A 115,343-nucleotide genomic window follows, 5' to 3' on the forward strand; every position below is an offset into this window, starting at 1 on the left:
TCGCAAGAACTACTACAAGACCGCCAAGCAGATCGACTATCCGAAAGGAAAGCTGGGAGACGCCGCCCGAGCCGCCGTCGACCAAGAGCAAATCTATTCGCTAGAGCGTCTCTGGTACCTGGCCGATGACGCCCGATCACCGCTGGCCGGCGAGTTGGTTCACTTAATCGAACGCTTGGGCGAAAAGTACGAAGTTGACGAACTGGCGGCGAAGTGGGACTTCACCGGGCGAACGTCGATGACCGTGCCGGAAGCGATCGCCATCAAGGAAGAGCTGGAGCGAATCGACGAACTGCTGAAGCAGCTGGAAGAGGCGAAGGAAACGGCGCAGATCGGCGTGATCGACATGTCGGAACTGGAGCAGTTTGCCGAGCCGGGCCAGATGGAGCAGTTGATGGAGTTGCAGCGTCAGCTGGAAGAATACGTCAAGAACATGGCCGAGCAGCAAGGACTGACCGGCAACAATCAGGGCGCCTTCCAGATCACGCCGCAAGCGTTTCGCATCTTTCAGGGAAAGCTGCTGGAGAAGATTTTCTCGAATCTGGAAGCTTCGCGAACGGGCCGCCATCAAGGACCGATCCTCGGAGAAGGCGCCGTCGAATTACAGCAGACCAAGCCGTACGAGTTTGGCGACTCGATTACGCAGATGGACATCCCGCAGTCGATGATCAACGCCATCCTGCGTCAGGAAGGTCAGCTACCGCTGCGGCTGAAGCCGGAAGATATCGAGATCCACAAGACCCGCAACAGCCCCAAGTGCGCCACGACCGTGATCATGGATATGAGCGGCTCGATGCGGTACGAAGGGCAGTACGTCAACGTGAAGCGAATGGCGCTCGCGCTGCAAGGATTGATCCGCAGCGAGTACCCCGGCGACTATCTGCAGATGCTCGAGATGTACTCCTTCGCTAAGCCGGTCAAACCGGGAGACGTGATCGGGTTGTTGCCGAAACCCGTCACGCTGCACGATCCGGTCGTTCGCCTGCGGGCCGACATGAGCGACCCCAACGCCAGCGAATACCGAATCCCGCCCCACTTCACCAATATCCAGCACGCCCTACAGCAGTCGCGACTGTTCTTGGCCAATCAAGACACGCCCAACCGCCAGATCATCTTGATCACCGACGGATTGCCAACGGCCCACTTTGAAGGATCGCAGCTGTTCTTGCTTTACCCGCCTGACCCATCGACCGAAGCGGCGACGCTGCGCGAAGGCGCCCTGTGTGCCCGGGAAGGGATCACGGTCAACATCTTCCTGATCCCCAGCTGGTCGCAAACGGAAGAAGATGTGAAGTTCGCCTATCGCCTGGCGCAGACCAGCAAAGGAAGAGTCTTCTTCACCGCAGGACGAGATCTGGATAGGTACGTGATCTGGGACTACGTCAATCATAAACGCGAGATCATTGGGTAAGGCCAACTCAAGATCGCTGCGCGAGCGAGAGACTGCGGTCGCAAGTTCACGTCACATCAAACATCGACGTCTTCTGGCCCAAGATCCGACATCGCCCCATGGCGGATTGTCAAAACAACAACTCGCTGCTCCTGGATCGTAAACAACGCTCGGTATTTTTGTCGTCGGCCGAAGAGAATCTGCCGCACTTCAATCGAGAAACGGTAATTCTTTGCCAGGTTCACTCTTTTCGCAGCGAGCGTGTAGCGGTACGATTGCCACCAGACCTGCTTTAAATTGCCGAGGAACCTGATGGCCGCCAAGAAGAAAACTGCGAAGAAGTCCGCGAAAACCAAGTCGAAATCGCTTCCCCAACGCGCCGACGTCGCCCCGGCGGATACCTGGGATTTGGCGAGCCTGTATGAGTCGCCGGAGGCGTGGGAAAAAGACTTCGCCAAGTTGGCCAAAAAAGAAGCGGGCTTTGACAAATTCAAAGGGACGTTGGCTGAAAACGGCGCCTCGCTGGCCGCTTGTCTCAAATTCGACCTGGCGGTCGATCGCCTCGCCGAACGACTTGGCACCTACGCCTTTTTGAAGACGACCGAGAACCAGGCCGACGATGAAGCGCAGCGCCGCATCGCCCGCTATCAGGCGGTCGCCAGCAAATTGGGTCAGGCCGCTAGTTACATTTCGCCCGAGATCCAGGCGATTCCGGCCAAACGTCTGGGCGAGCTGTTGAAAGAGAAAGCGATGAAGCCGTATCGACTGATGGTCGAGCGGATGACGCGCTACAAAAAATATACGCTTAGCAAGAAAGAAGAACGCCTGTTGGCGATGCAAAGCGAAATGTCGTCGGCCGCCAGCCAGGCGTTTCGTCAGTTGCTTGACGCCGACATGAAGTTCGGCGCGCTGAAGAATGAAAATGGCGAAGAAGTCGAATTGGCGAACTCGAACTTTATCGAGTTTCTCGTTTCGCCTGACCGCAAAGTTCGCAAGGCGGCGTTCCATCAATACTACGCCCAGTTCAAGGGGCACGAGAACACCCTGGCCGCCACGCTATCGGGCTCGATCCAGCGTGACGTCTATTACGCCAAGGTTCGCGGTTACGACAGCGCCATTCATCAGGCCCTGTATGCCGACGACGTGCCGCAATCGGTTTACGACAACCTGATCGAATCGGTCCACAACCATCTGCCGGCCCTGCATCGCTACTACGATCTGCGTCGCCGCAAGATGAAGCTGCGTGATATTCATCACTACGACACCTATGTGCCGATCTTGAGCGAAATCAAGACGCGGCACTCGTGGGACGAAGCGGTCGAAGCGATCATGGACGCGTTGATTCCGCTGGGTACCGAGTATTGCGATGTGCTGAGAAATGGCTTGACGGCCGCCCGCTGGAGCGACCGTTATCCGAACGCCGGCAAGCAGAGCGGCGCCTTCAGCTGCGGCACGTTCGACGGCGCCCCGTACATCTTGATGAACTACAAGCCCGACGTGCTGGACGACGTCTTTACGCTCGCCCACGAAGCGGGTCACTCGATGCACAGCTACTACTCGTCCGGCAACCAGCCGTATCAGTATTACAACTACACAATCTTCGTCGCCGAGGTCGCCAGTACGTTCAACGAGCAGCTGCTGAGCCAGTACCTGCAAGAGAATGCGAGCGACGACAAGCAGCGAGCCTACCTGATCAACCGCGACATCGACGCGATCCGCGGCACGATCATCCGGCAGACGATGTTCGCCGAGTTTGAGAAGATCACCCACGCCATGTGCGAGGCGGGCGAACCGCTCACGGTGCGAACCTTCCAAGAGGCGTATCATGGACTGCTGTCGAAGTACTTCGGTCCCGACTTTGTAATCGACGACGAACTGCCGCTCGAATGCTTCCGCATTCCGCACTTCTACCGGGCGTTCTACGTTTACAAATACGCGACCGGGCTGTCGGCCGCAATCGCGCTAAGCAAACGCGTGCTCAACGGCGGACCGAGCGAATTGAACGACTATCTGAACTTCCTCAAAGGTGGTTGCTCGAAGTATCCGCTCGACCTGCTTCGCGACGCCGGCGTCGATATGGAGCAACCCGAAGCGGTCGAAACGGCCCTGACCCACTTTGAAGGGTTGGTCGACGAGTTGGAAGGCTTGCTGTAAGCCGCTTTCGGACGATCGAAAGCGTGTACTCGTGTGCCACTGCTGGCTTGTTCCAGCAGTGGATACCTGGTACCCGAGGCGCGAGCCGAGGGAATGTGGTCGCGAGTGGACGTTGGGATATGAAGAGTCTCCAGAAAAGTGCCCAGCATCGTCTGAGGCCCGGAGGGCCGTTCCAATCTAGCCTAGGGCGAAGTCGCGTTTCGCGGCGCAGCCCCAGGTCAAGATGATAGTCGAGTCGTTGACGGTAGACTCGACCGCGCTTCCATGGATCGCCCCGCAGGGGCTTTCGCCGTTTATCGATGCTGTTGCCCAGGGCTGCATCGCCGTTGGCGATTCCGCCCTGGGCTAGGTTGGGATGGCCCTCCGGGCCTCGCGACGAACGCAGACTCGCTCTACGGTCTAAACTCGCCGATGGCGTTCGACTCCATTCCCTCGGCTCGCGCCTCGAGTTAGTCTTTCGCTTCCAGCTGTTTCACTTTCTCGCGTTCGGCATCGAGCTGATGCTGGTAGAACTCGATCAGTTTGGCGTAGCGATCGATCGCGCGTTGTAAGATCTCGATCTGCTCGTCCCGCGGATCGACCGGTTGTTCTTCTTCGCCGGCCGCTTCCAGGACGGCCAAGGGATCGCGCGGTGACGCTTCTTTGGCGGCGATGCGGGCCAGTTCGATCCGGGGATCGTTTAGCAGACGACGGTCGGGGCCAAGCAGGGCGATGTTGTTCGGGAACTCCACGCCCCCGCCGAGCGTGACGTCGATTGTCGCCAGCTTTTCGCCTTGTAGCACCTTCAGGCGAATCTTGTCCCCCGGCTGCTTGGCGAGAACGGGGCCGATGGCTTGATAAACCGAGCGAATGTAGAGCCCGTCGACAGCCAGGACCTGGTCTCCTTTGACGATGCCGGCCGCGGCGGCGGGGCCGTTCTCTTCGACCCGTTCGACGATCACCGTTTCGGCTCTTGGCCCGGCGGTCAGGGTCAGCCCGAGCGTCGGACGCCGGCGCTGCAAGACAACGACTTTATCGGCCGCTTCGGAAGCGAGCAGTCGCTCGATATGCTGGCTCGGCACGGCGTAAGTTCGCGGGACGTCGTTCTGCGGCTTTTGCACCGCGACGACGATGCCGGCCAACGTGGCGTCGGCATTGGCGATTCCTGAACCCGCGGCAGTCGCCGCGCCACGGAGATCGCATTCCAACAGCGGCGGCAGTTCGGCGCCAGGAATCTTGCGACTGGTCGCGCCGATCAGGCCGAAGGTTTGCACCGCTTCGGCAGCGCCCCAGCCAGCGGCGGAGACAACCCAGCGACCCGCCGCGGGCGTTTGCGGCGACAGGGGAATCGCCGGGACTTCCAACGCATCGAGTTCTAGAATCGCAAGGGTTGAGAAGTGATCGACAACCTTCAGTTGGGCGTCGGTCTGACGTCCGTCAGCGAGCGTAATGCGGAGTCGGCTGCCGGCTTCGTAGCGCAGGCAGGTGACGATTCGCCGCGGAGCGATCGCCACGCCGGTGCAGACGGTCACCCGAGCGGGCGACTTCGGCTGTTTGGCGAGCGGATCGGCGTTGCCTTGCGGAATGGCTGCGGGCAGCGCGATCATCCGGACCGTGACGGTGGCGTCGGCCAGCTTCTTCGCTGCGGTTTCTAGCTGCGGCAGCTCTTCGGCGTGGACCAGATGCGGGATCTGGGCAGCGAAGGCGAACGCCAGCAGAAGTGCTGCGAATCGAATTGTCGACGACAATTTCATAGGCGCTTTGGGCTGGGCGTTACTACAGCGAAACGGCGACCGAGCCGGTTTCGCTCGGCATCAAGTCGAGCAATGCGTCCAGTTCGGCGGCGCTGGGACCTTGTTGAACGGGCTGGGGCGCCGGCAGCGAAACCTGGTGGAGGTTGGGCGAAAAATCGAGCGGCGGCGCGACGTGCGGCGTCGCGACGACCGACGGAGTCGGCGGGCTGGGGGGCGATGCCCCTCGACCGTTGTAAACGAGCACCGCAGTCATCAGCGCTACCGGCAACATCCAGAGCAGCGCCGTCCAGGCGGAAGGCCCACGTGGCGGGGCTGCCAACTCGGCGCGCTGGGCCCGCTCGGGCTGCAGCAGTTCGCGCTGCACGCGATCGGCGCGGTGCGACTCGTCCAGGCGGAGCGCATCGCAGCGGAGCTGATCGCCCAGCATCAACAGGTCGTCAGGCAACGCGGCGGTTTCCCACGCCTCGTCGGTTAGGTCGACTTCCGGCAATTCGACTTCGGGCAAATCGTCGTCAAAATCGCCGGGATCAAAAATTCGGGGTTCAGATGGCATCGGATCGTGAATCTCCAAGTTCGCGAGGAACCTCGCGCAGTTGGCCGGGGCTTTCGGCAACTAATTTTCTGAGGGTACCCAATCCATGGAAAATTCGACTTTTGACCGTTCCTAAGGGGCAGCCGAGGATGTCGGCGATTTCCTGGTAGGGGAGTTCTTCGCCAAAGCGGAGGACGATCGCCTGACGTTGGCCATCGGGCAGCTCGGCCGCGACGCTCCAGAGGCTCCGTTTCCATTCTTCCGATACCACCGGCACGTCCGCTGCGGCGGCAGCGGCCGACGTATCCTGCCGTTGGGCTAGTTTTTCGGTTTTTTCCTGATGCATTCGCCTTTTACGACGTAATCGGCGCTCCAGGTTGAGCAGGATTCCGTACAGATAGGTGTAGGGACTACTGCGTCCTTCAAACTTGGTCGGGTCATTGGCGACGATCAAAAAGACTTCCTGTGCTAGATCGTCGGCATCCCAGGCGTTGCCGCACATCAGCAGCGCCGCCCGGTGGATCCGGTCGAAATAGAGGGAGGTCAGTTGTTCGACATCAAGTCCGCGAATTTTCATGAAAAATTTTTCTTGAAGTTCGACTGGTCAGCGAGGGGAATCCAAGGCGGGGTTATGCCGCAAGGAATCGATTTAACGGTATATTAACGCCCTAAGAATCACTCCCGCCTGGATCAGCCATGGGACTTGGTCCAAAGTCGCCATACACAAGCTTAGTGCCCTCCCCACGGGCGTAAGTTCAAATACGCAGGCAGATTGCGTAACCTGCCCCCTTCCACGGCGTCAAAAGAGAAGCATTTGCAAGTAAACCAATGCTGTGCAACACTTTAGCCAAAAGCGGTTTGAGTTTGTCGACATGCTAGTACAATCGTTGAATATTTTGCAGATCGCATGAATTGCGCAGGCGACGGAAACCCCCAATCTTTCCCGTTGTCTTAAATCGGCGCGTGTTTATGTGTTATTGTTTTTCGCAACTTTGCTGTCTCCACCTTAGATAGCCCCGCCCCAGGAGTTTGGCGACTTTGAATATTCTACTCGCCAGCAGTGAGGTATACCCGTTCGCCAAAACCGGCGGCTTGGCAGATGTCTGCGGTTCTCTACCCCTGGAGCTGCGTCGTTTGGGCCAAGATATCGCGGTCATCATGCCCGCGTTCCGACAATGTTTTACGTGCGGGCAGCCGATTGAAGAGCTGCCAATCTATTTCGACCTGCCGATCGGAAGCAAGGTCGTCAGCGGCCAACTGCTAAAGAGTTATCTGCCCGATACGGATATCCCGGTCTATCTGGTCAAGAACGACGAGTATTACGACCGTCCTCAGCTCTATCGCGAAGACGGCGAAGACTATCACGATAACTGCGAGCGATTCGTCTTTTTCTCGCGGGCGATCCTCGAAGCGATCCGACTGCTGCAACTGCCCGTGGACATCGTCCATTGCAACGACTGGCAGACCGGACTCGCCCCCGCCTACTTGGATATTGAGTACGCCGCGACGCTGGGCTACGAGAAAGTCGCCACGTTGCTGACGATTCACAACATGGCCTACCAGGGCAATTTCTGGCACTGGGACATGGTCCTGACCGGGCTCGACTGGAAGTACTTCAACATGCATCAGATGGAGTTCTACGGCCATCTGAACTTCATGAAGACCGGTATCGTCTTCGCTGATTCGATCAGCACCGTCAGTCCCCGCTACGCCCAAGAGATTCAAAGCAGCCCGCTTGGTTGTGGGCTGGAAGGAGTGTTGCGAGATCGGGCCAACGTCTTGTCGGGCGTCGTCAACGGCGTCGACTACGACAAGTGGGATCCGAAGACCGACGACGCCATCGCGGTCAACTTTGATCTTTCCGACTGGGAGATGGGCAAGCCGGCCTGTAAGAAGGCGCTGCAGCAAGAGTTCAATTTGCCGACCGATCCCCAGGCGCCGGTCATCGGCATGGTCGGTCGAATGGCGGATCAAAAGGGATTTGACCTGGTCGCGGAAGTGATTCAGGAATGGGCTCGTACCAAGAACACGCAGTGGGTCATCCTCGGCACCGGCGAACCGGGGCATCAAAATCAGCTTTCGCAACTTGCCCAGCAGTATCCCGACAAAGTCGGCGTGAAGGTCGAGTTCTGCGAAGCGAAAGCGCGTCGCGTTGAAGCGGGCGCCGACATGTTCCTGATGCCAAGCCTCTACGAGCCGTGCGGCTTGAATCAGCTTTATAGCCTGAGGTATGGCGCCGTGCCGGTGGTCCGCGAGACCGGCGGTCTGGCCGATACGATCACCGACGCCGACGAAGATAGCCTGGCGGCCGGAATGGCCAACGGTTTTACCTTCCGCGAGTACAGCTCGCACGCGCTGGCCGACATGCTGCAGCGAGCCTGTCGCTTGTATCAGCAAGACAAGCCGACCTGGAAGAAAATCGTCGAGAACGGATTGGCCCAGGATTGGTCGTGGAAACGCTCCGCCGCCGAATACGTCCGTCTGTTTGAAGAGACGGTCGCCCGTAAGCGGGCCAAAGTCGACGACGGCAAAAAGAAGCGGTAGCGCACTTCGCTCTGTTGCTGTAGGATGGCCGCGATCGCGACCTGGATCGCGGCTGACCTCAGATAGATTCTCAAGGATGCGCAAAAGAGTCGTATGAGCGAAATTCGCCGCGAACCTTTGTTGGGCTACGAAGTCGTCATCGCCGCTCGCCGCGCCGAGCGCCCTCATCAATGGGATCATGCCGTCCCACCGGCCAAGAATCTCGATTGCCCGTTCTGCGAAGGCGCCGAAGCTTCGGCCCCGCCGGAGCTATGGGCGGCCCGCTCGGCGGACTCCGCCCCCAATGGCCCTGGCTGGCAGGTCCGCGTCGTGCCGAATCGCTTTCCGGCGTTCGACATGTCGGGGGAGCCAAGCGAAACGCACCCGGACGATCCTTTCTTTCCCAGTCAGTCGGCCCACGGCTGGCAGGATGTCGTGATCGAATCGCCGCAGCATCTGGCCGGCTTTACCGATCTGCCGGCCGAGAACGCCCGGCTCACCTTCGTCGCCTACCAAGCGCGGATGACCGCGTTGAAAGAGGAGGGGAGGTTCGGTTACGCGCAGGTCTTTAAGAATGTCGGCCCTGCCGGCGGAGCTTCGCTGGAACATAGTCATAGTCAGATTATGGCGACCGAGGGAACGCCGAGGCAGGTGCAACAGGAACTGGACGCCAGTCGCGACTACTATCGCCAGCATGGTCGTTCGTATTGGAGCGAACTGATCGAACGCGAACTGGCGGCGGCCGAGCGGATCGTCTACGCCGATGACGAGTTCGTCGCGTTCTGCCCGTTCGCCTCGCGAGTGCCATTGGAGACCTGGATTTTGCCGCGGCGAGCGTGTAGCGATTTTTGCGGGGTCGATCTTGCTCGATTGGAACAGCTTGCCCAGCTTACTCAGCGCTGCCTGGCGCAGATCGAAAAAGCGTTAGAATTCTCGGCTTACAACTATCTGATTCACACGTCACCGTTTGACATAAATGCGCAGGACTACTATCACTGGCGTTTAGTGATTTTGCCGCGCGCAACGACGCAAGCCGGTTTTGAGTGGGGAACAGGGATGCTCGTCAATCCCGTTCCGCCTGAACGAGCTGCGGAGATGATGCGATTGGCGAAGTAGGATCGGTCTGGCCGATTCGTTAAACCGCAGTCGTCTTCCTCTATCTCTGCAGCGACCAAGCGATGAGCAACTCGATCCGCCTCTGCCTTGTCCTTCACAATCACCAGCCGATCGGCAATTTCGACGGGGTCTTTGAGCAGGCGTATCAGGACAGCTATCTGCCGTTTCTGGACGTCTTTGATCGCTTTTCGGACGCGATCAAAATTGGGCTGCATACCAGCGGGCCGTTGATGGAATGGCTGGACCAGCATCATCCCGAGTATCTCGATCGCCTGGCTGCACATGTTCGTTCGGGCCGCATCGAGATCCTTGGCGGCGTCTTCTACGAAGCGATCATGACTATGATCCCGGGCCGCGATCGGGTTGGCCAGATTCGCAGCTACACCGAGTGGCTCGAGAATCGTCTCGGCGCAACGATCAACGGCATGTGGATGCCAGAGCGGGTCTGGGAGCAACAACTCACCAGCGACATCGCCGAAGCCGGCATTCGCTACACGCTGCTCGACGATTTTCATTTCAAGAACGCCGGCGTCCAGCAAGACCAACTGTACGGCTACTACGTCACCGAAGAAGCGGGGCAGGTTCTCTCGATCTTCCCCGGCAGCGAGCGGATGCGGTATCTGTTGCCGTTCGCCGAGCCGCACGAGACGATCGACTACCTGCGCGGCGTCGCCGACAATCATCCCGGCAGCGTCGTCGTCTTTGGCGATGATGGCGAGAAGTTCGGCACGTGGCCCGATACCAAGGCGCACGTCTACGATCGCGGCTGGTTGCACAACTTCTTTACCGCGCTCGAAGCGAACAAGGACTGGCTCCACACCACGACGCTTTCAGAATCAATCGAAGCGCTGCCGCCGGTCGGCAAGGTCTTCTTGCCGGAAGGAAGCTATCGCGAAATGACCGAGTGGGTGTTGCCGGTTTCGCAGCAGGTCGCTTACGAAGACCTGGTGCACGAACTGGAGCACGAGCCGAACTGGCCTCGCATCAAGCAGTTCGTCCGAGGCGGCTATTGGCGGAACTTCAAGATTCGCTATCCCGAAACCGACGAGATGTACAGCCGCATGATGTCGGTCAGCAAGCGGCTGGATCAGGCCCGGCGTAACAAAGATGCCGATCAGGGCGCGCTCGCCTACGCCCAGACTGAGCTCTATCGCGGCCAATGCAACTGCAGCTATTGGCATGGCGCGTTCGGCGGCGTTTATCTGCCCCACCTGCGTAACGCCGTCTACAACCACCTGATCGCTGCCGACAATATCATCGACCTGGCGACCGGTCAGCAGGTTCCGTTTGTCGACGCCGAGGCGGCCGACTTTAACTTTGACGCTCGCCACGAGGTGAAGCTGGTCGACGAAAAGCTGCTCGCCTTGTTCGCTCCGTCGCAAGGCGGCATGTTGTACGAACTCGACATTCGCACCATCTGCCACAACTTGTTGGCGACGCTCACCCGCCGCGCAGAAGCGTACCACCGCAAAGTCTTGGCGGGTCCCTCCTCGGCTGGCGGCGAAGTCGCCAGCATTCACGACCGGGTCGTCTTTAAACAAGCCGGGCTCGACGAACGCCTGCAGTATGACGACTATCCCCGCAAATGCCTGATCGATCACTTCTTTGATAACGACGTCCCCGCGCAGCAAGTCGCTGGCGGCGAAGCGATGGAGCGAGGCGATTTTGTCCATGGCGGCTACGAGGCGAAGATTCGCCGCAATCCCGATCGCATTCAGGTTCAGATGAGCCGCGAAGGGAACGCGTGGGGCGTGCCGCTGAAGATCACCAAGGGGGTCACCATGTCGGCCGGCAGTTCGACCTTGGAGATCGCCTATCTGATCGAAGGGGTGCCGCAAGATCAGCCGATGCACTTTGCGGTCGAGATGAACTTCGCCGGCATGCCGTCTGGCGCCGACGATCGCTTCTTTCATCAAGGGGGCGAGCGCTTGGGACAACTGGGGCAACGGTTGGATTTGCACCAGGTAACGACGTTTGGCTTGACCGACCAGTGGCTGGGCGTCGACGTTCGTTGGGAGGCCGACCAGCCGACCAGTATCTGGACCTTCCCGATTGAAACGGTCAGCCAGTCGGAGGGAGGCTTTGAACTGGTTCACCAAAGCGTGGCGATGATGCCGCATTGGTGGATCCAAGGAGACAAAGAAGGGCGCTGGAGCGTGACGATGAAGCTGGATATCGACACGACCCTGGCCGAAAGTCGAATGCCCTCGCAGGAAGTTGCGGCGACGACGTAGTTATCCAGCTTTTTGGGGCGGAGTAACGACGATGGTTTCTGCAGACATGATTGCCAGTTCGCTCACGACGCTGTTGAGCGAGTCGCTGGAAGGGGGCAACCCCGCAGGTAGTTGGTTTATCAATCGCGATGACCCCGGCCTGATTCGGCTGCTTCATCGTTATTCCGCGCTCGAGGCGTCGACTCCTCCGGCGCCGGGCCGCAAGTCGATCGTCGCCCATGCGGCGCATCTGCAATATCACCTCTCCTTGATCGAGGCGACGCTTGAAGGTTCTCCGGACGCCTTCGCCACCGCCGATTGGTCGGCCGCCTGGCAGGTCGAGGAGATCCGCGACATGGAGTGGCACGCGATGATCACCGACATCGAGCGCATGGGGAGGCTCTGGCTGGCGGCCTGCGAACAGCCGCATGAGTGGAACCAGATGATGTTGACCGGCGCCTTCGCCTCGGTCGCGCACATCGCGTACCACATGGGTGCGATCCGCCAGATCGCCTAGGGGGAAAGTCTTTACGTCGCCGCTGCGGGCGGTTACACCGAAGGAAACGCAGCTGCGCCGCCCGCCTTGAAGTCCCTCTCGGAATCGTACCTCATGAGCCAGTCTTCCTCTCACGCCGATCGGCGTCAGTTTCTTACCCAGATGTCGAGCCTGGCCGTTGGCGCCGGCGCGACGACGGCGATGGCGACGTCGGTCGCAGCGGCCCGAGATCGCAGACGCACCTTATCTGATCGTCTTTCGCCAAATTCCGCTGTGGGGCCTGCCGGGGGATAACCCGGGCGATACCTTGGACGGCTATGCCAGCTATTGCCGACAGGCGAAAAAGGCGTGGCATCCACACTTGGCGAAGGCGGGCGCCCAACTATTGCTCTGCGGACATACCCATCGCTTTCGATGTGACGAGCCGACGCATGAGCGGGCCTATCGACAGATTGTCGGCGGCGGACCGAGCTTGAGCAGCGGGACGATCATGCGGGGCAAAGCGGACGACAAGCAGTTGATCGTCACGGCGACATCGTTGGCCGGGAAGCCATTGGGCGAGTGGAGAATCTCGCCGCGGCGGGGATGATTCCCAAACCGCGAATCACTCGAAAGGAAAAAAGGTGGCCGCTAACGGCGACCACCTTTCTTAATGCTTTTTCATTTAGCGAGAGCGACGCATCGCTTTGCGTTTCTCTTTGACGTACTCCAAATGGTGGTGCACGTGATTGATCGCATGCAACACCAGGTGGCGGAGGGTCAAAGTGCCCAGTTCCCGAAGCGTCGCTTCGCGGTTCCAGGCGTCACGCGGCAACAGGCGTAACGTACGGGCCATTTGCCGGCGAGTCGCGTTGATCAGCGACAGCTCTTCGTCCAGATTGTGATTGGCGTAGTCCATGGCGTCGTTGTAACGAAAGCCGTCGACTTCAATCAACTCCGGCCGATCGGTCGCCGCGGTACGCTTCATCCGGTCGGCGAAAAATTGCTCGCAGTCGGCCAGGTGGCAAACGACCTCAAGCGTGCTCCACATGCCATCTACCGGCGTGGCGGTGATTTCCTCTTCGGTCATGCCGGCGATCGCGTCGCGGATTTCGGAAGGGCCCTTTTCGTAAGCGTCGATCAATTCCTCGATCGAGAACTCCTCGTGCTTTGGGGGCGCGGGAGCGAGTGTGGTAGGCATTTTTTGTTGGTGGGTAGTGGGGCGGATCGTCATCGATCGGCGCCGCAGGTATCATATAGCGAATAGTACATCATTTTTAATCTACGGCTGTAATTCAAGGTTGGCCGTAGAAATTCTCGGCAATTGAGGGATTCCGCAGATGTTCGTGCGAACACTTTTGTGCGTATTGTGCGTTTCTACGCCTTTGTTTGCGCACGACACATGGGTCGAAACCAACTCCAACGTGATCCGAACCGGAGACGCGATTTACGTCGATCTCAAACTCGGGAACCACGGCAATGATCATCGCGATTTTAAACTGGCGAGCAAGATCGATTTGACCGGCTGTCGGCTGCGAATTGCGGACCCTAGTGGTAAGGAATTTGACCTTATTCCCGAGCTGGTTGACGTCGGTTATGCGCCCAAAGAGGGATACTGGAAAGGCAAATTCGCGGCTGCGAAACCTGGCCTCTATCTCGTCACCCACACCCTGGACAAAGTCGTCAATCACGGCCATCCAGTTCGTACTCGCAAAAGCGGAAAAACGTACTTCCTTGTTACAGACAGTTTGGACAAAGTCCCGGAAAACGTGCCTGGCTACGACAAGCCGCAGGGACACCCGCTCGAACTTGTGCCTCAGGTTAGTCCGGTTGCGCCGATGGGACCGGGGCAACTGATCACCGTGCAATTGCTACTTCACGGCAAGCCTTTGGCCGATACGGTCGTCTCGTTCGTGCCGCGTCGTCAAACCTTGAAGCCTGGCTTTGACGAAACGTATGAGCGTAAGACCGACGCCCAGGGGATCGCTTCGTTCACGCCGACCACCGGCGATCAGTACCTGGTGGCGGCGCATCATCATGCCCATGATGAGAAGACGGTCGACTACGATGAGACCGCTTACTCGGCGACGTTGACCATCTTTGTGCCAGAACTCTGCCCTTGCTGCAGCGAGTAGGCGTTTCGCAAAAACTCAGACTGGATTGTTGATGACCGCAAAGAAGTTTCGCCTGGCCGCGGATCAGATCGAATCGCTCGTCGAAGGAGAGGGTGGCTGCATCGCGACCGACCGGATCACCGTCGACGGCCACTCGGTTGGCTATATGTATCGCGAACCACCCGAGAACGCCGGCGATAGCGGCTGGCGGTTTTTCGCTGGCGACGAATCGGATGACTACGTCAACACCGCCGCCAACCTGGAGGTCTACGACGTCAACACGATCGCCAACTACGATCGCGACGTGATCCCGCTACTGGCGTCGCCAATCGGCAGCGCCTATGCCCGCGAAGGAGCGGCAGGAGAACTGATCGCCGTCGACAGTCCCTTTGAAGCGGACGAACTGCTCCATCCTGACTTCCCTATTCTAGAGGCAGGCCCCTGCGCGCTGACCGACCGTTGGTCGATCGACTTACCGCTGCGTCTGAACAAGCGGATCGAGGAAGATGGCCAGATGGTCCTGTGGCGCCCCGGCGTTACGATCTACGCCAGCTGTTGGGGAATCCCAGAAGAGTACGACTCGTCGGCCGAACTGCTCCGCGACCTGACCGCCGAACGCGATCCAGCCGCATTCGACTACCAAGAGCTGAAAGAGGGGAAACTGCTGCGGATCGCCTATCGCCTGACCGAAGATCAGGACGGCCTGGAGGTCCATTCCCTCTACTGCTTCGTCGCTGATCCGGACGGGTATGTCCATTTGTCGATCTATTTTGACAATCCGGAAGCCGCTGAACTGGCAGTGGCGCTGTGGAAAGGGATTTCCTCATCCGCCGCGTGAGTGGATTGGAGCGGAGTTTGGTCGATTGGTCCGCTCTGATTTTCGCCGAAATTTGCTTGCCGAATTGCCTCGATTTTTAGTATAAAAGTGTACAGGCATGCCGTGGACTTGTTCCATGCGCGTTTCTCAAGGATCGTAGTGACGCCGGTACGTGGAGACGTGCTGAGATCTTGCCAGCCTGTCGGCTTTCTCCCACAGTCAGGAAGGGATGAAAAGTCGACCCGATCGTCGCGCAAATCGCTCTGCGAAATAAGGGAGAACTTGCGCGCTGATCGAAGCGACCCGCCGGCGAACACGAATCGCTGTCGGTAATGGTGGAGTTTCTCCCCGAGCGCGTTGCAAGCCGTTGCAACTGCGATACCGGTGCGCGCCGATGGTCCATTGGAGAGCGAAATCAGGGGCGAAAAAAATTTGTCGCGGTCCAGTCCACTATCTCGACGCAAAAAAACGCCGCGGTCCGGTCCAGTTTTCAGCCTCGCGCAAAAAAAATTGAATCGTCCGGTCCAGTTTTGGAACGGTGCGTCTGGACGCACCGCGAACCTGCGATAGAACGCTTTTTCGCCAACGCGTGGAAACGCATCGGTATTTGCAGATTGCGTTGCCACGCGAGGTTGTTGTGGTGCGCTTGGGCTGTGGTTCCTGGTGCGTCCAGACGCACCCTACAGAAAAAAACGAAACGGTCCGGTCCAGCCGGTCGTCAATTACTCGTTCGTTGACAATTCGCCGGGGCGGAAGGGAACATCCGCGCACAAAAAAAGGCGCGACTGATCGCGCCCCGTTGATTTCAATTTTCCGCTTTCAGCTTTTCTTCCCTACGGCAGTTCGCGAATCCGGATGTTGCGGAACTCGATCGGGCTTCCTTCCGATTCCAGGCAGAGATAGCCCGTGGCCGGCACGGCGTCTTTGCCGCCAGAGACTTCTTCGCCATTGACCCACAGGCGGACTTCGCCGTTGATCGCCCGGACGTAGTAGTGGTTCCACTCGCCGACGCCTTTGCTCAGTTCCTTGGAAGGAAAGCTGCGCAAGCCGTTGGGGGAGAGCGGCGGGAAAGGTTTCAGCTTCGACTTGCCGACTGCGAAGATGTCGCCGTTGGTACTGAACCAATCGCCTTCCTTGCCGGTTGACTTTTTGTAGGCGTCTTTGTAGCCATGATCGAGAATTTGCACTTCGATGCCGCCCGCCGGCAAGCCCGGCTTGGTCAGCTTGTCGACTTCGGCCGGAATCGTCCAGACGAAGCAGCCTGAGTTGCCGGCCGATTTGAGGTGCTTCCACTCAAGTACGAGTTCAAAGTTAGTGAACTCTTTTTTGCTCCGCATCACGCCGACTGGTTGGCCGGTGCACTGAATGCCGCCGTTTTTGAAGGTCCAGGTATCGTCGTAGCAATTGACGTTTTGAAAGTCGGCTTCGCCCAGCGATCGCCAACCATCGCCGGTTCCGTCGATGGTCGCTTTGGGAAGCGATGTCGACGACGGCTCTTCGGCCGCAGCCAGGCCAAGGGAAAGAAGCGAGAAAGCGAACGCGGCGGTGATTTTGGAGGTGATGTTCATGCCGCCAGATTAGGTTGACCAGACGCCGCTTGCAAGCTTTGGCAATGGATTTGCCCATAGGCGCAAACCAGTGACCAGTTCGGCCGATTGCAGCCGCGGCTAGAGCCCGGCCTCGTTGGCGGCTGGCTCGACTGGAGATGGCGGCGGTTGATACTCGATCTTGCAGTCAGGCAGGGCTTGTTTCAGCTGCTCATATCCTTGTGGCGAAATGGCAGTTTCACGGAGGTCCAGTTCGGTGAGCTGTTGCAGTTGCGAAAGAACGGGAACGGCCGCGTCGGTGACTTGAGGAAATTGGAGCGTTAGCTTACGCAGGTTTTTGGCGACGACCAACGGCTGGAGGTCGCTGGTCAGAAGTTCGTTCGGAGCGTCAATCGCGATTTCGCGCAGCTCGATCGTCTGGTCGGTTAGTTCATCGCCATGGCGATAGGTTTTGTCTGGCGTTTGGATGCTCGCCCCTTCCCACGAGAGGGCGTAGTTGGCCAGTTGGAAATCATTCCAGGTTTCCGTCGATTTGTATTCGCCGGTCGGCACATCCGGGAAGCCTGACCAGAGGACCGTTCCGTCGGGCGCAGTGACCTTCAGGTTTCGCCAGCGGGTCGGCGTGTTCTGCGTTCCCAAGCCGATCATGCCGCGGGGATGCGAATCGTCGCGGCAATCGAACAGGAGCTTTCCATCGACAAAGCAGCGAATATGGTTGCCGCGAACTTCAACCTTTTGCGAGTACCAGCGGCGGAACTGATGTTCGACGCCATACGGCAATCCGATCCGCGCCCAATTTCCCTGGACCCGTTTGGTGACGTCGTTGATCGTGCCGCCATAGCTGCCGGTAATGAAGACGCAGTTGTTGACGTAGGATTGAGCGCGGAAGAAAAGTGCGCTCCCTTCCGACTTCGGTCCGGCATACAAGCCGCGCGCTTCGACCGAGACGTCGTAGTCGGTCCAGTTACGCGAGCCGAACAGCAGGACCGCTTTGCCTGGCTTCCGTTGCACAAGCTCGTCCCCCTCCATTTCCCAGTCGCCAATGCCGCCGGCTTCGCCGCTGAAATAGGGCTCGCGACTGACTGGCGCGTCGTCCGCTTGCGGTTGCAGATGATAGGCCGGTGGATTTGCCACAGCGCTCTGCGGTCCTTCCTGAGTGACCTTGACAATTTGTCGTCCGTTTTGTGCGATCGTCACCAGTTGGCGACCGACCGGCTGGCCATCCTTCAGCGCTTGCAGTTCGTATTTGCCAGGACTCAAACGAAGTTCCTGTACGCCTGGCGTTGAGATCACCAGATCTTCGCCATCAAGTTGGACGCTGACGCCGGGATCGTCGATCTCAACGACGAGCGTACCGGTACTGGTAAACAGGTGGATGACCGTTTGCGAGATTTCGGTCACGCCTGCCGCTTCGCTCCAGCCAACGCCGAGAACTGCGGCCAGCAGAAGTGCGACCGCCGCGACCAGTGGCCATCGATTACTGGTGCGGCGATCGCGACTTCTTGGATCGGAAAGCGTGGACGGAACGCGTTTGGCCGGCTGAGGAAGACTTCCGACCGACGCCAGTTGACGCTCGAAGTCGCTCAGCTGTTGGGCGACTTCGGCCGCCGAGGTATTACGATCGGCCGGATCCTTGGCATGCAGCTGGGCGATGACGTCGGTCAGCGACGCAGGCACATCGGGGATGATCTCAGCGATGTTGCGCGGCTCAGCCTCGATCACCCGCTTCAAGACGGCCATCGTGGTCGAGGCGCGAAACGGCGGTCGGCCGCTGCACATCAAATAGAGGACGCCTCCGAGACTAAACAGATCGCTGCCGGGGCCAAGCGTTTCGCCGCGTGCCTGTTCCGGAGACATGTAGAGCGGAGTGCCGGCGATGACGCCGCTTTGCGTAATGCTGGCGTCGTCGGCCGTGCGAGCCAAGCCGAAGTCGGTGATCTTGATGCGACGAGAAGTGGAGTCGAGCAAGATGTTGTGCGGCTTGATGTCGCGGTGGATCAACCCTTTAGCATGCGCCGCCGAGAGACCCTCGGCGATTTGGCGACCAATCAGCAAGGTGTCGGCAAGATCCAGCGGACCCGTTTCGTCAATCCGATCCTGCAGCGTTCCGCCCGCCAGATACTCCATCACCAGAAACGGCAGCGGTTCGTCCTCGACCGCATGGATGCTGACGATGTTTTCATGAACCAAACTGGCGGCCGCCCGGGCTTCGCGGAGAAAACGCTTTCGCGCCGGCGAAGTCGCGGCCAGCTCGGGCGCCATGACCTTGACCGCAACGATCCGCTGCAGCTTGGAATCAAACGCTTTCAGGACGATGCCGCAACCGCCGCGTCCCAGGACGTCCAGCACTTCGTAGTGTCCCAACAGGCCCAGCGAATCAGGCCGCGAGGAGGGGAGCAGGAACGAAAGATTTACGTCGCCTCCGGGCGAATCGAACCCGTAACTGGTCGGCGCCGAGGCGTCGAAATCGTCGTCGGCACGGTATTGTCGCATCGCCGGAACGTCGAGAAATTCGCCCGACCGCTGGTGCGCTGCGAGCAGCGATTCGACACGTTGACGAAGCGCGTTGTCGTCACCGCAAGCTTGGCGAAGGAATTCGCCGCGCTCTTGTGGGTCGGCAATGTCCAGCGCGTTGGAGAAGATCGATTGTTCGTTCATGGGCGTTACGATCGGGCCTTCGGATTGGCGATGAAGGGAAGGTGTGGCCTACAGTAACGTGCGAAATTGGCCGGGCGTCGCGGCCAAAATTGTTCAAAGTTTTTGCTCGTCTGGCTCTTCAAGCTCGCGGCGCAGCCAGGCTCGCGCATAGGCCCATAACCGCCGCGTCGTGCGAGGGGAGGTTTCCATAACGGCGGCCGCTTCCGATAGCGTAAGCCCCGCGAAGTAAAGGAGTTCAACGACCTGGGCGGCCCGGGCATCGATCTGTTTGAGGCGATCTAGCGCTTCATCCAGGGCAAGCAGATCTTCCCGCGGTTCCGGCAAGGCGGCGACGACGTCGTCCAGAGCCTGACGCTCCATTTCGCCTCCCCGCTTCTGGCTTTGCTTGCGGCGGGCATGGTCGATCAGGATGCGGCGGATGGCGACGGCGGCCGCCGAAAAGAAGTGCCCGCGGCTGTTCCAAGTCGGCGGCTCTTCGCCACCGAGCAAACGCAGATAGGCCTCGTGCACGAGCGCAGTCGGTTGCAGCGTATGACCAGGTTTTTCGCGATCCAAGTGGGACGAAGCCAACCGGCGTAGTTCGTCATAAACCAACGGAAACAGACGGTCGGCCGCCGCGGGGTCTCCCGATTGAAAGGCCTGGGCGGCTTGCAGAAACTCGCTCATATTCCAGCGGGTGGTAAGAATCGAATCGGGGTACGAACCTTGTTTCGCGCTAGCGTCGTGATCAAGGTTGAAGACCTCTTATTCTAAACGTCCAAACGCTCGCATTCGATGAAATTGTTTGCTGAAATATCTGCCGCAGAACTTGAGGTTCCTGCTCATGTCTCGATTCCAAGCTGGTCGGCCGTCGCCTGGTCGACTGGGTAAATCGACTCGCGGGGGAGCAGACGCTTCGCTTTGTCGTAGTCGCCTTGTTGGCGAAACTGACGCAGCTTGGCGGTCAGCGGCGTGAGGTCGACGATCTCGCGCGTCCACGTTTCGGCGAACTCGGTGATCAAGTGGCGGCCGACGCCGACTTGGATCGAGCGGTGTTCCAGCTTTTTTCCCCGCAACGAACGTTCCGGATCCCATTGCACATGCACGATCGCTTGTTGGCACAGTTGGCGCCATTCGTCTTGCGAGCGATGGATGCCGCTGTGATACGAAGTAAGAACTGCTTGCCGTAGCGCCGCGTCCCAACCGCTGCGGGCAATTCGTACCGCCAGGATGCGCGTTTGGTTCGACTTCGTCCCCCAACCGCTTCGTTCCATCAACCACAGATAAGAAGGTTTGATCCAAGTCATCCGTTGAAAGGAGAAGGGCGCCGTGAAGCGACCCGCGGCGAGCGCCGCATTGGCGATCGCATCGTTGTAGGCCTGATAGACTACGATCGTATCGCGATCGTAGTCGGCCCGGATTTGACGGTAAGAGGTCATGGTGGAAGCGGTCGCAGAGGAACAGGCGGAAACGTACTCAATTGCGCCAGCAGGAGAAGAAGCGGGCAGGGGAGGTTCGCGGTAAACCTGGAAGAGGCGATTCGAACCGGTTAGGTTTCGCGAGAAGTACTAGCTCGAGGGTGCTGTTTGAGCGGCTCGATAGGTTGAGAGGATCGAGCGTACTCGGCTAGTTGAAACCGAGGGATTGTGTGGACGGCGGTTTAACCAAAGCGACGGGCGAAGCGAAGGGAGCGCCATTGGGCGTACCAGGTTCGTTTGGCGATGTCGCAGGAAAAACGTCGTTTTCGTGATCCGTCTGGCATGGCTTTGTCCTCCGCGAATAGGATTGTCATCTCTCTTCGCATAGCGGAAAACGAATCTCGCTTTACGGGAAAAAATCGACAGAAATTCGAGTTTCTCCCCAGGACGATTGCCGCAGGAACGGACATATTTCGACTGGCGGATGCAATCATAGGGGGCGAACCGTTTATGAGGAGGATGGTTCGCTCGACCAATCGGCGCGACTGTTACGAACCGGAGTTCCAGAGATCAGGCTTCGTTTCGGCGAGGATCTCGCGAATGTTTTCCCGATCCTGCGGCGTTAGATGCGTGAACTCGGGATCGCCGTCGGTCAAGATTTTCTGCAGCCGATCGACGATGTAGCGTTTGGCGCCGTCAGGCAATTGATCGAACTGCGGAGAATAGATCATGTAGCTGCAGGGATAGCGAAACAGCCGCAAGTGCAGGTCAAGATCGCGCAAGGATCGCTCCTTGGAATCTTGGGGACCAACCGCGGCGAACTCGCGTGCGAATTGCGATGTGCCTTCCACTGGCGACGTCAGCGGGAACTCGTCGGCGAACAACATGTACCGAATCAACTTGTCGCAGGCGTTGTGGATCCGCCGCTCGGTCGTATCGCTGACGTAGTCGGCCGGTCGTTCGAGCGCCTTGTTCATCACCTGATCATGATGCTGGGCCATCCGCGATTCAAAGTTGACGAGCGTCAAATAGTTTTGCATTTGCGTCTGATGTTCCAGCACCATCAGCGCCACGATGTCGCTGTGCGAAGTCAGGTAAGGATCCGTTTTGAGACGTTCCGATAGGTCGGTCACGTTGGCGCCCGCCTCGCGATCGATCTTCTCGGGGAAGTCGCGATCCTTGGAGATGACGTTCCCCATGTGACGCATGTCGCCATGCGTGCCGGTGACGTACCAACCGCCCCAACGGTCTTCAAACGGACTGCTGTGATCGGTGGTGAAGGTGCCGGACCCATAGTGCGGCTGACCGGCCGGATTAACGAATGCCGAGCGAATAAGCCCGCCGGGGACATTTTGTGTACGGCTGGAAGCGTGACACGAGAGACACTGACCCTGATCCTGCACAAACTTCGGCTTCTTGTCCTTCTCTTGCGAGAGAGTGTAGAAGACGGCGCCTTGCTGCGGATCGGTCGTCATGATTTCGAGCACGTCGCCCCGCTGGACCCAACCGATGTAGGTCTGGTCGTTGAAGTAGAGCGCCCGCGGGCGCCGCGGCGTGATGCGCGATAGCTGAAAGCTGGTCTTCGAGTAAACCAGGACCTGCGACTCGGGCGAGATTCCTAACTCTTCCAACACCGCTTCGAGATAACCATGCTCGTCAGAATAGTTCAGCTCGGTTTTCCCGTCGTCGAGCGCTTGCTGCAACTGCGCAATCGGATCGTCTCTCAGGTTGGCGCCGTAGTTGATCGGCTCGTGCTCGAAATTCAGCTGGGCATAGCTGGGCGTCGTCATCAGCAACCAGGCGGCGATGACGGCGGAGAGAGTGAAAACGGCGGGCGAGCTGGCGTTCATGCGGCGGCAAGCGTAAAGGGAAAGAACTTCTCTATCCTTTACGGGGTAACCGCTTGGGCTCGTCAAGTCAAGCTGAGATCGGCGAGGCTATCGCCAAACCGCATGAAGTTCGAACGGATACATCTCATTTCGCCGCTTCGCATAGTCCAATCGCGAGAGATTGGCGGTCGTTACCCCCGGCGTATCAACCCGGAAGAAGTGGGGGCAAACGTCGGCGTACGCGGCCAACGGAGCGTTGACCCCTTTGGCGACGATAATTCGGAAATCGGTCGGCGCCAGATCGCAGTGCGTCAGTTGTCGCAGCGACCAGGGGGCGGTGCGGTGCGTGGTGATTTGCAGCGTGAGCCCAGTCTTAGTCTGGACGATGGCGGTCGGACTCATGTCGTATTCAGTCTTGCCGCCATGACGCGGTTGCTCTTCGGCGAAACGACCTTCATGCACCGAGATGACCTGGCATTCGACCTGCAGCGGAGCGCCATGCAAGCGATCTCGCTATTTCTATGATGTCGACGGCAACTGCCGCGCCGACTACACGCTGGGCTGGGGCCCGCTGATCGTCGGCTCGAACCATGCCGGCATCAACGCGGCGGTCGCGCGTCAGTTGGAAAAGGGGTACACCTACGGCTGCCAGCATATCGCCGAAATCGAACTGGCCGAACTGATCGTCGATTCGGTTCCCGGCGTCCAGCAGGTCATCTTCTCGAACACCGGCACCGAAGCGATTCAGTCGGCGATTCGCATTGCCCGGGCTCATACGGGCCGCGACAAGATTCTGAAGTTTGAAGGGCACAATCACGGCTGGCTGAACAACGTGCTCGTTTCGTACCGGCCGAAGATCGTAGATTCGACCTTGCCGCAAGCGACCTGCGGCGGGCAACCCGAGAGCGAATTCACCGACACGATGGTGTTGCCCTGGAACGACATCGACGCCCTCAAAGACTTCTTCCACCGACATGGGCACGAATTTGCCTGCGTGCTGACCGAGCCGGTCTTGGCCAACTCGGGCAGTTGCATGCCGCGGCCCGAGTACCTGGAGACGCTGATCGAGCTCTGTCGCGAGTATGGCGCCGTCTCAATCTTCGACGAGGTGATCACTGGTTTTCGGATCGCGCTGGGCGGAGCACGCGAGTACTTCGGCTTAGAGCCCGACCTGTCGGTCTACGGCAAGGCGCTTGCCGGCGGCTTCACGATGTCAGCGGTTGGCGGCCGGGCCGAGATGTTTGAAGTCCTCCGCGACATGCGGACGATTCACTCGGGCACGTACAACGGCACGACCTTCAACATCGTCGCCGCGATCGAGACGATTCGCGAACTACGGAAGCCAGGCACGTACGAGCGAATGAACGCTCACGGTAAAGCGATCGCCGAGACGTTGACCGCCTCGGCGGCCAAATATGGCCTGGATGCGGCGGTGAGCGGCGTGGGAACTGTTTTTTCGGTACACTTTGGCGTCAAGCAGGCGCCGCGCGACTATCGCGAGATGACCCGCACCGATATGGAAACCTATGGTCGCTTCCGAGCGGCGATGCTCGACAACGGTGTGCAACTGTTGCCCGACGCTCGCTGGTATGTCGGAACGCAGCATGACGACGCCGTTCTCGAGCATGTGATGGAAGCGATTGATGCGTCGATGAAGGAAACGATGGGATGCAGTTAATTCAATTCGGCCCGCTGGGCAAAGAAAAGCCAGGGCTGCTTACCGCCGCTGGCGTGCGGAAAGATCTCAGCTCGGTCGTTGAGCGTTATGATCGCGAGTTCTTTCAATCAGGCGGCTTGGCCAAGTTGGCCGAAGCGGCGCGTTCGCTCGATTCGTATCCCGACATCGCCGAAGACGTGCGTTGGGGAGCGCCGATCGCCCGCCCGGGCAAGGTGATCTGCGTCGGTTTGAACTATGCGGATCACGCCAAAGAGTCGGGGATGGCGATTCCGGAAGAGCCGATCATCTTCTTCAAAGGTACGAACACCGTCGTCGGGCCGTTTGACGACGTGTTGATTCCCCGGAAGAGCGAGAAGTCGGACTGGGAAGTCGAACTGGGGGTCGTGATCGGCAGAGACGCGCGCTATCTCGATAGCGTCGAGCAAGCGGCGGAGCATATCGCCGGCTACTGCATCTCGAACGACGTCTCGGAGCGTCATTTTCAACTAGAACGTGGCGGCCAGTGGGTGAAGGGGAAAAGCTGCGATACGTTCAATCCCCTCGGCCCGTTCCTGGCGACGACCGACGAGATTGCCGACGTCAGCGACCTGGCGATGACGCTCGACGTCAACGGCGAGCGCATGCAGACCGGCAATACGAAGACGATGATCTTTGATCCTTGCTTTGTGATTCACTACCTGTCGCAGTTTATGACGCTGGAAGCGGGCGACCTGATCTCGACCGGCACTCCGCCGGGCGTTGGACTGGGGATGAAGCCGCCGCGGTTTTTGAAGGCGGGAGACGTGATGACCCTATCGATCGCCGGCTTGGGGGAACAGCGTCAGGTTTGCAAGGACGCTTAAGCCTCCTTGCTAAGCGCCAACAACGACTGCGCCGCCCGAATGCGGACGTCGAGGTTGTCGTCCTCCAGCAGTTGCGTCAGGGCTGGAATCGCCGCCGAGATTTGAGCCTGCCCGCAGAACTCGGCGGCGTAGACGCGAATCGCCGGATCGGCATGGTGCAGATCGGCCTGCAGCGCTACTTTCGCGTCGGCATCGCCGCAGCGAGCCAGCGCCGCGTGAAAATAGACCAGGCATCACGCGACTCCGTATCGGCAGGAAATTCCAAAATCACTGCCAGGCAGTCGCCCACCGCGACGGCTGGCAAGACGCGACGGGTGATTAGGCGGCCGTGCTGGGTTGCGGTGACGATGGTTGGATTCTGACGCTGCGTGTTAAAGATGCGTCCAAGCTCATCTCCAGGAGCGACCCTCGCATCGATGGGCGCAGTCGCCTCGTAGTAGCCGGCGATCGGAGCGGGATAGTTGGTCTGCAGGTGTCCGCTCGCATCGCGGTCATCTTCGACAACGCAGCGGCAAGGCTCTTCCGCCTCTGCGGTCGCTGAAAGCATATTGAGCTGCGTCATGACCCGTAGGCAACCGTCGACGTAGGCGGCGACTCCAGCGCCGTAAATCGCCGGCATGGCGGCGTCGCGTGCGGCCGACAACGAGCGTCCCTCCAGACGCAAACTTGTTCCCCATACGATCGGCAGCCCAAAGGCATGAGCCATTTGACGCTGCTCTATTACCGCTTCACCGGGAACGAGCATGTAGCCGACCAGCGGCGAGATATTGAGGGCCTGACCTCCGGTATGCAAGTCAATCAGATAGTCGTCCGATTCAATCAATTCGTTGACGGCGAAAGCGATTTGCTCGGTAGGGCGACCATGCGGCGTGCCGGGAAAGACGCGGGCCAGGTCCAAACCGTCGGGGCTGTTGCGGCTGTGAATTTGGAATGCCGGCTTGTTGGCGGCGTCCGCCAATTGCAGATAGTACTGGAGCAGTTCCGACTCGGTGAACTTCATCAGGTACGGGGTCAGCACCACCAGCCCGCGACGTGCAGGTCGCCGCTCGGATGAAGCGGCGTGCAAATGGCGGATATCAAGCGAGTTGGCATACGTGCGCTGCTCTACAAAGGAGAATTCTAGCGATTGCAAAACAGACCGATCCGAAGATGGTCGGCCTGCGTCTGGTCAGGCGAAGTTGGTCAGTTGAGCTCGAAATTTTTTTGCTTTGGACGATCTCCTTGATTAACCGTCAACGGGTCGAGCTTTGACTTGCTGTTGTACTGAGCCGGCAAGATCTGTTTGCGTTGGCTGGCTGGTTGGCCCGGCTCGCTAACCGGCATGTCCTCTCCCTCGAACCCTTCGATTTGGATGTCGTACGTACCGGGCATCAGGGCGAACCGTCCTGCAACCGGAGCAGGGAAACCGACATGTCATTTTCTTTGCCGATCTTGGGGACCAGCGGCTCATCCACTTCTTCCCAGGTCGCACCGCCATCCTGCGAAATGCAACTGGCGAGATAGCCAAGGGCGTTGTCGCCGGCATGTTTGCCTCGGAACCGGGTGTAGACGTAGAGAATCGATCCATCCTTTCGCGTGACAAACGCCCCTTCCGAGTTGCGTGGATTATTGGGGCCGGTCTCCTGGACAAAAACGGTTTGGGGTGGCCCGGCCAAAGCGGCAAGGGGCAGCGACACGGCGAAAAATAGGCTTAGCGGAAGTAGGCGGGTCATAAGATTCGGCTTTCGCGAAGGTGGCGGGAGCTCGGTTTGAGGTCAGTGACGACTTGTTTTTGTCGTCAAGATATCGGCGAAAATGTCGACAGCAATACTTTTGGGCAAAAAAAGCCCACGCACTCTTGTTGGGGGCACGTGGTTGTGGTCTCTTTGGTGGATATCGGGATTGCCTTCGATTTTCCCCCGTTTAGGGCAAGCTGCTTAGAAACAGGCGTAGGTAATTGCCGGCAAAAATGTCCCGAATATCGTTGTCTGCGTACCCCCGGTTGGCCAGCGTCGTCGCCAGCTGTTGGAGGTCGGCGATCGAGTTTAAATCGTGCGGCGTTTGCTCGGTTCCGAATCCTCCATCGAGGTCGCTGCCGATGCCAACGTGACGCGTGTTGCCGGCCAACTGGCAGATGTGATCGACATGGTCGGCCGTCGCGTTCACAGAGATCGACGCTGGGGAGGTCTCGCCTCGGACCCAGCCTGGCTTGAGCATCCAGCCGTCAAACGCCATGCCGATCACCGCGCCGCGGGCAACGAGCGCACGGATCTGGTCGTCGGAGAATTGGCGATTGCCGGAGACCGAGATCCCACCACATCTCGGCCTGCTCTGGCGAGTAAATCGGATCAGCGCCTTCCATCGCCAGGATCACGCCGATTGGTTCCACATCGCTTTCAGCGGATGCGACGAGATGGGCTTGGAGTTGTGCGGCCGTGCGAATCAGTTTGATCTCGCCCAACTGGTCGAGCAGTTGATAGTAGGCGACTTGCCCCATGCCGGTCGCGTGGGCGATCGTCTGGTTGCGAAAGTCGAGATCGACGCGGGAAAAACCGTGCTCTGGGCAGACCTCTGGTTTCGAACGGGTAAGGACCGTCGCCAAGCAAACTTGGATCCCGCCTCGCTTCATTTCTGGCAGCGTCACGGTAACGTGGCCGCGCGATGGATGGTCGGTCATGTGGGCTTCATGGCGACGCATTTCTTCCAGTGATTGCGTCAGGTCGCGATTCCACTGCAGTGCATTCCAGGCCAAATCGAGGTGGGCGTCGAAGATTGGTCTCACGCATAGTCCTTCGTGTTTGAGTCGCAGGGGAAGGCAGGTATCTAGATCATGTCAGCAGGCCGCGGGCATCGACGCTGTCTTGTTCGATTCCGTCCGCCGTTTGCAGGTAGGCGTGGTTCTGCAGGTTAACGCAGGGGCAAATATGGTTGGGAATGATCGTGACTCGCTCGCCCAGTTGGGGCAGCGAATCGCAAGCGGCGAAGTCGATTTCGCCATGTTCTTCGCTAAGACGAACGATCTGTGCGTCAGGATATTCGACGACATGCCCGAAGCCCGTTTCTGGTTGCAGCACATTGCGGTCGCTGGTGAGCGTCTTGTTGCCGGCGTCGATCACGCATTTGCCGGGAACCGCAGTGCTGACGACGGTCGCGATCACCGCTGCGGCGCAGTCGTCGAGCGTGCAATAGCCGGCGCGGACCGTATTCATGTCGTTGTAGATATAGGTGCCGGGTCGGATCTCGGTTTGGCGGCGGATCATGTGGGATTGAAACGCGGTGGGCGTCGAGCCGCCGCTGACGATGTTTGCGGTCAGCCCGTGCGCTTCCCAAAGAGCGATCGTTTCGGCTAGACGCTGATCAATCTGCGTCAAAATTTCGGCCTGCTGATCGGCGGGCGCCCAGACGTGACCGGGATAGAACAGAATCCCGTCCAGCCGCAGCGATTTGCCTGCCTGGGCGACTTGCTGGGCCAGTTCTAAGGCGATCTTCGGAGTAGCGGCGCCGGTGCGAGGAAAGCCGATGTTCAGGTCAATCAGGATGCCAATTGTCGAGCCTGCCGCTTCGGCCGCCGCGGCCAAGACGCTGATCCCATACGACGAATCGACCGCCACGCGAATGGTGTGCGACTTGGCAAGCTCGGCAACGCGGCGCCGACGATCGGGATCGATCGCGGGGTAGGCGATCAGGAGGTCGTTCGACTCGGCGGCCATCACCTCCGCTTCTCCCAGTTTGGCGACCGTCAGGCCGACGCTCCCGTGTTCGATCTGCATCCGGGCCAGCCGTCGCGACTTGTGGGTCTTGGTATGGGGGCGAACCTGTAGGCCATGTTGCTTGGCGTAGCAGTGCAATCGCTGCAGGTTGTGCTCAATCGTCGGCAAATCGATCACCAGGGCCGGCGTAGCGATTAACTCCTGCCTAGCTCGTTCAAATCGGTTTGCCACGGGCGATGATCCTTTGTCGGTCGGTGAGGTTGCACCGTCATCTTCGGGAGTGAACGGGGAAGGGGAGCGGAAGTTTGTCCGCCAGCGCCAATCAGGGTAGACGATGCCGTGCCCTGATTCCACCAGCGGAGATTGCCGCAACTTGCCGTTTGTTGCCTTTACGGCGTTCTCCGAGGAGCAGAGGCGCGCACAAAAAAAATGGCGACGCCGTTCCAATGCGGCGTCGCCAGTAGCAGCAAGCGGCTGTGAAGTTACGCTACTTCGGATCGAGCTCTTTGTGGAAGAACTCGAGCGTGCGGCTCCAGGCCAACTGGGCCGCCGCTTCGTCGAAGCGCGGGGTGGTGTCGTTGTGGAAGCCGTGATTGACCTCGGGATAGACGAAGGACTCGAACGTCTTGTTGTTCTCTTTCAGCGCCTTTTCAAACGGCGGTGCGCCATCCAGGATTCGCTTGTCGAGTCCGGCGTTTTGAATCAACAACGGAGCTTTGAGCTTCCTCACGTCGGCGAGATTGGGTTGCCGCCCGTAGAACGGAACCCCAGCGTCAACCACATCCGGCAGACGGATCGCCACCTGATAGACCATGCCGCCCCCAAAGCAGAAGCCGACCACGCCCAACTTGCCGGTCGAGTCGGGCCGCGCGTCCAACCACTTCGCCGCTGCGACAAAGTCGTTGATCATTTCGCCTTGATCCCGTTTGGCCTGCATCGCCCGGCCATCGTCGTCGTTGCCGGGATAACCGCCGAGCGGCGTCAGTGCGTCGGGAGCAAACGCCAGAAAGCCGGAGACGGCCAGTCGGCGGGCGACATCTTCGATATATGGATTGAGCCCGCGATTCTCGTGAATCACAAGCACGGCGGGGAACTTGGTTCCTTGGCTTGGCTTGGCGAGCAGCCCTTTGATCGTGCCGCCGCCATCCTTCGACTCGTACGAGACCATCTCGGTTTTGATCCGCGGATCGTCCGGTTTAACTTCTTCCGCCCAGGCGTAGTTGGGGGAAAGGCTGGAGAGGAGCGACTCCACCGTCAGTCCCCCCACGGCAAAGACGCCCAGCTTGCGCACGTAGTCGCGCCGCGAAAGTCTTCCGTGGGCGTAGTCGTCGTACAGGTCGAGCACTTCCTGTTGAAACTCGGAGGCTTGCTTGCGGGTCATGGTTGTTCCTTCCAGGTGGGTGGGGCGAGTCGGTGAGGATGGCGTCGTTCGGAAAGCGGCATCCCTTTAACCTAGGGCGCCAGTCGTTGTCGGTCCGTAAGTATTCATACCTTCCGGTCGTAGGCGGCGGATCTTGGTTAGCGGCGGAAAACGCTATTTCTGGGGGCTTGGCGACCGTTTGTTCTCGTCTTAGCGAAAGTCGCGCGACTTCACCGGTAGGGCCCGCAGGCGAACCGTCATGTCTTCCAGTCGTCGTACCAGCACGTGAATGACGGTATCCTTCTTTTCGACCTTGCCGTACACAATCCAGGCCTGTGAACGTCGCGTAATCCGCCGGAACCGTTCCCAGGTCTTGTGATGCACCACCAGATTGGCGACGCCGGTTTCGTCTTCGATCGTTACAAAGGTGATCCCTTTGGCGGTGCTGGGGCGCTGCCGCAACAGCACAATGCCGGCGATTTTGACCGGGGCGTTGTTGGGCATCCGGGCTAGTTCGGCGGTCGCAGCGATCCCTAACTGCGTCAGGCCTTCGCGATGAAAGGAAAGGGGGTGGGCGCGCAGTGAGAGCCCGGTCATGCGGTAGTCGGCGTGGACTTCTTCTTCCGCCGACATCTGCGGCAAGCGAGCGACCGGTTCGGCCGGCGGCGCCAGGTCGTCGAAGAGCGTCTTCTGTCGCATCCGCGGTTCCACGCCCAGCGCGCCCCACAACGCATCGCGGCGAACGCCATTCAAACTGCGCAGCGCGTCGGCTTCGGCCAGTTGCAAAATCTGCGCCTGTGACAGCGCCGTGCGGCGGGCGAAATCGCTCAGCGAGCGGAACTCGCACGCTTGCCTAGCCGTTGAGATCGCCGTGCCCGACGCTTGCTGCAGACCGCCGATCATCCGCATGCCAAGCCGGATCGCTCCTTGTTCGATCGTGCAGTCCCAGTCGCTATGGTTCACATCGACCGGCAGCACGACGACGTCATGGTTGCGGGCATCTTGAATCAGTTGCGCCGGCGCGTAAAAGCCCATCGGTTGGCTGTTGATCACTGCGGCGCAAAAGTGGGCCGGGTAGTGAAATTTGAGCCACGCGCTGACATAGACCAGCAGCGCAAAGCTGGCGGCATGCGACTCGGGAAAGCCATATTCGCCAAAGCCGCGGATCTGATGAAAGACTCGCTCGGCAAAGTCGCCGGTTAGGCCATGCTGGGCCATCCCGTCGATCAACTTCTTGCGAAACTGGTCGATCACGCCAGGACGTCGCCAGGCGCCCATCGCGCGGCGCAACTGATCAGCCTCGCCCGGCGTAAAGCCGGCGGCGACGATCGCCAGTTGCATGCATTGCTCTTGAAAGAGCGGCACGCCGAGCGTTTTTTCCAGCACCGCTTCGATCGCGGAATTGGGATATTCAACCGCTTGTTCGCCAGATCGCCGCCGAAGATAGGGATGCACCATATCCCCTTGAATCGGCCCGGGACGCACGATGGCGACTTCGATTACCAGGTCGTAAAACTCACGCGGCCGCAACCGGGGCAGCATCGACATTTGCGCTCGCGATTCGATCTGAAAGACGCCGATCGTATCGGCGCGGCAGATCATGTCGTAAACCTGCGGATCTTCGGCCGGCACATTGGCGAGCGTATATTGTCGCTGGGTTGAACCTTCAATCAGCGTGAAGCATTTGCGAATCGCCGTCAGCATGCCGAGCGCCAGACAGTCGACCTTCAAGATGCCGAGATCGTCGAGGTCGTCCTTGTTCCACTCGACAACGGTCCGCCCTTCCATCGCCGCGTTTTCGATCGGCACTAGATCATGCAGCGGACCGCGGGTGATGACCATGCCGCCGGTATGTTGCGACAGATGCCGCGGAAAGCCGACCAACTGCTGCACCAGGTAGAGAAACTGTTGGCCGACTTCGCTGCGCCCGTCGAGCCCCGCCTCTTTGCAGCGCTGCTGAAAGTCAGTCGCCGCCCGGTAATGATCGGCGTTCTTCGCCAGGCGGTCGACCAGGTCAAGCGATAGTCCAAGCGCCTTGCCGACGTCGCGAATCGCCGAGCGGGGGCGATAGGTGATCGTCACCGCAGTGATGCCGGCCCGGTCGCGGCCATATTTTTCGTAGACGTACTGCAGCACTTCTTCGCGACGTTCATGCTCAAAGTCGACGTCAATGTCGGGCGCCTCGTCCCGTTCGCGACTAATGAACCGCTCGAACAGCACGTTGATGCGATCAGGATCGACCTCGGTCACGCCGATGCAAAAGCAAACGGCTGAGTTCGCCGCCGATCCTCGCCCCTGACACAAAATGCCGCGCGACCGGGCATACCGCATTAAGTTCCACACGGTCAGAAAGTAAGGTTCGTAATGGAGTTCTTCAATCAGCTTCAGTTCATGCTCGACCAGGCCGCGGACTTTGTCAGGGACGCCAGCCGGATAGCGCCGCGTGGCGCCTTCCCAGGTGAGTTGCCGCAAGTACTGAATCGGAGTCATGCCCTGCGGCGCCAGTTCCTCTGGATATTCGTACCGCAACTCATCCAGGCGAAAAGTACAGGCGTCGGCGATCTCCAGCGTTCGCTCGACCGCTTCTGGCAGCCTGGCGAAGAGTTGGGTGATCGTGTCGCGGCTGCGTAGATGATGTTCGCCGCTGGTTTGCAGGTATTGACCCGCCAACGCCACGGTCGTCCGATGGCGAATGGCGGTTATTACATCGTGCAGCGGTTTGCGCTGGGGCGAATGAAAGAGGGCCCCGCCGGCGGCGACTAGCGGCAAGTTTGTCTGTTGCGAAAGTTGGATCAGCCAATCGATGCGATCTTCGTCATGCGGACCGCGGAACAGTTCGGCCAGCAGGTAGGCCGATTTTCCGAAGATCTCGCGATACGGGAAGATCTCCTCTGGCGAAAGGCGTTCATGTTCGGCAGGCGGGACGACGCCTGCCAACAGGCCAGCGGTATGCGCGGCGATATCGGCGAGCGTCAGGTGGCATTCTCCTTTGGGCGCCCGACATCGGCCCAGGGTGATCAGCCGGCAGAGATTGGCGTAGCCGCCGCGGTCTTTCGCCCACAGGACGACCGGCGGAGCGTCGACCGGCATAATCTCGCTGCCGATCAAAATTTTTAGACCCTGCTCTTTGGCGGCGGTGTTGGCGCGGACGACTCCGGCCAGCGTGTTGCGGTCAGTGATCGCCAGCGCCGCGTACCCCAACTCTTGGGCCGTCGTTACCTGTTCGTCAGGATGCGAGGCCGCTTCGAGGAAGGAAAAGTTGGTGCGACAATGGAGCTCGGCGTAACGCATGGCTAGAGCAACTCTCCTTGCCAGAACCACCGCGCATCCTGCATGCGGCGAAAGACCCACAGCCGCGCCCCAGCGGTCGTTTCGATCCAGTAGTAATCGCGCCGCACATACGCTTGCCGCCACCATCGCGATTCGATCCGCTCGGGGCCCCAGTAGCGGGCGACGTCAAACCGCGTATGTTTCCAAAACAGGGCGCTCGGCGGGCCGTCGGGTAGCACGGCGATAACGTCGACCGGACGCGGTTCGCGAAACAGCGCCGTCGGCCGATCGAGCGGTTGAAACGACGGCGTGAAAGGCGCCGCGGAAAGCGTCGCTTGCTCTTGCAAACTGCAATCGCCGGTCGCGTGCTCCGGTACCGGATCAGGGAGCAGTCGTGCCCGTGCGACCGACTCTTCCCCCAAGCGACTGCTGAGCCGATTGATCAGCGTTGACAATTGCCGAGCATCGTCTTGCGATTCTCCCTGCAGCCAATCTTGTTGTGCCGCAGTCAGCGGCGCAACGTCGAGCGCTTCAAGCGACAGCTCGACCAGCGGCGCCGTCAGTCGCCACTTTTCCAGCTTCAGCCGCAATAGCTCGTGCAGGTGCCGCTCGTCGGCGGTCGCTGCGCACAGACGCAGCGTTTTCTCCCAGCGGCGGCGATCTTCCTGCAAAGCTAGAAATAGGATTCCCCGCAGGCCGAGATGTCGCGGCCTGAGTAGGTCAAGCAGTCGCGTCAGCAGCGACGTCCAGATCTGTTCGATTGCCGCCGTTTGCGTAACGCCCACTTCCAGGCGCCGCTCTGTTTGAAACTTGGGAAGGGGGCGACAAGGAGTGATCAACTCCGGCAGTTGGCCGCTCCATTGATCGAGTCGCAGCAGAACCTCTGTGCTGAAACGTTTGGCAAGCGACGCCCGGTCGAGTCGGCGCAACTCGCCAATGGTAGAGATGCCGAGCCGCTGTAGTTTCGTCTGCGCGGTCTGTGGCAAACGAATCGCCGCCAACGGCAGTTGATCAAGCGACTGACCGGTGGGGATGACCGCTTCGCGATCGGCATGCGCCAGGCAATGCGCAGCGCCCCACGCTTGGCCGAGCGACTCGGCGATGGCGATCCGTCCTTCCAGGCGTCGTTGCTGTAGCGCTTGACGCAGTTGCTGGGCCAGCGACGGTTCGTCTTCAAAAAAGTGAGCGATGCCGGTGACGTCGAGCAACAAGCACTGCGGCGCTTCGACTTCTTCCAAACCGACGCAAAAACTGAAACGCTCGCACCAAACGGCGATCTGTTGCAAGGCCTGTCGATCGGCGTCGGCTTGCCACGGCTCAATCGTCAGGCGATCTTGTCGCTGGGCCAGTGACCGGGCTTCGGAGATTGGCATGCCAGGGCGGACGCCGCGCTGGCGAGCAACGCGATTGCAGGCATAGACGAACTGTCCCCGGTGGTTCTCACTGGCGACGATCACCAGCGAAGTCGCCAGATCGGGCTGGGCGGCGATCAGCCGCTGCACCGGCCACTCAGGAAACCAGAGACAAAGAATTCGTCGCGTGGATGTTGGCTGGCAGGTGGCTGGCCGATTCATGCAGCGCCCCCGTAAATCGGTTGATCTGAACGCCAGCCTTGGAGCGTGAAGTTCGTCCGTGACTGTAGACGCTTTCGACCTGGTAAGCAGGCGAAGCGTCGTGCGAGCAAACGGTGCGCACCGCCAGTCGGGCATCGGCCCACGACGTGTGACGCAGCGCCGATTCGGGACGCAACAGAAAACCAACTCCCTGCGAAGCTTCGACCGCTAGCTGCCAGCGGCGAAATTGCGTGGTTGGTAATTGCTGAATGTCGGCCCATACCAGACCGACCGCTGCACAACGCAGCGCTTCTTCGCCTGTCCACCAAGCCTCCTGCTTCGTTTGAGGACGCACGATCCAGACTTTCGCCAGATCGAAACCTAAATTGGCGAGCGCCGCCGGCGCAATCCGCCGCTCGGCGTCAATGATCACTACCGTCTTTTCCGCCGGGCAAACGTGGCGGGCCACAATCAGCGACAACGTCCCCGCGCCGCCGCCGCCGTGCGACTGACCAATCCATTCGATCAGGCCGCCGCGGCGAACTCCCCCGCCTGGTAAAAGTTGATCTATCGCCGTACATCCGGTCGAAACAACTTCTGCGGCGCCCCACGCTCCGCGCTCACAAACCCCAATTTGCCGCTGCAGATGGGCGATCGTTTCCAGGCGAGTTTCGGTGGGCATGTCCGTCATGGTTGTAACCTCGCTAGTGAATGTATACATGCGTTCACTGCTTGTCAACCGTTTGATTCTCCAAGATGGAAAAGTGGGGCGTCAACCGTCCTGTGCAAAAAATAGAAGTGAGAAAATAAGCCGACGCGTGGTCAACTTGGATCCGCCATTCCAAGCCAATCGGAGTTCCAAGTTGCGGCAGTTTTTCAGCAGCCAAACACGGTTCGGTGCGATCGCTCAACGATCAGCGCCGCAGCGGGCGGCAAGAATTGGCGATAGAACGTCGCAAAGATCAAAGACGCAGCCAACAACTTCACGCCGCCTGACGATGGTAGTGCTTCAACACTCCGCCAAGTCGTTCACAACAGGCGACCGCACCGATCGACAGGACATCGGGTTCCGGCTCGTTCGACCTTCCAGCGGAGAATTGTCTTTCCCCTGATGCGGCCGTTCCGCGTGATAGAAACCGACAAATTCTTTCACCAAGTAGTCCATATGCTGCTCGCCAAACACCACAAAATGATCCAGGCATTCGCGCTGCAGCGTCTGGATAAACCGTTCGACGAACGCGTTGGTGTTGGGTGATCGGTAGGCCGATTTCACGACCCGAATGTCCGCGGCCTGGAACGCGTCGTCAACCTTGGCCGTGAACTTCTTGTCCCGATCATGCATCAAGGTTTCGATGGGTAGGTCAACTGACTTCACGTGCTCCAAGAACGCTTCAGCTTGCTGCATGGCCCACTCTTCATTGGGATGAAACGTTGACGGCGCGATGTAGACCTGGCGGGATTCGACATGCAGGAAAATCAGCAAATACAGATCCCGCCAGCCCTTGAGCGTCAGCACCCGCTTGGCGTAGAAGTCACATTGCCAGAGCGTGGCGGCATGCATCTTCAGGAACTCGTCCCACGTTCCTTCCCCGCGCTTGGGACCTGGCTCGAGCCCGTTCTCCTTGAGGATATTCTTCACGGTGTTGCGTGACGGCGGCTTGATGCCAAGCTTCTTGAGCTCTCCCATGATCCGGGTGTACCCCCAGTCGTTTTCTCGGGCGAACCGAATGATCAGTTCGCGGATCTCCTCTTTGGTTCGGGGGCGTCCTTTTCGAACTTGCTTGACGCCGCCCGGCTTCTTCGATTCGCGAATCCAACGGAGAATTGTACTTGGCCCCACAATGGTGACGATCTCGTGAACCGCCTTTCCCAGCTTTGCCCCGAACTTCACGAGGCGGTGAGCGACGGAAATCGGATCGACGCCCCCTTTGGTCAGTGCCTCCGTCGCAAACGAGTGCCGGGCGCCATACGCGATCACGCGGAAGCCGACCGCTTTACTAACGCGGGTCAGCTTGCATTTGATCGAATCTTTGGTCCAGGGCCGGCCTCGCTGATTCCGAAACAGGGCTCCGGCAGGGCGATCCTTGGCAAGACGATCGAGAATGGCTTTTGCATCCGGCACCAGGTAGATCACCCGCGGTTCGTGTTTCCCCTTCGATTCATCTGCGGGGAAGATGACGAGATCACCGTGCAGCTGACGGGCCTCGATCGACCTGGCTTCGAGAGGGCGGCAACCGGTTAGGTAGAGAAAGTCGAGCAATTCCACGAGCGGGCCAGATGTGTTTTCTCGGATTTGCTTCCACTGTTGGGCCGTATAAAAGACGTCACGGCGTTTTCGCCGTGGCTTCTTCATGCCGGCGATCGGGTTGCGGGGGAGATATTCTTGTTCAACGGACCAATTGAGCATGCGTTGGACGATGCCCACGGCGTCGTTTTGAGCAGTCGAGCCGATGCCGAGGCCCTCGTGCCATTTTCTGACTTGATGGACTTGCAACTGCGACGGGCGAAGCTGTTTGCCGACGCTTTCGATGAAGGACTTCAGGTGGTAGAGATGGCGACTGTAGGTGGCTGGCTTGCGGTTTTCCTGGCACTAGTCGAGATAGGCCTTGGATAGCTCGTAGAGCGTGGTCAGGTCGCTTTTGACCTGCTGCTGATCGGCCATTAATTCGTGGAATTTGGTATGGGCGGCTTCTCGGTCTTTGCCGAGGGAAATTTGACGACCGGCGAAGCTGCAGTACCAGCTTTTTGGTCTGTTTGCGGAAGAAGGGTTTGGGCTGCCGCGGCATGGCTTGCTCTCCAATTCGTGCATTGAAACGTGCATTTGGCGTTTCAATGGTTGGAAGCAAGCGGCGAAAAGCAAGAAATCGCCGAAGAAAAATAAGTCGGGGCGACACGATTTGAACGTGCGACCTCTGCGTCCCGAACGCAGCGCTCTACCAGGCTGAGCCACGCCCCGATTTTTTCCGCTGGGGCTTTGGCCCTTTGGAAAGTTACCTGTTAGGGATAAATCCCCAGGTCGAAAGTCCGTTTATAGATGTCTGATGCCGAAGCGTCAATAGCAGGAGGCGGTTCTGGGCGGCTTGGTTCGCAGAAAAATTGGGGGCGTAACTTTCGTTGCGGCAACGACTTCTGGCGGCCGGCTCGTTCTTCGGTTTTTTGGGGGAGAAGTGGTGGAGGTTGTTCGATGTGCGTCGTTACGCAAGCGGCGTGTCGCCGGCGTGTGGTTTCCAGTCGACTAGCTGGAGTTCGACGTTGCTGCGGCCGCGGAAGTTGTTGATGACCGGCTGGAAGGCTATGTCGAGCAGGCCGTCGTGTTTGGCGAGCGGTTCGGCCCAGTCGCCCTGACCGAAGGCGACGCCTCGGATGCGGACGCCATGATGCTCGAGATGGACGGCCAGGTGGCGTTCGCCGCCGCCGATTCGTTTCGGTTTGTCGACCAGCTTGGCGCCGCTGGCGCACATAATCGGGCGGCGATTGCCCTCGCCAAAGGGGGCAAGCATTTCGATCTGGTTGACCGTCTTGTAGGTGAGCTGGCTGATCGGGGCTTCGGCGTCGATCGCGATCTCGGCGACTTGCGACTCGTCGGTCACTTCCGCCGCGGCGTATTCGACGAACTCGGCGCGAAATGCGTCGATCTTGTCCGCTTCGATCTGCAAACCGGCTGCCGCGGCATGGCCGCCGCAGCCGAGCAGGTGATGCTCGCACGCTTTTAGCGCTTCGTGCAGATTCAGGCCGCACGCGCTACGGGCCGATCCGGCGCCTGGTTTGACGCCAGCCTGATCGAGGGCGATCAGCACGACCGGGCGGTTGTACTTGTCGGCCAGGCGGCCGGCGACGATGCCGATGACGCCGACGTGCCAACCGTGGCCAGCGAGAACGAGGGCCGGATCGTTGACCGGATCGAACTCTTCTTTCGCCTGCTTTTGGGCGGCCAGATAGATGCTGCGTTCGAGGCTGCCGCGACTGTCGTTCAACTGGTGGATGTATTCGGCAAGGGCTTGGGCACGCTCGCGGGAGTCGGTCGTCAGCAGTTCGATCGCCAGTTGGGCTTGGCCCAGGCGCCCCGCTGCATTCAGCCGGGGGCCGATCATAAAGCCGATGTCTTCGCTGGTCAGCTGCTTCTTGTCGCCCAGTTTGGCGACCTCCAGGATCGCTTCGATGCCGGGGACGGGGTACTCGCGGAGGCAGTTAAGGCCATGGCGAACGATCAGGCGGTTTTCGTCGACCAGCGGAACCACGTCGGCCACCGTGCCAATCGAAGCGAGTCCGACGGCGGTCAGCAGGAAGTTGCGGAGGCGATCGGTGACCCGACGGGCATTGCTCGATTTTTGGCACAGCGCCCAGGCGAGTTTGAAGGCGACGCCGGCGCCGCAGAGGCCGCCAAAAGGATAGTTGGTCCCTGGCAAGCGAGGGTGAACGATCGCCGCCGCGTCAGGAAGTTGATCAGCAAACTCGTGGTGGTCGGTGATGATCAGTTCCAGGCCAAGCTCTTTGGCGAAGTCGGCTTCTTTGACGCTGGCAATGCCGCAGTCGACGGTGACTAGCAGCTTGGTTCCGCGCTGAACCAGTTTCTCGAGCGCTTCGCTGTTCAGGCCGTACCCTTCGTCAAACCGGCTGGGAACATAGTAGCCGACATCGGCCCCCAAGATTTGAAGGCAGCGATAGAGGATTGCCGACGAGGTGATGCCGTCGGCGTCGTAGTCGCCATAGACCGTGATGCGGCGTTTTTCCTCCACGGCGGCGTAGATTCGCTCGGCGGCTGCGGTGACTCCGGGCAAAAATTCCGGATCGCGCAGGTCCGAAAATTTGGCTTCGAGGAAGCCGCGAACCGCGCCGGGGTCGGTGAGCCCGCGGCTTAGTAGCAGTTGGGCGACGACCGGCGGAACGCCGGCGGTTTGCTCAAGCTGCCGAATGCGAGCGGCGTCGTGGGGAAAAATGCGCCAGCGCTTTTCCATCGCGAAAGAAAACTCCAGTCCGTGGCGAAGGGATCGAGACGGACGTGAGTCTGACGCATCCTGGCCGAAAAATCAACGAACCACCGCCAATTCGGCGGTTTGCAGCCAAAGAGTCTCGACAGAAGGGCGAGACTACTTCTTCTTTTCGTTGTGCCAGGTGTGCTTGCGCAGACGGGGGCAATATTTCTTCAGCTTCAGCTTTTCGCCACCCGGCTTGCGCTTCAGCGTGTAGTTGTAGTCGCCTGATTCTTCGCAGACGAGGAAGACGGTTTCCGCTTTCTTGTTCTTTTTGGCCATGACGCCGGGTCCCTGGACAGCTTTGAGTGAATTAGGGCGATGCCTAGCTTGTATGCTTGAATCCCGCAATATACCGAATCGCCTGGGGAGCCCGCTAGTCCCTTTCCGGGCAAATGAAGCATCAATTGCGGTGAGTACAAATCAATTTCGCAATCGCTTAAGAGCTGTGGAATATTCGACGAGGGTGACAACGAATGTCTCCCTTAGCAGGACTATTGGCGTGATTTCCCCTGTTAGGGGGGCTTGGCGGCAATTGGATCCTTCTAAAATTGAGTTAATGATGCGATAATTGGCGTCGGCCGTTTAATGGCGGCGTCCCTTTTCCCGGCGGCAAATCTGCTTTCGACCTTTCTTTTCTTCCTTCAAGGACTGATTTCTGCGCATTTGGCGTAGAGCGAAGGTAATTGACATGGCGACTCCCGATTCTCCTCAAAATGACCTCGAGCCGGATGAAGAAGAAGTTCGTTCGGGCGTAAGTAGCCGCTTCATTCTGCTGACGGCGGTTCCGTCGTGGCTGGTCAGCCTGGTCGTTCACTTCCTGCTGATTTTGATTTTGGTGTTGTTGCCGGTGGCGCAGCGCGTCAATCAGCAGCGGGAAATCGTTGTCGACGATACGGCCGACGCTGAGGAGATCGAAGAGTTTAAGATGGAGGAGTTCGAGCCGATCGATGAGATGAAGCTCGATTTCGACAAGCCGCCAGAGCAGATGGAAGACGCGGTCATCTCGGAAGAAAACATCATTTCCGACTTCCAGGAATTGGAAGCGGCGCCAACGCAAATGGATCTGGTCGATTTTGCCGATCAGACTGCTCCGTTCACTGACATGATGACGACCGACGCGGGCATCACCGGCAACGGCACCAGCGGCCGCGGTCAAGCGCAGCGGACCAAGATGTTGAGCGAAGGGGGCGGTAACGGCGGTAGCGAGGCGGCGGTCGTCGCTGGACTAAAGTGGATCGCCGATCACCAACTTCCTGACGGTACCTGGAACTTCGATCATCGTCGCGGCGCCAAGAAGCCAGGCGAATCGAAGAACTTCGGTGAGTTCAGCAACTCGCCGCGAGCCGCAACCGCCATGGGGCTGTTGCCGTTCCTGGGATCGGGGCACACGCACAAAGAAGGTAAGTACAAAAAGCAAGTCGGCGCTGGTTTGACCTCGCTGGTTCGCTTGATGCAGGTTCGCGGGCGTGAAGGAAGCCTGGCTGAATCGAACGGCAATATGTACTCACACGGCCTCGGTTCGATCGCCTTGTGCGAAGCGTACGCGATGACGCAAGACAAGGACTTGGCGGCACCGGCTCAGGCTTCGCTCAATTACATCGTTTCGTGCCAAGATCCCGTTGGGGGCGGCTGGCGCTATCAACCGCGACAGGCGGGTGATACCTCGGTGGTCGGCTGGCAGTTGATGGCGCTGAAGAGCGGTCACATGGGCTACTTGGAAGTGCCGCGGAACACGATCGCTGGCTCCATGAAGTTCCTCGACTCGGTGCAGAGCGATGGCGGGGCCAAGTATGGCTACGTCGATCCTGGCGCTGGAAAGGCGACGACGCCGGTCGGGCTGCTGTGCCGCATGTATTTGGGCTGGAAGAAAGATAATCCGGCGCTGGAGAAGGGGGTCGCCTATCTTTCCAAGCAAGGTCCCTCGACCGGCAACAATGCGAACATGTACTACAACTACTACGCCACGCAGGTGATGCGTCACTACGGCGGGCCGAAGTGGGGCGCGTGGAACGTCAAGCAACGCGACTTCCTGATCAAGTCGCAAGTTCCTGAAAATCAGGCGGAGGCGGGTAGCTGGCACTTCAACGGTTTGCACACCGACAAGGGAGGCCGCTTGTACAACACCTCGCTGTCGCTGTTGACGCTAGAGGTCTACTACCGCCACCTGCCGATCTATAAGAACACCGCCTCGGAAGAAGACTTCCCGCTGTAAAGTGATGAGGCTGCAAATTGCGTAACCGAAGAGCCGTTCCCCGTCGGGGGGCGGCTTTTTTCGTGGGGCCGTCAGGCTGGCGCTTTTCGGGGGGGATCTGCTGCGGTTCCTGGCTTTCTTTTCGCATTGTTTGCAGGCATCGCGCACTTTCGGCCAAGCTATAGTTGTCGGTAAACGTGGCAGTGCGCGCCGATTATGCGGGGCGTAGGCAATTTTCCGAATGTAGTGACCGATGCGCATCCTAACGGCCTCGACGAGCGTCGCGAAGACTTCAGCGCCCCGGAAAGGGGCGCTGAAGGAGAGTGCGCTGGTGCAGTGGCTGTCGCGGCGATTCAAGGGATCGGCCGGCTGGATGAGCAGCCTGTTGTTCCACTTGCTGTTGGTGCTGGCGCTGGGGCTGTGGATCTTGCGAGACGATCGCCAGGAAGGGCCGCCAGGGATTATCGTCGGTGAAGCCGATCCGGTCGTGCCGCTGGAGGAGATCCCGAAGTGGCAGCCAGAGGTGGCTGATATTCAGGGGGACGTTATCAACGATTCGACCTTCGCCCTGAATGAGCTTGCGCAGCAGTTGGCTCAGACGGCGCCGTCGGAGGCGCCCAGCAGCGCGATCCCGTCGCCGGCGATGATGTTCTCTGAATCAGCGCAGTTGACCTACGTGCCGCCTGCGGGGGCGGGCGGGTTCGACGGGCGCGACCCCGCCAATCAGCCTGGGCTGTTGCAGCAACGAGGCGGTTCTCCGGCGACGCAAGACGCGGTGGAGCGAGCCTTGGCGTGGATCGCCGCCCAACAGAACAAAGATGGCCACTGGGACTTCAATCATCGCAACGGGCCACAAGGAGCGCGGGCAACCGATCCGGGGTCAGCGAATGCGATCATGGGAGCGACCGGCTTAGCGCTGCTGCCGTTTTTGGGGAAGGGATATACGCATCAGCGGGAGAGTCCGTACCAAGAGACGGTGGCGAACGGCCTGTATTACCTGCGAACGCACATGATCGTCAGTGATCATGGGGGCGATATGACGGGGGGAACACAGTTTGGCATGTATTGCCACGGATTAGCGGCGATCGCCTTGTGCGAGGCGTACGCAATGACGGAAGATCCCGACCTGAAGCAAGACGCACAGGAGGCGGTAAAATTCATCGAGTTCGCACAGCACTCTGGGGGCGGATGGCGCTATCAGCCAGGGGAGCCGGGCGATACGTCGGTCTTCGGCTGGCAGCTGATGGCGCTCAAGAGTGCGCTGATTGGCGGCCTGCAGGTTTCTTCGCCGCGAATCGGGATGGCCGAGCACTTTCTTGATACGGTGCAGTCGGACGGCGGCGCCAACTATGGCTATCAACGTCCGGGCAAAAAGCCGTCGACGTCGGCGATTGGGTTGTTGTGCCGGATGTATCTGGGCTGGAAACGCGAGGATCCGCGATTGACGCGGGGGGCGAAGTTTTTGGCCAAGGAAGGGCCGTCAAAGTTCGATATGTACTACAACTACTACGCCACCAACGTGATGGCCCATCATGGCGGCCCGGCGTGGACGAAGTGGAATGATGAGCTGAGTAACTACCTTATTAAGACGCAGTCAAACGCCTTGTATGATGCGGGTAGCTGGCGATTTGACGACCCCTATCTGGAAGAAGGGGGAAGACTCTACACCACCTGCCTGGCGGCGATGATCTTGGAGGTCTACTACCGCCACATGCCCCTTTATTCTGACCAGTCGATTGAATTCAAGTTCTGATTTGCAAGCGGCGATTCTGCCGGTGATTGATCTCCAGGGAGGATTGGTGGTGCGCGGCGTCGGCGGAGTGCGCAACCGTTATCGCCCGATCGAGAGTCGTTTGTGCAGCAGCGCCGACCCAGGCGATGTCGCCGCGGCGATGGCGTCTCGGTTTGGATTCCGAGACATCTACGTGGCCGATCTCGACGCGATTGTCGATCAGTCGCCGCAATGGGAAAGCTGGCGGAAAATCACCGGCGCCGGGTTGCAGTTGCATTTGGATGCCCACCTGGCCTTTGCGAATGACTGCCAGCGAGTGCTCGACGTTTTGGGGGAGGAGGGGATCGCCTCGCTGATCGTCGGGCTCGAAACGCTTGGTCGTTGGGAAGATTTGCGGGAAATCGCTAACGCGTTCGGCGGTCGGGCGACGTTCAGTCTCGATTTGCGTCATGGACGCCCGCTGAAGATCGTCGGTGGGGCGATTCGCGCCGAGGAAATCGCGGAAAAGGCGGTCGATTGTGGGGTCCGGCGGGTGGTGTTGCTTGACCTGGTTCAAGTTGGGGAAGGGCGGGGAACCGGGACGGAGACGCTGTGCCGCGAGCTGGCGTCGCAATATGAAGAGATTGAGTGGATCACGGGGGGCGGGATCCGCTCGCTGAAAGAAATCGCTTGGCAGCGAACGATCGGCGCCTCGCGCGTGCTTGTCTCTTCGGCGCTGCATCAAGATGAAAAAATATTAATGGGTTCTGGGGAGTAATCTCGCGGCTCTCGCGCTACGGCAAAGAGGTTTTTGTCGTTGTTTTTTAACGGATCTGTATTTTCCCGCGTATCGTCTGCGAAACGTTCGACGCGTTTGATGTTGCGAGAAACGGGGAGTTGCGCCATCTTGGAATGCGATTGGGAAACGTATGGCGAGGAATTCTCCCCTTGCGACTCAGTCCCGAGCCGATATTATTTCGAAGATAGCGAGACAATTTTCGGACATGCCTGGGGTGGCATCTTCTTCACGGCGAACCTTTAACATAGAGCTTCCATTCGTTCGCCGCAGACGATTTCAACAACCTTCCCAGGCCTGCATGACTTTTACATTGTGAAACTTTTCACAGTGTAAAGTTGCTCGCTCCTTAACGCAGCGATACGCAGTAATTTCCAGGGCCAGATTTGCCCGTTCGGAGCCGCGGATGCCACGAACTATTACGTTGAAACGAGGGCTCGACCTGCCGATTTCGGGTCGTCCTCAACAGACTATCGAGTCGGCTGCAGCAGTCAGCCGCGTCGCACTTCTGGGAGACGACTACATCGGCATGCGGCCGACAATGATGGTCTCCGAAGGGGACGCGGTCAAAGTTGGCCAGCCGCTGTTTGAAGACAAAAAGAACCCCGGCGTACTCTTTACGTCGCCGGCGGCCGGCAAGGTGGTCGCGGTCAATCGCGGCGCCAAGCGTCGGTTCCTGTCGGTGGTCGTCGAAAAGCAAGGGGACGACCAAATCGAGTTCACCGCGCATGGCGATCAGTCGCTGTTGTCGTTGTCTCGAGAGCAGGTGGTCGAAGGATTGGTCGCCGCTGGGCTCTGGCCGGCGTTGCGGCAGCGTCCTTACGGCAAGACGCCTTCGCCGACCGCTACGCCGCTGGCCTTGTTCGTCACGGCGATCGATACCAACCCGCTGGCGGCGGATCCGGCGGTAGTGATTGGTCAACGGAAGGCGGAGTTCACCGCTGGTCTGGAGGCGCTGAGCAAGCTGACCGACGGGCCGATGTTCGTTTGTCGCGCTTCCGGCGCCGACATCCCCGGCGATGACCTTGAGTTCGGCGAAGTGGTCGAGTTCGCGGGACCGCATCCGGCTGGTTTGCCCGGCACGCACATTCACTGTCTCTATCCGGCGGGTCGCGAGCGGTTCGTCTGGTACATCGGATACCAAGACGTGTTGGCGATTGGCTCGCTGTTCAAGACCGGGCGTCTCGACGTCAAGCGGATCTTGTCGCTGGCGGGTCCTGCCGTCAACTCGCCGAGCCTGATCGAGACCACGCTGGGCGCCGACTTGACGGAACTGACCGCCGGCAAGCTGAAAGATGGCGATCTGCGGGTGATCTCCGGTTCGGTCTTCGGGGGACGCACCTGTGCCGATCCGAACCTTTTCCTGGGCCGCTACCACAATCAGATCTCCGTGTTGGTCGAAGGGGACAGCCGCGACTTCATGGGGTGGCTGACGCTCGGCTTCGGTAAGTTCTCGGTGAAGCCGGTCTTCTTGTCGGCCCTGACCGGCGGCGGCAAGTCGTACGACTTTACGACCTGCAGCGAAGGGAGTCACCGAGCGATCATTCCGTCGGGAATGTACGAACAAGTAATGCCGCTCGATATCGAGCCGACCGCGCTGCTAAAGTCGCTGGTCGTCGAAGATATGGAATCGGCCCAGGCGCTGGGCGCCTTGGAATTGGAAGAGGAAGACTTGGCGCTTTGCACCTACGTCGACACCGGCAAGCACGACTTCGGCAGCGCCCTGCGGAAGAACCTGACCCGCATTGAGGCCGAGGGGTAATCATGAAGTTTTTACGCAAGATGCTCGATAGCGCCGCTCCCATGTTTGAGGAGGGGGGCAAATTCGAACGGCTTTACCCGCTGTACGAAGCGGGCGATACGTTTCTGTTTACGCCGGGTGAAGTGACGCACGGCTCGACCCACGTTCGCGACGGTCTCGACCTGAAGCGCATGATGGTGTTCGTCGTCATCGCTTTGACGCCGTGCATCCTGATGGCGATGTGGAACACCGGCTATCAGGCCAACTCGGCGATTCACGCTGAAGCGGGGACCGCGATCGAAAGCTGGCAAGAAAGCGTCTTTACGTCGTTGGGCATGACCCACGATCCGAACAGCTTTCTGGCCAACATCATCCTGGGCGCCATTTACTTCCTGCCGGTGTACATCGTTACGATGACCGTCGGCGGTATCATCGAAGTCACCTTCGGGATCATTCGCGGTCACGAAGTGAATGAAGGCTTCCTGGTGACCGGGATGCTCTTTCCACTCACCTTGCCGCCGACGATTCCGCTTTGGCAAGTCGCACTCGGTATCGCCTTCGGCGTGTTGATCGGTAAGGAAGTGTTCGGCGGTACCGGCAAGAACTTCCTGAACCCGGCTTTGACCGCTCGTGCGTTCCTGTACTTCGCCTACCCGAACCAGATCACCGGTAACGTCTGGGTCGCCGCCGATGGATTCAGCGGCGCCACCACCTTGGGCGCCTTGGCCGAAAACAAAGACAAGGCCGACGTCGCGTTGGGGACGGTGCTGCAATCGGTTGACGGTCATGGCATTTCCTGGATGGACGCGTTCCTCGGCACAATCACCGGTTCCATGGGCGAGACCTCGGCTCTGGCTTGTTTGCTGGGCGCCGCGTTTCTGATCCTGACCGGCGTCGGTTCGTGGAAGATCATGGCGGCGACCGTGCTGGGCGCCGTGGGAACTTCCGGTGCGTTCTACTTGGCCAGCCTGACCGGGCTCGAAACCTCGGCCCTGTTCGCCTTGCCGCCATGGTGGCATCTGGTGGTTGGCGGCTTTGCGTTTGGTTGCGTGTTCATGGTGACCGACCCGGTATCAGCTGCGATGACTGAAAAAGGAAAGTGGTTCTACGGGATCCTGGTTGGCGTGCTGACGATTTTGATTCGCGGCATCAACCCGGCCTTCCCCGAAGGGATCATGCTCGCCATTCTATTCGGCAACATGACGGCGCCGCTGATCGACTACTTCGTGATTCAAGGAAACATTAACAGAAGGATGGCTCGCTATGCAGTTTCGTGATAGCGTTGGCGGAACATTCCTTGTGGCCGCCGTCCTCTGCATCGTTTGCTCGGTTCTGGTCTCCAGCGTTGCTGTCGGACTGAAGAGCAAGCAGGAAGAAAACAAGGAGCTGGATCGTCAGCGGAACATTCTGTTGGCGGCCCAATTGATTGACAAAGATGCGACCAACGACGACGTCGCTAAGGCCTTCGATTCGAAAGTGAAGAAGATCATCATCGATCTCGACACCGGCGAGCGGGTCGATAACATCGAGAATCCTCCGGTCGACATCAAGACTTTCAATCAGAAAGAGTCGCTGGGGAAAGAAGGGATGTCGGAGGAGATTCCGAAGGACGCCCCCAAAGACGAACGTCTTGGCGATTTGCCCAAGCGGGAAAAGTACTCGTTCGTCTACCTGATTGAGGAAGACGACAAGTTGGCCACCATCGTCCTGCCGTTCTACGGCAAGGGGCTGTGGTCGACGATGTACGGCTATGTCGCTTTGAAAAGCGATACCGAAACGATCGCTGGCCTCACCTATTACGAGCATGGCGAAACTCCGGGCCTCGGCGGCGAAGTCGACAACGAAATGTGGAAGGCCCAATGGGAAGACACCAAGGCGATTGACGACGACGGCACGGTCGTGGTCTCGGTCGTTAAAGCAGGTTCCGCAAACGACGGTTTGGGTTCGGTCATCGACGGCCTCTCGGGCGCCACGATTACTACTAAAGGCGTAAACACGATGATTCGTTACTGGCTCGGTCCAGGCGGCTTTGGCCCGTTCCTGGAAAAGGTGCGAAAGGGAGAGTTCAATGGCTAAAGAGACCGCAAAAGACGTTCTGCTGGCGCCGATGTTCACCAACAATCCGATCGCCTTGCAGGTGCTCGGCATTTGTTCGGCCTTGGCGGTGACGTCCAAAATGGACAAAGCCTTGATCATGTGCCTGGCCGTGACCATCGTGACCGGCTTCTCGAACCTTAGCGTCAGCCTGGTTCGTAAGTTCATCCCCAGCAACATCCGCATTATCGTCCAGATGACGATCATCGCGTCGCTGGTGATCATCGTCGACCAAGTTCTGCGGGCGTACGCGTATAGCGTCGCCAAAGAAATGTCGGTCTTCGTCGGTTTGATTATTACAAACTGTATCGTGATGGGCCGCGCCGAAGCGTATGCGATGAAGCATGAGCCCGGCATGAGCTTTCTGGACGGCATCGGCAACGGACTCGGCTATAGCATGATCCTGATTGTCGTGGCGTTCTTCCGCGAGTTGTTCGGTTCCGGTACGTTGCTCGGCTTCACGATTTTGCAGCCCGCTTCTGACGGAGGCTGGTACACGCCGAACGGCCTGATGCTGTTGGCGCCGAGCGCTTTCTTCCTTATCGGTATGATCATCTGGGTGCTGCGGACGTTCCGTCCCGACCAGGTGGAGATGGAGGGCTAAACCATGGACGAATACGTCAATATTGCACTGAAAGCGATCTTCAGCGAAAACCTGGCGCTCGCCTTCTTCCTGGGGATGTGTACGTTCCTCGCCGTCTCCAAGAACGTGAAGACCGCGATTGGTCTGGGCGCCGCGGTGATTGCGGTGATGACGATCACGATCCCGGTCAACAACTTGATCTACACCCAACTGCTGAAGAAGGGTTCGCTGGCCTGGATTAGCTCCGACCTGGCGGATACCGACCTGACTTTTTTGGGTTTGATCATCTACATCGGCGTGATTGCGGCGATCGTGCAGATTCTGGAAATGGCGCTCGACCGTTACTTCCCGCCGTTGTATACGGCGCTCGGGATCTTCCTGCCGTTGATCACGGTGAACTGCGCGATTTTGGGCGGTTCGCTCTTCATGGTCGAACGCGACTACGACTTTGGCAAAAGCTGCGTCTACGGCTTTTCGGCCGGTGTCGGCTGGGCCTTGGCGATCGTGCTGTTGGCAGGCGTTCGCGAAAAGCTGAAATACAGCGACGTGCCGGATGGGCTGAAGGGCCTCGGCATTACGTTTATTACCGCTGGGCTGATGTCCCTGGCGTTCATGTCGTTCGGCGGCATGCTGTAATCCCCGAAAACAAACCAAGTTTTGGTAGCCAGAAGGACGAGCCAATATGTTACCGATCCTCGTCGGCGTCGCGATGTTCACGATCATCGTGCTCCTCTTGGTGGCGATTATTCTTGCCGCCAAGTCGGTTCTTGTCGCTGCAGGCGACGTGAAACTCGTGATTAACGAACAAAAAGAAGTCCATGTCCCCGCGGGCGGCAAGCTGCTCAACGCGCTGGCCGACGAAGGGATCTTCGTCTCCTCCGCATGTGGCGGCGGCGGCACTTGCGCCCAGTGCAAGGTGAAGGTTCTCGCTGGGGGCGGCGACATTCTGCCGACCGAAAAGTCGCACATCAACAACCAGCAGGCCCGCGAAGGGTATCGGTTGTCGTGCCAGGTCGCGGTTAAGCAGGACATGAACATCGAGGTTCCCGCCGAAGCCTTCGAAACGAAGAAGTGGGAATGCGAGGTCATCTCCAACGACAACGTCGCGACCTTCATCAAAGAATTCAAGCTCAAGCTTCCCGAAGGGGAAGAGGTCGATTTCAAGGCTGGCGGTTACATCCAGATTGAAATCCCCGAGCACGAAGTCGCCTACAAAGACTTCGTCGTTCAGCCCGAGTACCACGAAGACTGGGACAAGTTCAACATTTGGCGCTATGTGTCGAAGGTGGACGAACCGGTCATTCGCGCTTACTCGATGGCGAACTACCCGGGCGAAAAGGGCATCATCATGCTCAACGTCCGTATCGCGTCGCCGCCGCCGCGGGCTCCGGAAGGTACCCCGCCTGGTAAAGCGTCCAGCTACATCTTCAGCAAGCAGCCGGGCGACAAGGTCACGATCTCTGGTCCGTACGGCGAGTTCTTCATCAAGGACAGCGAGTCCGAAATGGTCTACATCGGCGGTGGCGCCGGTATGGCCCCGCTTCGCAGTCACATCTTTGAGCTGTTCAAAGAACGCAAGACCAACCGCAAAGTCTCGTACTGGTACGGTGGTCGTAGCCTTCGCGAACTGTTCTATGTCGACGAGTTCCGCGACATTGAAAAGGAGTTCCCAAACTTCAAATTCAATATCGCCCTCTCCGACGCAATGCCGGAAGACAACTGGACCGGGCTCAAAGGTTTCATTCACCAGGTGCTCCTGGAAGAGTATTTGCAGAACCATCCGGCGCCGGAAGACGTCGAGTACTACTTGTGCGGTCCGCCGATGATGAATCAAGCGGTCTTCAAGATGCTCGACGACCTCGGCGTTCCGCCAGAGAATATCGCCTACGATGACTTCGGCGGCTAAGCGAAATCTGAAACTGACCCTGGGAGCCGCTTTGCTGCTCCTGGCGGTCGGATGTCTGCAGCCACCCGCCCAGATCGAAATCTCGGGGCGGACGATGGGGACCACGTACTCGGTCAAGTTCTTTCCTCCGACGAATGATTTTGATCCGACAGGTCTGCAGCAAGAGATCGATAGGCGGCTGGTCGAAATCAACCAGCAGATGTCGACCTACATTCCTGATTCGGAGCTCTCTCGCTTCAATCAAAGCAAAGCTGGCGATTGGTTTCCTGTCTCCACCGAGCTGGCTGAAGTGGTCTCGCTCGCCAAGCAAATCAACCACGACAGCGACGGCGCGTTTGACGTGACGGTCGGCCCAATGGTCAATCTCTGGAACTTCGGCCCTGATCATCATCCGGAGAAAATCCCCAGCGATGAGGCCATCGCCGCGGCCCTGGCCAACATCGGCGATGACAAGCTCGAGGTGCGTCTCGATCCGCCGGCTCTGAAAAAGTCGGTCGACGGCCTCTATGTCGATCTCTCGGCGATCGCCAAAGGGTATGGCGTCGACAAGATCGCCGAGTTGTTGTTGGAACTGAACCGTCGGTCTTTTATGGTCGAAATCGGCGGCGAAGTCCGTGCCGGCGGAACGAAGCCGAATGGCGCTCCCTGGCGAATTGCGATCGAAAAGCCGATCCCCGGCGCCCGCTCGATCCAGGAAATTGTCGAACTGTCGCAGTTGTCGCTCGCCACGTCGGGCGATTATCGCAAATTTTTTGAGGCCAACGGCCAAACCTTCTCACATACGATCGATCCGAAAACGGGCAAACCGCTGGCGCATACGCTCGCGTCGGTCAGCGTCCTGCACGCCGACTGCGCTTCGTCCGACGCGTTGGCGACGACGCTCATGGTCTTGGGACCGGACCAGGGATACAATTGGGCGGAAGAGCAAGAGTTGGCCGTGTTGTTTTTGATCCGGGGCAAGGATGGGCCGGTCGTCCGTCGAACGTCGTTGTGGCCTAATTCTGGAGATTGAACTGTGTTTGTCGCCTTATATGGTACGCTGCTCACCATCTTGATCGCCGTGGGCGTCTTCGCCATCGCACTTGCCGGAATGGCTATCGGAGTCATCATCAGCAACCGCAGCATCAAAGGAAGCTGTGGCGGCCTGAACAATTTCAAGGACTCGGTCGGCAACCCGATCTGCGACGCCTGCACCAACCCCAAGCCCGACTGCACCGGCAAGGGCCCGCGTCACGAAGCGGAGCACTGCGACGAGCACCCGGCTGAAAACGACGAAACGGCCGTTCACTCGTAATCCGCCCTGCGGCGGAAATGTCGAATGTCGAAGCCCGAATGACGAACTGCGAAAAAGCGACCTGACCGCGTTGGCGAGAGTGGGGACTGGACTGGACCGAACCGTTTCATTTTTTTGCGGTGGTACTTTCGCTCGGTTAGTTCGCCCCCTTGGGGCTGAGGACTGGACTGGACCGTTTTCATTTTTTGGGTCCGGCGGATCGCTCCTTATGTTGATCGTGAATGCCAGCGCGTACGGAGAGCGCCGACGCCTTGGAGCGCGTAACGCGTTTGGCTTGGTTCGACTTGCTAGATCGACCTCACGCTCCGTTCTTTTTGCCAATCGCAATCGACCAAAATTCCGTGCGCTTTGTCAAGCAAGTTTTTCGGGGCGAATCGCGCATGAAAAAGGGCGGCTTCTCTGGGGTGAGAAACCGCCCTTAAATGGTGCCGCATTTCCCTCGCTCGCGCGTCGGGCTACTGTTTGTTCCGTTTTCCGCTTTCGCGCCTACTCGCGGGTGCGGCCGGCTTGGCGGATCGCTTCTAGCTGCAGTTGCATTTCTTTCAGCTTCTCCGGCGACGAGTTGGCGAGGTTCTGTTCTTCGCCGATGTCTTTGGAGAGATTGTAGAGTTGCGGTTTGTTCTTGCCCTTCGCTTCGATGTACTTCCAGTCTCCGCTGCGAAGTCCTAAAGAGCGGGCATGTTCGACCAGCTCGTCGCGGCCGATCTTCGATTCGCCGAACAGCGCTTCGGAAACGTCCAGGCTATCGGGCGCGGCTTCGTTGGGGAGCGTCTGACCGGTTAGCTTGGCCAGCGAGGTCAGAAAGTCGATCTGGCAGACGAGCGCGTCCGACTCGCCCGGCTTCACTTCGGCGGGCCAGCGGACGATGGTCGGCACCCGGGTGCCTCCTTCGTAGCTGCTGTACTTGCCGCCACGATAAGGACCGGCCGGCTTGTGTTCGCCGAGCAGTTCGACCGCCTGATCGACGTAACCGTCGTCCAGCACCGGGCCGTTGTCGCTCGACAAGATCAGCAGCGTGTCGTCGGTCAGCTTGTGACGATCGAGGGCGTCCAGGATTTGGCCGACGCACCAGTCGAACTGCAGGATCGCATCGCCGCGAGGACCGTGGCCGCTCTTGCCGACGAATCGAGGATGGGGAACGCGGGGAACGTGGATGTCGTGCGTCGAGAAATATAGGAAGAAGGGCTGATCGGCGTTGTCGTCGATAAATGCGACCGCCTTTTCGGTGATGTCGTCGGCCATGTCTTCGTCGACCCAGCGAGCCGACTTGCCGCCGCTCATGTAGCCGATGCGGCTGATGCCGTTGACGATCGTCTTGTCATGACCGTGCGTCAGCTTCATCTTCAGCAGGTCGGGGTTCTCTTTGCCGGTCGGTTCGTCGCCGATCGGATCGCGGTAGCTGATCTCGATTGGATCGTTGGGATCGAGCCCGACGACATGATGATTTTCGACGTAGACGCACGGGACGCGATCGCCGGTCGCCGGAATCAGGAACGAGTAGTCGAACCCGCACTCGAGCGGACCCGGAGCGATCTTTTCGTTCCAGTTGACGTTGCCGTTGCCTAAACCCAGGTGCCATTTGCCGACGACGCCGGTCTTGTAGCCGGCATCACGCAGCATCGACGGCAGCGTCACTTCGTCGGTCGGGATGATCAGCGACGCGTCGCCCGGCAGAATGCCGGTCCCTTTTTGCCGCCAGGCGTAGCGCCCGGTCAGCAGCGAGTAGCGCGACGGCGTGCAGGTGGCTGAACCGCAGTGCCCATCGGTAAACTGCAGCCCTTCTTTGGCGATCCGGTCGACATTGGGAGTCGAGAACGTTTTGGCGCCATAGCAGCTGAAGTCGCCGTACCCGATGTCGTCGGCGTAGATCAGGACGATATTTTTCGGCTTGGCGGCCAGCGCCGGCGGCGAGACCAAACTGACCAGCAGCGCGGCCAGGGCAAGATTTCTCAGTCGATGCATGAGGTTCATTACTAGCGGAAGGGGGGAAAGGCGGAGACAATGTTGGTGTCGACCAAAATTTGGCGATCTAATCTATTTTAGTCAGCATCGTCCTCCCACTTCTTGCGATTTAGTTACGAAAACCGCCCATGATTTCGCCCACAGAACTAATGAAATTGGCCATTAACAAAGCCAAAGAGGGGATCGCCGCCGGCCAGTCGCCGTTTGGATGCGCGATCGCGCTGGAGGGCAAAGTGGTCGCCGTGTCACACAATATTGTGCTGCAAACGACCGATGTGACCGCCCACGCCGAAGTCACCGCGCTGCGGGTCGCTTGTCAGAACGTGGGAGAAATTTTGCTGGAAGGCGCCCAGGTCGCGACCACCTGTGAGCCCTGCCCGATGTGTGCGGCGGCGATTCATTGGTCGCGGGCCGGCGAGGTTTACTTCGGCGCGACAATCGAAGACGCCGCCGAGGCGGGCTTCAATGAACTACGGATGCCCGCAGGTCAGCTCTACGAAGTTGGTGGGAGCGAGACGAAGCTGATCGCCGACGTCGAGCGGGCGGCCTGCCGCGAATTGTTCGCCCTGTGGAAAAGCAGCGGCTCAGCGATTTCTTATTAGGTGGTCGCGCACGATACCAACCGGTTAGCCCAGAAAGCGGAGCTTTCTGGGCTAACCCCTAATAGCTTACTCGTCGTCGGGCGTTTCGACGTAGTGCTCGACCGTGACGTTGGTGCTGATGCCGCCGCGCGGCGTGAAGCGAGCTTCCAGGTGCATCCAGCGGGGCGAGAGGACGGCGACTAGATCGTCGAGGATGCGATTGGTGACGTTTTCGTAGAAGATTCCCTCGTTGCGGAAGGCCTGGAGGTACATCTTCAGGCTTTTCAGCTCGACGCACTTCTCTTCGGGAATATAGTTGAAGATCAGCGTACCGAAGTCAGGCTGGCCCGTTTTGGGGCAAACCGACGTAAATTCGGGGCAGACGATTTCGATGTTGTAATCGCGGCCCGGGTTCTGATTTTCGAAAGTTTCTAGAATATCGCGAAACTGAGTCGCCATGTGCGCGTCACTCCTACTCGGTAAACTGGTATTTTGGCTTAATGGCCCCGCCGCGAAAAGCGGGGCATGGTCCTTTTAGCGGCAGTTCCTACGCGTGCGTATCGCCGAAATCTATCGTTCCGTCCAAGGGGAAGGGGCTCTCACCGGAGTCACCAGCACCTTCGTACGCGCCTCGGGCTGCAATCTTCGCTGCTGGTTTTGCGACACTCCGCACGCGTCGTGGCGGCCCGAAGGGGAAGATCTGTCGGTCGCCGAAATTCTGGGGCGGATCGCCCTGCTTGATTGTAGCCACGTCGTTTTGACCGGGGGCGAGCCGATGTTGTTCGCCGAAATGATCCCACTATGCGAGGGGATTCATGCCGCCGGTCGTCACATCACGATCGAAACCGCCGGCACGCTCTACCTGCCGCTGGCCTGCGACTTGATGTCGATCAGCCCGAAGATGTCGAATTCGGCCCCGGCGATGGACGACTATCCGCGCTGGCATCGTCGCCACGAGCAAACCCGCACGGCGCCCGATGTGATCCGCCGCTTGACGGAAGAGCACGCGTATCAGTTCAAGTTTGTAATCGATCGCCCGGCCGACGCCGAAGAGGCGCTGCGGTACCTGGAGCGATTCCCGCAGATCGACCGGACCAGCGTCTTTATGATGCCGCAAGGCGCCGAGCAGTGCGAACTGGAAACGACCGGCAAGTGGCTACAGCCTTGGTGCGATCAGCACCAGTTGCAGTTCGGCCCGCGACGGCAGATCGAATGGTACGGCGCGGTTCGCGGGACGTAGCGGTATGCTCGCCGGTTAGCCCGGAAAGCTTCGCTTTCTGGGCGGCGCAGCCGCAAGAGGCATCGATTCGCCGATGGAAGAAACGCGAGTGTAGGCCACACCGTTTCGGTTAGAGCGATTGCCGCTTGTCGTCGGCCGCGGACCGATGCCTCCTGCCGACTTCGTCGGCCCAGGAAGCGGAGCTTTCTGGGCTAACCACGAATCTAGCTAGGCCAACAACCGTTCCAGCTCCGCGATCACCGTCTTGCAACTGGCGGCGGCCATTTTGAAGTTGGTGTGGTCCGAGATCTCGGGCTGGATCTCTTGGAACAACTCGCTGGCGCGGCGGAGTTTGGCGAACTTCTTCTTCGCCTGTTTCAGATAGGCGGTTGGATCGCCGCTTTCCAGCGGGCCGCCGAGCGCGAGCATGTAGTCGTACAATGCTCGCGCCACGTCTTGCAGTTCGTCGTCCTCTTCCGTTTCTTCGGCGTGCTTGAGAAACGTGCGGACCATCCAAAGATGCGCGAGTTGGGCGTCGATCGCCTCCATGCGGCGTTGATCGGTGCTGTCGTCGTTCATCGTCATCTTCGCTTAGTGGGCGGCGTCCGTGGTCGGCGTATCTTCAGCGGCCGGCTTTTCGGGGGCGGCAGCGGCGGCTTTGCCATGGTCGGCGGCGTGCGCTGGTTTACCGCGCGGGGCGAAGAAGAGCAGCACGACGGCGCCGACGACGATCATGATCAAGCCGGTGTAGTAGAGCGGGCTGGCTTGTCCCCACAGGCTTTTCGACGTCATCGAGATAATCGTGATGATGATCGGGGCCGATCCAAAGACCAGCGGCATCACGATCCACGGCTTCGACAGGCTGCTGCCGGCGCTAAAGGCCAGCACGATTCCCAAAGCGCCCAAGGTGCCGCAGACGCCGGCGGCGCTGCTCCAGCTGATGCCGGAAAAGCTCCAGCCTTGCCACAGTTTGCCTTGCGAGGCGAGGATGGCGCCGGGGATCAGGATCGCAACGACAAAGTAGGCGAAGCCGACGCACATCAGCGGTTTGAACGAGCCGCCGAGTCGTGCCTGGCCTTCATGCAGCACCGCGCCGTACGAACCCCAGCAAACGGCCGTCAGGGCGACGCCACACAGCATGAACGCCAACTTCTCGATACTTTCCATTTTCGGCTCCCAGAACCCCATTTAATTGTTACAACGACTATTCACGCTATTGTAACAGCCGCATCTTGGGAAGGGCAGGGCGAGCGGAATCGACCCACTCAGTAAGCTGGATTACGCAGCACGCGACCGGCCAATGCCTTTGCGAGCGGGTCATCCTCTTTATCGCAGAAGCCAGCATAGAGATGGCGGCGGTAGCCTTCGGCGAACTGGAACTGCTCGCTCAGTGCGCCGACCTGGCGATCCATGTCGCGGAGCGCCTCAAGATACGAACCCATTCCTTGGCTTTGATCGAGCCACTCCTTCTGGCTCTTATGGCAGGCCAGCATCTCGACCTTCCGCTCGACCAGGTCGGTCGTATCGACAAACAGCTCTGGCAAAACCAGTTTGCCAAGCGGGTCGCGGTTTTGATACGGCTGGGCGTGATAGACCGTCACCTTCTGCCCGGTGATCGCTTGTGGCGGATCGACGGCAAAGTTCGGCATGCCGCGGCAAAACGCTCCGGTTACCGCCAACCGGGCGACCTGCATGTGGTCTTCCATGTAGTCGCTGGGGGCGTGTGTCAGGATGATCTCGGGCTCGATGCTACGAATGACCGACGTCACTTTCGCCAACAGATCAAGGTTGTAGAAGACCTCCAGATCGGCGCAGAGCGGCGCGTGGAAGGTCGCGCCGATCGACGCCGCGGCAGCCTCCGCTTCGCCCAGGCGAATGCGGGCGGTCGTCTCACGATCGGTCACCATACTGCCGCAGCAGCCATCGGCGATATTCCAATAGTGCAGCTCGTATCCAGCCTCGGCGAGCGCTAGTAAGGCGCCCGCTATCAGAAACTCGATATCGTCAGGATGGGCCGCGATGGCCAAGACGGAACGGGTCATTCGCAAATCTAGATTAGTGCATCGAAACAGTGCAGGTTCCCAAACCGCCGCGGAAATAATTGAAGCGGACGTTGGGGTGATCGGCCAACAGCGACATCGGCACGGCCGAGTCCGGAATCTTCTTCGCGATCATCAGCGCCGTCAAGCGTTGACCAAACGGATTGTCATGCGTGCCGGCCTGCCAGATCGAAACGCATTCCGACTTCCAGGTTTCTTTCGGCCCGACCGTTACGGCCGAGGTCGGCACTTCGGTCACCACGCCGCCGCCGCTGGTCCGAGCGTTTTGCATCACCGTGACCGGGTGCAGATCGACGACGCGGGTGCAGAGCTGACAGAATTCTTCCGGCGAAGGGGGAGCGTCAACATAATCGCCGGTTCGCGGGAAGGGATCGTTGAAGGCCCAGTGCTTCACATCCCCTTGGCCCCCCTGCATCACCAAACAGCGGGCCGCATCCCATGACGCGACGTACTCGCTGACGTCCGCCTTGGGAAAGTGAATGTTTTCCTGCGGCATGCGCAGCTCGGGTTTGATCTTGCTGAACAGCATGTCGGTATCGGCTTTGGCGAAACCGAGCGGAAACTCAAACGGCACTTCCTTGCCGTCGATCACCCATTCGTCCATGCCCCAGAAGTGTGCGTGCTTCAGGTCGAGTTCCAACTCGTTGACCAACCGAGCGACCAGCGGCAGTTGTTCGGTCGGGCCGATCGGGCCGCAGATGCCGCACGGGTTGTCGGCGGTCGCCTGCTTCCAGGCGGTGATGTATTCGAGCGCTTCGGCCAGGTAGAAATCTTCGAGCGTGTCGTACATCCGCACCTCGAAGCCTTCGCGGGAGAAGCCTTCGAGGTCTTCCATCGTCAGCCGAGCGGCGTCGTCCAAAATCTCACGGTCCAGCGTCGTAAAGTCCCACCACTCGGGAGCCAGAATGCTGCGCGGTCGCATGGCGAAATTCTCTTTGCGAAATCAAGGGAAGGTTAGCGGGGCGAGTCGCCCGATTGTGTCGCCGCGACGCGCGGGTGTCAATCTTTGGAATGCGAAGTCTTAGGGGATTGTATAAAACCTGTCGCGTGTGTGCGCAAGATGGTTTCGACTTGCTCGCGTTGATCGGCGCGAACGCGGATTATCTTACGTATTCCATAGCAACTTATCTGCAGGTAGAGCGGATCAAACAATCCTCGTCGAATGACCTTCAGCCGTTGCCAGGGGACGACAAAGACGTTCCACAATAATCCGTTTTCGCACAACTGCGGGCCGTGCTTGAGCGGTGGCGATTCGGAAGCGGACATCAGCGCAGGCTTACTCCTGTTCGCGAACTAGTGATGTGGTTCGTCAATGAATTCCAGGCAATACTTTTTTAAGATCGCGACGACCTGATCGCGTCTTTCCCATTCGACCGGGAACTCCTACAGAATGGACTCGCCGATTTCCAGCATGGTTGGGTCGCGACGACTCCAGCGAACGGTCGTCAGCTTTTCCCAGGGACTGAAATAGGCCCCCCAGAGGATGCCGTGCTCGCGGAGCTGGGGATGCGGGAACGGGGAAACGCCGTAACCGAAGACCATTGCGGTGACGATGAACAGGAGTCCCATCTGCCCGAGCTCGGAGAAGGAGAAGGGGGCGTACACCGTTGGCAGGCTGCGCCCCCACAGGCCGGAAAACTCTACCAGGCAAGCGAACACCCAACCAAAAAAGCTGAGCCGCAGCGCCGCGATCGAGGTGCTCCAGGCGACTTTGTTGTTGAGGTTGAGCAACAACGCGCCGCTGCGGCGGTGCGCGAAATAGCGGGGCGCCAGCACCGCCGCGCCAAAAATGACGAAGCCGATCCCTAGGCTCACCAGCGCCGAAACGATCAGCGTCCACTCGTCCTGACCAAACCCGCGAGCCAGCGGCGCCATAATCCCGGCGACGACCGCCACGATCAACATCGCGCCTAGCAGATGCGCAATTTTAAATTGTGGTCCGGTCTCCGGCGTTTCTTCGTGCGTCGACATGAGGCGAGATGCGGTGGATTTAGGGAAAGCGATGGTTGCTAGTCTACCGCCGACTCTTCTCCCGCGGCAAACAGTTTCGGGCAGCGCTCACGCAAGATCGCTTCGACCTGATCCCGATCTTCGGCCGGTACCTTCAATTCGTTCACGCCGTATGAGCCGATTCGCAAGACGTCAGGATGAAGCGTGCTCCAGCGGGCGGTCGTCAGTTTTTCCCACGGGGTTAGCGACAGTTCGATCAACAGGCCCTTTTCCCGCAGCTGCGGCTTAGGGTTGGCCGCTGTCGCCATGATGCCGATCGCGGTGATGGCGGCGGCGACGCCGGTGATCGGCAGCAAGTGCTGAAGCCCGAGCGGAAACTGCTGGTACGTTGGCGTTTGAAACCAGAATGAGCTCAACGCGATGGGAACGCCAAAGATCAGCATCAGTACGCCTTCGCAGCCGACGCCAGACGCTGCCCAGCCAGCTGCGGCAGCGTTGGCCGGCAGCTCAAGCAGCAAATCGCCTGATCGTTTGCAAACCAAATAGCGAGGGTAATACGTAATCAAGACGCCAACGGCGATTCCCAGAAAGCCACCGCCGCTGACCGCACCGATGACTAACCAATGGTTGCGATTGAAATCGATCACAAACGGAGCGACCAGCGTGAAGGCGCCGCAGAGAATCGCGATCACCGCCAAGAGACAGCCGAGATCAAATTGCGGCGGCTTTTCGTTGGGCGGCTGGGGCGAGGTGGACATCGCTGGGCTGTCTGCTGCGGCTTTCGAGCAGTTTAGTCTTTGGCGTCATTGCTGGCGGTTTTGACGCGCAAGATCGCATCGATCTCGTCGCGCTGATCGCGGGAAACTTGAATCGTGGCGACCTGCATGTTTTTGGAATAGAACAGCAGCTTGTTCGGGTCAACGGATCCCCAGTTCCATCGCTGCAGCTGCTCCCAGGGGATGAACATAAAGCTATAGATCACCAGCCCGTTGTCGCACAATCGCGTTTGGTTGAAAGCCCGAAATTGCGAGCAGGCGTTAAAGGACATTTGGATCGGAATCAGGCAGTTCATGAGAAACCAGAAGTACAGGTTGGTCGGCGGGGCATGTTGCAGTTTGACTTGCATCAGGCCCAAAACCAAAACGATCGCGATCATCGAGGCGGCGAGAAAATAGTGAAAGAGTTCGCGAAACTTGCCGGTTGCAGGTCGAATGCTGATGAGAACGGGCCCCGATTGGCGGCGAACAGCAAGATGCCGCCGTTCAAACAGCAGCAGATAGATAGCGACGCCGATCGCCATGTACCCAAAATATCGCAACATCGCCAGCCATTCGGTAAAAGTCCATTGCCGCAGCCAGGGCGCCGCAATCGCCAGCGTAATCGCCATGACCACGACGATGACGCCGGCGTGGCGAAGTTGGAATTGCGATGGGCGGTCGATTGGCTGGGAATCGGTGGTCGACATGGGGTTCCAGCGAGCATTGGCGCCGCCAGGATCGCGGTCGAGCCAGAGTTGTTTTACGTGGTGATTTCAATATCGGTACAATCGAGCGAAAGGAACAGCGTTAACATAAGCGGGGTGGAGCGATCATGCAAGAAATAGGCGGGGGGCCGCCGGTTGTCCCCTGGAAAAGACGATGGACGCTGTTGGTCGCGCTAGTCTTGGCGTTTGCGGCGTTCAACTTCATCATGACCGGGCTCTGGCACTTGTCCGACGGGCGAGAGATGGCCTTTCCACATGGCGCCTACGTCGGGCTGTTTGTCGTGCAGATTGACCTGGTCGCCTTTTGGACGGCGCTTGGTACCGGGCGGATCATCGTCCGGCTCCCTTGGGCGCTGTTGGCGATTACGTTGGCCTACGTCATGCATCAGTCCGGCGCCAAGGTGTTCCTGCGGTACGACGTCTCCCTGGACCAGCAGATGCTGTTGGCCGCGATCTTGTTGTTCGGCTGGCTAGCGGCGACGCTGGGCCTGGCAGCCTATCGAGTGGTGACGCGGCGTTGCCTGGTGCTGCAGGGAACGACCGCCGAATCGTCGCGCAAATTCTATTTGCACCATTTAATCGTCGGTACGGCCCTGTGCAGCATGACGCTCGCGGTGCTCAATGCGTTTGGCTATCCGGTGACCCGCGTCAGGCATGTCGAGCCCCAACTGCTGTTCGCCCTTTGTTTCGCCGCCGCGATCAACTTGGTGACGATTGTGCCGGCGACCGCATTGGCGTTTCGTTTGTGGAAGATCTGGCCGTCGCGGTGGTTCGTCTTGGCCGGCATCTGCGGAGTCCTGACGTTGGTCGAAATGTTTACCTTTTGCGCCGTGTTGGGAATGCCTCCCAGTTTCCCACGAGCGCTGGTCTTTCTGGCCTTGGCCAACTTTGGGCAAGGGTTTGGTTTGTTGGGTGCGTTGCTTTTATTGCGAACCGCCGGTTACCAGTTGCAAACGGTCGACGGTCTAAGAAAGGAGATCAAACCTACGGACGAAGCGCAGCCGGCGACGGTCGACGCCGATCCGTGGACCGACGACGATTAGCGACGAAATGGGAAGCGGATGCAGCGGCAAACGACCCAGCAACAACAGCGGACGGCAGAGGACAGGCTCTTGATCGTTGGGGCATTGGCGACGCTCCTGGGATTTTCTAGCCTGTTTGAGCCGATGTTGTACGACGCGGCGCGTGACGGCGGTTGGACGCTCATGACGTGCTTTCCGATCGGACTTAGCTTAGTCAAGGTCGAGCTGATCGCGATCTATACCGGTATCGGCCCAGGGCGTTTGGGCGAGCGAATTGTTGTGGGGCTCGTCGCGGTGTTGGCGCTTTGCGTTTGCCGCGAGATGGGAACTGCCGCCTTGTTTCGCCCTGATCCGCGCGAACGGGAATTTATCGTTCCACTCATGGTTTTTACCTGGGGGACGCTTAGCTTGGGTCTCTCTATATTTCGCTTGGTGGCCCCGGTGCGACTTGCGCACAACAGCGTCCCCGAGCCAATTCGTACCATCTTTTCTTTGCGGCGTTTGCTGGGCGTGACGGCGCTCATCTCGGTAGCGCTAACGCTGCTGGTTTGGTTGGATGTCCCCTGGCAGGCATGGAGCCTTTGGATATTGTTGGCGGCGGCCATCGTCGCCGCACTGGGGTTAATGATTGTGATTCCGCTGATGATGATCCTACTGCGGCCTGTCTCGCAGCGGTTTTTCTGGCCGATTGCAAATGGGCTCCTCATCTTGGCTCTGTTCGGCATACCTTGGATCGCAATACTGACGTTTTGTTTGGGGAATGCAGGAGTTTGGCTCTTGCCGCTGCTTGCGCCGATTGTCGCGCAAATTGGCTGCTTGATCTTCTCGCTGTCGCTGCTCCGCCTGGCGGGGTATGATCTGCATGTTGACGATGTTCCAAAGTTGAGCGTCAAGGGCGTTGCGAAAAGGCGATTGACCGTGGAGATCGAGGATCCTTGGACGGAGGCAGAGTAACTCTTCAATCAAACGCCAGGGCGGAGCGAGATGGCCGAGCTTGAACAACAGGAAACAACATCCCAAACCTGGGGCAGCTGGCCGTTGGTTGCGCTGGCGGTTGGTTTCTTCTCGTTGGATCTCCTGGCCGCCTTTCTGCTGGATTTGACGAATAGCTACGATTTTCCCATCTCGGCAATCCTGGTATTTGGATTGTTGATCGTGCAGGTGCACCTGATAGCCGTATGGACCGTGATGGGCACGGGAAAGCTGGTGGTGCGGTTTCCTTGGATGGTGTTGGCGATCACGTTGTCCTACGTCTTGTTGCGAGTCGGCGCCGAAACGAATAACGGCAAGCCGATGCCGCCTGATGATCAGACGCTGTTTGCCGGCGTGTTGCTGTTCGGTTGGCTGACGGCGGCATGCTGGTTTTTCTGCTATCGGGCGATTACCGGCCAACGTCTGGTTCACTGCCGGCAGTCAGAGGTTGGAGGGGCGAAGTTTTTTCTGCGACATTTGATCATCGCGACCGCCGTGTGTGGTCTGACGCTGGCGGTTCTCAATTGGTTCGGCTATCCCATCGACCGCGCATTTCAAATTGACCCAACTTTTATTATCGTTTTGGCGATCTTTGCGATCGTCAACCAATTGATCGCCCTGCCGACGCTGGTCGCCGCGTTCCGCTCTTCGCCAGGCTGGTGGGTCCGTTTGCTGATTTTGTTTGGCACAGCAGCAACGGCGACTGCGGCGGAATTGGCCGGCCTGGTGTTTCTGGAGGACTTTTACGATTCAATTCCTCTGATGTACGCCGTTTACTTAACGACAAACCTGACGCAATGCTTCGCGCTGCTGGGGGCGCTGCTGTTGATCCGCGGTTGTGGTTATGAATTAAAACGCGCGCAGCGGGCGACCCGCAATCAAGAAGACGAAGCAAGAGATCAAGCCGACGTCATCGATCCCTGGACGGCAGTCGAATGAGTAGCGAGCCGATTGAGATTCCGACGCCGGACGAAGATACGCCCGAAACGCCATCGCCAGGCGGCGAACTGCATATCGGCAGAGTTGTCGTGCTGACCGCGATCATTCTCACGTTCGCCGCCAACACGTTTCTGATGCCGATGGCCTGGCCGGGAGCAGGCGATCTGGGGACCGTCTTTTTTCTCGGCGCAACCTTGGGCATGTTCATCGTCCAGCTTGATGTCGTTGGACTGTGGACCGCGATGGGGCCTGGCCGCGTCATCGTGCGGCTGCCCTGGGGAATGTTGGTGGTGACGGCGACCTACGTGATCCATCAGTTGGGAGTTTACCAGTCTTCGCATTTTCCGACTGCCGAGAGTGATCGGATGTTGTTGTTGGGGACGCTCGTTTGCGGATGGTTGGCGATCACCCTCTGTTTTGCCGCGCTTGGGCTGGTGTGGCGTTGGCGGCTATTGCCGGAAGGAGCGGCGGCCGATGGCGCCAGCCGGTTTCACCTGTGGCATTTGATCGTGGGGACGGCGCTGTGCGGGATGGCGCTGGCGCTGCTCAACTGGTTTGGTTACCCGCTCGCCAGTTTGGCGGACGTCAATTGGATTCCGCTGATCTTGCTGGGAGCGATCGCCGTCGTCAACTTATTGATGATCGTGCCGGCGCTGCTGGTCGCCTATGCAAACTCGTGGGCGGCGATCCGTCTGCTGCTGTTGGGCGGCTATTGCCTGGCCCTTAGCTTGGCGGAGTTTCTGGTGGTCGTCAGCATTCTGGGCTATCCGCCGGAACCGGCGAGATTTGGCGCGTTTCTAGTCGTCGCCAATCTAACGCAATGCTATGGTCTGATCTTGGTGATCTTTCTGTTTCGGCGCGTCGGTTATCAATTGCGCGTTGTCGACCGGGGGCGTCGTCCGGTAGAGAAAATGCCGAAGGTGGTGGTCGAGGCCGATCCTTGGTCGGATGACGAGGAGTGATCGTTGGAACGTGATGAAATGCACAGCGCGGTTTCAGAATCGACCTCCAATGAGAGAATCTAGCGGCTATCGCTATTGGCAAGTTTCTCGCCGCGCCGCTGGGATCCGATGTATTGCGGCCTAGTGGGACTCTTCTTGGTGCAACTCAACTTGATTGCGATTGGCGGGGCGCTGGGGCGGGGCCGTTGGCTAATTCGGATGCTGTGGTGCCTGTTGGCGATCGTGACGATCTTCTCCCTATTCTCGCTTGGCGCCTGGGTTCTCAACGGCGACCGGTTGAACTCCACCTTTAGCACCGCGATGGTCTATGGAATGGTTTTGAACGCGAGCCTGATCGGCATCGGGCTGTTGGCGTTTCGCGGCATGACCGGAAAGCGGCTTGCTTTCGGCGGAGCGGCGACGGCAACTTCAGCCAGGTTTTCCCTGCGGCAACTGATGGTCGTGACGGCGATACTTTGTGCGACGTTGGCCATGTTGGCCGCCACGAACTTTCAAGTTGGGAAGTTGCGCTTGTTGGAGTTTTCGATCTTGGTTCCGGCGGGGATCTTGGCGGCCATGGGGCTGGCCTATACGATTCCCGCGTTGGGGATCGTGTTCCGAAAGCTGCTCGGGCGAACCTTTGGTTTTCGGGGATCGCTTTCCTCTGTTTCGTGATGACGATGGTGTGGTTTTTGCTTGCTCTGGTCATGAATCCTCGGCTGGATCAACTGCCGATCATGATCCAGGTAACGCTCATTTTCAGCTGCGGACAGAGTCTCGGTCTCTGGCTGGCGCTATTGGCGGTTCGCGCCGCCGGGTTTGAATTGCGGACGGCTGAGAACGATCCGTTGGAGATTCCGCCGGAGTATCTCGCCGCCCGAGAAGCCGCCGCGCAAAAAGCGGCCGATCCCTGGACGGAGAACGAAGATCCAGCCAGCTAGCACCGCTATCGCTTCACGGCGGCGACAACCGTTTCACCTCTTATTTCAGGCGCCGCGGGCAAACCTTCGCCAACCGGCGCAGCTTTCCTCAAGCCGATCGCTAGACTGCGTCGAAGTTAAAATTGATCCCCCGAGCTGCGCGCGCACTTGGGCAATAGCTGGCACGCATTCGTCCCCCAAGATTTGCGATGGCGACCGGAACAGCCGACAACAACTCGAACCCTTCGCCGAAGCCGCGGCATCTGACGTGGCTCGAGGAAGGACTGTTCAATTGGATCGCCGATTGGGGCACGCTGGGGATTGAGTTCATCATCGCCGTCGGCGACATGTCGCTGTTTAGCTTGCGGACGGTGAAGTGGCTGTTTAATCGGCTGCCAAAACGCGAGACGCTGGTCCCCAACTTTTACCAGGTTGGCGTGATGAGCCTGCCGGTGGTGGCGCTGACCGGAACGTTCATCGGTATGGTGCTCGCCGTGCAAAGCTATTTCCAGTTCCGCCAACTCGGGCTGGAAACTCGGCTGGGTGCGGTGATCAACATGACGCTGGTCCGTGAACTAGGACCGGTGCTCGCCGCGACGATGCTGGCCGGCCGCGTCGGCAGCGCAATGGCGGCCGAGCTGGGGACGATGCGCGTCACCGAACAAATCGACGCGCTCGACAGTATGGGGACCAATCCGATTCATTATCTGGTGGTCCCGCGATTTATGGCTTGCGTGATTTTAATACCAGCTTTGACCGTGATGGCCGACTTCATGGGGTTTGTCGGCGGTTACTTTTACTCGGTCAATATCCTGGGGATCGATCAGCACTACTACATGTACAACTCCGAGCAGTTCGTGCAGTCGTGGGATATTTTCTATGGTCTAATCAAAAGCGTCTTCTTTGGCGGCACGATCGCCTTGGTCAGCTGCCATCGCGGGTTCCACTGCGAACCAGGCGCCGAAGGGGTCGGACGAGCGGCGACGGCCGCGTTCGTATATTCGTTCGTCTTTATCCTGGCGATCGATCTGGTGCTGGGGATCACGCTTGATTCGTTCCATAGCTGGATTTGGCCCGATCATAAAATGACGTTCTGAGGTAAACCTTGCACGCCCGGTTGGAAGAAGGAAACGCAGAGCCGATTCTCGATGTCGATTCGCTGCATGTGCAGTTCGGCGCTCAGACGGTGCTGCGCGATATCTCCATCAAGATTCCTCGCGGGCAAACGTTGGCGATCATCGGCGAAAGCGGCTGCGGCAAGACGGTGCTGCTGAAGACGTTGATCGCGCTGATCAAGCCGACCGAAGGGACGGTCGTGTTCGACGGCCAGAACCTGCACAAGATCTCGGAACGAGAACTGACCAAGCAGCGGATCCGCTATGGGTTCGTCTTTCAAGGCGCCGCGCTGTTCGACAGCATGACGATCGGGCAGAACGTCGCCTTTCCGCTAAAACAGCATACGAGCAAGCCAATCGAAGAGATCCGCGAGATCGTCTTCAACTTGCTGGCCGACGTCGGTTTGCCTGACTCGATCGTCTGGAAGAAGCCGGCCGAGTTGTCTGGCGGGATGCAGAAACGCGTCGGCCTGGCTCGCTCGCTGGCGCTGAAGCCGGAAGTGATGCTGTACGACGAGCCGACGACCGGGCTCGACCCGATCATGAGCGACGTGATCAACGAGTTGGTGTTGCGGACCCGCTCGCGTTATCCGGTGACCAGCATCGTGGTGACGCACGACATGCGGACTGCCCGGAAGACGGCCGACCGGGTGATCATGCTCTACCCGGCGAGTCGGTTGAAGGGAGACGAACCGCAGATCTTGTACGATGGTCCGCCGGAAGGGCTGGACGATTGCCAAGATCGCCGCGTGACGCAGTTTATCCACGGCGAGGCCGGGGAGCGTCTGATGGAAATGCGCGAAGCGGCGAGGGCGTAAGGCGACATGGACGATCGCATACTACAATTTCGCGTGGGAGTCGTGATGTTGGCGGCGCTGATGATCGCCGGCATCCTGCTGTTCCTGCTGGGCGAGTTCCCGACGCTGGTGACCGATCGCAACACGCTATACGTCGTCTTCGATCAGGCGCCCGGCGTGACGGTCGATACGCCGGTTCGCACTTCCGGCATCTTGATCGGCCGGGTCAGCGACGTCGCTCTGCAGGAAGATCGCGACGTGCTGGTGACTCTGAAGATCGATCGCAAGTACATGCCTCGCTCGAACGAAGTTTGCCGCATCGCGTCCGGCTCAATCCTCGGCGACGCGCTGCTGGAGTTTGTGCCTGGCGAACGACCAACGCAGGAAGTCACCGTTCTGCAGGACAAGGCGGTGATCGAAGGCCTGGTCGCCAACAATCCGCTCGATACGCTTCGCAATCTGGAAGGTCAGATGGCGACGGCGCTGACGACGATGGATTCTGCCGGACGCGAAGTCGGCGCCTTGGCACACAACGCTAACGAGGCGCTGCTGAACAATCGGGACCGCTTTGAGCGGATCATGCAGAAGTCGGAGTTGGCGCTCGATCGGTTCGACACCGCGATGCTGGCGGTCAACGATCTGGTCGCCGATCCGGAATTGAATCGACGGCTGCATGAAGCGCTGCAAGGCTTGCCCGAAACGCTCAACGAATCGCGCGACCTGATCGAGCGGATGAAAGGGGTGGTCGAAAGGGCGGACGTGAATCTCGAAAACCTGGAAGGCTTTACCGAGCCGCTTGGCGCCCGGGGCGAACAGCTGATCGCCAACCTGGAAACGAGCACCGAGAACCTGAGCGACATGATCGAGCAATTAGCTCGTTTGGCTCGCGCCGCCAACAACCCCGACGGGACGCTCGGTCAGCTGATGACCAATCCAGAACTCTACCAGCGGCTAAACGCCGCGGCTGACAACGTCCAAGAGGTCTCCGGCAAGCTACGGCCGATCATCAACGACGTCCGCGTCTTCACCGACAAGATCGCCCGCGACCCGCGGATCTTGGGTGTGAAAGGGGCGCTGAATCGGAATCAGTCGGGAATTAAGTAGGCGCCACGGATTCGGGATTCGGTGCTAATTCCGATCGTCAACATGGCAAGCGTTGCACGACTTCTTCAGCTTCGCCAGCTCGGCGGTCAAGCCGGTCGTCATACCGCTCTTCAGTTTCGCTTCGAGCGATGTTGCTATATCTTCCGACTCTTTCAGCAGCTGGCGAAACTTTAGGTCGTACTTGTCCGCCGGCAGCAGCCGTCCCGTTTCGTAGAGACCTTCCCGCATCAGCAGCGCTTCGTCATTTGGCGTCAGATCGGGATGATCGGCGGGCGTCTGCCAGTTCGCTTTGTCGATCAACACCAGGTTGTCGTAAACGCGATCGATATTGGCCATCGCGGCGGCTAGCGATTCGACTTTGGCCGCTTCAACCAGCATCGGCCGGGGCGCGTCGGCGGCGATTGGTTGGAACTGGTGGACGTTTTTCCAGAGCCCGGTATAGTCGCCGCTGGTGCCGGCTTGGTGCATGAACGCCTCGGCTTGGTCGGTCGTCAGCGAGCCGTCGGCCAGACAGGCGATTGCCACGCCGGCGGGGCCCCGATGTTTGCCGTGGTGGCAATGGAAGTAGATCGGGCCAGGATGTTGTTTCATCACTTCGGCCAGTTGCAGTTGAGCGTCGCGCGGTACGCCGTCGTAACCGAACGGGATGTGGACGTACTGGATACCATGCTTCTTGGCGGCGGCAATGTCGGGTTTGGCGCCATCGACCGAGACGACCACTTTGACGCCCAGTTTCTCTAGCGACTCAAAGCCTTCTTCGCCATGCGGTTGGCTGCCGCTGAGGACCCGCGGCGTCACTTGGAACAGATTGTGGACGCCTGGGGGATCAACCTGCTTCGCGGCGGGACCTGTCGGCGACGCCGGATTGGCGGCGAGCAAGACCGGCAGAAGTAGAAGCGGGGCAAGTTGCATGGCGAGCGTCTCGGCAAGATGAGTCGTAAGCTTGCGAACATTCTAGCCGGGGTCCGCGGGCGGTGCCAGTAAAACGCTGGTGCTGCAACTTCAATAGAAGACGTGTGCCGCTGCTGGCTTGTCCAGCAGTGGCACACGTAAGGAAAGCGATCCTACGATTTTTCGGAGGGCGTTTCGAGTTGCACTAGCGGTGGGTGCGGTTGGTTGACCGCTTCGCCATCTTTAATCGTGGGACGCCAGTTCTTTAGATCGAAGTGCCGGCCGTAGGCGCCGTAGTCATGGAAGGCGAACTTCTTCAGCAGCCAATAGGCCCAGCTTTTCTCCTTCACCTCGCGGCCTGGGTTGTACTGCGAAGGGCTGGTTTGCAGGTTGTCGAGTTCGGTATATGCAGCGCTGCGGGCGGTGGTGTCCTTGGCGTTGTGCTTGCGGGCGTAGTCGTTTAGCAGGTCCGGACGTTCCAGGATGATGCAGCCGCGGGTGTTGGTCGCGGCCAGATCGCGAAAGCCGCTCAGAAATTCTGATTCCTGGAAGACCTCTTTCAGTGGACGCTCGTCGTAGATTGACTCTTTGGCGAACTGAATCACCGGGCAAGGTTCGATATCGCCGTAAGGAGAAATGTGGTGCGTGAAGCCAGTCGCCGCTGGGCACAACGCGTTGCCGTCGGCGTCGTAGTAGGCGTCGATAATGGCGATCGGCTTCTTGCAACGCATCTCGACGACGAACTTGCGGGCCTGATATTGTTGCTCCGGCGTCAGAGCGAGTTGCGGGTTCGGTTCCGGCCCGACAATGCGATAGATGTGGTACCAGGCGTAAAAGACCCCCATCTCGATCAGCCGGTCGAGCCACTTCTCTTGCAGCAGGTCGTCAAAGTTGGTCTGGCAAAGACTCGTGCAGACGCCGGTCAGCAGTTTGTTGCGGGTACAGTTTTCGATCCCTTCCATCGACTTGCTGTAGACCCCGCCGCGACCGCGCCGCTCGTCGCTGATGATCTCGGTCCCTTCGATACTGATCAGCGGGGTGACGTTCCCCAGCTTGCGAAGCTTCTTGGCGACTTCGTCGGTGATGAAGTGCCCGTTGGTGAAGACCTGGAAGTAAGCGTCCTGATGTCGCTCGAAGATTTCGAGCAGATCAGCGTGCATGAACGGTTCTCCCCCCAGGATGCCGAAGAACGAATTTCCCATCGCCTTCGCCTGGTTTAGCAAACTGTCCATCGCGGCGACGTCAATCTTTTCCTGTTTGGCCGAAACGTCGACCCAGCAGCCCTGACAGCGCAGGTTGCAGCTGTTGATGACGGAGATATAGAGGAACGGCGGGAAGAACTCGCCTCGCTTGAGCCGCGATTTGTGCTTCACCACGCTGCGCAGCCCTTTGTAGCCCATTAGCCAGGCGAATTTGGCGACCAGGCGTTTGTCGGTTTCTAGCAGGGCTCGTTTGGCGAGTCGCAGGTACATAGGCTCAAGGGAATGGAGGAAGGAAGCGCGGGCCGAAAACCAGTCCTTCATTCTACCAGCTAGGGCCTTCGGAATACAGGAACGCCGCTCCGTCGACAGCCTGCAGGCGGGGACGTAAACTGGATAACCCCGACTCCGCCCACCTTCCGCCCGCTTGGATACCGCCTTGTTGATGGACCTGGATCGACTTCAACGCTGTTATGCGATTGCCCGCGATGATCTGCTGGCGCAGCGAAATCCGCAGGGACACTGGACCGGCGAACTCTCGACGTCAGCCTTGTCGACGGCCACCGCGGTCAGCGCCCTGCAACTGGTCGTCCGGAATGATCCTTCCCAAGCCGAGCGTTTGCAACCGCTGATTGAGGGGGGCGTGCGATATCTCACCGAAAACCAAAATCCAGACGGCGGATGGGGGGACACCGACCGCAGCTATTCCAATATCGCCACAACGATGTTGGCGGTTGCGGCGCTGACGATCGCGGGGTGCCGCGAAGCTTTGATCGAGCAGATCGCCTTCGCGGAAAACTACATCGAAGCTCGTGGCGGTCTGGCGGGGCTCCGCCGCCGGTATGGCAAAGATAAGACGTTCGCCGTGCCGATTTTGACCAACTACGCACTGGCGGGATTGGTCGATTGGCGTGAGGTTTCGCCGCTGCCGTTTGAGCTCGCATGTCTACCGCAGAAGTTTTACAAGCTGATGAAATTGCCGGTCGTCAGTTATGCGATTCCGGCGCTGGTGGCGATTGGGCAAGCCCGCTACTTTCATCGCCCCCCCTGGAACCCGCTGCTGCGCGGCATTCGCGCCGCGTCGGTGAAGAAGAGCCTGGCGGTACTTACGCGAATGCAACCAGCCAGCGGCGGCTTTCTGGAAGCGGCGCCGCTGACCAGTTTTGTGGTGATGAGCCTGGCGAGTATTGGGCAAGCCAAGCATGCGGTTGCGAGAAACGGCGTGCAGTTTTTGATCGACTCGGTCCGGCCCGACGGTAGCTGGCCAATTGATACCAACCTGGCCAACTGGGCGACGACGTTGTCAATCAACGCTTTGGCCGGCGGCGGCGAAGAAGTCGCTCAGCTCGACTGTTTGCCCTGGGTACTGTCGAACCAATACCAAGAGGTTCACCCCTTTACCGGCGCCGATCCTGGCGGTTGGGGATGGACCGATTTAAGCGGTTCGGTTCCCGATGCGGATGATACGCCGGGAGCTATGTTAGCTATTGCACATTTTTTTCATTCCCCGGCAAGCGACAATGAAACGCGTCAGCAGATCGTCGCTGCCGCCCGAAGTGGCGCCCGGTGGATGATCGATCTGCAAAACGGCGACGGCGGCTGGCCCACCTTCTGCGAAGGTTGGGGAACGCAACCGTTTGACCGCAGCGGCAGCGATTTGACGGCGCATGCGATTCGCGCCTTGCACGCCTGGCGCGATCACTTAGCCGACCTGCCGGTCAGTCGAGCGATCGAGCGGGGGTTTCGCTACCTCGAAAAACAGCAGCGCGACGATGGATCGTGGTTGCCGCTCTGGTTCGGCAATCAGGATCAATTTGATGATGAGAACCCGATTTACGGGACGGTGAAAGTTTTGTTGGCTTACCGCGATCTGGGCAGAATGACGAGCGACGCGGCCCGCAAAGGGCTGAAGTGGCTGGCGTCGCAGCAGAATTCGGATGGCGGATTTGGGGGCGGAGCGAGCGTGCCTACTCTTTGCGGGGGGGCGAGCGAGAGCAGCGTTGAGGAGACGGCGCTGGCGGTCGAAGCCCTCTTGGCCGGGGAGAAAAGCGATTTTTCGCCTGAAACTCTGCCCCAAGCGATCGGATGGCTCTGTGCCGGGGTTGAAGAAGGAAGCTACGTAAACTGTTCGCCAATCGGTTTTTACTTCTCGAAGCTGTGGTATTATGAAAAGCTCTACCCGAGAGTCATGACGGTTGCGTCCCTGGGTACCGCGCTGCAAGCCTTCGCCAGCGTCCCGCCTGCCCCAGCGACCGCAACCACGATTTCCGATCAGTAAGGAACGTTCTCCCTTGGCAATTGCACCGATCGACTCCAACAGCGCAGACTCTGAGCCGGGCCGCAAGCGCAAGTCGCGTCGTCGTCAGACGGCCCACTTGAAGCAGGTCCCGCAATCAAAGCAGTTGCGCGAGACGATTCGCGCCGCCTGCGTGCAGGTCGCCGCTGCGCTCGACAAGTCTTGTCCGCTGTCAAAAGACGAGATGGAGATAGTCGTCCGAGATCTGCTAGCGAAGCTTGAGCAGCCTGATTCGTACGTCGGCTGGACGATGGTGATGCTCGCTTCCGAGTTTTGGCGCGATCAGGTCGCCGCGGTCCCGCACGAACGCCGGTTGTTCCTGTTGCCCCATTGCCTAAAACATGCCGAAGGGTGCCCAGCCGACTACGACCAATTTGGTCTCGACTGCAAGACCTGTGGCGCCTGCAGCATCGCCGACTATCGCACCATTGCCGAAGAGATGGGCTACAAGGTGCTGGTCGCCGAAGGCTCGCCGATTGTGATGAAGATCATCGTCAGCGGGCATGTCGACGCGATCGTCGGGGTCGCCTGTTTGAACGTGCTGGAAAAGGCGATCGACAAGATCTTGATGGCGGGCATTCCGTGCATGGCGGTGCCGCTACTCTCAAGCGATTGCCGCAACACGTCGGTCGACGAAGACTGGGTCCACGACATGATCCAGATTCCTCATCAACAACCGCAGCAAAAGACCCGCAGCTACGTCCACTTGATGCGGGCGGCGTCGTCCTTGTTTGAACAACAGGAACTGACCCGTCTGGTTCAGCCGCAGCGAAAAGGCCCGACTCTGGCCGAAGTGAACGGCCATGGCGCCGCAGCGCTCGATCCGATCTCGGCGACCGAAAAGCTGGCGCTCGATTTTCTCGCCCGCGGCGGCAAGTACTCGCGACCTTTCACCACGCTGGCCGTTTATGACGCATTGACCGGCGGCGAAGGAACGACTGGAAACGGCGCCGAGCGCGTCGCTCAATATTCTGACTCGGTCAAGCGAACGGCGCTGGCGATCGAAACCTTCCACAAAGCGTCGCTCGTTCACGACGATATCGAGGATGACGACGCCTATCGCTATGGCGACGTAACCGTCCACCGCAAGTATGGCGTGCCGACGGCGATCAACCTGGGCGACTACATGATTGGTCTGGGCTATCGCCTGGTCAGTCGCGACCGAAAAGAACTGGGAGGCGATAAAGCGGCTCAGATTCTCGACTGCCTGGCCGACTGCCATATGCGATTGTCGGAAGGGCAGGGCGCCGAGCTCCTATGGCGCGACGCTTCGGACAAATCGCTCAAGCCGGTCGACGCCCTCAAGATTTACGCGTTGAAGACCTCGCCGGCGTTTGAGGCGGCGCTGCAGTGCGGCGCGATTCTGAGTGACGCGGAAGAAGATTATTCGGAGCCGATGCGGTTCTTCGCCCGACACGTGGGCGTCGCCTTCCAGATCTTGAACGATCTGAAAGATTGGCGCGGCGATAGCGACAACAAAATGTCGGCCGGCGGCGACGTCTTGGGAGGCCGCCCGACCGTCTTGTGGGCGTTGGCTCTCGAGAATCTGAATGAGGCGAATCGTACAGAACTGATGGAACTGATCAGCGATGATTCGCAGAACGCTTCGTCGCGAGTCGCTCGCGTGCGTGAGCTGTACAACAAGGCTGGCGTCTTTGCGGCCGCTCAGCGGTTGGTCGAAAAGTACCGCGCACGGGCCGAAGAGATCGCCGACAAGTTAGAGCCGGAAGAACTGCGGCGACTGATGTACTACCTGGCTGACGCCATCCTGGACGACCCGGCCGCCACGCAGCCGCCGAACGCCGTCCATAGCTTGACGACCGACCTGGTCGTCGCCCCCGCCTAGAACTGCCCGCCGACTGACCTGTGGATTGCGAAAGGAGCGGAGTTGAACGACCGTCAACGCACGACGCCCGACTTGGATGAGTTGGTACGGCTGTTTTACGACAATCCCAGCGAGTTGGCCGATTTCGTCGAAGTCTCGGCCGCCGAGACGCCGGAGCCGTTCAAAGAGCTGCTGGCCCACGATCACCACATGACCGTCACGGTCGAACGGTTTCATCAGTCGCCGGTTGACGTTGAAGTGCTGAAGACCGACACCGATGGCCAGGCTTACTCCCGCAAAATCTTGTTGTCGAAGCAAACCGACGGCAAAGTGGTTCAATTTGGGATCGTCCGTTTGCACTGCACCCACCTGGGCGAAGTAGTCGAACGCGAAATCAAAAGCGAAAAGATCCCGGTCGGTCGCGTCTTGATCAATCACAACGTCTTGCGTCAGGTGCAACTGACGAGTCTGTGGCGGGTGACGCCGGGTGAAGAGTTGTGCGAACTGCTGTCGCTGACGCCGGGCGAAGTGATCTATGGCCGTACCGCGCTGATTTTCTGCGACGGCGAACCGGCGGTCGAACTGCTGGAAATCGTCACGCCATAGCGAAGTTCGCTAGGTTGGGTGCAGCGCAGCGCTGGCCCAACAGTGCGTTCTCCAAGCCAAGGTGGGTTGCGCAAGCGAGTATCGTTGTGCGAGCAAAACGCCTGTCACGCGCTTGTTCCACCCGCCCTACATCTTCGCCCACGCAGCTTTTTCTTTGAAATTGCCTTTCCCCAAGACTCGCGTTCTCTTAAGATAGGCGTTTCAACAACTGTTGTTTGCACCGGTAGCAAGCGACGCTTCGCCACACCCGCGCACGTTTGCATCATGAAATACGTCGTTTGGTCGCTCGTCGTGATCCTGATCATCTTGCATCAGGACTTCTGGAATTGGGACAACGCCAATCTGGTATTTGGCTTTATTCCCGTCACCCTGTTCTACCAGGTCTGCATTTCGCTCGGCGCCGGTTTTACCTGGTTCCTGGCCGTGCAGTTCATCTGGCCAGAGAAGCTGGAATACATCGAGCAGCTTGAAGAAAAGCAGGGAGAAGAGTAAGCATGACGTTTGAACCTGGCATCACACAGCTTGTCATTATTTCGATCTACCTGGCGCTGCTCTTGGGGCTTGGTCTGTTTTCGAATCGCCTCTTCAGCGGTTCGAGCAAAGACTACATGCTGGCCAGCCATTCGATCGGCCCGTTCCTGTTGCTGATGTCGATCTTCGGCACCACGATGACGGCGTTCGCGCTTGTCGGCTCGACCGGCGAGTCCTTTAAAGAAGGGGTTGGCGTTTACGGACTGCTCGCTTCTTCCAGCGGCATCGTGCACTCGATGTGCTTCTTCATCCTGGGGGTCAAGCTTTGGTCCTTTGGACGCAAGTATGGCTACACGACGCAGATTGAGTTCTTCCGCGATCGGCTGGAGAGCGACAAGCTGGGGATCGTGATGTTTCCGATCCTGGTCGGGCTCGTGATTCCCTATCTGCTGATCGGCGTGATGGCGTCCGGCACCGTGATCGCCGCGGCGACGAAAGGGGCTTTTCCCGACTTTTTCACCGCAACCGGCGGCGGCGTCCCTGGTTGGATCGGCAGTCTGGTCGTCTGCGGCGTCGTGCTGACCTACGTCTTTTTCGGCGGGATGCGCGGAACGGCCTGGGCAAATACCTTTCAAACGATCGTCTTTATGGTGCTGGGCGTGGTGACGTTTTTCGTTATCGCCTCGCGGATCGGCGGTCAGGATAGCATTTGGGAAAACCTGAAGCTCGCCTCCGAGTCGATCCCGCGCGACAAATTGGTGCGTGCCGGCAACCCGAGCATGTCTTACCTGCGATTCGCGACCTACATGTTTGTGCCGTTGTCGGTCGGCATGTTCCCTCACTTGTTTCAGCACTGGCTGACGGCTCGCAAGGCGAGCAACTTTAAGTTGGCGGTGGTCGCTCATCCGCTGTTTATCATGATCGTCTGGGCGCCGTGCGTGCTGGTTGGGGCCTGGGCGGCTGGCAGCCTGGTCGAGCTTCCTCCCCCGGTGAAGGCGAACGCCAACGCGATTTTGCCCTTCCTGGTGGCGCGATTCTCGGGAGACGTGCTGGGCGGATTTCTGATCGCCGGCGTGTTGGCGGCGATTATGTCGTCGCTCGACAGCCAGTTCCTGTGCGTCGGCACGATCTTTACCAACGACATCGTCGTCCATTACGGCGGCAAGAACCGGTTCAGCGACAAGCAGATCGTGATCATCGCCCGGCTGTTTATCATCCTGATCGTGGCCATCACGTACGGGCTCAGCCTGCTCGATTACCGCCGCGTCTTTACGCTGGGCGTGTGGTGTTTCAGTGGCTTTTCGGCATTGTTTCCGTTGATTTTGGCGGCCCTCTATTGGAAGGGGCTGACCAAGGCCGGGGCGTACGCGTCGGTGATCACGGCGTTTGGCCTGTGGTGCTACTTCTTCTACCAGTCAGACTTCGCCGGAAACCCCCATTACAACGTGCTGGATATGATGCCGGTCGCCCCGATGTTGCTCGGTTCGACGTTGGCGTTAGTCCTCGTTTCGCTGGTAACTCCGAAACCCAGCGAAGAAACCCTCCAAAAGTTTTTCCCGGCGAAAGATTCGTAAGTCGCTTGCCTATATGGATTTGCGGAAATCGTGCGGGTTCCTCCCGACCTCGCTTCGGCCCTTGCTGTCGGCGGCGATTCCGTTAAAATCTGAGGTTTCGACTCGATATAAAACAATCGCTAGTAGCATTTCCGAATTCGTAGGGTGCAATGAAGCCTGCCAACCGATTCAAGGCTCGTAAACGGGCGAAGACCAAAGCCCGCGTCACACGCAAAGATCCGATCTTCGTCGACGGCAAACGTCCGCGGCCGATGTTCGTGGATTACAAAGACGTCGAGCTGCTGAAGAAACTGACCAACCGCCATGGCCGGATCGTCGGTCGTCGCAAGAGCGGCTGCACCGCGGTCAGCCAGCATGCCGTGACCCAAGCGATCAAACGCGCTCGCTTCATGGCCTTGCTGCCGTACGTGAAGGACTAACGTCCTTTCCCCGCACAGGACGTTCCAGCTTCTGGCACGCGGAGAACGAAGGAAGCCTGCCTACTGTGCAGGCTTTTTGCGTGCGCTGATTTCAACCGAAAACGCCATGCTACCCGGTACGCGCCATGTCTGAGGTCTATCACACGAAGCGTCGCGTTGAGTTTCGCGATACCGACGCCGCCGGCATCATGCACTTTTCGGCCTTCGCCGTTTACATGGAGTCGGTCGAGCACGAGTTCCTACGGCATGTCGGGCTGTCGGTTCATACGCCCGACGGCGACGCCACGATCAGTTGGCCGCGGGTTTCGATTCGCTGCGACTTTCAAAGCCCGGTTCGGTTTGAAGACGAGTTCGACGTTTCGATCGTCGTGAAGAAGATCGGCGGCCGCAGCGTCACGTACGCGTTTACGTTCTCGCATGACGGCCGCCCCGTGGCGACTGGGGAAACGACCGCGGTCTGCTGCCGGATTTTTCATCAGCAGCCGCCGAAGTCGATCGATATTCCCGACTGGTTTCGGGACAAGATCGCTCCTTATCTCGCCGCCTAACACGATCGGCCTTTCGCGATGAACAACTATCTGCCCGAACTGACGGTTCGCATTGCGGCCGGCTTGGGAGAAGTCGACGCCGAGATTCGCGATAAGCACACCAAGTTCATTGTCGCCCGGCAGCAGGCCGATGGCGGCTTCGGCGGACGCGAAGGGGCGAGCGATCTCTATTACACGTCGTTTGCGCTACGGTCGCTGGCGATCTTGGGCGAGTTGTATGGCGACCTGGCTGAGCGTTCGAGTGGGTTTCTGCGTTCCAAATTGGGCGGTCAGGAAACGATCGTCGACTTTCTCTCGCTGATCTATGGCGCCGGGTTGATCGAAACGGCGGCTGGTATCGACGTCTTCGCCGATGCGGCGGAAGATTGGCGATTGCAAGTGGCGGCGGCGCTGGAGAAATTGCGCCGCGACGATGGCGGCTACGCCAAGGGAGAACTTGGTTCGGCCAGCAGCACCTATCACACGTTTCTCGTGTTGCTATGTCTGCAGTTGCTCGAGCAGCCAATCCCGCAGCCCGAGAGGGTCCGCGACTTTCTGTTGTCGCAGGAAGCGGACGACGGCGGCTTTCGCGAAATCAAAGCGAGCAAGCGGGCCGGCACCAACCCAACGGCCGCGGCAATCGGGGCGCTACGGATCATCGACGCCCTTGACCAGAACGTCGCTGATGGGGCGGTCGACTTTTTGCTGGAAATGCAAAATGACGAAGGTGGCCTGCGGGCCAATACCCGGATTCCGATCGCCGACCTGTTGAGCACGTTCACCGGTTGCCTGACGCTCACCGATTTGGGGGCATTGCACGAGATCGACACCGCCGCGGCGATGCGTTACGTTGAAGGTTTACAACAACCAAACGGCGGCTTCTTTGGCGCCATTTGGGACGAAGTCGCCGACGTCGAATACACGTTCTACGGATTGGGCGGCCTCGCCATCTTGCATCCTTAGACGCTCTGCGACGCCATGGCCGATCTCGAAGTCGTTTCGCTGCGAAAAGAATATCCGACCCGCGGCGAGCCGCTGGTCGTTTTGAAAGAAGCCGCGCTCTCGCTCAATGCTGGTGAGAACCTGGCGATCCTGGGACCAAGCGGTTCCGGCAAAAGCACGCTGCTCTACTGCCTGGGGGCGCTCGAAGCGCCAACGAGCGGTCGCGTCGAGCTGGAAGGGCAGAACCCGTTCGAGCTGGCCGAGCCGAAGCTGGCCGATTTTCGCAATCGCCAGATTGGCTTCATCTTTCAGGATCACCATCTGCTGCCGCAGTTATCGGTGCTCGAGAATGTGCTCGTGCCGACGCTGGCGGCGGGCGCTGCGACCAGCGAAGAGTTAGAGCGGGCCAAGTACCTGATCGGACGGGTTGGGCTCACCTCGCGGATCAGTCATCGGCCGGCCGAACTTTCTGGCGGCGAACGCCAGCGAGTCGCGGTCGCCCGCAGTTTGATCCATCAGCCACGTCTGCTATTGGCCGACGAGCCGACCGGCAATCTCGACCGCACCAATGCCGAAACGATCGGGCGACTGCTACTTGATCTGCAGGCGGCCGAAAACGCGATGCTGGTCGCGGTGACGCATAGCCTGGAGTTGGCCGAGATGTTCGCCGAGCGGCGGAGTCTGGATGACGGACGCTTAGTCTAGAAGACGCGCGAAGGAGAAAGTCGGTATGAACCGAATGCGACTCGCGCTTCGCAGCGCACGTTATTATCTGGCGATCAATCTAGCGGTTGGCCTAGGCGTCGCGGTGGCGACCGCGGTGCTGACTGGGGCGCTGTTGGTGGGCGATTCGATGCAAGGGAGCTTGCGCGATTTGTCGCTCGACCGGCTGGGAGACGTCACCCACGTCGTGCTGGCCGATCGCTTCTTCGCGATTGATCATGCCGCCTCGTTAAGCGAAGCGGGCCAACCAGCGGCGCCGATGATCTTGCTGCGTGGTAGCGTTGACTTCGATGGCGGAGAGCGACGGCGCCTGGCCGGCGGCGTTTCGATCTTTGGCGTTGACGATGCGTTTTGGAAGATGGACCCGAAGTCGACGCCGCCAAAGTTTGACGGCGAAGACTCGATCATCCTCAACGAGCCGCTGGCCGCGGAACTTGGCGTGCAGGTCGGCGACGAGGTGGCGGTCCGTTTGCCTTCGTCCAACGATGTGCCCGCCGATAGCCCGCTTGGGAAGAAGACGGGCCGGGTGAAGGGGATTCCACGGCTCACGGTGGCGGCGATCATTCCGGCTCGCGGGCTAGGGCGGTTCGGGCTGTTTCCGAATCAACAGGCGCCGCTGAACGCCTTCGTGCCGCTGGCGTTGCTCGCCGACGCGCTCGATCAGCTGAACAAGACGAACGCCGTGCTGCTAGCCGAGGCGAATCTTGATTTGACGGCCGAGGAGTTGGCGGCGGAACTGAAACTGTCGCTCGATGATTTCGGCTTTCGCGTCAACAAGGCTCAGCAGCAGTTTTCCGGCGACGGAGAGGAGCCGGAGACGATCTTCGATTACTACCAGTTCAGTTCGTCGCGGATGATCCTGGGCGAAGCGGCCGAAACCGAAATCTTAAAGGCCGCCGGAGCCAAAGCGTTTCCCGTCTTCACTTACCTGGCGACGACCATCAAGAAAGAAGGCGCCCCCGAGAGCAAAGAGATTCCCTACTCGACGGTCACCGCGCTCAACCCAGGGCAACTTGCCTATCCGCTGCGGGATGGCCAGGGCGAGCCGATCGTGCAGCTTGCTGAAGACGAGGTGATCCTGAACTCCTGGGCCGCCGAACAAATGGAGGCCGCGGTTGGCGACACGATCGAGATCGCCTATTTCGAGCCCGAGAGTTCGCATGGCGTCGCCAAGGAAACGTCGCACTCGTTCAAGGTTGCTGCGATCACGCCGCTGACCGAACCGGACCGGCCGGCGTCTCGGCGCCGTCCGGCCGTGTTCGAGCAACCGCCGACCACCGCCAACGATCCGCAGTTGACGCCGGAAGTGGAGGGGATCACCGATCAAGATTCGATCGACGACTGGGATCCGCCGTTTCCGTTCGACAATCGTCGGATTCGGGGCGTCGATGATGAGTACTGGGAGAACTACCGCACCACGCCCAAGGTATTCGTCTCGCTCGACGCCGGAAAGAAACTTTGGGGAAGCCGATTTGGCGCGGCGACTTCGGTACGCTCGCCAGTTGCGGGCGTCGATCAAGCGAAGCTGGTCGCGGATGTCGAAGCGGGATTGAACAAGCGGAAAGAGGACCTCGGCTTCCGCTTCTTACTCGCTCGGCAAAACGCCTTGCGGGCCGCCAGCGGAACGACGCCGTTTAATGGGCTGTTCATCGGTTTCAGCATGTTCATCATCGCGGCAGCGCTGATGCTGGTGACGCTATTGTTTCAGTTGGGCGTGGATCAACGGGCCAAACAGATCGGGCTGCAGTCGGCGCTTGGTCTGCGAATGAAGGCGATCCGAGCGATGTTATTGATCGAAGCGACGATCGTCGCCAGCTGTGGCGGTTTGGTCGGCGTCGTTTTAGGGATCGGCTATGCCTGGGTAATGCTCTACGGCTTGCGAACGTGGTGGGTGGCGGCGGTGGTGACGCCGTTTTTGCAACTTCATCTTGATAATCCGGCGACGTTGGCGATTGGCTTGGTCAGCGGCGTGATGACGTCGCTGGGAGCCATCCTGTGGGGGCTATGGAAACTGCGACAGGTTTCGCCGCGAGCGCTGCTTGCAGGGCAGACAACGTCGGCTCGTGATCTGCAACCAGGCGCGGGGCGATGGATGGTCTATGTCGGCGTCGCCTTGATCTTTGCTGCGGCTGGATTGGCGGGCCTGGCGACGACCCTGGCTGGCGAAGCTCAGGCCGGCGCCTTCTTTGGCGCCGGCGCATCGATGTTGGCCGCGCTGATGTTGCTCCAGCGGCGGTATTTACTGTGGCGGGCGGCCGAGCGATCGGCTGGCAATGGCTTTGGCCTGTCGGAACTTGCACTGAGTAACGCCGCCCGCAATCCAGGACGCAGTACGCTAACGATTGGGCTGGTTGGCGCAGCGTCGTTTTTGATTGTGGCGATCAGTAGCTTTCGCTTGGCGCCGACCGATAAAGGCGCCGGCGGCATGGACTTGATCGCTGAGAGTTCGCAGCCGGTGTTTCATGACTTGAATACGGCGGATGGGCGTTATGATCAAGGTTTTCGCGAAAGCGACGAACCGCTGCTGGCGAAGTCGACGATTCTCGCCCTGCGGGTGCAGCCCGGCGATGACGCCAGTTGCTTGAATCTGTATCAGTCCAACAGCCCGCGGGTGCTAGGAGCGACTCCGCAGTTTGTCGAGCGTTACTCGCAGGAAGGCGTCACCTCGTTCGACTGGGCCGGTTCGGCGGCGGAGACGCCGGAGCAAAAGGCGAATCCCTGGCTGACGCTCGAGAAGGAAGCGGACGGCGATCTCTTGCCGATTCCGTGCGTGATCGACAAGAACACGGCGATGTATGCGCTGCACTTGTACGGCGGCGTGGGCGAGGTTTTCGAGACAACCGATCCGGACGGTCGCGTCACGAAGTACCAAGTCGCGGGGCTACTCGCCAACAGCATCTTGCAAGGGAGCCTGATTGTCAGCGAAGCGAATCTACTCGCACGCTTTCCCGATACGAGCGGGTACCGCATGTTCCTGGTCGAGACGCCATCGGGCGAGACCGAAGACGTGGCGTCGATTTTCGAAGATCGTCTGAGTGAGGAAGGATTCGATACCACCGATGCGAAGGCCCGATTGGTCGATCTATTGGCGGTGCAGAATACTTATCTGTCGACGTTTCAGAGCCTGGGAGCGCTCGGCCTGTTGCTCGGCACGTTCGGTCTGGCGACGGTTCAAGCGCGCAGCGTGATTGAGCGTCGCGGCGAACTGGCGCTGCTGCAGGCGGCCGGCTTCCGTCGCAATCGTCTTGTGGCGTTGGTGCTGATGGAAAACGGGGTGCTGCTGATCGCGGGCCTGGGGACAGGCATTGCAGCCGCATTGGTGGCGGTTCTGCCTCACATGCTGTTCGGCGCTGCCGGCGTTCCATGGCTGACGCTGGCGACGATGCTCGGGATCATCTTCGTCGTCGGTTTGATCGCCGGACTCTGGACCGCACGGGCTTCGCTACGTACGCCGCTGATACCGGCGCTTCGCGGCGAGTAGCCTATCGCAGGTAGGTTGGGTGCAGCGGAGCGAAACCCAACAATGCGTTCTCCAAGCCAAGGTGGGTTGCGCAAGCGAGTATCGTCTTACGAGCGAAAACGCCTGCCACGCGCTTGCTCCACCCACCCTACGTAAGACGGTGAAGACATGCTCTTCTCGCGAAGACGCGATAAGAGTATGGCGCCATGTCAGCAGACTTGCAGTTACCGAACCTTGCACTTGAAGCGGATGACGCCGCCTTGGCCGATGTCGAGCGATTCTTTGATTTCCCAGCGGAGCAGCAGCGAGTCTTTCTCGTTCGGCAGCGTCAGGAAATCGGCGTCGACGCTGCACTGGGCCGTGTCCGGAACCAGTTCCAAGCGGGGCGATAGGTTGTCGAGGATCGTCACGTTGCCGACGCGCTGATCCCCCAGGTTGTCGAACCGCAGCGTGAAGTCGACGATGTCGCCCGGCTGAGCGTCCGCCTTCGAGGCGAGTTTGACGATGCGGATGCAAGGCTTGCCGTCGAGATCGAACAGCACCGCCTCTTGGGCGCCTTTCTCCGAGTCGAGTTCGTGCGCTTTGCGGCCTTCGATCACGACCTGCACGGCCTGGTTTTCGGTCCACGCGATCGCGTTCTGAATGCTGGTCGCCAGCATCAGCTTCTCGGTCGCGTCGAAGATGCCCGCCTTGATGATGTTAAAGTCTTCAAAGGCCTGGAACTCGCGGACGAACTCAACCAAGACCTGGCGATTGGCGAGTTCGACGCCTATCGTCCGATCGAGGAACGTTTGGGCGTTCTTCGGTCCCAGGTTGGCGACCGGTTGCAGGGGCTGATTGACGTTGGTCGGAATGCCGTTGTTCAGCTGACCTTGCAGACCCAGGTTCGCATTATTGGCGTAAGGGCCTTGATTGGTCAGTTCGGCGTTGATGCCGTAGATCTTGCGAACCGCGGCGAATCGCGGGGCATAGATGCAAACCTTGTTGCTAGGAGCAACTTCGCGGCAGCCGGCCAGCGTATCGTAATGAACGACGGTATCTTCGATGTCGAGTCCGCGAACGCTGAAGTCGTCGCCGATCTTCGTGTGCAGATGGCTGTCGCCACCGTCGCAGACCCATTCGTCGTATGAGTTGCACGGCATCGGCTGACCGGTCGCCATCATCGCCGGATCACAGCCATAGGGGCCGCAGCCGCCAGGTCCACAATTGCCAGGACCGCATGCGCCGCCAAAGCCAGGTCGGCAGAGGCCGGTGCGGCAAGGAAGCGAAGCGACCTGTTGCGGCACGGGCTCGGTATGTTGGTAATAGGATTGCGGCGGCGGCATGTCGATCGGCTGCTCGCCCGAGGTGAGCTGCACCGCATAGGGATTGTCGACAGGCGGCTGACCTTGCGGCGGCGCAACATCCTGCGGCCGAGCGGCCGCATATTGCGGCGCGGCCGGCTGCATCTCCGGCGCCGGCGCTTCGCCGGGATGGGCCACAGCGGGTTGTCCTTCGTTGAAGCTGACGCCCGACATCGGCTTGGTTGGGCCGTAGACGGTCTTGACGTCGGTGATTTTGCAAGCCGGCAGGGTCAAAAGACCGAGCGCCGCGCCCAGCAAAGCGAGTTGTCGCAAGTTCCGATGTTTCATGACGGCAATTCGGCGAAGGTGTTATCGAGTTTGGACGTTACCAGGGGGAGCGTAGTTGGGACGCTCGGCGACGTTCGGCGGCAGATAGGCGGTCGGCGGCACAAACGGCATGATCGGTTGTCGGGTCGCTTCCCGATTGACCGGCGGCTCGATGTACATCGGCGGCTCGCCTTGCACGGGCGCCATGTCGGGGCCAAGGGCGGCGCGGTCGTAAACCATGATCGGCGGCGAACGGTAGTCGAACTCGCCCATCCGTTCGTGGTCGGTAATCGTGCGCGAACCCATCCGCAGAATCGCGATCGGGCGTCCCAGTTCGTCGGCGATTTGAATCGGATCGCCGCCGGGGGGAACCTCGAAGAACGGTTGAAAGCTTTTGTCCTGGGCTTCGGGAATCGCGTCCATTGGCGGTTCGACGTAGATCACCCGCACGACCATCTTCCCTTCCGATGCGTACCGAATTTCTTCGGCCGTGATATGAATCGGCACGGGGAACTTCAGCTCTTTTCCCGGCGGGGGGCAAAGGCGATCGACCAGTTCGATGGTCGGATAAAGCTCGACGCCGGGGTTGAGCGGGATGTTGCTCAGCCGCATCCGATAGACCTGGCCAATCAGGCAGCCAGCCAGCGCGGGTGAGGGAACGTCGGGACCGAACGCCCCGTTGTTGATGAACGAGACTTGCGTACCAGCGGGAGGAACGATCTCGACCGGCTGGAAATAGCCGACGACCGGCCGCTTTTTGAGCAGCGCCAACTGACCCATGGCGCCGGGCGGTAGGCCTTCGTGATACAGATAGTGCGGATCGGCCGGAAGCGGCTCTTGCGCGACGACGATTCGCCCGCCGACCGACAGCGCGGTCAGCGTCGCCAAGGTCAAAGTCAGGAAGCGGCGTAATGAGCTATTCATGCAAGATCCATCTCGCTGCAGGCTGCGCCAATTGTCAGGCGAACGTCCTTGTCCGCCGCAACTCCCCCGTCATGGGAAAAGGCACGGTCGCGCTTTGCAGCCGCCGACCGTGCCGTAGGTTTCACGTTTGGCCTAAGGCCGTAGCAGTCAGCTTACTGCGGAGGGCAGTAGGCGCCGCCATCGGGGCTCGGCATGTACTCGCGACGATCGGCGTGCGGTTGGCCGAACAGCGGAGCGTGTTGAACGTTCTCTTCAACAATCCAAGCCTTGTTCGGCGGGGTCGGATAGCTCAGACCCGGCTTCTGCTTGACGTGGATGTTGATCTTGTCGGTCGGACCTGGGATGTGCTGATACGTGTGATTTCGCATCACGTGTTTCTGCAGACCGGCCGGACCGCCGAGCGGAATGTGAGCCGGACCAGGCAGCCCGATCGGCGTGCCGACGTACGGCATGCCATAGCTAGGCGTGGTGACGCCGGCGACGTGCGGAGTCGAATAAGGAGGACCTCCCGGCAGGCCAGGATAGCCCATCGGACCGGGCATTCCGCCCATACCAGCCATGGCGGCCGGATTAAAGCCAGGACCGCCAGCTTGCATGGCGTCTTCCGGCATTTCCAGGTCTTTGTTACCCAAGCGAACGATCGCCATGATGGTACCGCGGCAATCGGCTTCGCGGATCGGATCGACGCCCGGATCCAGGCGAGTCGAGACGAGCGTTTCGACGTCGGCCAGGGCCAACTCTTGATAGTTCGGATCGGGCAGGTAGATCACCTTGGTCACGAAGTTGCCGCTACGAACCTGAGCGAAATCTTCTTCGGTGAACTGCACCGGAATCGCGTTGTGAGCGAGGAAGGCGTCAGTTCGCGGCGTGGCCGGTCCGACTTCGATGGTCGGGTATAGCTCGGCGCCCGGGTTGCCCGGAATGTTGGTGAGCTTCAGGCGATAGATGCCGCCTTGGGGAAAGTTGACCGGGAACGGCACGACGCGCGGGGTCGAGTCGTAGTAGCCGATGCCGCCTACGTCCCACTGAACCTGCATACCGTCGGGCTTGACGAACAGCAGCTGGCTGGTCGACATGGCGCCAGGAGCGCCGATGCCCATGTTCGGATCCATCGGCATCATGGCCGACACGGGTTGGATGGGCGGCGGAGTCAGGACGCCGGGGCCCGGTCCGTCAACGCCCGGTCCGGGGTGACGAAGCTGTTGCGCCGGCGGCAGATTGTGCGGCGTATGCATGGCTTGACAGCCGATCGTCGCGGCAGTCAGCGACAGCACGGTCCACTTCCAGAAAGTCTGTCTCATGGTTTTCCCCCTCACTTGGCTCTTGCCGCCGATTCGAAACCGACATGGGTCAGTACAAGAGCAGAAGCGATTCGCTATCGTTCGGTTTGTTTCACTCAGTTGATTTGCCAAACGTCGCCGGCGGCAGTCGCCGATTGACGTGGACCCGTTTGTGCCACAGAGCGTAAAATCTCCGCTCGACCCAGCGAGCGGTTCTTGCACGAAAAATCCGCGCAAGGAAGACTCCGTGGCATTATTGTTCGGCCTAGAACGACGCGAATCTTTGGGAAAACCGACAAAACCTTGATATGAGCGATAATCGGCGTAACTTGACACTGCTGACAGCTGGCGTTTTGCTAGCGGTTTTGACCGCCGTTTGCGCGTTCGACTTCTCGTCACTGCCCTATTTCGACGGCCCATCGAAGGCCCAAGCGGCCGAAGTTGCTAGCAGCGACGAAGACGCGACAAACGCTGCCGACGCCGAGCGACTACTGGAAGATGCGCGGCGGCGAATGCTCGCATATTCGTCGATTGAAGCCCGCATTGAGTACGCCACCAAGTCTCCGCCGGCCGCCGGCGATGGACGCTACTGGGAGCGCGGAGCGCTGAAACGGCGGTTCGAACTGAAGATGCGCGGTATGGAGAACGCAACTCTCCTGCAGATCAACGATGGCAAGATGCTGTGGACTCGCTGCACGACGCCCCGGGATGCGATGACCGCCGAACAGCCCAACGCAACGCCGCCGCATAGCCCGCAGCTGCATCTGGCCGAGCTCGGATTGCTGGGGCTGCTGACGCAGGTGCAGCAAGACTACGACGTGAATCTCGCCGGCAGTGGGCAGTTGGCGGGTGAGTCGGTCTTCGTGTTAAAGGGGGTCTTAAGTCAGGAGACGCTCACTCGATTGTCGCCCAAGCGGGGGGAAGAGATTCGCAGTGGCGCGTTCTCGGCATGGAGCGAATTGCCTGGCGATATTCCGGCGTCGATCGTTTTGGCGCTGGGAAGCGAAGATGCGGTTCCGCGTCGGATTCAGTTTCGCGCGATCGATGAAGGAGTGCGGCTCGCGGACTGGCCTCAGGCGGAATCGCAGGAAACGCTCACGATCGATCTCCGCGAACTGCAAATAAACCGGTCGATCCTGGCCGAAGTTTTCACGCATCCCTAATCGCCTCGACTTGGTATCGACGTGTGCGGTATCCGCTTGCCGTGCGTCGTCTGAAACAGGATGTCATCCGACCGAATAGACGGCGATGGTTGCCGCGGCTGAACAGTCGGAGTAGCCTTAGAGGAGTCGTCTTGCTTGAGTCGGCGGCTTCTTCTACTTTCTCTGGTTGGGAACCATTTATGATCGCTGCCGCCGAGCTAGGAGGCTTTTTCGCCGCGCATGCCATCTGGTGCGTCTCCGACGGCGATCTGCTGATTCCAATTCTCGCCTATGCGACTCCCGATGGAGAGCGGCAGATGGAGCGATTGTCGCACGACGATACGGAAGTCGCCGTCGAAGCCGGGGTCAAACGGCTGGAAACGAATGAGATGCAAGCGGATGACGGCGTGCTGATTTTTGATGGCTGCGTGACGATCGAAGAAACGTCGCGCGATGCGATTATCCTGGAGCACCGGGCCTATCTCTGGCCCGAATCGAAGATGGTCGTCGCCGTCCCCTATACGCCAATCGAAAGTGGCCAATTTAAAGTGCGGCGGCCGATCTTGCTCGCCTACGAAAACTGCGAAGATTGCGACGCCGACCTGGCGATGCGGTCCTTTTTTCACGGCATTGCCGAGCATGAGAAAGGCGCCGAAGTCTGGAAGAATTCGTTCGAGGAAGAAGAGTGAGATCGGCGAAAGTGCGTGTCTCGCTTCATATTGTGCGTTAGAATGCCAGCGACCTCCAAGATTCTCGTCCCGCCGACGAATACCTTGCGCCCTGTTGCCGTTTCTCCTTCTAGCCCCTGGACTTTGTCGTGCGCCTGGCTCGAATGATCGCCATTTTGCTGTTGCTCTTCGGCCTCGTACTGATTCCGGCGGTCGACGCGTGGGGACGTGCTGGCAGCGGCGGTTCGTTCAGTGGCGGTAGTTCCTACTCTGGCGGCGGCTTTTCGGGAGGGGGATATTCTTCCTATTCCGGCGGCAGACATGGCGACGGAGCGGCTCTTGCTGCATTGATTAACTTCCTGTTTCGCCATCCGACGATCGGCGTGCCGACGGTGGTCATCGGAGCGCTCCTCTTCTTTTGGTACATGACCAAAGCGAGCGAACATCAGCAGCGGCGCTATATTCACCGCGCGTTCGATAAGCTGGACGACGATCATATTAACGCTTGCCTGGCGGCGCTTCAGCAGAGCGATCCGTCGTTCGACATGCAGAAGTTCAAACAGCGGGCCGAGAACGCCTTCCGTAAGATTCAGGACGCCTGGTGCGAGCAAGACTTGACGCCGATCCACGCGTTCGTTTCGGATGGCGTCTACGAACGCTTTTCGCTGCAAATCGAAGAGCAGCACGAGCATGGTTATCGCAACGTGGTCGAAGATGTCCGGATCTTGAGTATCTCGCCGATCGAAATCGTCGCCAGTCGCAACGATCAAAATGCGTTCGAGGTTATCTCGCTGCGGGTGTCGGCCCGCGCGAAAGACTATCGCGTCGATCGCGCCACCGGCAAGATGATCCCCGGCTCAAAGAACAATGAATCGTTTACCGAAGTCTGGACGTTCCTCCGCCGCCGCGGCGCCAAAACGCAGCCAGACAAGGCGGGCCTGATTGAAGGGAGCTGCCCCAACTGCGGACAATCAATCCGCATCAATCAGTGGGACAAGTGTGGCTCGTGCGGAAGTCTCTTGCGCAGCGGCGAACATGACTGGGTGCTCAGCGAGATCACGCAAAGCGCCGTCTGGAAGCCAAGTAGTGGATCGACGCTCAACAGTGCAACCCGCTATTGGATTTCGCACGACCCCGGCTTCAACACGCATCATCTGGAAGATCGCGCCAGCGTGATCTTTACCCGCAAGGTGACCGCCGACCGCCATGGCGACATGCGACCGCTGATCAAAGTCTCGCACGACATGTTCAGCGACACGCATCGCGGGACGTATGAGGCCCGCGAACGAGCGTTCTATACCGATTGCGGCGTCGGTTCGGTCGACGTGATCGGCGTGACGACCGACGAGCACTTTGACCGCGCGCTGATCGACGTCCGCTGGTCAGGGCGGCGCAATCAGCAGAAAGGAGAGAGCGTTAACAAGTCGAGCAATCCCAGCACGCTGCGGACGCTGATGGTGCTGGGGCGCAAACATGGCGTACAGACCAAGGTCGAGAAAAGCGTCTCGTCGCTGCAATGCCCCGGTTGCGGCGCCCCTGAGTCGGACGCCGCTTCTAACAGCTGCGAGTTTTGCCACATGGTGCTTAACGATGGCGCCAGCGACTGGGTGTTGTTTGACTGGCTGCCGTATAGCTCGAACGAAGCCCGCGACCTGCGGAAACGGGCCAACGAGGGAATCGAAACGGTCGTTTCGTCCATACCGCTCGATCGTCGCTATGATGAAAATGACCAGCCGATCGCCATGCAGCCGTCGGCGGTCATCGTCAGTCAGGTCGTGGGAAACATCTCAGGAAGCGATCTCGACAAAGCCAAGATCAACGGGCGGAGCCTACGCGAGTTTGCCAAAATCGACGATGTTGACCTGATCGCATGGGTCGTTCAGGTTGCGGCGGCGGACGGGAAGCTCGATCCGAAAGAGCAGAAGCTGCTCAAAGAGGTCGCCAAGATGCATGGCGTACCGCTCAATCGCGTTCAAGGAATGCTCACCGACGCCGCAAAAGGTCAGCTGGAATCGCCCGATCCCGATCATCACGGCTCCGGCGTACAGTGGTTAACGCGAATGATCGACATGGCGCTGATCGACGGCCATCTTGATCGGCGAGAGCAGAAGGTGATTGCCGCCACCGGCAAGCGAATCGGCCTGTCCGACTACGACGTCGCCCGACTGCTGGCGAAGCGAAAGTCGGAACTCTACCGTCAGGCGCAAGCCGAGCTGAAAGAGCGGAAGAAGGAACTGGCGCGGCAAAAAATTCGCAACGGTTATCAGGCGGAAGGATAACAACGTGCAAGTCGTCATGAATGCAATTAGGCGCCGAAGAACGCTCATACTTGCGGCCCTGATTTCTACGTCGCTTTGCCTGGTATGGGTTTGTTGGGGCGTTTCCTTTTTCGCGGATGGATCGCAAGATCTTCAAGTGGGGCCGGTACGCAGTGACATTGGCGGACTCAGAAAACTCTGTACGCTTCCGCCGAACATTAAAGCGTGCAAGTGGCAAGTTCACTCGCGTATGGATGGGGCCGGGTTCGGCGATTGGGGGCTTTACGCCGCTGTGGAACTTGATGATCCCGATGTATTTGATTGGGGTGAAGAGCTCGGCGAAGCGAAGGTCGGTGAGTTGCCAACCTGGATGCTCGACTTCGCGGGAGAGAGGCGGAGCAATGCCGAATCAAAGGACTCCGCCACGATTCCAGGCGTCATGTATGGACCAGCCGCCGCTGCGAAATCGCCGCTGTTGAATGGCAGACTAATCAAGACGCCGCAAAAGCGTTTGCTGCTGATCTTGTGGACGACGTAGCGGCCTTGGGGCGTTACGTCTTCTTCCCCATTCCCTTGGTCAGCGCCATGAACGCCGACTCGAGGTTGATTTCCTCTTCGCGGAAGAGGGTGATCTTGTGACCCGCCTGGATCAGCCAGGTTGGCAGATCGCTGTAGTCCTCGATTCCTTCCTTGAGCGTGACCACCAGGAACGTCGGACGCGGCTCGATGCTTTCGATCATCTCCGATCCTTCCAGCACCTTGGCCGCCGCTTCTTGATCGCCGGCGACGCCAACGTGCAGGACCGTCTTCTGGCGGACTTGCTTCATCACCTCGTCGACCGACGCGTTGACCGACATCACGCCGCGATCGATGATGCCGATCTTGTTACAGACGTCGGCCAGTTCGGGCAGAATGTGGCTGGAGACGATGATCGTTTTCCCCATGTCGCGAAGCCGCTTCAGCAAGTTGCGCATCTCGATACGAGCCCGGGGATCGAGACCGCTCGCCGGTTCGTCCAACAGCAGCACTTGCGGATCATGCAGCAGCACGCGGGCCAGGCCGAGACGCTGCGTTTGACCGCGAGAGAGCGTATTGGCGAAGGCGTCTCGCTTGAAGTCAAGATCGACCAGGTTGAGCATTTCGTCGCAGACTTCACGCCGCTTGGCGCCTTGGATACGGTAGGCGGCGGCGAAGAACTCCAGGTACTCGATCACCTTCATGTCGTCATACACGCCGAAGAAGTCAGGCATGTATCCGACCAGGCGGCGGATTTCTTTCGGGTTGGTGTAGATCGAATGGCCGCAGACGTACGCTTCGCCCCAGGTCGGATTGAGCAGCGTCGCGATGATCCGCATCGTGGTCGTCTTGCCGGCGCCGTTGGGGCCGATGAAGCCGAAGACGTCCCCTTGCTTCAGGTCGAGCTCGATCCCTTTGATGGCGAAGAAGTCACCGTATTTTTTCGTCAGGTCGTGGGTTTCGATCATGGGGCGCCTACAGGTGCGTTATTCCGGCTCTACCGGATAGATCAAGCGAACGTAAGTCCAGCGTTGGGTTTCCGGCTCTAGCGAAGTCTCGGTTCCCGCGCCGGTGATTCGCAACTCGGTTACCGGCTGCTTGGCCTTGCCGACCAGCACGGCGCGTTGTGTCTGCGAATGCTTCGAGAGGTCGATAAAGCCTTGGTAGCGTTGGATCAGGTTGGTGTAGCCGCGACCGCCGGCCGATTCGTGAAACAGCGTCACTTCCATGATGCGGTCGATGTCGGTGTTCTCGCGGTCCCACAGTTCCGAAACGTCGCGGGCATCGGCGACGCGGGTCTTGCGAAGGACTTTGTCCGAGTTCTTGCCTGCCTTGCCGGACAGCGACAGGATGCCGCCAGCGGGTAACTTCGAGAAGCTCCATGCCCACCGGCCGTAGAAAACGTAGACGTCTTCCAGGTCGAGGTCGGTTGGATTGCGGATTACGCCGTCGAGCAGTTGATTGTTGATTTCGGTCAGCGGTTTGGGGGCGTCCCCTTCGAGTTCGGCCCAACCGCGACCGAACAAGCTGCGCGACGACCAGATTTGGATCGGCAGTTCTTTCAGCTGAACCGAATCATCCGCTTCCGCCAAGTAATAGGGGTTTTGCACCGTGGCGAGCGATTGACGCGAATCCATGCCGCCCAGCGATTTGCCCGGTAGCCCTTGCCAGGCCAGGATCTGCTTCCAGTCGCTGGCTCCGGATGGGGCGGTGTTGTTGAGTTGAATGTCGAGTCGCTGCGTTCGCGGGCTGTAAATATGGGCCCACGTGGTCGAGCGAGCGACGCGACTGCTGAGATCGCAGTCGAGCACATCGACTTGGTTCATCCGCAGCGTGGTCCCTTTCGCCCAGTAAGCGACGCCCCACGAGACGCCGCAGGCCAATACCACAAACAGCGGGAACGTTACCCAGGTCCATTCCATCCGCGGCAGGTACTTCTTCAGCAAGAAGTAGTCGCCCGGTCCGATCAATGCCAGATATCCGACGATGATCGCCCCGATCAACAGGAACGAGATCAGGCGCACGTCTTGAAATTGATCGAGCGCAACTCGCAACTGGCCCGAGAGATCCTCGTAGCCGACATGCGCGGCGCTTTGGCCGGCCAGCGAAACGACGCCAACCTCTTGTTGCTGCGACTCGCCGATCAGCAGCTTGTCCAGCAGCCCGCGACGGCCGTCCCAGCCAAGGATCGGCTTGGTGTTGAGATCAAACGCCACAAACTCGATCAGGCCAAAACCATGGGCGGTGACCGAGATCAGCGGCGCTTGACTGCCGGAAGCTCGCTGGACCAGAGCGATGCCGGAGGAGTCGGCGACGGCGGCGACTTCCAGCGGCGGCGCGTCGGGACGATCGAGACGAGTCGCCTTGCCGGCGAATTTTTCGAGATCGCCCGTTTCTCGTTCTTCTTCCCAACCCACAAACTTGCCAGGCAGTAGCGAAGCGAGCGGCGCTTCGGGCGTGTACAGTTGCTGCGAATCGGCGCCAACCGCCAGAAAGATCTGGCCGCCTAGTTTGATCCACCAGTCGATCGCCTGTAGCTTGTCGGTGGTCAGTTTCTTCCAGGCGTCCGCCTGACCGCCGACGATCAGCAGTCGATCGGCGCCTTCCAGCATGCGCCAGTCGCCGGGAATCTGGTCTGGCGTGATCGTCGCCAACTGCGAGGCCTCGTTGGGCTGGATGCGCTGCTGACGCAAGACGTCTTCGATGCCAGTCAACTCGCCCGCTAGTAGCCACAGTTGTTGGCTGGCGAGGACTGGTTGCCCCAGTTCGGCGACGTTGGCGTTCCAGACCGATCGCTCAGCGCCGCTGTCGGTTTCGCTTTCCAGGATGACGTCGATGCGGCTGTTGGTGCGGCCGACTTTGACTGGCAAGACGAAGGTTTGCGTTTGGCCCGGTTCGACCTGGGCGGGTTCGCTTTCCGTCCAGCGATGTTCGACCGGGACGCCGTCGGAGTCGAACGACGCGACGTGGATCTTGGCGCTGAGCGGTTTTTCACCGGCGGTCAGCGAAACGCGAATCGGCGACCAGACGCCGACTTTGAATCGACCCCCGAAGCCAAGGCTCGCTTCGATCTTGGCGACGTCATGCCGCTGCTGCGTCCAATCGCCGGCCGATGCAGAGGCCGCCGAGAGGAGGACGAGAACGAACGTGCTGAGAAAAGTGCGACTGAGCGGCAACATCAATGTCGAGCAGGTTTCGCAAAAAGGGGGGCGCCCCAAGGGAAACGCCGGATCAGGGGAAGCTATTTAGCATAGTCGGACTGTCGCTTCACCGCGAGTTGACGCTGGGCGCCCGATGGGCAACTTCGCGGGAAGTTAATGCCGAAAAAAGGGATTTTACGGCTTTTCGGCGTCGTCACAGACGCACAGGAATTGGCCGCAGCCGGGGCAGCCGCTCCCATACTTTTGGTTGACCGCTTCGGCCAGGTTGACTCCGGCGACGTTGGCGATGGTGGTCAGCCAGGCCAGGACGTCGGCGAATTCGCCAACCCGCTCTTCGTGCGTCCCGCCACGCAGGGCGGAAGCGAGTTCTCCCACTTCCTCCATCAGCCACATGAAGGTCCCTTCGACCCCGCGGGTCTGGTCCTTCTCAAAATACATTTCGCGGATCAATTTCTGGAACTGGCCCAGGCTGACGTCGACCGGCGGCGAAGATTCTTGGTTCACGGTTTGATTTTCTCTAACAACTGTTGCGCCGCCGCGTTGGACGGTGCACGTTTCAAGACTGCTTCTACGATTTTCAGAGCCGCCGCTTCGTCACCGGCGGCGACCTGCGCCTCGGCGGCGGCGACGCCCCAATCTACTCGATCGGGGGAAAGGCGAAAAGCGACGGCCAACTCACGGGCGGCCGCAAGCTTGTCGCCGAACTCCTGTTGGGCGCGACCATTGATCTGGTGCGCCTGGGCGTCGGCGACGTCGATCTGATACGCTTCTTCCGACCAGCGAGCGGCGCCTTGCCAGTCTCCTTTGCCGGCCAGCAGGGTCGCCAGTTTCTTACGGATGGCGACGTCATGATGTTTTTGTGCGGCCAAGACAGGCAGCAATTTGATCAAAGCGTCGTCATTTTGCTGCAGCAGATGAACGCGGACGAGCGCCTCGGTCCACTCTTCGCTGGCCGGCTCGGCCTTGGCGCCGCGCTCGTAAAGTTCGATGGCGGCCGGGTAATCTTTCTGCTTCAGGCGAAGGCCGGCTAGCAGCGCCACGGGGCGACGATCGTAACGGTCGCCGGTCGCACGCTCCAGCAACTCCAGCGTCTCTTGCGCCTCGCCGATCGACAGGAAGAGCCTCGCCTTTACGTACAGCCCCAGCGGGTGTTCGGGATCGATTTCGAGGGCATGCTCGGCATACTTGCGAGCGCTGGTGTTCGACTTGCGCTGCAAATAGGCGTAGGCCGCCTCGGCTTGGACATCGGCATCCTTCGGCTGATCGCGGGCATCCCGAATCAACTGGGCGAAACTTTTTTCGGCCGTCGCGTCGATCTCGATGTCGCGAACCACCGTGACCAGGTAGTCGCGATAGCCTCGCTCAAAATCGGCCTGCTTCGTCTCAAAGGTTTGCTCCAAAATCTGATCGGTCGTCAGCGAGTTCGCGTACCCATCCAACATTTTGAGCAGGGCGTCTTCGCCAAACCGTTGTTTCAGATAAACGGCGTAGTGATACGCCTGGCAGTAGGCCATCGTCCAGTCATCGCCATCGCGGGGACGAATGAAGCCATAGTTGATCGTGTCCAGATCAAACAGGTCGTTTGCGGCGATCCGTTTGGCGAGCAGGCGTTTCCAATCGGGGGGCTGCACTTCGGTCTCGTAGGTGACCGCGATCGCCTCGGTGTACCAGTGAGGAATATTGAAGTCGGTCTGCTGCAAGTTGACGACATGGACGAACTCGTGACGCAGCACGTTGCCCCAGTTGTACTTTTGCGGCATCGCCGTCGGCGAAGCGAGGGCCAGCATTTTGCCGGCACAGGCGCCCACCGTGCCGATGTAAGGTAGGCCGACCATGCGAGCGCTGAACCAGCCATGTCCGCTGGTGTTCTTCGCTTTGTTAAAGAACTCGATCAGCGTCTTCTCGGCTGGTTCGTACCCGAGCGCCTCGCAGATGGGGGCGTAGACGTTCTCCTCTAAGTGCAGCGCCGCGTATTCGGCCAGCAGTTTGTCTTTCGGATCGTAGCGAATGACGAAGTGGTCGGTTTCGAGCGTTTCGTAGGTCGCCAGTACGTCGAGCACTTCCAGCGTGTTCTTTACCCGCACGTGAAACGGATCGGCCTCAAAAGCCTCTTCCAGCACTGCCCGGGCCTCCGGCTCTTCTCCCATTCGCATTAGCACCATGCCCAACTCGGCGTGGGGACGTACTAGTTGCGGCATCCGCTCGGTGGCGGCGCGAAAGAAACTGGCCGCATACGGATACTTCCGCAGCAGATCGCAACCTTCGCCGAGCGCCGCAAAAAACTCGCCGCAGTGGGGATTGGCGATCGATTGCGTTTCGATCAGTTCGCCGTAGCGGGTCGATCTTCCTTCGTCGGTCTCCAGCGCCGGACCATCGGCGGCCAGATAAGCTGCGGCGAGCAGGCCAGCGGTTGCCTGACGCTTGTTACTGATCTGGCGGGCCTTCTGCAGCACCTCAATCGCTTGCAGCGGGCGGAAATCGGCCAGGTAGGCTTTCGCCTTAGCTTCCATCGCTGGTACATAGTCGCTGCGGATCGCCAGCGCTTGATCGGCGGCGGCGATCGCTAGGTCGACGTTGTAGCTGGTCAGGTCCAACTGGGACTTGAGCGTGAAGAGCTCGGCCGAGGTCGGATTCAGCTCGAGCGCCTTGGTCCACTCGCTGCGAGCCGAGCCCATGTTGAACTTTTCGGCAAACAACTCCGAGATCGCGGTGCGGGCGGGCCAGTAGTTGGGCGAGCGCTCAAGGATGGTCGGAAAGAGGGTGTTGACGAGATAGCTGAACTGCTGACTGTTCTTCGTCCAGCGAGCGAACTCGGCGGCGCCCAACCCGGCGTAGTAAAGCTGATCGGGATCGTCCGAAACTTCGTGGGCGTTGAAGTCGTCAACGAACCATTCGTACGCGGCGCCAGCTTCTTCTAGCTCGCCCCGCTCACGATGCAACTGTGCGATGATCCAGCGAGCCAGCGGTTGGCGATCTTCGAGCGCGATCGCTTTCTTGCAACTTGCCTGGGCTTCGTCCCATTGCCCATGTTCAAACTGAATGCGGGCCAGTTCAGCGTAGAGCTTGCCAGTTGGCTTTTGCTCGATGGCGGCGGTAAGGGTCTTGGTAGCTGCTTCTGACTTGCCGATCGCGATTTGCGATTGGGCTTTGAGCAACTGCGCGGTGGCGTCGTTTTTCTCAATCTTGTCGAGGGCGGCGATCGCCTCGGCGTATTTGCCAGAGTAGTAAAGCGACTCGGGCGAGGTTGGCTCGGCGGCGGCGCCGACAGAGCAGAGCGTGAGCCAGGCGGCGCAGGCGACGATCGTAAGGTTCGGTTGGCTTGCGTGCGGCATCGGGCGATCGACAGAAGGATAGGAAAGGACTGTCAGGAAGCGCAGCCTCGGCGTAAAATGGTCGCGACTGACAGCTTACGATTTATTCTAGCCCCTGCGATCGCTGCGGCGAACCCTTTTTCATTTGGGCATGATTGATGGCAGAATTTGTGACCGTCGCCAAAGTTGGCGACATTCCCCCCGGTCAAGGTCAGGCGTTTAACGTCAGCGGCCGAATGGCGGCCGTTTTTCATAACGCGGACGGTACGTATCAGGCAATCGACGATTTTTGTCCGCATATGGGGGCTTCGCTCGCCGGCGGCTACGTCGAAGATGGCGTGGTGATGTGCCCCTGGCATGCGTGGGGATTTCAGCTGTGCGACGGCGCCTGGATCGATAATCCCAAGGTGAAAGTCGATTGTTTCGACGTTCGCGTCGAAGGGGACCAGATTCAGGTTCGCGTCAACGCGAAAGAAGAATAATCGGTCGTGACGCCGTTTTTTTGACCTCGACACTTCCCCGGAGCGACGATCATGTTCTATCCCTTGCTTTTGGCCCAGGCCGAAAATGGCGCTGAAAACCCGGCCGGCGAAAACGCCAATGCGATCGATGTAAGCCAACAGGCGTCCGATACGTTTGCCGATGTGCAAAACTGGGCGAACTCGGGGGTCGTCTTCCTGCAAGACCAAGGGCCGGAGTGGATTCTGCGAATCGTTACGGCGATCCTGATCTTCGCCATCGGCCGCTGGGTGGCGATCTGGGCCAGCGCTTTCTTGAAGCGATTGATGGAGCGAGGGAAAGTTGATCAGACGCTTGCTCTGTTTCTGTCGAACATCGCCTACGGGTTCTTTTTGACGCTGGTCATTGTGGCGACGCTCAATCGCTTGGGAATTGATACGACCAGCGTCGCCGCAGTCTTGGCGGCGGCCGGTTTGGCGGTCGGTCTGGCGCTGCAAAACTCACTCTCCAACTTTGCAGCCGGGGTGATGATCATTCTCTTCCGTCCGTTTGTGACGGGGGACTTCATTGAAGCGGGAGGAACGTCCGGCATCGTCGAGGCGGTGCAGATTTTTCACACGCAGCTGAAGACGCCTGATAACAAGATGATCATCGTCCCTAATGGCAACATCACTAGCGGCAACATCATCAACTACTCGCGCAACGCCACACGCCGCGTCGACCTGACGATTGGTTGCGGCTACGACGACGACCTGCGAGCGGTGAAACAGTTCTTGATCGAACTGCTGGAAAGCGATGAGCGGATCATGAAAGAGCCCGCGTCGGAAGTCCGCGTCTCGGCCCTGGCCGACAGCAGCGTCAACTTCATCGTCCGCGGCTGGGTCAAAAAGGAAGACTGGTGGGCAGTCTCGTGCGATTTGACCGAACAGATCAAGCTGGGCTTCGACGAACGGGGGTTCTCGATTCCGTACCCGCAAAGCGAGGTGCATGTGCGTCAGACCGCGGCTTCGTAAGCCGTTATGACCGCCATCCAGTGGATCGCCTGTCTTGATCCAAAAAATACGAGAACCTGACGGAGATTGACTGGGAAAACAACCTCTAGCAACGGACTGACGATGGTTGAACGAGATGCGGACGACGCTTCCGATTTGACGCTGACAGCGACGGCTGGTTGGCGAACATGGCAGATATTCGTCGGGCAGTGGGGCCTATCCACAATCATCATCCTGGCGTTCGCCTGGGCGGGATTTGCAGGAGAAAGGATTGACGCGTGGATGTGCAACGTGGGCGGCATGATGGGAAGTTACGAAGGCTTTGCTGACAACGATTTCGCAGTCGTCGAGATCTGGCAGCATGGCTGGCCGTTCGTCTTTCTTGAGCGCCATGTGGAATTCTATCCGTCAAATCCGTTCGCCGTGTGGCATGGTTTTCTCGCGTTTCGTTGGTTAGCGTTGGTCGGCGACTTGCTAATTCTGGGAGCGATCGTCGGTTTAGATGTCGCCATGCGATTGATGCAAGCGAAGGTTGCTGCGCCCAGGAAAAGCTTCTCCCTTTCGTTGCGGATGCTGTTTGTGTTGGTTTCGCTCGTTTGTCTAGCCGCCGGGAGTCTGGGGGCAAGCTACGCGCGATCACAGCGAGAGCGAGGAATCGGCGCAAGATTGGAGCAACTGGGGCATCATGTTGAATACGAATATGTTGGACCAATTTGGTTTTCGCGTTTTTTCGGACGTGATCTCGCTTGGTTGCCGCTGCAAGGGGTGAAGGAGTTTAGCGTTGGGGCAAACGCGACGACAGATTGGCCCGAGGAAACGCTACTTGCGGGGCTCGGCGATCTGGCCGAGCTGCGGTGCCTGAATCTTGGAAACTCCCCGACCGACGACGAGGGACTGAGGCGTCTCTTGGCGGGCCGCCGACAATGGAGCCTGCAGGAATTGCACTTCTACGAAACTCCCATTTCCGGCAGCGCATTTGAAAACTGCAAATCGCTTTCCCAGTTGCGCCATGCAAATGGATGGGGATCGAAACTGAATGACGAAGGGGTAGCTGCACTGGTGAAATTGCCGAATGTCGAGTGGATCAACGCCAAAGGAACGGACATTACGAATCAAGCTGTCGATAGCGCGCTGGAAGCCCCACGTTTGCAAGACTTCGATTTTGATGAAACGAACGTTGATCGAGCAAGTCTGCAGAGGTTGATCGACAAGGGGATCGGATGCAGATATTCTACGGACACCGCGTATTAAAGCTTGGCGAGAATTGGCTGCATGGACAAGGCTTCTCTCAATACGTCTTCTCCCGTTCGACGGCCAAAGCGATGGCTTTGGCTCTCGCGCGGCTTTAGGGCGTCGCTATTTCTATTGATCGCTTCGCCGCTTACCTGGATTTGCTTCGCTGGTGATATGGTGAGTCAGAGTGGGTTAGTCCATTACTCAAGCGTGTCGGTGGAATATGATCAGGATTGGGAGCATGGTTGGCCCTTCGTGTTCCTGGAACGCGACTACATTGGGACTGGTTCGTCTCCCTTGGCCTTTGATGATGGTAATCCAACTTTCAGCTGGATGTGGTTGATTGTTGACCTATTGATCTACGTTGCGATTTTGAGTTTGCTGCTGTGGCTATGCCGCGGGAAGCGAACCGGCTTGTCCTTCTCGCTAAGAACGACGCTGGTCGGAGCAACGCTGTTATGTCTGTTGCTGGCGAACGTGAGTAACTGTTACTTATTGTCGCAACGCGAAACGGAAATCAGACATCAATTGGAATCGGCAGGGCAGATCGTCGTTCCGAATTACATTGGCCCGCGATGGTTTTCGCGACTCGGGTTGAATGAGTTTACTCCGCTTAAAATGGAGGGGATCGAGTTTGTTTGGATTCGCTTAGATAAGCTTAGCGAGGAGCAACGCCCCGCGATCTATTCTCAGCTCGCCGAACTATCGCAAATTCCGCTGCTTAATTTTGGCGGCAACTCACTTACCGATGAGGAAGTCGGCAGGTTGTTGGCGGCGCGAAAACGCTGGCCAATTCGTAAGCTATGGATTGGTGGGCCAAATTTCCGCGGACATTCACTGGAAAATGTCCGGTCGCTTTCGTCCTTGGTGATGATCCGCATCGGCTCCCCGAGCTTTGACGACAAGGGATTCGACGCTATTTCCCGGTGGTCATCGCTGGAGTCGGTCAACGTTCCAAACTCCTCGGTAACGGCCGAATCGGTTCAGATGGCAGCGAAGATGCCGAACCTGCAATACGTTAATTTTTTGGACACCGAGGTTACCGCAGGCGATTGCGTGGTGCTCAAAGAGCGAGGTATTGAGTATTCGGTTGGAAAAACGGTCGAGCCTTCCGCGTCCGATTGAATAGGAGTTGTCGCACTTTTCACGTGACGACGCGAGTTTCGTTCGGTAACTTGATCCGAATGGAAGCCCCCGCCGCCAATTCGACTGCTCAGATTTCGATCATGCCGCGACGCCGTTGGCTTGCCCGCGTCGCTACATGGGGCGTGTTTCTGTTGTTCGCCTTACCGCTGACGTGGGTTTGTTTTGCGGGCGATATTGTCGAAGAGGATGAAACGTTCACTTGCGGCAGCGGTGGCGTCAATTTTCAGTTAGAAGATTGGGAGCATGGCTGGCCCTATGTTTTTCTCAATCGAGCCTATGCCGGTCCCGGCTCATCGTCGGTTGAGTTTTTGGGGGAGAAACGCGGTTTCAGGGTAAACCCTTTCTTGCCGACCTGGCGATCTATGCGGCGACCATGACGGGGCTGCTGTGGTTGAATCGGCCGTGGCGGACTTGCGAAAACCAACTTGTCTTTTCGTTTTCGCTGCGTGCGGCGCTGGTCGAAGCGCCGGGCGTTGGCGTAACCTTGGTGCGATCGTCGTCGAGAAACTCCAGCAAGATCCGGGCATCAAACCACGACTGTTTGCCATCCTTCAGATCACTGACGCGCTGTTTCCAAGAGAGTTCCATCGCTTCTACGCCTGGGGCGATGGGGATCTCTTGGTAGAGCATCACCATTTCGCCAGATAACGTCCTAATTCCTGCGCACATTTGAGAGCCAGCCCTGGCTCTGGTATGGATTTGATTACCAACATCAACCACCACCAGAACCAAGGACTGACCATGACGAATGTACCAGAAGAACGGACCAGCGAAGAGATCCGGGATGCGATTAAAATTGACGGCGACGCGGTGCGGGGGCATCTTGATGAGCTGGTCCGCTCAACCGTCGAGGAGACGTTGAATCAGATGCTCGATGCCGAAGCGGATCAGATTTGCAAGGCGAAACGCTACGAACGTTCACCAGACCGCGTCGATTCGCGAGCCGGGTCGTATTCGCGGAAGCTGCAGACCAAGGCGGGCGAGGTTTCGCTGAAAGTTCCGCGACTGCGGAGCTTGCCGCTCGAGACGCAGATCATCGAACGCTACAAGCGACGCGAATCGAGCGTCGAAGAGGCGCTCGTTGAGATGTATCTGGCAGGCGTTTCGGTCCGTCGCGTTGAAGACATCACCGAGGCGCTTTGGGGAACGCGAGTCAGCTCCAGCACCGTCAGCGAGCTGAACCAGAAGATCTACGAGCGGATCGAAGCGTGGCGAAATCGGCCGCTGGAAGGCGAACATCCGTACGTGATGCTCGACGGCATCTGGCTGAAACGTAGCTGGGGCGGCGAGGTGAAGAACGTGGCGATCTTAGTGGCGGTCGGCGTCGGCGCTGATGGACATCGCGAGATTCTCGGGGTCGCCGAAGGGAAGAAGGAGGATAGCGAAAGCTGGCGAACGTTCCTGCGTTACCTGAAGGAGCGCGGATTGAAGGGCGTGCGGCTGATCACGAGCGACAAGTGCCTCGGCCTGGTCGAAGCGCTGGGAGACTTCTTCCCAGACGCGGCCTGGCAGCGCTGCATCGTCCACTTTTATCGCAACGTGTTGAAAGACGTGCCGCGAGCGAAGTCAGGCGACGTGGCGGCGATGCTGAAGGCGGTTCACGCGCAAGAGGATCGCGCGGCGGCGGAAGCGAAGGCAGCACTGGTCACCGAGAAGCTGATCTCGCTTCGGCTGGGCGCGGCGGCGAAATGCTTCCGCGACGGCTACCAGGAAACGCTGGCGTACATGGCGTTCCCGCGAGAACACTGGACGCGGCTGCGGAGCAACAACATGCTGGAGCGGATCATGAAAGAGATCCGGCGACGAACACGAGTCGTGGGAGCGTTTCCGGACGGCCAAAGCGCCCTGATGCTGGTCGCAGCCCGGCTGCGCCACATCGCCGGCACGCACTGGGGGACAAGGCGCTACCTCGACATGGACCGCCTCCGCGAACCGGAGGAGCGAGAAGACGGCAAAGTTTAAAAAATTGTTTTTGCCGCGCGCGGCAAAAACAATTTTCCAGAGTCAGGCTGAAAATCAAATGTGCGCAACTTGACGGACGGTACCTTTCGCCAAGCTCGGTGCTGCGGAGACGAAGGAAGTGGTTGTCCCCTTCGACTTTCTTCAGCGTCGCCCAACCATCGGGCCAATTGTCGCCGTCGTTATCTTAGTTCGAACCGGCATGCCAGACAATCTAGCCCTGGGGCAGCGTTATTTCGCCGGAAGTAGCGACTCTTGCAGCTTCAGCAGTTCGGCGACCAACTTGACCGAGGCGTCTTTCTGAACGGAGTTCGTCCCCAGCCAAGTTTCGTAACCCACCTTCAGCGGCTTGCAATCGCATTGTTGGGCCAGCGCTGCGCTGCACCCAATCTACGGATTGGGAAAGGCCGGACCTTAGTTCTGGTCGGCCCCATCCTTTTCTTTTTGCGAGAGATAGCGTCGCAAGTACAGAGCCCGCTCGGAGTTGCGACCGGCGGTATCGAGCGGCCCGCCGCGCAGCTTTTGTAGGTGGGCCGGTTGGGTATCGACAAACAGCTTGTTGATGTCGGCGATCACCAGGTCGTCGATCAGGCCGAGATTGACGCCCATCCGCACGCTCGAGAGCAGGTGCATCGTCTCTTCGCTGCTGATCGTTTGCGCGGTCCGCAAGATGCCATAGGCGCGGCTGATCTTGTCGTGCAGATCTTGCTGGTTCTGTTTGAGCAGGAAGTCGCGAGCCCGGCGTTCGTAGTCGATGATCATCGGCACGACGTCGTGAACCTGATCGCGCAGTTCCAGTTCGCTGCGACCGAGGGTGATCTGGTTGCTAATCTGGTAGAAGTCGCCCATCGCCTGCGAGCCTTCGCCATACAGGCCGCGAACCGCCAGGTTGATCTTCTGGAGGCTGCGGAAGACTTTCTCAATTTGCTGCGTGATCACCAGCGCCGGCAGGTGCAGCATGACGCTGACCCGCATACCGGTGCCGACGTTGGTCGGACAGGCGGTCAGATATCCGAGCTTTTCGTGAAAGGCGTAGGTCAACTTGCTCTCGAGCAGGTCGTCAACTTCGTTGATCTGATCCCAGGCGGCGACCAGGTCAAAACCGCTTTTCATCACCTGAATCCGGAGATGGTCTTCCTCGTTGATCATCAGGCTCAAGCGTTCGTTCTGATCGATCGCCACGCTGCGGGCGCCTTCGGCTTCGACCAGTTCGCGGCTGATCAGCTGACGTTCGGCCAGAAAGTGGCGGTCGACGTCCGACAGTTCGTCGACCCGCAGGTAGGCCAGATTGGTTAGCTGCGGGACTTCCGCCAGGCGATCGCGGACTGCCTTGTCGATGGCGCCCCGGTCGGTGGCGGTACAGCGACGGATGAACGGGAATTCGGCGATGTTGCGGGCCAAACGAATTCGGCTGCTAATGACGATATCGGACTGGGGGCCTGCGCCCTTCATCCATTCGCCGGCTCGTCCTGTCAATTCGTTGAGGTCCACATTCATCCTTGGGTACACGTTTCTACGTCGATTGCCTGGGTGTCGCAATGGCTGCACAGCAAGCGGCTAGACGGTATGTTCGTCACCATGTTCATCTTCGCTTTCTTCCAGATTGCGAATCGTGTCGCGAAGTTCGGAGGCGCGTTCGTATTGTTCCAGACGAATCGCCTCGTTCATCTCTCGCCGCAATTGTATCAGTTTCGTCTGGCTCTCGGTGCTACGCTTGTGCGTCAGGGGATGTTTCCCCTTATGAATCAGGTCGCCATGGATGTTGACGATCAGCGGCTCTAGTTCGCTGGCGAAGAAGACGTAGTCGTGCGGGCAACCGAGTCGCCCCTGGTTGCGGAACTCAAAAAAGCTGATGCCGCAGATCGGGCAGCACTTTTCGTCCAGCTTCTCCAACTCTTTGGCGGTGTCGGCCACCTTCAACTGCTGGGCCAGCATTCCGGCCAGGCTCGCCTTGCCGGGCATGCCGCTGCCTGGGGTCTGCATCAGGTATTTTTGCGCACAACCCTCGCAGAGATGGATCTCTTGCGGTTCGGAGCCAGTCAGTTCCGTGATATGGAACGTCGCCGGTTTTTCGCATTGTTGGCACTTCACGCTGATTCCCCTTTCACGTCGAAGAGCGGCCGGCGAAGCGAACCTTTGCTCGTACTTCGCCACTACATCAGAGCGTCTGGCTGCGGATGCGTTGACCTAAAGTCAGCCGCCGGGCCTAGATAAGCCGCCGACGGACAACTGGATTCTATCGGGGCAGGGGAACGCGTCAAGACGATCGTACCAGAGCAAGCGTACTTGATCGGGGGGCCTAAGTCGTGCATTTGCACTGGCTTACCGCTGCGCCGGCATTGCCGGTGAGCCAGACCCTTGCTAGGCTTGGACGCAGCCCGTTTGGTCACCTAGCTATCACCACCAACCGGCCCTGGTCGCCGCTTAGAAACCTGATGCCGCACGCACCTGACTTCGCCCAATTTTCCAAACTGGCCGCTGACCATGATATGGTCCCCGTTTTCCGGCGGTTGATCAGCGACTCACTAACTCCGGTTTCGGCTTTTCATAAGCTCGATGACAGCGGGCCGGCCTGTCTGTTCGAGAGCGTGATTGGCGGCGAAAAGATCGGCCGCTACAGCTTTTTGGGGTTTCAGCCCGACTATCACCTGGCCGCGACCCGGACTGACGTGACGGTCACTACCGGCGGAAAGAGCGAAGAGTTCTCGTGCGAAAATCCGCTGGAAGAGCTCCGGCGCCGTTTGGCTGACGTCCGCGTCGCCCACCTGGATGGGTTGCCTCCGTTTACCGGCGGCGCCATCGGGTATGCCGGGTACGACGTGATTCGCTATGTCGAGGATCTGCCTAACGCCCCGGAAGATGACCGCGGACTGCCCGATCTTTCGTTTGGTTTCTATCACCGGTTGGTCGTTTTCGACAATGTCGCCAAGACGGTCGACGTGATCGTGCTAGCCAAGTGCGACGCAAAAGATGCGGCTGGGCTGAAACGGACATTTGACACCGCTTGCGGCGAGGTCGACGAAATTGTCGCGAAGTTGACCGCGTTTGACGCCCAGCTGGTGCCGACCGACATCGACACCGGCGGCCCGGTCACGCTGAAGTACGAGTCGAACTTCACGCAGAATGGCTTTGAAGACGCGGTCCGCAGCTGCGTCGAGTACATCAAAGCGGGCGACATCTTTCAGGTCGTCGTCAGCCAACGCCTGCAGACCGACATCACCTGCGACCCGTTCGAGATCTACCGCACCTTGCGGATCGTGAACCCGAGCCCCTTCATGTTCTTCCTGCGGACCGCCGAAACGACCCTGGTCGGCAGTTCGCCTGAGATTATGGTTCGGGTCGTCGACGGGCACGTTACGGTTCGTCCACTGGCCGGCACCCGGCCCCGCGGCAGGAACGAAGACGAAGACAACGCCTTGGCCGAAGAGCTGCTGGCCGATCCCAAAGAACGAGCCGAGCATGTGATGCTAGTTGACCTGGGCCGCAACGACGTCGGTCGCGTCGCCCAGTACCGCAGCGTCGAGGTATCGGACGTGATGGTGATCGAGCGGTACAGCCACGTAATGCACATCACGTCCAACGTCACCGGTCAGCTGCGCGACGACTGCGACGCGTTTGACGCTTTGGCCGCTTGCTTGCCGGCCGGAACCGTTTCTGGCGCCCCCAAGGTTCGGGCGATGGAGATCATCGACGAGCTAGAAACCCGCCGCCGCGGTCCGTACGCTGGCGCCGTCGGCTATGTCGACTACAGCGGCAACATGGACACCTGCATCGCACTGCGGACGATTGTGATTCAAGGGAATACCGCATACGTGCAAGCCGGCGCCGGCCTGGTCGCCGACAGCGTCCCCAGCAGCGAGTTCCAAGAGACGCTCAATAAGGCTCGCGGGCTGCTGAAGGCGATCGAGATTACGGAGCGCCGCGCGGGAAAGTAGTTCTAGGTCGACTCTCCAGTCCAGCCCTGCACGATCTCCTCCACCTGTTCGCCATCCAGCGTTTCATGGGCCAGCAAATTGTCGGCGATCGCGGCCAGCGCCGCCCAGTGGTTTTCGGCATCGAGCAACTGGTAGATCTGACGGGTCGCTTCTTCCAGGTAGCGCAGGCGTTTCTTCTCGTCGCGAAATAGCGGCGTCGCCGCTTCCCAGGCAGCTCGCCAATCGTCGGACCACTCGGCGACATGGCCAGGGTGAAACGGCTCGCCGCTGTAGAGCATTTCGGCGACTGGCCCGGCCAACGCGACCAGCACAAATTTCTCCTGCCGATCTTTGGGGGTGAATTGCGAGATCCGCCACTCGATCTGGGCGTCGCCAAATCGCCGCGGCCCGTCGTCATCTTCTGGCTCAATCGTGACTCGCCGCACGCGGGCGCCAACCAGGACCGCCATGAAGGCGTGTCCCGACTCGTGGTAGGCGATTACGTCAGGTTCTTCGTCCATCGTTTCCTTTCCGTATCGTCGCAGCATAGCAGATTGTGGCGGTGCGACGGTTTGGGAAGGGGCAATTGGCCAGTTCGAGGGGAGGGCAGGGGACGGTGGCAGGAATTGCTTGGGCGGTCTGGTAGAATTGCTGACTCGCTCCACCTCACTTCGCTTTGCCTGCCGAGCTCCCCTGCGCACCTGGATAGACCGACGCCGCTATGAAAAAGCTGTTCCAGCCAGACCCGCTTGTGCTTCGTCCCGTCGACCATCAACCGACCGAGGACCGGGCGCCGGACGAAATCGCCGACGGTTCACCGGCGTGGCTGCGCGATGATCTGGTCGAAATGCTGGGCGCCGATCAAGTCTTGTCGCGGCCGATCGACTTGGTGAAGTACGCCAGCGATGCGAGTCCCTACCGGCTGTTTCCCAAGATCATCGTCTTGCCGAAGCATGTCGAAGAGGTGCGGCAGATCTTCGCCTACGCCAAGCGGAAGAACCTGCCGGTGACGATTCGCGCCTCTGGCTCCAGTCTTAGCGGCCAGGCCCAAGGGGACGGCATCTTGATCGAAGCCCGGCGACATTGGGCTGGGTGGACGATCGAAGAGGAAGGAAAGCGGCTGCGGGTTCGGCCCGGCACGGTGCTGTTCCGCGCGAATCTCGCCTTGGCGCCGTATGGCTATCGGCTGGGACCTGACCCGGCGAGCGGCAGCGTCTGCACGATTGGCGGCGTCGTGGCGAACAACTCCAGCGGCATGTGCTGCGGCACCGCACAGAACTCGTATCAAACGATTGAGTCGCTCACCTTTATGCTGCCGAGTGGCGATCTAATCGATACCGCGTCGCCAACGGCAGTCGAGGACTTTGCCGCTGCAGCCCCAGAGCTGTGCGCGGGGCTGCTAGAGATCAAACAAGAGATTGAAGCGGACGCCCCGCTGGTCGAGCGAATCCGCCGCAAGTTCAGCATCAAGAACACGACTGGCTATCACATGGAGGCGTTTCTCGACGCCGATACTCCGCTCGAGATCTTTCGGCGGCTGTTGATTGGGTCCGAAGGGACGCTTGCCTTTCTGGCCGAGGCGGTCTTCAAGACCGTGCCAGACGACAAACATCGCCTGACGGCGTTTTTGATCTTTCCCGATATGTATGCGGCGGCGGCCGCGGTGGCTCCATTTGTCGAAGCGGGCGCAGCTGCGGTTGAACTGACCGACCGGGCGTCGCTGCGATCGGTGGAAGGGAAACCTGGAGTGCCCGATCGCTGGCGACAACTTGGCGAGTCGGCGACCGGGCTGTTGGTCGAGTTTCGCGAGGGTTCGGCCGAGCGGCGCGACGCCGCTTTGTCGGCCGCCAATGCGGTGCTGGAAAAGCTGAGCCTGGTCGAGCCGGCCGAGTTCACCACCGATCGCAAGTTGGCGGCCCAATTCTGGGGCGTCCGCAATGGCTTGTTGCCGTCGGTCGGCGGTTCGCGGCCGCCGGGGACTTCGCTCATTTTGGAGGACGTTTGTTTTCCGAAAGATCGTTTGGCCGACGGGGCGATCGATTTGCAGCAGCTGATGGCCAAGCACAACTACGAAGGTTTCGTGTTTGGGCACGCGTCGGCCGGCAATCTGCACTTCCTGATCACGCCGGCGATGAACACCAAGGCCGACGTCGATCATTATGATGCGTTTATGGCGGACGTCGTGGCGCTGGTGGTCGATAAATATGACGGCTCGCTGAAAGCGGAGCATGGAACCGGACGCAACGTGGCGCCGTTCGTCGTGCGTGAATGGGGACCGAAGTTGACGCAACTGATGTGGAAGCTGAAGCGGTTGACCGATCCGGATGGGATTCTCTCGCCGGGGGTGCTGTTGTCGGAAGATCTGATGTCGCACCTGCAGAATCTGCACACGACGCCGATTGTGGAGGACGAAGTCGATCGCTGTGTCGAATGCGGTTACTGCGAACCGGTTTGTCCCAGCCGCAATCTTTCGACCACGCCGCGGCAACGGATCATTTTGCGGCGCGAGATGATGCGGCAACCGGCCGATTCGCCGGTGACGCTGGCGCTGCTGCGGGACTACGAATACGAGGCGATCGAGACCTGCGCCGGCGACGGCGTTTGTGCGATTGCCTGTCCGGTGAACATCAACACCGGGCATTTGATGAAAGAGTTTCGCCGACAAGAGCATACGGCGACGCAGGAATATGCCGCCAAGAAGGCGGCTCAAAACTGGTCGACGGTCGAAAGTGTGACGCGAACGGCGCTCCGCGCCAACCAATGGTCGAGCGGCACTTTAGGCGAATGGCCCGCCAAAGCGTTTACCGGCGCCGCGCGAGCCGTGGTGAGTGAAGACGTCGCCCCAGCGTGGCTGCCGAATCTGCCGGCCGCCGCGAATACGAAGTTGCCCAAGACCGATCCCGAGAATGCGACCGCCGTCTACTTCATGGCGTGCGTTAATCGCGTCTTTGGCGACTATCCCGACGCCAAGCCGTCGCTGAGCCTGGCCGACGCGCTGGTTGCGGTCTCGGCGCGAGCCGGGATGCCGGTCTTCATTCCTACGGACGTGTGGGGAAATTGTTGTTCGACCGTTTGGCACTCGAAGGGCTTCGAGCAGGGGAACGCCTACATGGCCAACAAGATCGTCGAGAGCCTCTGGCGATGGAGCGACGCCGGGCGATTGCCGATCGTTTGCGACGCGTCCTCTTGCACGTTGGGGATCGCCAGCGAGATTACGGAGTACCTGACGCCTGAGAATCGCGAGCGTCACGCGCAACTGTCATTGCTCGATTCGATCGACTGGGCGCATGGCTATTTGTTGCCGCGGCTCAGCGTTACGCGGCCTGTCGATTCGGTCGCGCTGCATCCAACCTGCGCGACGCAGCATTTGGGATTGGCGGAGAAACTGAAGACGCTGTGCGCCTCGCTGTCGAAAGAGACGGTCACGCCGATCCATGCGACCTGCTGCGGTTTCGCTGGCGATCGCGGTTTGCTTCACCCCGAACTGACCAAAGCCGCCACTGCAGAACAGGCGGCCGAGCTAGAAGGGCGCGAGTTTGATCGCTATTTATCGAGCAATCGAACGTGTGAGATTGGCCTGAATCAAGCGACCGGCTCCGACTATCGCTCGGTGATCTTCCTGCTGGAAGAGCTAACGCGGCCTTGACCGCATTGGTCGAGCAGGCCGTGCCTGCCGATGGTGACCGTTACGATTTCGGCAGGCATGGCCTGCCCTACGATTCACTTAGCGCCGTTTGCCGCTCGCTGACGTCTTGCGCATACTCTGGGCCGACAACCACGGCCTGGGTTTGGGGCAAGGTTGTAAACGTAAACTCGTTGCCTACGACCATTTCGTCATCGACCGAGAACTCAAACTCTTTCTCGCTGCTCAGTTGGATGCGGCTGGCTTGGCGATGGAACCGAGTTCCAAGAGGCCTTTACCTTGGAGACCGGTTACTTCGAGTGATTCTCGCACGCGGAGCGACTTCCGCCCCGCCGCCAACGGTGCGTCCTAACCGAATAGCGGCGATCGTCGAGAGTGGGTCGGGGTGGATGCCGAGAGAGCGAACGAAATCGTTGCCGGCGCCAAGCGAAACGATGGCCAGCGTCGGTCGCGACTGGCAGCACGATTGGACGCGATTGACGATCCCGTTGATGCCGCCGTCACCACCGGCGACGATTACCAGGTCTTCATCTCGGACGTCGTCAAGAATGCAGCAAGCCTGCTCGAATGACTCCGTTTCGTGAAAGTTGGCACCGGCCAAGGCGGTTAGTTCCGCTTTCGCTTCAGCGGCTGCGGCGCCTTGGCGGGCATTGCGATTCCAGATTACGACATAACGGCGCATCGAAACACCCTTTCACGGGGAGACTTCCAGATGTTCCTAAATAGGGCAGATTGGGCGCCAAAGGCGAATCGCCCGCGTCTAGCGACAAAAATAGCGCGACAAGCGGGCAAGGTTGATCGCCAGTCGACCAACGATCGCCGACACGGATCAGCAAATGATCAGTGCATGATTTTCTGCAAGATGGCGCCATGCCCGATGCGAAGTTTTCGCTCTTCGACTTCTTCGGCGGCGAGCGCCTGTTTGGGGCTGATTGACAGGGCGACCCATCCATCATAGAACGCCAATTGGGTCAGCTCGAATTGCTCCAGCCGCTTGTCATCGGCCACTTGGGGCGGAATGATCGGCAGCGAACGCTTTTTGGAGAAGACCTTGGCGAATACCCCCCGCAGCGCGATCTGGCCGCCGAAGCCAAGCTCGGATCCGTCCAGTTTGATCGTCCCTTCGCGAACCAGTTCGGCTCGCAAACCGTTGATCTGCGGAACGTAAGCGACGAAGACGCGGAAGTTGCGATAGACCCGTGAGCCGTTGGCGAGCTCGGCGATGGCGATCGCCATTTCGACTTTGCCATCCTGGATGCGGATTTCGATTGGGTTTTCATCGGCGAAGACGACCTCGACCCCTTCCGGAACCTGGTCCAGCAGATCGCCATCGGTGTGCGGCAACCGCGACTCGATCCGGCGAACGACGTCGTCCAGCGAATAGCGGCGGCCGGCCAACTGTAGCTGTCGGACGCTGTTGTTGAGCGACGACTCGTGCAGTTGTAGGCTTAGGGCAGCGTCTTCAAATGCAACCGGGCGCGGCGTGTGGGCGGCCAGCTGCATGTCGCCGGCAATGCGGAAGCGGCCAACCAATTGGTCTTCGGTGGTGCTCATGTCGACGACTGCCGGAGCCAGGCCCATTTCGCGCAGCGGGTTGACCGCCAACGTGACGAGCTTGTCTTGCCAGATATCGACCTTCTCATTCAGGCCGGCGTCGAGCTGCTCCATCGCGTTGCTTTCGACTTTGCGTTCGACCACGCGGCGGGCTTCGACCTGTTTCGCTTCCGACTGACTGCGGGCGACCGAGCGGACGATCGAACCGAGCAGCGGTACGGAATCATAGTCGGTCCTGAGGCCATTGATGCCGGTCGAGGTTTGGGCGGCCGCAGTCGCCGGCGAAACCCAGAAGCCGTTCCGATTGACGACCAGCTGCTTCGTCGCGTAGTAGTGCGAACGTCCATGATTGAAGACGGTCACCGGGCCAGAGCTGCTGGAGGTATTGCTATCAACCACACCGACCACTTCCAGCAGCAGGCGCCACTGATTGGGATCGGGCGAAAGCCGCAGCTTCAATTCGGTCTCGCGTCGGCTACGTCCAAAAACGCGATTGCCCAGGATGTGATCGTCGACGTCTTGTTCGGCCGGTTCCATTTGAGGCAGTAGGGCGTCAAGCAATACCGCGTTGACGGCGACGCGACAATTGGCGTTTCGGTAATGTCCGTCGATCAAGTCAGCCAACTCGACCACTTCCGGGTTTTCGTGCAGTTGCAGCGATAGGCAGGAATCGGCCAAATGCACTGCGTCGGTGGCGGTCAACGTCGACTCGAAGCGTTCGATTTGCACCAGCGCCGTGGCGAGAGAAACGTCGTCGGCCGCCCATTGGATCAGCTGTTGGCGGAACGGCTCAAACGACTCGCTCTGCAACAGCTCTTGTTGAGCCGGATCCAAATCGGACGAATCGATGCGGTGCAAAACTTTGCGGGCCAGTTTGCGTCGTTCCAGCTCTGGATAGCCGAGCGACATCGCGTCGCGGAGATGATCGAGCAACAGGAAGTCATTCCAGCTAAGCAGTTGGCCGCCGGTTCGCAGTTCGTCTTCGACACGGGCCAGCGGAGTCGCCATCCGCTCAGGATTGAGCGGCGATCGCGGCGTCATTTCGACGGATTTCGCACAAGCGTGCAGCGGACGCCAGACCGTTAGACGACGCTGGAGGGCGAAGCCAACCTGCAACATGTCGGTCCGTTTCCAGGAGTAGCCAAGCTGGTCGGCCAGCGTCGAAGCGTCGTTATGAATGGTGACCAAATCTTGCAGCAGAACGCTCGCTTCGGGAGACGCGAGCGGAAGTCCCTCCAACGCGTTCAGCTTTTCTTCCAGTCGCATTGCCCAGGAGGCGCACTCGGGATGAGCGGCGACGCGGGCGATCAGCGCTCGCAGTTGCGGGGTCGCCGGCCAGACTTCGGCCTGCGGCTGCGTCGCCGCTAGTGGCTGCGCGATGGTCAGCGGAGCCCGC

The 115,343-nt window shown here is 59.3% G+C and carries 103 protein-coding genes and 1 tRNA gene (2 of these 104 cut by a window edge); 54 read left to right on the forward strand and 50 right to left on the reverse strand.

Going from position 1 to position 115,343, the window contains the following annotated elements; translation table 11 throughout:
* Both Enr8_RS05940 and pepF read left to right on the forward strand, forming a co-directional pair.
* Window positions 1-1,411: the 3' portion of a vWA domain-containing protein gene (locus Enr8_RS05940; protein ID WP_146429661.1), read on the forward strand. Its footprint begins 296 nt before the window's first position; only the last 1,411 of its 1,707 coding nucleotides appear in the window; its start codon lies off the left edge, out of view; it ends in the stop codon at window positions 1,409-1,411.
* Between the two features lie 291 nt (window positions 1,412-1,702).
* The gene (pepF, locus tag Enr8_RS05945; protein WP_146429662.1) at window positions 1,703-3,544 is read left to right on the forward strand and encodes an oligoendopeptidase F; all 1,842 of its coding nucleotides are present in this window, start codon (window positions 1,703-1,705) and stop codon (window positions 3,542-3,544) included.
* Between the two features lie 449 nt (window positions 3,545-3,993).
* Here pepF and Enr8_RS05950 read toward each other — a convergent pair whose 3' ends face one another.
* The 3 genes from Enr8_RS05950 to Enr8_RS05960 are packed head-to-tail and all read right to left on the reverse strand — an operon-like array spanning window position 3,994 to window position 6,386.
* Entirely contained in the window at window positions 3,994-5,277 is a 1,284-nt protein-coding gene (locus Enr8_RS05950; protein ID WP_146429663.1) for a S1C family serine protease, read from the reverse strand.
* Between the two features lie 22 nt (window positions 5,278-5,299).
* A complete protein-coding gene (locus Enr8_RS05955) occupies window positions 5,300-5,830 on the reverse strand; it encodes a hypothetical protein (protein ID WP_146429664.1) in 531 nt (176 codons plus the stop codon).
* On the reverse strand, window positions 5,820-6,386 hold the full coding sequence (locus Enr8_RS05960) for an RNA polymerase sigma factor (protein ID WP_146429665.1): 567 nt from the start codon (window positions 6,384-6,386) through the stop codon (window positions 5,820-5,822). Before Enr8_RS05960 ends, Enr8_RS05955 begins: the two co-directional genes overlap by 11 nt.
* A 461-nt stretch (window positions 6,387-6,847) precedes the next feature.
* On the opposite strand from Enr8_RS05960, the gene glgA reads away from it, so the two are divergent.
* The 5 genes from glgA to Enr8_RS05985 all read left to right on the forward strand — a co-directional run bounded on the left by glgA (window position 6,848) and on the right by Enr8_RS05985 (window position 12,746).
* Window positions 6,848-8,353, forward strand: a complete 1,506-nt coding sequence (gene glgA / locus Enr8_RS05965; protein WP_246119956.1) for a glycogen synthase GlgA — start codon at window positions 6,848-6,850, stop codon at window positions 8,351-8,353.
* 93 nt (window positions 8,354-8,446) lie between these two features.
* Complete coding sequence (locus tag Enr8_RS05970) at window positions 8,447-9,448, forward strand: galactose-1-phosphate uridylyltransferase (protein WP_146429667.1); 1,002 nt, start codon at window positions 8,447-8,449, stop codon at window positions 9,446-9,448.
* A 62-nt stretch (window positions 9,449-9,510) separates the two neighbouring features.
* On the forward strand, window positions 9,511-11,682 hold the full coding sequence (locus tag Enr8_RS05975) for an alpha-amylase/4-alpha-glucanotransferase domain-containing protein (RefSeq protein ID WP_146429668.1): 2,172 nt from the start codon (window positions 9,511-9,513) through the stop codon (window positions 11,680-11,682).
* Between the two features lie 31 nt (window positions 11,683-11,713).
* Window positions 11,714-12,178 carry a hypothetical protein gene (locus Enr8_RS05980; protein ID WP_146429669.1) on the forward strand — a complete coding sequence of 155 codons (465 nt, stop codon included), beginning with the start codon at window positions 11,714-11,716 and terminating at the stop codon, window positions 12,176-12,178.
* Window positions 12,179-12,335: 157 nt separating this feature from the next.
* Window positions 12,336-12,746, forward strand: coding sequence for a hypothetical protein (locus Enr8_RS05985; RefSeq protein ID WP_146429670.1), 411 nt, complete (start codon window positions 12,336-12,338; stop codon window positions 12,744-12,746).
* Between the two features lie 75 nt (window positions 12,747-12,821).
* Here the strand turns inward: Enr8_RS05985 and Enr8_RS05990 are convergent, their stop codons facing one another.
* Entirely contained in the window at window positions 12,822-13,337 is a 516-nt protein-coding gene (locus Enr8_RS05990; RefSeq protein WP_186767456.1) for a DinB family protein, read from the reverse strand.
* A gap of 139 nt (window positions 13,338-13,476) precedes the next feature.
* On the opposite strand from Enr8_RS05990, the gene Enr8_RS05995 reads away from it, so the two are divergent.
* Together Enr8_RS05995 and Enr8_RS06000 are read left to right on the forward strand one after the other, a co-directional pair.
* The gene (locus tag Enr8_RS05995; RefSeq protein ID WP_146429672.1) at window positions 13,477-14,271 is read left to right on the forward strand and encodes a DUF4198 domain-containing protein; all 795 of its coding nucleotides are present in this window, start codon (window positions 13,477-13,479) and stop codon (window positions 14,269-14,271) included.
* 31 nt (window positions 14,272-14,302) lie between these two features.
* Window positions 14,303-15,088: a DUF2185 domain-containing protein gene (locus Enr8_RS06000; RefSeq protein ID WP_146429673.1), complete on the forward strand. Its 786-nt coding sequence runs from the start codon at window positions 14,303-14,305 to the stop codon at window positions 15,086-15,088.
* An 812-nt stretch (window positions 15,089-15,900) separates the two neighbouring features.
* Here the strand turns inward: Enr8_RS06000 and Enr8_RS06005 are convergent.
* The 6 genes from Enr8_RS06005 to Enr8_RS06030 all read right to left on the reverse strand — a co-directional run bounded on the left by Enr8_RS06005 (window position 15,901) and on the right by Enr8_RS06030 (window position 23,002).
* On the reverse strand, window positions 15,901-16,635 hold the full coding sequence (locus tag Enr8_RS06005; protein WP_146429674.1) for a 3-keto-disaccharide hydrolase: 735 nt from the start codon (window positions 16,633-16,635) through the stop codon (window positions 15,901-15,903).
* A gap of 99 nt (window positions 16,636-16,734) precedes the next feature.
* Complete coding sequence (locus Enr8_RS06010; RefSeq protein WP_146429675.1) at window positions 16,735-19,272, reverse strand: protein kinase domain-containing protein; 2,538 nt, start codon at window positions 19,270-19,272, stop codon at window positions 16,735-16,737.
* A 93-nt stretch (window positions 19,273-19,365) separates the two neighbouring features.
* Window positions 19,366-19,938, reverse strand: a complete 573-nt coding sequence (locus Enr8_RS06015) for an ECF-type sigma factor (RefSeq protein ID WP_146429676.1) — start codon at window positions 19,936-19,938, stop codon at window positions 19,366-19,368.
* 155 nt (window positions 19,939-20,093) lie between these two features.
* Window positions 20,094-20,690 carry a DUF4291 domain-containing protein gene (locus Enr8_RS06020; protein ID WP_146429677.1) on the reverse strand — a complete coding sequence of 199 codons (597 nt, stop codon included), beginning with the start codon at window positions 20,688-20,690 and terminating at the stop codon, window positions 20,094-20,096.
* Window positions 20,691-21,217: 527 nt separating this feature from the next.
* Window positions 21,218-22,519, reverse strand: a complete 1,302-nt coding sequence (locus Enr8_RS06025; RefSeq protein ID WP_146429678.1) for a hypothetical protein — start codon at window positions 22,517-22,519, stop codon at window positions 21,218-21,220.
* Between the two features lie 87 nt (window positions 22,520-22,606).
* On the reverse strand, window positions 22,607-23,002 hold the full coding sequence (locus tag Enr8_RS06030; RefSeq protein WP_146429679.1) for an MlrC C-terminal domain-containing protein: 396 nt from the start codon (window positions 23,000-23,002) through the stop codon (window positions 22,607-22,609).
* Here Enr8_RS06030 and Enr8_RS06035 point away from each other — a divergent pair.
* Entirely contained in the window at window positions 22,965-24,176 is a 1,212-nt protein-coding gene (locus Enr8_RS06035) for an aspartate aminotransferase family protein (protein ID WP_146429680.1), read from the forward strand. The genes Enr8_RS06030 and Enr8_RS06035 overlap by 38 nt on opposite strands.
* A complete protein-coding gene (locus tag Enr8_RS06040) occupies window positions 24,167-25,018 on the forward strand; it encodes a fumarylacetoacetate hydrolase family protein (protein WP_146429681.1) in 852 nt (283 codons plus the stop codon). The genes Enr8_RS06035 and Enr8_RS06040 overlap by 10 nt, the downstream gene beginning before the upstream one ends.
* Here Enr8_RS06040 and Enr8_RS26585 read toward each other — a convergent pair.
* The 16 genes from Enr8_RS26585 to rpmG form a co-directional block, all read right to left on the reverse strand.
* Window positions 25,015-25,248 (reverse strand): HEAT repeat domain-containing protein, encoded by a 234-nt coding sequence (locus Enr8_RS26585; RefSeq protein WP_146430002.1) that lies wholly within the window; start codon window positions 25,246-25,248, stop codon window positions 25,015-25,017. The two genes, Enr8_RS06040 and Enr8_RS26585, sit on opposite strands and share 4 nt — an antisense overlap.
* On the reverse strand, window positions 25,194-26,150 hold the full coding sequence (locus tag Enr8_RS06050) for a succinylglutamate desuccinylase/aspartoacylase domain-containing protein (RefSeq protein ID WP_146429682.1): 957 nt from the start codon (window positions 26,148-26,150) through the stop codon (window positions 25,194-25,196). Before Enr8_RS06050 ends, Enr8_RS26585 begins: the two co-directional genes overlap by 55 nt.
* Before the next feature lie 50 nt (window positions 26,151-26,200).
* The gene (locus Enr8_RS06055; protein WP_146429683.1) at window positions 26,201-26,389 is read right to left on the reverse strand and encodes a hypothetical protein; all 189 of its coding nucleotides are present in this window, start codon (window positions 26,387-26,389) and stop codon (window positions 26,201-26,203) included.
* A complete protein-coding gene (locus tag Enr8_RS06060; protein ID WP_146429684.1) occupies window positions 26,389-26,730 on the reverse strand; it encodes a sialidase family protein in 342 nt (113 codons plus the stop codon). The genes Enr8_RS06055 and Enr8_RS06060 overlap by 1 nt, the downstream gene beginning before the upstream one ends.
* Window positions 26,731-26,920: 190 nt before the next feature.
* The gene (locus Enr8_RS25745) at window positions 26,921-27,232 is read right to left on the reverse strand and encodes a membrane dipeptidase (RefSeq protein ID WP_246119957.1); all 312 of its coding nucleotides are present in this window, start codon (window positions 27,230-27,232) and stop codon (window positions 26,921-26,923) included.
* Window positions 27,222-27,779, reverse strand: a complete 558-nt coding sequence (locus Enr8_RS25750) for a membrane dipeptidase (protein ID WP_222434800.1) — start codon at window positions 27,777-27,779, stop codon at window positions 27,222-27,224. The genes Enr8_RS25745 and Enr8_RS25750 overlap by 11 nt, the downstream gene beginning before the upstream one ends.
* Window positions 27,780-27,825: 46 nt before the next feature.
* On the reverse strand, window positions 27,826-28,938 hold the full coding sequence (locus tag Enr8_RS06070) for an alanine racemase (RefSeq protein WP_146429685.1): 1,113 nt from the start codon (window positions 28,936-28,938) through the stop codon (window positions 27,826-27,828).
* A gap of 256 nt (window positions 28,939-29,194) precedes the next feature.
* Complete coding sequence (locus tag Enr8_RS06075; RefSeq protein ID WP_146429686.1) at window positions 29,195-30,088, reverse strand: dienelactone hydrolase family protein; 894 nt, start codon at window positions 30,086-30,088, stop codon at window positions 29,195-29,197.
* 189 nt (window positions 30,089-30,277) lie between these two features.
* On the reverse strand, window positions 30,278-33,358 hold the full coding sequence (locus Enr8_RS06080) for an error-prone DNA polymerase (protein ID WP_146429687.1): 3,081 nt from the start codon (window positions 33,356-33,358) through the stop codon (window positions 30,278-30,280).
* 2 nt (window positions 33,359-33,360) lie between these two features.
* Window positions 33,361-34,839, reverse strand: a complete 1,479-nt coding sequence (locus tag Enr8_RS06085) for a Y-family DNA polymerase (protein WP_246119958.1) — start codon at window positions 34,837-34,839, stop codon at window positions 33,361-33,363.
* Between the two features lie 7 nt (window positions 34,840-34,846).
* Window positions 34,847-35,581 (reverse strand): ImuA family protein, encoded by a 735-nt coding sequence (locus Enr8_RS06090; RefSeq protein ID WP_186767457.1) that lies wholly within the window; start codon window positions 35,579-35,581, stop codon window positions 34,847-34,849.
* A gap of 318 nt (window positions 35,582-35,899) precedes the next feature.
* On the reverse strand, window positions 35,900-37,297 hold the full coding sequence (locus Enr8_RS25250; protein WP_186767458.1) for an integrase core domain-containing protein: 1,398 nt from the start codon (window positions 37,295-37,297) through the stop codon (window positions 35,900-35,902).
* 183 nt (window positions 37,298-37,480) lie between these two features.
* Complete coding sequence (locus tag Enr8_RS25255; RefSeq protein WP_186767459.1) at window positions 37,481-37,711, reverse strand: hypothetical protein; 231 nt, start codon at window positions 37,709-37,711, stop codon at window positions 37,481-37,483.
* A gap of 61 nt (window positions 37,712-37,772) precedes the next feature.
* A tRNA-Pro gene (locus Enr8_RS06105) sits at window positions 37,773-37,846 on the reverse strand.
* 238 nt (window positions 37,847-38,084) lie between these two features.
* A complete protein-coding gene (gene recJ / locus Enr8_RS06110; RefSeq protein ID WP_146429690.1) occupies window positions 38,085-39,845 on the reverse strand; it encodes a single-stranded-DNA-specific exonuclease RecJ in 1,761 nt (586 codons plus the stop codon).
* Window positions 39,846-39,977: 132 nt separating this feature from the next.
* Window positions 39,978-40,142, reverse strand: coding sequence for a 50S ribosomal protein L33 (gene rpmG, locus Enr8_RS06115; protein WP_146429691.1), 165 nt, complete (start codon window positions 40,140-40,142; stop codon window positions 39,978-39,980).
* A 409-nt stretch (window positions 40,143-40,551) separates the two neighbouring features.
* Between rpmG and Enr8_RS06120 the strand changes: the two genes are divergently transcribed.
* The 11 genes from Enr8_RS06120 to Enr8_RS06170 all read left to right on the forward strand — a co-directional run bounded on the left by Enr8_RS06120 (window position 40,552) and on the right by Enr8_RS06170 (window position 52,179).
* Window positions 40,552-42,075, forward strand: a complete 1,524-nt coding sequence (locus Enr8_RS06120) for a prenyltransferase/squalene oxidase repeat-containing protein (protein WP_146429692.1) — start codon at window positions 40,552-40,554, stop codon at window positions 42,073-42,075.
* Between the two features lie 232 nt (window positions 42,076-42,307).
* Window positions 42,308-43,807: a prenyltransferase/squalene oxidase repeat-containing protein gene (locus Enr8_RS06125; RefSeq protein WP_186767460.1), complete on the forward strand. Its 1,500-nt coding sequence runs from the start codon at window positions 42,308-42,310 to the stop codon at window positions 43,805-43,807.
* Window positions 43,791-44,543, forward strand: a complete 753-nt coding sequence (locus Enr8_RS06130) for a HisA/HisF-related TIM barrel protein (RefSeq protein ID WP_186767461.1) — start codon at window positions 43,791-43,793, stop codon at window positions 44,541-44,543. Before Enr8_RS06125 ends, Enr8_RS06130 begins: the two co-directional genes overlap by 17 nt.
* Before the next feature lie 424 nt (window positions 44,544-44,967).
* On the forward strand, window positions 44,968-46,323 hold the full coding sequence (locus Enr8_RS06135; protein ID WP_146429695.1) for a Na(+)-translocating NADH-quinone reductase subunit A: 1,356 nt from the start codon (window positions 44,968-44,970) through the stop codon (window positions 46,321-46,323).
* 2 nt (window positions 46,324-46,325) lie between these two features.
* Window positions 46,326-47,579 (forward strand): NADH:ubiquinone reductase (Na(+)-transporting) subunit B, encoded by a 1,254-nt coding sequence (locus tag Enr8_RS06140; RefSeq protein ID WP_146429696.1) that lies wholly within the window; start codon window positions 46,326-46,328, stop codon window positions 47,577-47,579.
* Window positions 47,566-48,378, forward strand: a complete 813-nt coding sequence (locus Enr8_RS06145) for a Na(+)-translocating NADH-quinone reductase subunit C (protein WP_146429697.1) — start codon at window positions 47,566-47,568, stop codon at window positions 48,376-48,378. The genes Enr8_RS06140 and Enr8_RS06145 overlap by 14 nt, the downstream gene beginning before the upstream one ends.
* Entirely contained in the window at window positions 48,371-49,000 is a 630-nt protein-coding gene (locus tag Enr8_RS06150; protein WP_146429698.1) for an NADH:ubiquinone reductase (Na(+)-transporting) subunit D, read from the forward strand. The genes Enr8_RS06145 and Enr8_RS06150 overlap by 8 nt, the downstream gene beginning before the upstream one ends.
* 3 nt (window positions 49,001-49,003) lie before the next feature.
* On the forward strand, window positions 49,004-49,615 hold the full coding sequence (nqrE, locus tag Enr8_RS06155; protein ID WP_146429699.1) for an NADH:ubiquinone reductase (Na(+)-transporting) subunit E: 612 nt from the start codon (window positions 49,004-49,006) through the stop codon (window positions 49,613-49,615).
* A gap of 46 nt (window positions 49,616-49,661) precedes the next feature.
* Window positions 49,662-50,885, forward strand: a complete 1,224-nt coding sequence (gene nqrF, locus Enr8_RS06160) for an NADH:ubiquinone reductase (Na(+)-transporting) subunit F (RefSeq protein WP_146429700.1) — start codon at window positions 49,662-49,664, stop codon at window positions 50,883-50,885.
* A complete protein-coding gene (locus tag Enr8_RS06165; RefSeq protein WP_246119959.1) occupies window positions 50,869-51,897 on the forward strand; it encodes an FAD:protein FMN transferase in 1,029 nt (342 codons plus the stop codon). The genes nqrF and Enr8_RS06165 overlap by 17 nt, the downstream gene beginning before the upstream one ends.
* Before the next feature lie 3 nt (window positions 51,898-51,900).
* The gene (locus Enr8_RS06170; RefSeq protein WP_146429701.1) at window positions 51,901-52,179 is read left to right on the forward strand and encodes a hypothetical protein; all 279 of its coding nucleotides are present in this window, start codon (window positions 51,901-51,903) and stop codon (window positions 52,177-52,179) included.
* A 486-nt stretch (window positions 52,180-52,665) separates the two neighbouring features.
* On the opposite strand, the gene Enr8_RS06175 is transcribed toward Enr8_RS06170, so the two are convergent.
* Complete coding sequence (locus tag Enr8_RS06175) at window positions 52,666-54,141, reverse strand: sulfatase family protein (protein ID WP_146429702.1); 1,476 nt, start codon at window positions 54,139-54,141, stop codon at window positions 52,666-52,668.
* Between the two features lie 128 nt (window positions 54,142-54,269).
* Here Enr8_RS06175 and Enr8_RS06180 point away from each other — a divergent pair, with 128 nt between their 5' ends.
* The gene (locus Enr8_RS06180; RefSeq protein WP_146429703.1) at window positions 54,270-54,743 is read left to right on the forward strand and encodes a nucleoside deaminase; all 474 of its coding nucleotides are present in this window, start codon (window positions 54,270-54,272) and stop codon (window positions 54,741-54,743) included.
* Between the two features lie 66 nt (window positions 54,744-54,809).
* Here Enr8_RS06180 and queF read toward each other — a convergent pair whose 3' ends face one another.
* Entirely contained in the window at window positions 54,810-55,181 is a 372-nt protein-coding gene (gene queF / locus Enr8_RS06185) for a preQ(1) synthase (RefSeq protein WP_146429704.1), read from the reverse strand.
* Between the two features lie 94 nt (window positions 55,182-55,275).
* On the opposite strand from queF, the gene Enr8_RS06190 reads away from it, so the two are divergent.
* Entirely contained in the window at window positions 55,276-55,962 is a 687-nt protein-coding gene (locus tag Enr8_RS06190) for a 7-carboxy-7-deazaguanine synthase QueE (protein ID WP_146429705.1), read from the forward strand.
* Window positions 55,963-56,169: 207 nt separating this feature from the next.
* On the opposite strand, the gene Enr8_RS06195 is transcribed toward Enr8_RS06190, so the two are convergent.
* The 7 genes from Enr8_RS06195 to Enr8_RS06225 form a co-directional block, all read right to left on the reverse strand.
* Window positions 56,170-56,520: an amidohydrolase gene (locus Enr8_RS06195; RefSeq protein WP_146429706.1), complete on the reverse strand. Its 351-nt coding sequence runs from the start codon at window positions 56,518-56,520 to the stop codon at window positions 56,170-56,172.
* 12 nt (window positions 56,521-56,532) lie between these two features.
* On the reverse strand, window positions 56,533-57,108 hold the full coding sequence (locus Enr8_RS06200) for a hypothetical protein (RefSeq protein ID WP_146429707.1): 576 nt from the start codon (window positions 57,106-57,108) through the stop codon (window positions 56,533-56,535).
* Between the two features lie 98 nt (window positions 57,109-57,206).
* Window positions 57,207-57,983 carry a PIG-L deacetylase family protein gene (locus tag Enr8_RS06205; protein WP_146429708.1) on the reverse strand — a complete coding sequence of 259 codons (777 nt, stop codon included), beginning with the start codon at window positions 57,981-57,983 and terminating at the stop codon, window positions 57,207-57,209.
* A gap of 13 nt (window positions 57,984-57,996) precedes the next feature.
* Window positions 57,997-58,923: a sugar phosphate isomerase family gene (locus Enr8_RS06210; RefSeq protein WP_146429709.1), complete on the reverse strand. Its 927-nt coding sequence runs from the start codon at window positions 58,921-58,923 to the stop codon at window positions 57,997-57,999.
* Window positions 58,924-59,384: 461 nt separating this feature from the next.
* Window positions 59,385-59,972: a hypothetical protein gene (locus Enr8_RS06215; RefSeq protein ID WP_146429710.1), complete on the reverse strand. Its 588-nt coding sequence runs from the start codon at window positions 59,970-59,972 to the stop codon at window positions 59,385-59,387.
* A gap of 38 nt (window positions 59,973-60,010) precedes the next feature.
* On the reverse strand, window positions 60,011-60,709 hold the full coding sequence (locus tag Enr8_RS06220) for a hypothetical protein (RefSeq protein ID WP_146429711.1): 699 nt from the start codon (window positions 60,707-60,709) through the stop codon (window positions 60,011-60,013).
* Between the two features lie 32 nt (window positions 60,710-60,741).
* A complete protein-coding gene (locus tag Enr8_RS06225; RefSeq protein WP_146429712.1) occupies window positions 60,742-61,416 on the reverse strand; it encodes a DUF5673 domain-containing protein in 675 nt (224 codons plus the stop codon).
* Between the two features lie 125 nt (window positions 61,417-61,541).
* On the opposite strand from Enr8_RS06225, the gene Enr8_RS06230 reads away from it, so the two are divergent.
* The 9 genes from Enr8_RS06230 (at window position 61,542) to Enr8_RS06270 (ending at window position 69,244) form a co-directional block, all read left to right on the forward strand.
* Entirely contained in the window at window positions 61,542-62,477 is a 936-nt protein-coding gene (locus Enr8_RS06230) for a hypothetical protein (RefSeq protein WP_146429713.1), read from the forward strand.
* A 123-nt stretch (window positions 62,478-62,600) separates the two neighbouring features.
* Window positions 62,601-63,410: a hypothetical protein gene (locus Enr8_RS06235; RefSeq protein WP_146429714.1), complete on the forward strand. Its 810-nt coding sequence runs from the start codon at window positions 62,601-62,603 to the stop codon at window positions 63,408-63,410.
* Between the two features lie 30 nt (window positions 63,411-63,440).
* Window positions 63,441-64,367 carry a hypothetical protein gene (locus tag Enr8_RS06240; protein ID WP_146429715.1) on the forward strand — a complete coding sequence of 309 codons (927 nt, stop codon included), beginning with the start codon at window positions 63,441-63,443 and terminating at the stop codon, window positions 64,365-64,367.
* A complete protein-coding gene (locus tag Enr8_RS06245; protein WP_146429716.1) occupies window positions 64,364-65,329 on the forward strand; it encodes a hypothetical protein in 966 nt (321 codons plus the stop codon). The genes Enr8_RS06240 and Enr8_RS06245 overlap by 4 nt, the downstream gene beginning before the upstream one ends.
* A gap of 108 nt (window positions 65,330-65,437) precedes the next feature.
* The gene (locus tag Enr8_RS06250) at window positions 65,438-65,983 is read left to right on the forward strand and encodes a hypothetical protein (protein WP_222434801.1); all 546 of its coding nucleotides are present in this window, start codon (window positions 65,438-65,440) and stop codon (window positions 65,981-65,983) included.
* Window positions 65,984-66,015: 32 nt separating this feature from the next.
* Window positions 66,016-66,249, forward strand: coding sequence for a hypothetical protein (locus Enr8_RS06255; RefSeq protein ID WP_146429718.1), 234 nt, complete (start codon window positions 66,016-66,018; stop codon window positions 66,247-66,249).
* Between the two features lie 188 nt (window positions 66,250-66,437).
* Window positions 66,438-67,325, forward strand: coding sequence for an MlaE family ABC transporter permease (locus Enr8_RS06260; protein WP_390620155.1), 888 nt, complete (start codon window positions 66,438-66,440; stop codon window positions 67,323-67,325).
* An 8-nt stretch (window positions 67,326-67,333) separates the two neighbouring features.
* Window positions 67,334-68,161 (forward strand): ABC transporter ATP-binding protein, encoded by an 828-nt coding sequence (locus Enr8_RS06265; RefSeq protein WP_146429719.1) that lies wholly within the window; start codon window positions 67,334-67,336, stop codon window positions 68,159-68,161.
* A gap of 6 nt (window positions 68,162-68,167) precedes the next feature.
* Window positions 68,168-69,244: an MlaD family protein gene (locus tag Enr8_RS06270; protein WP_146429720.1), complete on the forward strand. Its 1,077-nt coding sequence runs from the start codon at window positions 68,168-68,170 to the stop codon at window positions 69,242-69,244.
* Between the two features lie 24 nt (window positions 69,245-69,268).
* On the opposite strand, the gene Enr8_RS06275 is transcribed toward Enr8_RS06270, so the two are convergent.
* Both Enr8_RS06275 and Enr8_RS06280 read right to left on the reverse strand, forming a co-directional pair.
* On the reverse strand, window positions 69,269-70,156 hold the full coding sequence (locus Enr8_RS06275; protein WP_146429721.1) for a protein-tyrosine phosphatase family protein: 888 nt from the start codon (window positions 70,154-70,156) through the stop codon (window positions 69,269-69,271).
* A 152-nt stretch (window positions 70,157-70,308) separates the two neighbouring features.
* Complete coding sequence (locus tag Enr8_RS06280) at window positions 70,309-71,607, reverse strand: radical SAM protein (RefSeq protein ID WP_146429722.1); 1,299 nt, start codon at window positions 71,605-71,607, stop codon at window positions 70,309-70,311.
* Between the two features lie 172 nt (window positions 71,608-71,779).
* Here Enr8_RS06280 and Enr8_RS06285 point away from each other — a divergent pair, with 172 nt between their 5' ends.
* From Enr8_RS06285 to Enr8_RS06330, 10 genes are all read left to right on the forward strand, one after another.
* Window positions 71,780-73,612 carry a prenyltransferase/squalene oxidase repeat-containing protein gene (locus Enr8_RS06285; protein ID WP_146430008.1) on the forward strand — a complete coding sequence of 611 codons (1,833 nt, stop codon included), beginning with the start codon at window positions 71,780-71,782 and terminating at the stop codon, window positions 73,610-73,612.
* Between the two features lie 13 nt (window positions 73,613-73,625).
* Window positions 73,626-75,476 carry a polyprenyl synthetase family protein gene (locus Enr8_RS06290; RefSeq protein WP_146429723.1) on the forward strand — a complete coding sequence of 617 codons (1,851 nt, stop codon included), beginning with the start codon at window positions 73,626-73,628 and terminating at the stop codon, window positions 75,474-75,476.
* A 42-nt stretch (window positions 75,477-75,518) separates the two neighbouring features.
* Window positions 75,519-76,061: a hypothetical protein gene (locus Enr8_RS06295; protein ID WP_246119960.1), complete on the forward strand. Its 543-nt coding sequence runs from the start codon at window positions 75,519-75,521 to the stop codon at window positions 76,059-76,061.
* Between the two features lie 264 nt (window positions 76,062-76,325).
* Window positions 76,326-76,553 carry a DUF3311 domain-containing protein gene (locus tag Enr8_RS06300; RefSeq protein ID WP_146429725.1) on the forward strand — a complete coding sequence of 76 codons (228 nt, stop codon included), beginning with the start codon at window positions 76,326-76,328 and terminating at the stop codon, window positions 76,551-76,553.
* A gap of 2 nt (window positions 76,554-76,555) precedes the next feature.
* Window positions 76,556-78,106: a sodium:solute symporter family protein gene (locus tag Enr8_RS06305; protein WP_146429726.1), complete on the forward strand. Its 1,551-nt coding sequence runs from the start codon at window positions 76,556-76,558 to the stop codon at window positions 78,104-78,106.
* Window positions 78,107-78,255: 149 nt separating this feature from the next.
* Window positions 78,256-78,525, forward strand: a complete 270-nt coding sequence (rpsR, locus tag Enr8_RS26030) for a 30S ribosomal protein S18 (protein WP_002651629.1) — start codon at window positions 78,256-78,258, stop codon at window positions 78,523-78,525.
* Window positions 78,526-78,650: 125 nt separating this feature from the next.
* Entirely contained in the window at window positions 78,651-79,073 is a 423-nt protein-coding gene (locus tag Enr8_RS06315) for an acyl-CoA thioesterase (protein WP_146429727.1), read from the forward strand.
* A gap of 18 nt (window positions 79,074-79,091) precedes the next feature.
* The gene (locus Enr8_RS06320; RefSeq protein WP_146429728.1) at window positions 79,092-80,015 is read left to right on the forward strand and encodes a prenyltransferase/squalene oxidase repeat-containing protein; all 924 of its coding nucleotides are present in this window, start codon (window positions 79,092-79,094) and stop codon (window positions 80,013-80,015) included.
* 15 nt (window positions 80,016-80,030) lie between these two features.
* Entirely contained in the window at window positions 80,031-80,699 is a 669-nt protein-coding gene (locus tag Enr8_RS06325; protein ID WP_146429729.1) for an ABC transporter ATP-binding protein, read from the forward strand.
* A 25-nt stretch (window positions 80,700-80,724) separates the two neighbouring features.
* Window positions 80,725-84,198 carry an FtsX-like permease family protein gene (locus Enr8_RS06330; protein WP_146429730.1) on the forward strand — a complete coding sequence of 1,158 codons (3,474 nt, stop codon included), beginning with the start codon at window positions 80,725-80,727 and terminating at the stop codon, window positions 84,196-84,198.
* 203 nt (window positions 84,199-84,401) lie between these two features.
* Here Enr8_RS06330 and Enr8_RS06335 read toward each other — a convergent pair whose 3' ends face one another.
* The 3 genes from Enr8_RS06335 to Enr8_RS06345 all read right to left on the reverse strand — a co-directional run bounded on the left by Enr8_RS06335 (window position 84,402) and on the right by Enr8_RS06345 (window position 88,012).
* Window positions 84,402-85,808, reverse strand: coding sequence for a DUF11 domain-containing protein (locus Enr8_RS06335; protein ID WP_146429731.1), 1,407 nt, complete (start codon window positions 85,806-85,808; stop codon window positions 84,402-84,404).
* Window positions 85,809-85,829: 21 nt separating this feature from the next.
* A complete protein-coding gene (locus Enr8_RS06340; protein WP_146429732.1) occupies window positions 85,830-86,711 on the reverse strand; it encodes a hypothetical protein in 882 nt (293 codons plus the stop codon).
* Window positions 86,712-86,863: 152 nt separating this feature from the next.
* The gene (locus Enr8_RS06345; protein ID WP_146429733.1) at window positions 86,864-88,012 is read right to left on the reverse strand and encodes a hypothetical protein; all 1,149 of its coding nucleotides are present in this window, start codon (window positions 88,010-88,012) and stop codon (window positions 86,864-86,866) included.
* A gap of 308 nt (window positions 88,013-88,320) precedes the next feature.
* Between Enr8_RS06345 and Enr8_RS06350 the strand changes: the two genes are divergently transcribed.
* From Enr8_RS06350 to Enr8_RS06365, 4 genes are all read left to right on the forward strand, one after another.
* On the forward strand, window positions 88,321-89,154 hold the full coding sequence (locus tag Enr8_RS06350) for a hypothetical protein (protein ID WP_146429734.1): 834 nt from the start codon (window positions 88,321-88,323) through the stop codon (window positions 89,152-89,154).
* Between the two features lie 179 nt (window positions 89,155-89,333).
* Window positions 89,334-89,822: a hypothetical protein gene (locus tag Enr8_RS06355; protein WP_146429735.1), complete on the forward strand. Its 489-nt coding sequence runs from the start codon at window positions 89,334-89,336 to the stop codon at window positions 89,820-89,822.
* Window positions 89,823-89,950: 128 nt separating this feature from the next.
* A complete protein-coding gene (locus Enr8_RS06360) occupies window positions 89,951-92,080 on the forward strand; it encodes a TIM44-like domain-containing protein (protein ID WP_146429736.1) in 2,130 nt (709 codons plus the stop codon).
* Window positions 92,081-92,309: 229 nt separating this feature from the next.
* The gene (locus tag Enr8_RS06365; RefSeq protein WP_146429737.1) at window positions 92,310-92,597 is read left to right on the forward strand and encodes a hypothetical protein; all 288 of its coding nucleotides are present in this window, start codon (window positions 92,310-92,312) and stop codon (window positions 92,595-92,597) included.
* A gap of 13 nt (window positions 92,598-92,610) precedes the next feature.
* Here the strand turns inward: Enr8_RS06365 and Enr8_RS06370 are convergent, their stop codons facing one another.
* The 4 genes from Enr8_RS06370 to Enr8_RS06385 all read right to left on the reverse strand — a co-directional run bounded on the left by Enr8_RS06370 (window position 92,611) and on the right by Enr8_RS06385 (window position 99,068).
* A complete protein-coding gene (locus tag Enr8_RS06370) occupies window positions 92,611-93,543 on the reverse strand; it encodes an ABC transporter ATP-binding protein (RefSeq protein WP_146429738.1) in 933 nt (310 codons plus the stop codon).
* An 18-nt stretch (window positions 93,544-93,561) separates the two neighbouring features.
* Window positions 93,562-95,754, reverse strand: a complete 2,193-nt coding sequence (locus tag Enr8_RS06375) for a hypothetical protein (RefSeq protein WP_146429739.1) — start codon at window positions 95,752-95,754, stop codon at window positions 93,562-93,564.
* A gap of 156 nt (window positions 95,755-95,910) precedes the next feature.
* A complete protein-coding gene (locus Enr8_RS06380; protein ID WP_146429740.1) occupies window positions 95,911-96,240 on the reverse strand; it encodes a MazG nucleotide pyrophosphohydrolase domain-containing protein in 330 nt (109 codons plus the stop codon).
* A complete protein-coding gene (locus Enr8_RS06385; RefSeq protein ID WP_146429741.1) occupies window positions 96,237-99,068 on the reverse strand; it encodes a tetratricopeptide repeat protein in 2,832 nt (943 codons plus the stop codon). Before Enr8_RS06385 ends, Enr8_RS06380 begins: the two co-directional genes overlap by 4 nt.
* Window positions 99,069-99,205: 137 nt before the next feature.
* Between Enr8_RS06385 and Enr8_RS06390 the strand changes: the two genes are divergently transcribed.
* The 4 genes from Enr8_RS06390 (at window position 99,206) to Enr8_RS06405 (ending at window position 102,856) form a co-directional block, all read left to right on the forward strand.
* A complete protein-coding gene (locus tag Enr8_RS06390) occupies window positions 99,206-99,529 on the forward strand; it encodes a Rieske (2Fe-2S) protein (RefSeq protein ID WP_146429742.1) in 324 nt (107 codons plus the stop codon).
* A gap of 51 nt (window positions 99,530-99,580) precedes the next feature.
* Complete coding sequence (locus Enr8_RS06395; protein WP_146429743.1) at window positions 99,581-100,519, forward strand: mechanosensitive ion channel family protein; 939 nt, start codon at window positions 99,581-99,583, stop codon at window positions 100,517-100,519.
* A 102-nt stretch (window positions 100,520-100,621) separates the two neighbouring features.
* Window positions 100,622-101,749: a leucine-rich repeat domain-containing protein gene (locus tag Enr8_RS06400; protein ID WP_146429744.1), complete on the forward strand. Its 1,128-nt coding sequence runs from the start codon at window positions 100,622-100,624 to the stop codon at window positions 101,747-101,749.
* A 198-nt stretch (window positions 101,750-101,947) separates the two neighbouring features.
* Entirely contained in the window at window positions 101,948-102,856 is a 909-nt protein-coding gene (locus Enr8_RS06405; protein WP_186767463.1) for a hypothetical protein, read from the forward strand.
* A gap of 381 nt (window positions 102,857-103,237) precedes the next feature.
* Here Enr8_RS06405 and Enr8_RS06410 read toward each other — a convergent pair whose 3' ends face one another.
* Window positions 103,238-103,546 carry a hypothetical protein gene (locus Enr8_RS06410; RefSeq protein WP_146429746.1) on the reverse strand — a complete coding sequence of 103 codons (309 nt, stop codon included), beginning with the start codon at window positions 103,544-103,546 and terminating at the stop codon, window positions 103,238-103,240.
* A gap of 72 nt (window positions 103,547-103,618) precedes the next feature.
* On the opposite strand from Enr8_RS06410, the gene Enr8_RS06415 reads away from it, so the two are divergent.
* On the forward strand, window positions 103,619-104,839 hold the full coding sequence (locus Enr8_RS06415) for an IS256 family transposase (protein ID WP_146429411.1): 1,221 nt from the start codon (window positions 103,619-103,621) through the stop codon (window positions 104,837-104,839).
* Between the two features lie 411 nt (window positions 104,840-105,250).
* On the opposite strand, the gene Enr8_RS06420 is transcribed toward Enr8_RS06415, so the two are convergent.
* A complete protein-coding gene (locus Enr8_RS06420) occupies window positions 105,251-106,333 on the reverse strand; it encodes a protein arginine kinase (protein WP_146429747.1) in 1,083 nt (360 codons plus the stop codon).
* Window positions 106,334-106,393: 60 nt separating this feature from the next.
* Entirely contained in the window at window positions 106,394-106,927 is a 534-nt protein-coding gene (locus tag Enr8_RS06425; RefSeq protein WP_146429748.1) for a UvrB/UvrC motif-containing protein, read from the reverse strand.
* Between the two features lie 344 nt (window positions 106,928-107,271).
* Here Enr8_RS06425 and trpE point away from each other — a divergent pair, with 344 nt between their 5' ends.
* Window positions 107,272-108,771, forward strand: a complete 1,500-nt coding sequence (gene trpE, locus Enr8_RS06430) for an anthranilate synthase component I (RefSeq protein WP_186767465.1) — start codon at window positions 107,272-107,274, stop codon at window positions 108,769-108,771.
* Window positions 108,772-108,773: 2 nt separating this feature from the next.
* On the opposite strand, the gene Enr8_RS06435 is transcribed toward trpE, so the two are convergent.
* Window positions 108,774-109,271: a M41 family metallopeptidase gene (locus Enr8_RS06435; RefSeq protein ID WP_146429749.1), complete on the reverse strand. Its 498-nt coding sequence runs from the start codon at window positions 109,269-109,271 to the stop codon at window positions 108,774-108,776.
* Between the two features lie 200 nt (window positions 109,272-109,471).
* Between Enr8_RS06435 and Enr8_RS06440 the strand changes: the two genes are divergently transcribed.
* Window positions 109,472-112,396, forward strand: a complete 2,925-nt coding sequence (locus tag Enr8_RS06440; RefSeq protein ID WP_146429750.1) for an FAD-binding and (Fe-S)-binding domain-containing protein — start codon at window positions 109,472-109,474, stop codon at window positions 112,394-112,396.
* Between the two features lie 271 nt (window positions 112,397-112,667).
* Here the strand turns inward: Enr8_RS06440 and Enr8_RS06445 are convergent, their stop codons facing one another.
* The gene (locus Enr8_RS06445) at window positions 112,668-113,075 is read right to left on the reverse strand and encodes a diacylglycerol/lipid kinase family protein (RefSeq protein ID WP_146429751.1); all 408 of its coding nucleotides are present in this window, start codon (window positions 113,073-113,075) and stop codon (window positions 112,668-112,670) included.
* A gap of 158 nt (window positions 113,076-113,233) precedes the next feature.
* Window positions 113,234-115,343, reverse strand: partial view of a hypothetical protein gene (locus Enr8_RS06450; protein ID WP_146429752.1) — the 3' portion only. The gene runs 323 nt beyond the window's last position; only the last 2,110 of its 2,433 coding nucleotides appear in the window; the start codon falls outside the window, past its right edge; it ends in the stop codon at window positions 113,234-113,236.

It is taken from the genome of Blastopirellula retiformator, assembly GCF_007859755.1.
Classification (GTDB): Bacteria; Planctomycetota; Planctomycetia; order Pirellulales; family Pirellulaceae; genus Blastopirellula; species Blastopirellula retiformator.

Coding starts and splice junctions, on each gene's coding strand:
- Enr8_RS06270 (WP_146429720.1), top strand. CDS start 68,168: ATGGACGATCGCATACTACAATTTCGCGTGGGAGTCGTGATGTTGGCG.
- Enr8_RS06005 (WP_146429674.1), bottom strand. CDS start 16,635: ATGAACATCACCTCCAAAATCACCGCCGCGTTCGCTTTCTCGCTTCTT.
- Enr8_RS06035 (WP_146429680.1), top strand. CDS start 22,965: ATGACCTGGCATTCGACCTGCAGCGGAGCGCCATGCAAGCGATCTCGC.
- Enr8_RS06020 (WP_146429677.1), bottom strand. CDS start 20,690: ATGACCTCTTACCGTCAAATCCGGGCCGACTACGATCGCGATACGATC.
- Enr8_RS06215 (WP_146429710.1), bottom strand. CDS start 59,972: ATGTCGACGCACGAAGAAACGCCGGAGACCGGACCACAATTTAAAATT.
- Enr8_RS06260 (WP_390620155.1), top strand. CDS start 66,438: ATGGCGACCGGAACAGCCGACAACAACTCGAACCCTTCGCCGAAGCCG.
- Enr8_RS06325 (WP_146429729.1), top strand. CDS start 80,031: ATGGCCGATCTCGAAGTCGTTTCGCTGCGAAAAGAATATCCGACCCGC.
- Enr8_RS06370 (WP_146429738.1), bottom strand. CDS start 93,543: ATGATCGAAACCCACGACCTGACGAAAAAATACGGTGACTTCTTCGCC.
- Enr8_RS06140 (WP_146429696.1), top strand. CDS start 46,326: ATGAAGTTTTTACGCAAGATGCTCGATAGCGCCGCTCCCATGTTTGAG.
- Enr8_RS06235 (WP_146429714.1), top strand. CDS start 62,601: ATGTTGTACGACGCGGCGCGTGACGGCGGTTGGACGCTCATGACGTGC.
- Enr8_RS06340 (WP_146429732.1), bottom strand. CDS start 86,711: ATGAATAGCTCATTACGCCGCTTCCTGACTTTGACCTTGGCGACGCTG.
- Enr8_RS06415 (WP_146429411.1), top strand. CDS start 103,619: ATGACGAATGTACCAGAAGAACGGACCAGCGAAGAGATCCGGGATGCG.
- Enr8_RS06440 (WP_146429750.1), top strand. CDS start 109,472: ATGAAAAAGCTGTTCCAGCCAGACCCGCTTGTGCTTCGTCCCGTCGAC.
- Enr8_RS06205 (WP_146429708.1), bottom strand. CDS start 57,983: ATGACCCGTTCCGTCTTGGCCATCGCGGCCCATCCTGACGATATCGAG.
- Enr8_RS06285 (WP_146430008.1), top strand. CDS start 71,780: ATGGACCTGGATCGACTTCAACGCTGTTATGCGATTGCCCGCGATGAT.
- Enr8_RS06075 (WP_146429686.1), bottom strand. CDS start 30,088: ATGACCCGCAAGCAAGCCTCCGAGTTTCAACAGGAAGTGCTCGACCTG.
- nqrF (WP_146429700.1), top strand. CDS start 49,662: ATGTTACCGATCCTCGTCGGCGTCGCGATGTTCACGATCATCGTGCTC.
- Enr8_RS25745 (WP_246119957.1), bottom strand. CDS start 27,232: ATGGCGTTTGACGGCTGGATGCTCAAGCCAGGCTGGGTCCGAGGCGAG.
- Enr8_RS06230 (WP_146429713.1), top strand. CDS start 61,542: ATGCAAGAAATAGGCGGGGGGCCGCCGGTTGTCCCCTGGAAAAGACGA.
- Enr8_RS05950 (WP_146429663.1), bottom strand. CDS start 5,277: ATGAAATTGTCGTCGACAATTCGATTCGCAGCACTTCTGCTGGCGTTC.
- Enr8_RS06150 (WP_146429698.1), top strand. CDS start 48,371: ATGGCTAAAGAGACCGCAAAAGACGTTCTGCTGGCGCCGATGTTCACC.
- Enr8_RS06245 (WP_146429716.1), top strand. CDS start 64,364: ATGAGTAGCGAGCCGATTGAGATTCCGACGCCGGACGAAGATACGCCC.
- rpmG (WP_146429691.1), bottom strand. CDS start 40,142: ATGGCCAAAAAGAACAAGAAAGCGGAAACCGTCTTCCTCGTCTGCGAA.
- Enr8_RS06410 (WP_146429746.1), bottom strand. CDS start 103,546: ATGTGCGCAGGAATTAGGACGTTATCTGGCGAAATGGTGATGCTCTAC.
- Enr8_RS06090 (WP_186767457.1), bottom strand. CDS start 35,581: ATGACGGACATGCCCACCGAAACTCGCCTGGAAACGATCGCCCATCTG.
- Enr8_RS06080 (WP_146429687.1), bottom strand. CDS start 33,358: ATGCGTTACGCCGAGCTCCATTGTCGCACCAACTTTTCCTTCCTCGAA.
- Enr8_RS06010 (WP_146429675.1), bottom strand. CDS start 19,272: ATGAACGAACAATCGATCTTCTCCAACGCGCTGGACATTGCCGACCCA.
- Enr8_RS06375 (WP_146429739.1), bottom strand. CDS start 95,754: ATGTTGCCGCTCAGTCGCACTTTTCTCAGCACGTTCGTTCTCGTCCTC.
- Enr8_RS06420 (WP_146429747.1), bottom strand. CDS start 106,333: ATGAATGTGGACCTCAACGAATTGACAGGACGAGCCGGCGAATGGATG.
- Enr8_RS06180 (WP_146429703.1), top strand. CDS start 54,270: ATGATTTCGCCCACAGAACTAATGAAATTGGCCATTAACAAAGCCAAA.
- nqrE (WP_146429699.1), top strand. CDS start 49,004: ATGGACGAATACGTCAATATTGCACTGAAAGCGATCTTCAGCGAAAAC.
- Enr8_RS06175 (WP_146429702.1), bottom strand. CDS start 54,141: ATGCATCGACTGAGAAATCTTGCCCTGGCCGCGCTGCTGGTCAGTTTG.
- Enr8_RS06390 (WP_146429742.1), top strand. CDS start 99,206: ATGGCAGAATTTGTGACCGTCGCCAAAGTTGGCGACATTCCCCCCGGT.
- Enr8_RS06195 (WP_146429706.1), bottom strand. CDS start 56,520: ATGAACGACGACAGCACCGATCAACGCCGCATGGAGGCGATCGACGCC.
- Enr8_RS06210 (WP_146429709.1), bottom strand. CDS start 58,923: ATGCGACCGCGCAGCATTCTGGCTCCCGAGTGGTGGGACTTTACGACG.
- Enr8_RS06275 (WP_146429721.1), bottom strand. CDS start 70,156: ATGCAACTTGCCCCGCTTCTACTTCTGCCGGTCTTGCTCGCCGCCAAT.
- Enr8_RS06300 (WP_146429725.1), top strand. CDS start 76,326: ATGAAATACGTCGTTTGGTCGCTCGTCGTGATCCTGATCATCTTGCAT.
- Enr8_RS06025 (WP_146429678.1), bottom strand. CDS start 22,519: ATGAACGCCAGCTCGCCCGCCGTTTTCACTCTCTCCGCCGTCATCGCC.
- Enr8_RS06000 (WP_146429673.1), top strand. CDS start 14,303: ATGACCGCAAAGAAGTTTCGCCTGGCCGCGGATCAGATCGAATCGCTC.
- queF (WP_146429704.1), bottom strand. CDS start 55,181: ATGGCGACTCAGTTTCGCGATATTCTAGAAACTTTCGAAAATCAGAAC.
- Enr8_RS05970 (WP_146429667.1), top strand. CDS start 8,447: ATGAGCGAAATTCGCCGCGAACCTTTGTTGGGCTACGAAGTCGTCATC.
- Enr8_RS06040 (WP_146429681.1), top strand. CDS start 24,167: ATGCAGTTAATTCAATTCGGCCCGCTGGGCAAAGAAAAGCCAGGGCTG.
- Enr8_RS05955 (WP_146429664.1), bottom strand. CDS start 5,830: ATGCCATCTGAACCCCGAATTTTTGATCCCGGCGATTTTGACGACGAT.
- Enr8_RS05980 (WP_146429669.1), top strand. CDS start 11,714: ATGGTTTCTGCAGACATGATTGCCAGTTCGCTCACGACGCTGTTGAGC.
- Enr8_RS06165 (WP_246119959.1), top strand. CDS start 50,869: ATGACTTCGGCGGCTAAGCGAAATCTGAAACTGACCCTGGGAGCCGCT.
- Enr8_RS06335 (WP_146429731.1), bottom strand. CDS start 85,808: ATGAAACATCGGAACTTGCGACAACTCGCTTTGCTGGGCGCGGCGCTC.
- Enr8_RS06305 (WP_146429726.1), top strand. CDS start 76,556: ATGACGTTTGAACCTGGCATCACACAGCTTGTCATTATTTCGATCTAC.
- Enr8_RS06060 (WP_146429684.1), bottom strand. CDS start 26,730: ATGACCCGCCTACTTCCGCTAAGCCTATTTTTCGCCGTGTCGCTGCCC.
- Enr8_RS25255 (WP_186767459.1), bottom strand. CDS start 37,711: ATGCACGTTTCAATGCACGAATTGGAGAGCAAGCCATGCCGCGGCAGC.
- Enr8_RS25250 (WP_186767458.1), bottom strand. CDS start 37,297: ATGCTCAATTGGTCCGTTGAACAAGAATATCTCCCCCGCAACCCGATC.
- Enr8_RS06330 (WP_146429730.1), top strand. CDS start 80,725: ATGAACCGAATGCGACTCGCGCTTCGCAGCGCACGTTATTATCTGGCG.
- trpE (WP_186767465.1), top strand. CDS start 107,272: ATGCCGCACGCACCTGACTTCGCCCAATTTTCCAAACTGGCCGCTGAC.
- Enr8_RS05960 (WP_146429665.1), bottom strand. CDS start 6,386: ATGAAAATTCGCGGACTTGATGTCGAACAACTGACCTCCCTCTATTTC.
- Enr8_RS06250 (WP_222434801.1), top strand. CDS start 65,438: ATGTATTGCGGCCTAGTGGGACTCTTCTTGGTGCAACTCAACTTGATT.
- Enr8_RS06385 (WP_146429741.1), bottom strand. CDS start 99,068: ATGCCGCACGCAAGCCAACCGAACCTTACGATCGTCGCCTGCGCCGCC.
- Enr8_RS06145 (WP_146429697.1), top strand. CDS start 47,566: ATGCAGTTTCGTGATAGCGTTGGCGGAACATTCCTTGTGGCCGCCGTC.
- Enr8_RS06345 (WP_146429733.1), bottom strand. CDS start 88,012: ATGAGACAGACTTTCTGGAAGTGGACCGTGCTGTCGCTGACTGCCGCG.
- Enr8_RS06445 (WP_146429751.1), bottom strand. CDS start 113,075: ATGCGCCGTTATGTCGTAATCTGGAATCGCAATGCCCGCCAAGGCGCC.
- Enr8_RS06240 (WP_146429715.1), top strand. CDS start 63,441: ATGGCCGAGCTTGAACAACAGGAAACAACATCCCAAACCTGGGGCAGC.
- recJ (WP_146429690.1), bottom strand. CDS start 39,845: ATGGAAAAGCGCTGGCGCATTTTTCCCCACGACGCCGCTCGCATTCGG.
- Enr8_RS06125 (WP_186767460.1), top strand. CDS start 42,308: ATGCGCATCCTAACGGCCTCGACGAGCGTCGCGAAGACTTCAGCGCCC.
- Enr8_RS06255 (WP_146429718.1), top strand. CDS start 66,016: ATGAATCCTCGGCTGGATCAACTGCCGATCATGATCCAGGTAACGCTC.
- Enr8_RS06435 (WP_146429749.1), bottom strand. CDS start 109,271: ATGGACGAAGAACCTGACGTAATCGCCTACCACGAGTCGGGACACGCC.
- Enr8_RS05995 (WP_146429672.1), top strand. CDS start 13,477: ATGTTCGTGCGAACACTTTTGTGCGTATTGTGCGTTTCTACGCCTTTG.
- Enr8_RS06200 (WP_146429707.1), bottom strand. CDS start 57,108: ATGGAAAGTATCGAGAAGTTGGCGTTCATGCTGTGTGGCGTCGCCCTG.
- Enr8_RS06315 (WP_146429727.1), top strand. CDS start 78,651: ATGTCTGAGGTCTATCACACGAAGCGTCGCGTTGAGTTTCGCGATACC.
- Enr8_RS05990 (WP_186767456.1), bottom strand. CDS start 13,337: ATGCCTACCACACTCGCTCCCGCGCCCCCAAAGCACGAGGAGTTCTCG.
- Enr8_RS06365 (WP_146429737.1), top strand. CDS start 92,310: ATGGATGGGGCCGGGTTCGGCGATTGGGGGCTTTACGCCGCTGTGGAA.
- rpsR (WP_002651629.1), top strand. CDS start 78,256: ATGAAGCCTGCCAACCGATTCAAGGCTCGTAAACGGGCGAAGACCAAA.
- Enr8_RS06320 (WP_146429728.1), top strand. CDS start 79,092: ATGAACAACTATCTGCCCGAACTGACGGTTCGCATTGCGGCCGGCTTG.
- Enr8_RS06015 (WP_146429676.1), bottom strand. CDS start 19,938: ATGAGCGAGTTTCTGCAAGCCGCCCAGGCCTTTCAATCGGGAGACCCC.
- pepF (WP_146429662.1), top strand. CDS start 1,703: ATGGCCGCCAAGAAGAAAACTGCGAAGAAGTCCGCGAAAACCAAGTCG.
- Enr8_RS05975 (WP_146429668.1), top strand. CDS start 9,511: ATGAGCAACTCGATCCGCCTCTGCCTTGTCCTTCACAATCACCAGCCG.
- Enr8_RS06395 (WP_146429743.1), top strand. CDS start 99,581: ATGTTCTATCCCTTGCTTTTGGCCCAGGCCGAAAATGGCGCTGAAAAC.
- Enr8_RS06355 (WP_146429735.1), top strand. CDS start 89,334: ATGATCGCTGCCGCCGAGCTAGGAGGCTTTTTCGCCGCGCATGCCATC.
- Enr8_RS06135 (WP_146429695.1), top strand. CDS start 44,968: ATGCCACGAACTATTACGTTGAAACGAGGGCTCGACCTGCCGATTTCG.
- Enr8_RS06280 (WP_146429722.1), bottom strand. CDS start 71,607: ATGTACCTGCGACTCGCCAAACGAGCCCTGCTAGAAACCGACAAACGC.
- Enr8_RS06225 (WP_146429712.1), bottom strand. CDS start 61,416: ATGTCGACCACCGATTCCCAGCCAATCGACCGCCCATCGCAATTCCAA.
- Enr8_RS06120 (WP_146429692.1), top strand. CDS start 40,552: ATGGCGACTCCCGATTCTCCTCAAAATGACCTCGAGCCGGATGAAGAA.
- Enr8_RS06400 (WP_146429744.1), top strand. CDS start 100,622: ATGGTTGAACGAGATGCGGACGACGCTTCCGATTTGACGCTGACAGCG.
- Enr8_RS06055 (WP_146429683.1), bottom strand. CDS start 26,389: ATGCCCGGTACGTACGACATCCAAATCGAAGGGTTCGAGGGAGAGGAC.
- Enr8_RS06220 (WP_146429711.1), bottom strand. CDS start 60,709: ATGTCCACCTCGCCCCAGCCGCCCAACGAAAAGCCGCCGCAATTTGAT.